Source organism: Novosphingobium sp. Fuku2-ISO-50 (genome assembly GCF_001519055.1).
Taxonomy (GTDB): domain Bacteria; phylum Pseudomonadota; class Alphaproteobacteria; order Sphingomonadales; family Sphingomonadaceae; genus Novosphingobium.
This window is the reverse complement of record NZ_KQ954296.1, coordinates 1-115,343: the sequence shown is the minus strand read 5'-3', so window position 1 is coordinate 115,343 and position 115,343 is coordinate 1. Positions and strand designations below refer to the sequence as shown.

The following is a 115,343-nucleotide window of genomic DNA, read 5'->3' as shown; positions in this document are numbered from 1 at the left end:
TGATGCGCGCCAGAACCTCGCGATAGAGCCCGGCAGACTTGGGCAAGCCATGGATCGAAGAGGCAAATACCCGGTCGATCAGCGCGGCGACCTCCGCCCCGGCGGCGCGCCCGATCAACGCGTGCAGCTGGCGCGGGTTCAGATAAGTGTCCGATACCACGATCACCTGCATGCCGCGCCGCCTGGCTTCGCGCATCAGCGCGATGGTCGGGGCAAAGCCATAGCAGTGGCGCGCTTCGGCATCGAGTTCGGCGGCAATCGCGCGGGCGCGCTCGTCGTCGCGCGCGCGCGGCATGATCGTGCGATAGATCTCGTCGATGGCAATGTCATGCACCCCGCGCCCGGCGCGCGCGCGCAGCCGCGCGCGGTGTTCGCCATGGACTCGCTGGGACGGATTGATGTCCGGCAGGACGGCAAAAAGGTCGGTTGGCGCATGGCAATCGCGCCACAGCAGCGTGTCGAAACAATCGAGGCTGAGCACCCGGATTCCGGAAAACCAGTCGAGCACATCGGGCAATTCGTGCGGAAAGCAATGGTCACGCCGAGGGGCCGGAGCGGGGGGGCGTGTCGGCGCCGGCGCGGCGGTGGTCGTGCCGTTGCGCGGCTTTGGCGCAGTCACGAAAGGGGCGTTCATCGTCGAGGCTTTCCGCTGGCGGGGTGATCCAGGCGTGATCCTATGGCCGCCATGGTAAATGCGTCTTCGCGCCGGCCTGGTGGCAAGGCCTCAGGGAAATTGCTTAGGCTGCCTTGTGGCCCCGTGCCGACGCTTTGGCGCTCGGCTTGATCCGCTCCATCACGGCGGCGAGCGCGGCGGATGCACTTGCCTGACAGGGCGGCGGCAGGCCGGCGATCAGCCCGGGGCCGGTGATCGCATCTGCGCCGTAACATGTCGTCAGGTCGATCCACACGTCGTCGATCGGGCGGCGGCCGGCGGGGTCGTAGAAGGCCGCGATCAGCGGTCGGTCGGGGGCGTCGCGATGCTGGTCGATCACCACGGCAAGCCGGCCCGAGCGCAATTCCACCACGGCCCCGGTCGGCCAGATGCCGATGGTCGTTTCGAACACCGACAGCAAGTCGGCATCGAAGGCGCCCGTGTCGCGCTTCATGTCCCGCAACGCTTCGCCGGGGTCGAGACCGGGCTGGCCTTCGCCGCCGCTGACCAGCAAGTCATAGGCATCGCAGATCGCGGCCATCCGCCCCAACTTGCTCAAGGTGCTGCCCCCGGCGGCATTGGGCCAGCCGGTGCCGTCGATGCGCTCGTGATGTTCAAGGCAGGCGCGTGCGACAGCTTCGGGCAGGCGGCTCTTGAGGATGAAGTCATGCCCGAGACGGACATGGCTTTGCCAGATTTCGGGCGGCAATCGGCGCGGATCGTGGTTCGGCGCCGTGTCGTCCAGCGGCAACCGGCTGACACCGACATCGAGCAGGAGCCCGGCCTGACCTGCGGCATGAATGTCGGCCGGTTGCAGTCGCAGGCTGCGACCAAGCGCGATCATGAGCGCGCTGGTCGCCAGAGCATGGCGATAGACATGCTCGCTGTCGCGACGAAACTGCATCAGGCCATTGAAAGCAAAGGGATTGCTTTGCACCGAGGTGATGATCGAATCGATGACCGGCGTGACTGTTTCCGGGGTGATCGCCTTGCCCAGGCGCATTTCCAGAAAGACATGGGCCATCACTTTCAGGCCGCGCTCGGCAACGGCTTGCGCCTTGCCGAATCCGCGAACGACATCGGCGGGCGGAGCCGACAACACTTTGCCCTGGCCCTTGCCGACTCTGCTTATGCCGACGCTGCTTATAAACGTGCGCGCGATCGGCGAGGAAAGATTGGGCGGCGAGGAAAGATTGGGCGGCGAGGGGGGATCGGGCAGCCGCATGGCAGGCGCCGCCGCGCGGCGTTGAGCGGGGGCAGGGCCGGACGAGGATCGTTCGTCGACTGCGCTGTCCTCGGTGTCGAGGCCGCGCTCGGTATCGATGATGACGCCCGGTACGGCGCTGGCGTGCAATTGTTGCAGCTTGACCGGATCCGTCAGCAAAAAGCGCGCGCTCCAGAACGGATGGCTGAACCAGTTGCCCTCCAGTTTGTGGATGAACATGCCGAGTGTGACGTCGGACGGATCTATCCGCTTGAGCATGGCACCCCTTGCAATGCTGGATTTGGCTGAAACAGTGCGGCTTTGCCGGGAATCATCCCGGTTTTTTGCACCGTGGCAGCGCGGGGTGAATTCCGCTTGATGGCGCGTTAGGGGAAATCCCCTAAGCTGGGTATTTCAGGCATGCCCCTCGCGGCGTCGGCGCGACAGGCCGGTGGTGGCAAAGACGATTCCGCCCAGAATCATCACCGCGCCGATGGCAAAACCGGCGTCGATGCGATCACCCAGCAGAATGATGCCGCCTGCGACGCCAAACACCGGCGTCATGAAACTGAGCACGCCAAGCCGTGCCGCGCTATAACGGCGCAGCAGGGCAAACCACGTCAGATAGCTGGCAAAGGCGACTACCAGCACTTGCCAGGCCAGCGCCAGGCCCAGCCCGAGCGTCGGGTGCACGGCGGTTTCGCCCATGGCAAAGGCCATCGCTCCGGCTTCGACTCCGGCGCCGACCAATTGATAAAACAGCGTGACCGTGGCCGGTGCATTGGCCAGCTTCGAACCGCGCAGCACCATTGCGGTGATGGCCCAGGCCGCCGCGCCGCCCAGCGCGAGCGCATCGCCAAACCGCATCGCCGGATAGGCGCCGGGATCGCCCCGCCCCAGAAAGGTCACCGCAACGCCGGAAAAGGCCACCAGCACGCCGAGCCACTGTTCGGGGCGCAATCGCTCGTCCCGGTGGGCAAACCCCAGCCCGATCGCGATCAGAATCGGCGCGGAATAGAGATAGACGGTGACGTGCGATGCGCTCGTATAGCGCAAGGCTTCCCCGCAAAGCGCGAATTCCAGACCGAAGAACACCCCCACCAGAATCCCCGGCACCAGCGTCGCGCGATCGATCCAGTGCGCTTCGCGCCGGGCGAGCGCCACGCCAAGCGCGCCCATCGCGGCAAGCCCGGAACGCAGGCTCATCTGCAAAGTCGCGCTCATCGCCGGGGCGGCAAGTTTGATCACGACCTGCTGTGTCCCCCAGATCAGGCACAGAACGACCATGATCATCGCGGCGCGGCGATCGATAGGCTTGCGGGGGGGCATGGGCTCGGGTCCGGATCAGAGAGAATGAAAAAGGGTGCCGAATCATGTGGCAAGCGCCTGCTCCTGCCCGCTTTTGCAGGTCATTTCACCTCCCATCGGCATTTTTGTTGATCGTGGCCAAGTCGGGCTTATTGCGGAACGGCGTTGCCATGGTCATCGAACGGGATTTCGTCATGCTGCCTCTGGTTCCTGCCGGTCTGTTCCTTGCCACGATGGTTCTCGCCGACGCGGCCGTGCCGCCTGCAGCCGATCCGCTCGCGCCGGCGAAATCGGGTATGGTGCAGTGCTATGAACCCGACCGGGTGAGCCGCACCTGCCGGTCGATCTCCGCCTATCGCCGCGAAAGCGACGGCGGCTGGATCAACACCGCCACGATCTTGCCGGACCCGACCCAGCCCTTGACCATGGATATCGAAACCCCGGTCACGCTGCGCGACGGCGCGGTGTGCGGTACGGTCCGCCGCGAACAGGCGCTGGCCGCAAAGCTGCGCTATTTCGATCGACCGGTGCCCGCCGATCATGCGCTTCCCCTGCTGATTCAGATCACCGATGCGATGGGATCGGCGATCAATCGCGAGATTTGCACCATCTATGTGCCGGTGGCCGCAGGCTTCGTGGCGCGCGCGCGAATTACCGGCAGTGCTGCCGTCTTTCCCGATCAGCGGGTGATCTGGGTTCGCCCGGACGCGGGCTTTCGCGTCCTGCCGCGCGACCCTGCGAATGGCCAATCGCAATAAGGCCATGCAGTTTTTCTTATACAGGAAACAAGGCTGTCTTCAGATGGGAATTCCGACTTAGGTTCTGCCCTGCAACCGTGAAGCCCATCCCGATCAAGCGGTGGAGTCGATGACCATGAACATCACGATCGAGCAGCTTACCCCGGCCATCGGGGCGGTGGTGTCAGGGGTGGATCTGTCGCGACCGCTCGATGCGCAAACCCGCGATGCGGTCGAAGCGCTGATGCTGGCGCATCAGGTGATCTTCTTTCGCGATCAGGCATTGACCGAAGAGCAGCAGCGCGACCTCGCCGCCGGGTTCGGCCCGTTGCACATCCATCCGATCTATCCGCGTTGCGAACGCGTGCCCGAGATCATGCTGCTCGACACCGCGCTCAACGATTTGCGCGACAATGCGCTGTGGCACAGCGATGTCAGCTTTACCGAAACCCCGTCGCTCGGCGCGGTGCTCCTGGCGCGCAAAGTGCCCGCGCTCGGCGGTGACACGCTCTGGGCCAGCGCGACGGCGGCCTATGACGCGCTGCCCGACACGCTCAAGACTTATCTGGGCACGCTGTCGGCGACGCATGATCTTGCCAAGTCGTTTCCGGCCGAACGTTTCGGCTCCGAACAACTGGCAGCGGCCAAGCGCAGCAATCCCCCGGTGGTGCATCCGGTCATCCGCACGCATCCGGTCACCGGGAAAAAGGCGATCTTTGTCAGCGAGGGCTTCACGACCGGCATTGTCGGTATGGAGCCGCCCATGGCAGAGCCGCTGCTCGCCATGCTCTATGCCCATGTCGCCCGGCCCGAATATACCGTGCGCTGGAAATGGCGCGCGGGCGATGTCGCCATCTGGGACAACCGCGTGACGCAGCACTACGCCACATATGACTATGGCGATGCGCACCGCGTGATGAACCGCGCGACGATCATGGGTGATCGGCCCTTCTGATCTGAATCAGGGGCGGTCGCGAGACCGCCCCTGCCTGCATCAGATCGGGAAATGGCCCGGCTGGGTTTCCATGGTGATCCAGCGCAGTTCGGTAAAGCTGTCGATCCCGGCCTTGCCGCCAAACCGGCCATAGCCCGACGCGCCGACGCCGCCGAAGGGCATTTGCGCCTCGTCGTGAACGGTCGGCCCGTTGATATGGCAGATGCCGCTGCGGATCTGGCGCGCGACCCGGAGCCCGCGCGCGGTGTCGCGGGTGAATACTGCCGCCGACAAACCGTATTCGCTGTCGTTGGCCAGTTCGATCGCATGGTCTTCGTCGCGCGCGCGAATGATCGCGACCACCGGGCCAAAGCTCTCGTCGCGAAACAGCTTCATCGCCTGCGTCACGCCGTCGACGACGTGCGCGGGCATCAGGACATTGGCGAGGGTTTCGCCCCCGGTCAGCAATGTCGCGCCATGCGCCAGCGCGTCGTCGATCAGGCCGCGACAATGCGTCACGGTCCTGGCATCGACCACCGCGCCCAGCGGCGTCGTGCCTTCGCGCGGGTCGCCGACCGCCATCGAAGCGACTTTGGCGCGAAAGGCCTCGGCAAAGGCATCGGCGACGGCCTCTGTCACGATGATCCGCTCGGTCGACATGCAGATCTGCCCCTGGTTCATGAATGCGCCGAACGCGGCGGCCTTGACCGCTTCGTCAAGATCGGCGTCTTCAAGCACCAGCAACGGCGCCTTGCCGCCCAGTTCGAGCAGGCAGGGCTTCAGATTTTGCGCCGCGCGCGTGGCGATGATCCGGCCGACAGCGGTCGATCCGGTGAAATTGATGCGCTTGACCTGCGGCGCGTCGATCAGCGCGCCGACCACATCGCCCGCATCGGCAGGCGCATTGGTGACGACTTGCACCAGCCCCTCGGGAAAGCCTGCCTCGGCAAAGGCTTCGATGATCAGGGCATGGGTGCGCGGGCAGATCTCGCTCGCTTTCAGGATCACCGCATTGCCGCAAGCGAGCGGCACCGCGATCGCGCGCACGCCCAGGATGATCGGCGCATTCCACGGCGCAATGCCCAGAATCACCCCGACCGGCTCGCGCAAGGCCATGGCCAGGCACCCCGGTTTGTCCGAAGGGATCACTTCGCCGCCGATCTGCGTGGTCAGCGCGGCGGCCTCGCGCACCATCGATGCGGCAAGGCCGAGGTTGAACATCGCCCAACCCGCCGTTGCGCCGATTTCGCCCATCATCGCCGCCACGAAATCATCCTTGCGCGCTTCGAGCGCGGCGGCGGCGCGGTTCAGCACGATGCGCCGCGCATTGGGCCCTTGCGCGCCCCAGGCCGGTTGCGCCGCGGCGGCGCGCGCGGCAATCGCCGCCATGTCCTGTGCCTGCATCGCCACAGCCGATGATGCGATGGCCCCCGTGATCGGGTTCAAACGGGTGAATTCCATGATCAAAGCTCTCCCGGAAAATGGCGATGAGATCGCGCTTATTGATATGAACTATAGCATAACAAGGGGCCGCGCAATCGCCTGCTGCCGTTTTTGCGTCGACGGGCGAAAGATGAACGGACGCTGCATTCGCGCGTCCTGCGGCGTTCAGCTTGGCAGGCGTAGAGATAACGACATGGAAACGAATCGCTGCCGGGGTGCAAAACGAACTCCCCGGCAACGCCGACAAGGAGGCGTATCATGACGGGATACTTCAAGAAGGCCATTCTGGGTACTGCATTGACCGCCACGCTGGCGGCCGGTTTGCTGGCGGGGGCCGCTCCTGCCGAAGCACGTCCCTGGGGGTATGAACGCCACGGCGGCGACGGCGCCGGGATTGCGGTTGCTGCGGGCTTGATCGGGCTGATCGCCGGCGCCGCGATTGCGTCGGACCATGGCCCTTATGCCGCTCCGGCTCCGGTCGCCTATGTGCCTGCGCCGGTCGCTTATGCGCCGCAGGTCGGCTGCTACAATGCTTATCCGGGCTATGACGGATACTGCTATCCCGCCTCGTATTACGCCAACCTCGGTTGGGGCTGGCATGACGGCGGCTGGTGGTACGGCGGCGCCCGCTATGCCCGTCCGTTTGTGGTTGGCGGGTATCGCGGCGGTTATGCCGGTGGGTATCGTGGCGGCTACGCGGTTCAGGCCTACCATGGCGGGTATCAGGGCGGCGGCTATCGCGGCGGTGGCTACCAGGGCGGCGGCCATGCGGGCGGTGGCCACGGCGAATACGGCGGCGATCACGGTCGTCGCTGACGGATCGACAGGACCGGTTGCCGCGCGCCGGATTTGCCTTCCCTTGCGGCAGGCGAATCCGGTGCCCCGGCTTCGTTGGCATGTGGACCCGATTGCGCTTTTCATTCGGGCGTTTGCTGATAGCTGTGGTGCCATTCATCGAATGGGGCGGACACGGCAGGGCAATGAAGGAAACGGGGCAGGGATCAGGCAGGCGACGCGGCCATCGCCGGGGATTGCGTGGTGTCGGACGGACCGGTTTGCTGCTGATCGCGCTGGCATCGATTTCGGAACCTGCGCACGCGGGGGACAAGCCGCTCTATCAGCCGCTGCCCGACTGGGTCACGCCGATTCCGATCGACAGCGCGGCCTCTTCTGACGCGACCCAGCCGCAACAGCGGGTGATCGATACCCAGACACGCATCGATCACGGCACGGTCTGGGGCTATTTCGACAATGCGGTTCGTATCGACACGCCCGAGGCGCTGACTCGCGTCGGCACGGTGACGGCGACCTGGGCGCCAGATCACGGCGATCTGATCATTCACGCGATCACGATCTTGCGCGGAGCGCAGCGGATCGACGTGCTGGCCGGGGGAAGCCGGTTTCAGGTCCTGCGCCGCGAGGCAGAGCTTGAATCGCTGCAGCTCAATGGCTTGCTGACCGCGACCATGCTGGTCGAAGGCTTGCGGGTGGGCGATGTGCTCGATGTGCGCATGTCGGTGACTCAGCATGATCCGGTGCTGGCAGGGCATGGCAATGCCGCCGCGCTGCTGGTGGCGCAGCCCGTCTCGCTGGGCTTTGGCCGGGCGCGCGTGCTGTGGCGCGATGGCGATGCGATCCGCTGGAAATCCTGTCTCACCGGGGTCAGTCCCGATCAGGCGACGCATTCGAGCGCAGGCTGGCACGAACTGTCCGTCACGCTCCCCGTTGCCAAACAACCCGATTCCGCGCCGAGGGCACCGGGCCGCTATGCACGACCCTCGCTGATCGAACTGTCCGACTTTGCCGACTGGGCCGAAGTCAGCCGCACGATGGCCCCGCTCTATCGCACCGACAGCGCTGCCGCCGCGATCAAACAGGGCGGCGATCTCGATCAGGAAGTCGCCCGCATCGCCGCTGCGAGCGCCGACCCGCGCCGCCGCACGGCGATGGCGCTGCAACTGGTGCAGGACAAGATCCGCTATTTCGCGGTCAGCATGGAAGGCGGCAATCTCGTCCCGCAAACGCCGGAGCAGACCTGGTCGCTGCGGTATGGCGATTGCAAGGCCAAGACGCTGCTGCTGCTGGCGATTTTGGGCAAGCTGGGAATCGAGGCAGAGGCGGCGCTGGCCAATCTGGGCAATGGCGATCTGCTGAGCGAACGGCTGCCGTCGGTCATGGCGTTCAATCATGTCATGGTGCTGGCGCATCCCGGTGGGGCGACCTTGTGGCTCGACGGCACGGCGCTCGGCACGCGTGAGGCGGATCTCGACGATGTGCCGCCTTATCACTGGGTCTTGCCGCTGCGTGCCGCCGGGGCCAGTCTGGTCAAGGCGCCGGCGCGTGCGCCCGCGCATCCCGTTGTCGAAATTCATAACGACATCGACATGCGCGCCGGGATCGGCATGTTTGCGCCGATCGTGATCGAAGGGCATGCGCACGGCGCGCTGGCGGGGCAGCTCAACAGCCTTGTCGCCGGGCTCGATGCCGAAACGCGCGCCAATATCTTGCGCAAGCTGCTTTCGGGCGGCGGGTTCGGCGCAGTCCTGTTGCGGCCGACTTTTGCCTATGATCCCGCCACGGGCGCGGCGACGATCCGGGGCGAAGGCTTTGCCATGCCGACGTGGAAACGCGCCGACAGCCGCTATACGTTCAATCCCGGCATGCTCGGCACGACGAGCTACCCCGACCGCACCCGCGCGATCTGGCAGGATGTTCCGGTCGCGCTGGGCGATCCGGAAAACAAGCTGATCACCTCCAGCATTCTCCTGCCGCGCCATGGCGAAGGCATCGCGATGGAGGGTATCGCGGATGAAACGCTCAATCAGCCCGGCGCCGGGGGCAACACGCTTCATGCCCAATTGCGCGACGGCACATTTGCCTATGCGATCACGTTCACGATCGACGGGGGCGAGGTTCCCGCCTCGGCGATCCCGGCGATGCGGCGCGAAGATGTCGAATTTGCCAATCGCGCGCCAAAGCTGCGCACGGTGGCGGGCTATCCCGCGCCCTGGCAAGGCGTCGAACAGGCCCGGCGCGATCATCTGTTCGATCGGTCGGCCGCGCTGATCGACCGGTGGATCGGCGAAAAGTCGGACGACGCGGCGCGATACCGGATGCGCGCGATGTTCCATGCGCTTGAGCTTGATCCCCGCGCGGGGATTGCCGATCTCGGCAAGGCGCTGGCGCTGACCAAGGACAAGGCGACCTTGCGCGAGCGTTCGGAGCTCTATCAGGCGATCGGTGATCGCAAGAGCGCGCTTGCCGACATGCGCGCCGCGCTCGATCTCGATCCTTCGGACATCGGTGCGCTGTCGATTGCCACGCGGCTGATGGCGCTGACCGGCGACAAGGACAAGGCGCTGGCGCTGATCGACGCGGGGCTGGCCAACGGCGATGATCGCGAACCGTTCTATCGCGCGATCAAGGCCGAAACGCTGGCCGATGCGGGCGACAAGGCGGGCGCGCTGACCGAAATCGACGCGGCGGTCGAAAAGCGTTCGGGCAATGCGGTTCTGCTCAATATGCGCTGTCGGCTCAAGGGGTTGCTCGACGCCGATCTCGAAGGCGCCGCGGCCGACTGCACGCGCGCGATCCAGCTCAGCGATCAACTCGCGACGCTTTCGCTCGAAGGCCGCGCGCTGGCCCGTCTGCGTCAGCATGATCTGACTCAGGCGGGCGGCGATCTCGACACCGCGCTCGACATCAATCCGGCCAGCGCAGAAGCCTATTACTTGCGCGCGCTGGTCCGGCGCCAGGCGGGCAAGGCCGATGGCGCGGCGCGCGATCTGGCCGCCGCGCGCCTGCTGTTTCCGGCGATCGATACGACATTCGCGCCGTTCGGGCTCAGTTGGTAACAGGCTCGGGCATGATCGCCATGGCGGCATAGAGCGCAAAGGGATCGATCACCGCGCGGCCCAGCGCGCGTTCGAACGCGGCCTGCGATGACGCTGTGGCATAATCGCGGCGCGCTTCGCCCGACAGGTTCGACTGAAAGATCCCCGCCGCGCTGACGGGCAGGAAATCTTCATAAGTGATCGGCTCCAGCCCGTCGGCGCCGCGCCGCACGTAAATCAGGCCTTCGCGGATCAGCGTGGGCAGATCGTCGGGAAAGGCGGCAAACACGGCCCGCGTATCGCCGTGCCGCGCTTGCGCCAACAGCCGGTCATAGAGCGCGCGGCCCTTGGGAGTCAGCGCAGCGCCGCGTTGCTCGATTTCGCCAAAGCGCGCGGTGTGTCGGCCGCCGACATCGGCAAAACGCACCGCTTCGTTCAGCGCCTTGAAACTCGTCTGGCGCAGCAGGATCGGCACTTTGCGCGCCGGGGGCCCCTCGATGGTGTCCTTGGCATCGATCCCGCGCGCGCGCATCGCGGCCTGTGCCGCATCGATGTCGAGCGTGCGCGGGGTCAGGTGATTGATATGCGGCCCCTTGAAGGCGACGATGTCGGCAATAAGCCGATGCTGCGCGGCAAGTCGTTGATAGGTCTTGGCTGTGACTGTCGCCTCGCTGTGCCAGCGAAAGGTTTCGAGCAAGGCCGAAACAAACGCGTCGGCGTCACCTTTGCCCAGGCCGCCATCGCGCTCCGCCTGGGCGATCAGATCCAGCGCGCGCGGCACAAAGATCTGCCGCCGCGCGAGGATCGCGGCGACTTCGTCGCGCAACGCGGCATCGCCGATCAGATCGTGGCGCAACAGCGAACAGAACACGCGAAACGGATTGGCCGCGAGCGTCGCCTCGGTCAGGGGGCGAAACGCTGTCGAATGCACCGGCACCCCGGCGGGGGCGAGATCGTAATAGCCGACCGGCTCCATCCCCATGACAGCAAAGGCGCGTGCCATCGTGGCGAGTTCCTGCGCGGTGCCGACCCGGATCGCGCCATGGCGCTCGATCGCGATCCGCGCTTCGTCGGTTCCGCCCGCTTGCGCGTTCACGTCGCCGACGATGGCAAGCAAGTCGGCATAAAGCGGCACTTCGGCGCGATACATGTCCGACAGCGCGGCGGCGAAACGGGCACGGATCTGATCCGCATCGACAAAAGCAGACATTGCAGGGGCTTTCTTGCTGGCACTTGCACGCCGGATCGCCAAGGCATACCCGGTAGGCATGAACTGGCTGGACCAAACACCAGAGGCAAGCGATGTTTCCGACTGAACCTATTCCAAACGGGAATGACATCCCGCTTGCGCGGCGTCATCTGCCGCCGACCGCGTTGCTGCTCGCCTTCGACGTCGTGGCCCGCCTCGGCAGCGTCACCGCCGCCGCGCGCGAGCTTGCCCTGACGCAAAGCGCGGTCAGCCGCCAGGTCCGCGCGCTCGAAGACCAGATCGGGCGCGCCCTGTTTCACCGCGAACGGCAAAGCCTCGCTCTGACACCCGCCGGGCGCAGCTATCTGGGCGAAGTGCGCCGCGCGCTCGCCATCCTGACCACTGCAACGCTCGCCTGCCGGTTCAATCCGTCGGGCGGTGTCCTGACGCTGGCGGTGCTGCCGACATTCGCGACCCGCTGGCTCGCCCCACGCCTCGCCGGATTTGGCGAAGCGCATCCGGGGATCACGCTGCACCTTGCCACGCGGTTGGCCCCGTTCGACTTCGCGCGCGATCCGCTCGATCTCGCGATCCATTTCGGCGCCCCCGACTGGCCGGGGGCAGAATTCGTGCCGTTGATGCATGAACAAGTCATACCGGTCATGGCGCCGGGGCTGGCCGCGCGGATGGGGCTCGACCGGCCGCTCGCGCGTGACGAAGCGCTGACCCGGTTGGCCCGCGCGCCGTTGATCGGGCTGTCCTCGCGCGCAGCGGCCTGGGCGGGCTGGTTCGCCGGGGCAGGGCTTGCCGCACCGGCGCCTGCGCTGATGATCGACCAGTTCGCCACCGCTGCCGAAGTCGCCATCGCCGGGCTCGGTGTCGCGCTGATGCCGACGTTCCTGATCGATCATGAGCTGGCCTCGGGCGCATTGGTCGTCCCCGGCGGGCTCGCGCCGGTCGACAGCGCCGATCGCTATTGGCTGGCGTTTCCCGCCCATCGTCGTGATTATCCGCCGCTGGTCGCCTTTCGCGACTGGATCTGCGCTGAAGCCGCGTCCTGATCGGTCAGCCAGTCGCGAAACCGCGCCAGCGCGGGCGAGACCGGGCCGCGCGCGTGGACGAGGTAATAGGCCGACTTGCTTTTCAGCCGGTGCGCAAATGGCTCGACCAGCATGCCCGAGGCCAGCTCCGGCTCGATCAGAAAGCGCGGGATGATCGCCAGCCCGGCGCCCGCTGCCGCCGCCTGCGCCGCCATCAGGAAATGATCGAAGCGCGCGCCGGTCAACGGCGGGGCGTCGATCCCCTGGCTTGCCAGCCAGTCGTTCCAGGCGCCCGGCCGCAGGCTCTGGAACAACAGCGGGGCATGGATCACGTCTGCGGGGCGTGCAATTCCGTGTGCTTGCACCCATCCGGGCGCGGCAACCGCGATCTGGTCTTCTTCAAACAGGAAATGGTGCTCGGCATCGGGCCAGTCGGGCGCGCCGAAATGGATCGCGGCATCAAACCCTTCGCGAGCGAGGTCGAACGGATCGATCCGCACGGTCAGATTGACGATCAGGTCGGGATGCCGCGCGCTCAATTGCGGCAGGCGCGGCGCCAGCCAGCGCATGCCGAACCCGGGCAGCGTCGCCACGGTCAATTCGCTGTCCTGCGCCCGCACCGCGCGCATTGCCCCGGCGATCTGATCGAGCGCGGGAAGCAGCGCGGCATGGACGCGCCGCCCGGCGGCATTGAGCACCACCCGCCGTCCGCGCCGTTCAAACAGCGCCGTGCCCGCCATCGCCTCGATCACGGCGATCTGGCGGCTGATCGCGCTCTGACTGAGCCCCAGCCGCGCGCCGGCGGCGGAAAAGTTTTCGGTCGCGGCGGCTTCGACAAAAGCATGGATCGCGCCCATCGGCGGCAGCAGCGTGCGGTCGCTCATAAGGCTCCTTGATGCATTCAACGCATCAATCGATGCGCATTCCTTGTTTTGAATTGATCCTGCCATGCGATATTTGCAACAGATAACTGGCGGAGGCAGCGATGAGCGAAGCATTGATGGGCGTCTACAACCGGGCGCCGCTCGAAGTGGATCGGGGCGAGGGCGTCTGGCTTCATGCGCGCGACGGGCGCAGCTATCTCGATTGCGTCAGCGGGATCGCCACCAATGCGCTTGGCCATTGTCACCCGAAACTGGTCGCCGCGTTGCAGAATCAGGCCGAAAAGCTGTGGCACGTGTCCAATATCTTCCGCATTCCGGGGCAGGAAGAGCTCGCCGAAAAGCTGACCGGCGCGTCGTTTGCCGATGTGGTGTTTTTCGCCAATTCGGGCACCGAAGCGATCGAGGCGGCGATCAAGACCGCGCGCAAGTACCACGCGGCCAAGGGCAGCCCCGAACGCATCGACGTGATCGGGTTTGCAGGCTCGTTCCATGGCCGGACGTATGCGGCGGTCAATGCTTCGGGCAATCCCGCCTATCTTGACGGTTTCGGTCCGCGCCTGCCCGGCTATGTGCAACTCGGCCTTGATGATGACGCCGCGCTTGCCGTCGCGCTCGCCGCGCCGACCACGGCGGCTGTGCTGGTCGAGCCGGTGCAGGGCGAGGGCGGCGCGCGGGCGCTTTCGCCCGAATGGCTGTGCCGGCTGAAAGCCATGGCCCGGGCAGCGGGCGTGCTGGTCATTCATGACGAAGTGCAATGCGGCATGGGCCGCACCGGGCGCCTGTTTGCGCATCAGTGGGCGCCGGGGTCAGAGCCTGACATCATGGCGATTGCCAAGGCGATGGGCGGCGGCTTTCCGATGGGGGCCTGCCTTGCCACGCGCGAGGCGGCGGCGGGCATGACTGTCGGCGCGCACGGCACGACCTTTGGCGGCAATCCGCTGGCGATGGCGGTCGGCAATGCCGCGTTCGACCTGCTCGCCGATCCGGCGCTGCTGGCCCACGCGCAGGCGATGGGCGAACGGTTGACCTCCGGCCTGACCAAGCTGGCCGCCGCGTATGGCGACATCGCGGTCGACGTGCGCGGCAAGGGGCTGCTGATCGGCGTCAAGCTGCACACCAACAACCGCGAGATGATGGCGACGGCGCGCGATCACGGCCTGCTCGTTGCGGGCGGCGGTGACAATTGCATTCGCCTTCTGCCGCCGTTGATCATCACGGCGAGGGAAGTCGATACCGCACTCGACCGGCTGGCCACGGCCTTTGCCGCGACGCGGCGCGCGCTGGCGCAGGCGGCCTGAACGCGGATGCTGGTGGTTCGGCCGGGCGGCCCGGCGGATACCGACGCGCTGCTCGAACTGGCGTACTTGTCGGGCAAGGGCTTTACCAGCCTGCCCGAAAACCGCGACACGCTGGCCTCTCGGCTGGCGCTGAGCGAGGCGAGCTTTGCCGGTGCCGTGCCCGCGAGCGAGGCCTGGTATGTGCTGATGCTCGAAGACGGCGAAACCGGGCGGATCGAAGGCGTTGCGGCGGTCAAGGGCGCGGTCGGGCTGCAACGCCCGCACTTCTCGTTTCGCGTGGTGACGTTTACGCAGTTCAGTTCGGCCACGGCCACGCGCTTTGATCATCAGGCGCTGGTGCTGGTCAACGAATGCAGCGGCCATTCCGAAGTCGGCTCGTTGTTCCTGCGTCCGGGCAAGCGTCAGGCGGGGACGGGGGCGCTGCTCGCGCGGTCGCGCTACATGCTGATTGCCGCTGCGCGCGATCGTTTTGCGCAAACCGTCATGGCCGAATTGCGCGGGTGGTTCGACGAACGCGATGTCAGCCCGTTCTGGGAAGGAATCTCGGCCAAATTCTTTCGCCTGCCGTTCGAACAGGCCGATCAGATGATTACCACCACCGACGGGCAATTCATCGCCGACCTTGCCCCGCGTCACCCGATCTATCTCGAACTCGTGCCGGACGAGGCGCAAGCGGCGATCGGCAAGGTGCACCGCCATGGCGAAGCCGCGCGGCACATGCTCGAAAGCGAAGGTTTTGCGCGATCGGGGCTGATCGACATCTTTGACGGCGGGCCGACGATGTTTGCCCCGCGCGATGCGATTGCCACCGTGCGCGGCGCCCGCTTGCGAACCGTGCGAGTGATCGACGGGGTGCCGATTGACGGTTTACTGGCCGATGCGGCAACCGACTGCTTGCTTGCCGTGCCCGATCTTGCGACATTCCGGGCCTTGCGCGGAGCCGCCGTGGTGGGCGAAGATGACGTGATGCTGCCCCCCGCTGTCGCTGCGGGGCTGGGCGTGATTTCCGGCGACAGGGTTATGGTGTGCTGATGGCTGAACTGCTGCAATCGTTCGATCCGGCAACGGGTGATCTCGTCTGGCAGGGCGCCGTCGCCGATGCGGCGGCTTGTGCCGAGGCCGTGGCGCGTGCGCGCGCCGCCGCGCCGGGCTGGGCGCGCCGCCCGCTTGCCGAGCGCGTGGCGCTGGCCCGCGCCTATGCCGCTGTGCTCGACGTGCGGCGCGAAGATCTCGCCCGGCTGATCGCGCGCGAAACCGGCAAGCTGGTGTGGGAAGCGCGCACCGAAGTCGCCGCGATGATCGGCAAAGTGGATATTTCGATCCGCGCCCAGGCCGAACGCGCCGGAACGAGCGACAGCGCGCAGCCCTTTGGCCGCGCCGTGCTGCGCCACCATCCGCACGGAGTCATGGCGGTGCTCGGGCCCTACAATTTCCCCGGCCACTTGCCCAATGGCCATATCGTCCCCGCGCTGATCGCGGGCAACGCCGTGGTGTTCAAGCCGTCGGAACTGACCCCGGCGGTCGGCGCGGCGCTGGTCGATGCCTGGCATGCGGCGGGGCTTGCCGACGATGTGCTGCAAGTGGTGCAGGGCGGGCGCGACACCGGCGCGGCCCTGCTCGAACAGGATATCGACGGGCTGCTGTTTACCGGCTCGGCCACGGCCGGGCGCCATTTCCGCCGCGCCTTCATCGATCGGCCGGGGGTGATCCTTGCGCTCGAACTGGGCGGCAACAACCCGCTGGTGGTGTGGGATCAAACGACTGATCCGGCGATCCTCGCCAATCTCGTGGTCCATTCCGCGTTCATCACCACCGGCCAGCGCTGTTCCTGTGCGCGCCGCCTGATCGTGCCCGAAGGCGAAGCGGGCGATGCGCTGGTTGCGGCGCTGATCGATCTCGCCGCGCGCCTGCCGATCGGTGCGGGCGACGATGATGCGTTCATGGGCCCGTTGATTGCGCCGCAGGCTGCGCGGGCCGCCCGTGCTGCGCTCGACGGCCTGATTGCTGCGGGATGCCGCGTCCTGCTCGATCGCAACCGCGCAGAGGGGCGAGGCGAGGCGTTCTTTGGCCCGGTTATGCTCGATGCGACAGGTGTCGCCGTGCCCGATGCGGAAATCTTTGCCCCGGTGCTCAAGATCGTGCGCGTGCCCGATTTTTCCGCCGCGATCGCCGCCGCCAATGCCACCGCGTTCGGCCTCAGCGCCGGGCTGCTCGCTGCCGATCCGGCGCTGTGGGGCCGCTTTGTCAGCGAAATCCGCGCGGGCGTGGTCAACTGGAACCGCCCGACCACCGGCGCCGCCTCTTCCGCGCCGTTTGGCGGGCTTGGGGAATCGGGCAATCACCGGCCCAGCGCCTATTATGCTGCGGACTATTGCGCCTATCCGGTTGCCAGCTTCGAAGCGCCGGAATTGACCCCCGTGGCGGTGCCCGGATTGTCCTGAGACCCGGCGCGACGGCGTTACGTACCAATTTCGCGATTAACCACCTTCCGTAACACTTCGCTCGGAGCGCTGTGGCATCCCGTGCCGGTTCGGCATGGGCTGGTTTGCCGTTTGTGGTCAGGCATTTGGACTTTCCATGCCGACCATCGGGGGTAAAGCCGTTTCCGTTCCGGGTCGTTAACACGTGTAAACCAGCGCATCCGGCAATATCCGCCAGACGCGGCGTCGCCGGGATGACGCGCGCGACCGGTGCTGCCGTTGCACACAAGGAGAAGGGTCGTGTCGTATCCCATTCCCGGCAACGAGATCGAGCGATTGGCGACGCTCAATGATTATCGCATTCTCGATACCGCATACGACAGCCGCTTCGACAATCTGGTCGAGATTGCCAGCGCGCATTTCGCCACGCCGATCGCGCTGGTTTCGCTCGTGGATGCCGATCGCCAGTGGTTCAAGGCCAAAGTGGGGCTCGATGTGCGCCAGACCCCGCGCAGCCAGGCGTTTTGCACCCATTCGATCGCCCGCCCCGACACGGTGACCGTGGTCGAGGATGCTGCGCTCGATACCCGGTTTCAGGCCAATCCGCTGGTCACCGGCGCGCCGCATATCCGCTTTTATGCGGGCGCGCCGATCCTGGCCGAAGACGGCGCGGCGCTGGGCACGGTTTGCGTGATCGACCGCGCGCCGCGCCACTTTGACAGTGCCGATCGGCGGATGTTGAAGCGTCTTGCCGAAAACGCCCGTTCGCTGATGGAACTGCATCGCCGCAACAGTTTGCTGCGCGAAGCGGCCGATTGCGATGCCTTGACCGGGGTGCTCAACCGGCGCGGCCTCGAAAAGGCGATCGAGCGCGCGATGGGCAAAGTGCTCGCGGGCGAAGGGTGCGGCTTGCTCTATCTCGATCTCGACCAGTTCAAACAGGTCAACGATACCTTTGGCCACGACATCGGCGACAGCATGCTCAAGGAAACGGCGCGGCGGCTGCAGACTTCGGTGCGTCAGGGCGATCTGGTCGCCCGGATCGGCGGCGACGAATTCGTCATCCTGCTGGCGCATCCGGTCAATCGCACCGTGCTCGAACTTGTCGGCACGCGCATCCTGCGCGCCTGTGCCCTGCCGGTCATGCTGCATGACCAGACGGTCGGCATGGGCCTTTCGATCGGCGGTGCCCAAGCCCCGCGCGACGCGGTCCTGGCGGGCGATCTGATGCGGGCGGCGGATCGCGCGCTTTTGGCCGCCAAGCGGGCCGGGCGTGGGCAAGTCGTGATCGCCGGGTCGCAAGAGGAAACTGCAACGGTCGGCCCCCCCTTGGACACCGATCATGCGCCCGGCGGCGAACTGGCTCTGGCGATCGAACGCGATGAACTGTTTCTTGAATGGCAATCGTATCACGATCTCGAAACCACCACGATCCTTGGCTACGAGGCGCTGGTGCGCTGGCGCCATCCGCGCCTCGGGGTGATCGCGCCAAACAATTTCGTGCCCCTTGCCGAGGCGTGCGGCTTGTCCGGTCGGCTCGATGCGTGGGTCTTGTTCCGCGCCTGCCAGGAGGCTGTGCGGGCCCCCGACACGGTAAGCTTTTCGATCAATCTGTCGGCGCAATGGATCGCCAACGGCAATGTCGTGCCGCTCGTGCGCTCCGCGCTTGAACGCAGCGGGCTCGATCCCGCCCGACTGGTGCTGGAAATCACCGAAAGCACCGCCATCGGCAGTGTCGAGGGCGCGCAGCGCCACATGCAGGAGCTTCGCGCGCTCGGCATCCGCCTGGCGCTCGACGATTTCGGAACCGGATATTCCTCGCTGGCCTATCTGCAACGCTATCCGTTCGATCTGCTCAAGCTCGATCAGGGTTTCGTCGCCGCGCTCGGCACCGACCCGCGCGGAAATCGGCTGTTGCAAGGCGTGATCCACCTTGCCGGTCTGCTCGACATCGCGGTCATCGCCGAAGGGATCGAAACCGCGCATCAGGCCGACATGCTGCGCGAAGCGGGCTGTCGCAAGGGGCAGGGCTATCTTTGGGCACGCCCGCGCCCGACGCCGTGGAGCATGGTCGCCGCGTAAGGATCGCCCGGTCGGCGGATGGCGTGTCGCGGCGCTCTTGTGATTTTCGCTGACGGCTTGCGCGTCTTGGTGTAACCAAACCTCCGCTCGCGACGAATTCGCTGGGGCAATGTGCATGCAGCATGAAGATGATCCCCTGCGGGCCTTGATGCTGGCAGGTCTGGCGGGTGACAGTGTCGCGCATGCGGCGCTGCTGCGCGCACTCTTGCCCGCGTTGCGCCGCTTCTTTCGTCGCCGCCTTGGCGGGCGGGACGATGACGTCGAGGATCTTGTGCAGGAAACGCTGATGGCCGTGCACCAACGCCGCGCCACCTATGATCCCGCCCGCCCGTTCGGTGCGTGGCTCTATGCGATTGCGCGCTACAAGCTGATCGATCGCTATCGACGCAGCGGGCGCACGACGTCGCTCGATGATCTGGACGAACTGGCCGACGACTTTGCCTTTGCCGAAGCGAGCGATGCGCGTGCCGATCTCGATCGCCTGTTCGAAAAAATCCCGCAAAAGCAGGCGGCGGTGCTGCGCGCGACGCGGATCGAGGGGTTGAACACCGCAGAGGCAGCCGAACGGCTGGGCATCGGCGAATCCGATGTGAAAGTGTCGGCGCATCGCGGGCTCCGGGCGCTGGCCGCGCGGGTCAGGGACAGCTTGCGATGAACAGTGAAGATCTGATCGCTGCGCTGTCGCGCGATGTCCCGCCGGTGCCGCGCCATGCGCTTGGCCGACGCGTGGGGCTCGGCATGGTTGTCGGCGCCCTGATGACGCTTGTCCTGGTCGGCGCGATGGGCCTTCGCCCCGATCTCATGCGGGCGATGCATGGCGCCACGTTCTGGATCAAGTGGACCTATACGATCAGCCTGGCCATCTGCGCCACGGCGGCGACGCTGCGGCTGGCGCGCCCCGACGGCGGGGTCGGCGGCTGGCTGCGGCTGATGATCGTGCCGGTGCTCGGGCTTGCGCTGATCGGCGTGGGCGAACTGGCCCATACACCGCGCGCAGACTGGCTGGCGATGTGGCTGGGGGCAAGCTGGAAGGTCTGTTCGCGCAACGTGTTCGCGCTGTCGATGCCGATTTTCGCAGGGCTCTTGTGGTCGTTTCGTCGGCTGGCCCCGACGCGGCTGGCTTTGGCGGGGATGGCCGCGGGCATGGCCGCCGGGGCCTGGGGCGCGACGCTCTATTGCCTGCATTGCCCCGAAACCTCGGCGCTGTTCGTGCTGACCTGGTATACGCTGGGCATGGCGGGCGCTGCGGCGCTCGGCGCCTTGCTCGGCCCGCGTCTGCTGCGCTGGTAAATCAGGCGAAGTCCGCGATCAGCCCTTCGCCGATCCAGCGGCCCAGCACGGTGCCGGCGCGGGTGACGGCGTCGGCTTCATCGCTTTCGTCCGCAAGCTCTTCGCAGATCCGGGCAAAACCGATGCCTGCCAGCGAGGCGCGCAATATGGCGCATTCGACCGGGTCGGCGCGGCGCATCACCGGCTCGAACCCCTGACGCCAGACCATCAGCGTGGCGGTATCCCCGTTCTTCGCTGCGGGCACGGTTTCCTCGCCGGCCAGGGCGAGCCACAGCGCATCGGCGTTGGTTTGGATCGGCACCAGCGCCAGCGCCGGAACCGGACGGATCACCGCCGTCTGCCAGTCGACTTCGGCCAGCGCGGCGGCACTGACAGGTATGGCATCGGCGCCGACAAAGACATCGCCGACAGCGCGGTCGATTGCGGCCAGATCGGCAGCGACCGGATCGTCGGCGCGCAGCGCGGCGGGAAATCCGGCGCCATAGGCATCGATCGTCCAGCTCGACGGCGGTTCGGCATCGATATATCGCGCTGCCGCCGCCTCGAACGCCGCCTCGCCCAGCCATAGCGCGGCGCGCCGGTGGGTTTCGCACAAGGCTTCGACCAGCGAGACGCGATAGGCGTTCTGATAGACCGACAATCCGGCGCCGACGTTCAGCGTTTCGGTCAGCCGCGCCGCGACATCCTCATCGCCCTCGCGCAGCCAGGCGCAGAATCGCCGTTGCAGTTCGGCCAGCGGCACGATCGCGGTCATACGGGCATGATTTCCGCAGTGCGCGCCAGCGCCAGTTCGTCGATCAGCTCGCCAAGCTCCGGGATGTTCCCGTCGCGTTCGATCATCGTGGCGACAGGGCCGGTGCGGCGGATCGTTTCGGCATAGAGCGCCCAGACGGCCGGATCGACGGCGGCATCGTGCGTATCGATCAGGCCGTGCTCGCCCTGGCTGTGTCCGGCCAGATGGATTTGCCCGACCGCGTGCAAGGGCAACCCGTCGAGCCAGGCCAGCGGATCGAGCCCGTGGTTGGTCGCGCTGACAAAGACATTGTTGACATCGAGCAGCAGGCCGCAGCCGGTGCGGCGGACCATTTCGCTCAGGAAATGCCACTCCGGCATCGTTCCGGGAAAGGCGATATAGCTCGACGGGTTTTCGAACAGCATCCGGCGCTTGAGGTGCGTCTGCGCCCGATCGATCGCCCGACACACGACATCGAGCGCTTCATCGGTCAAAGGCACGGGCAAGAGGTCGTGCGAATTGAACGCGCCGATCCCGGTCCAGCACAAATGGTCGGATACCGCCGCCGGTTCGATCCGGTCGACCAGCGCCTTGAGCCGGTCCAGATAATCGTGCCGGTCCAGATAATCGTGCCGGTTCAGATAATCGTGCCGGTCCAGATAATCGCCGCGCGGCCCGTCAGCCGATCCGACCGACAACGACACGCCATGCAGCGCCACCGGGTAATGGGCTCTGGCGCGGCTCAGCGTGTCGATCGGACGTCCGCCGGGGATCATGAAGTTTTCGGAAATGACTTCGACAAAGTCGACCGGGGCCTCGCCCGTGACATAGTGCGCATAATGCGGTCGGCGCATGCCAAGGCCAAATCCGGAAAGCGGATCGCTCATGTCGGCTCCAATCGGCGGGGAGACGGGAGGGCGGGGACGGCCGCGCCGGGCAGCGCGACCGTCATCGGCTTATTTCGGTTCGGTCAGGCTGCCGCCCTGGGCCGCGCACTGGTCCTTGCTTTCGGCCTTGAAGCCCTGACCCTTGCAGCTGTTCTGACCCTTGCAGCTGTTTTTGGCGGTGGCGCAATCGGACGTGCCCTTGCAGCTGTTGACGCCATAGCAATGCACGACCTTGGCGGCCTTGGCCGCGTCGGCCTGGGCCGGGGCAGGCAGCGCAACCAGCGCGGCGGCGAGCAGCGCGGCCTGGCTGGCCAGAGCAAGGGCAGAAGGGGCGAAGTGAGAAACGGGCTTGGTCATCGGACGGTACTCCTCATTGTGCCGGTGCGGCATGACCCCATTCGTCCGGGCATGCGCGCCGGTTACATGCTGCGCAACGAAAGTGTGTCGCAGCGTGATCGATGCGCTGCTTGTAACCGATCCGGCGGTGCGTGCGAAAGGGGCTGGCAAGGAGGGCGACCTGCCCGCTCCTGATCCCTGTCCATGGAGACTGCCGATGAAACTTGCCCCCGCCGCCTTTGCGGCCAGTATCGCGCTCGGCCTCGCCGCCGGAGCTGCCCATGCCGCCGCCGCCCATGCTGCCGACGCCCATGCTGCCGATGCGAGGTCCGCGATGGAAAAATGCTACGGCATTGCCCGCGCCGGGCAGAACGATTGCGCCGCAGGTGCCGGCACGAGCTGCGCGGGCACGCAGAAAACCGATTATCAGGGCAATTCGTGGAAACTGGTCAAGGCGGGCACATGCACCGCGATCAAGACGCCCAAAGGCAACGGATCGCTGACTGCGCGCACCAATTGACCGTGGCTGCGCCGTCATCGCTTGAACAAGGCTTTGCCTCATGATTGCTCTCTACGACAATGCGGCGGCGCTGGCCCGCCGCCTGCTGCCCGATGCCTTGCTGGCGCTGGTGGCGCGGTGCGGCATTGCCGCGATCTTTTTCCTGTCCGGCCGTACCAAAGTGACCGGATTGCTCCACATCACCGACAGCGCCTATTATCTGTTCGAAACCGATTATAGACTGCCGTTCGTCCCGCCGCATGTGGCGGCTCATGTCGCGACCTGTTCCGAACATCTCTTTCCGATCCTGCTGGTGCTCGGCCTCGCTACGCGCCCTGCCGCTTTGGCCTTGCTCGGCATGACGAGCGTGATCGAGCTGTTCGTCTATCCCGAAGCCTGGCCGACGCATTTGTCCTGGGCCGGATTGCTTTTGCCGCTGATCGCGCGGGGCGGCGGAGCCTGGTCGCTTGACCGTTTGCTGATCCGGATGGTCCGCGCGACGTGATGCGCCGCCGCGATGGAGCAGCGCGCTACCCGATGCCGTTCCGGTTCGGCAGGCGCTGCTTGCCGATCCTGATGGATGCGGTATCCTGTCGTTCGCGGTCGCATGGTGCGGATCGGCGGGAGGCCATGACTACGCTTGATGATCAGGTGATTGCCACGCTCTACGGAGCGGTGGATGACAAGACCCGCTGGGTCGAATTGATGGATCTCTTGCGTCAGCGGCTTGGCGTCGAAGGCGTGGCGGCGCAATTGCTGGTCCCCTCGCGTGACGATCTCCGGCCTTTGTGGGAAACGCGCGACAGCGTGTCGGAACGCAATGGCGCACTCCATGATTCCTGGGCCAACACGCCCGCCAACCCCCGCTTTCGCCGACCGCAAGGCCCGCCGCAGGCTCTGGAGATCGACAGCGACCAGCGATCGGGCGATTACAGCACTCGGGATCGCCATGTTTTGCGCGACGGACTGGCACGCTGCGGCCTGGGCCCCGCATTCTGGATCAGCCAGCAACTCGACGAGGATCGCCACTTTACCCTGATCTTTCACCGTGCAGCCGATGACGGGCGCGACATGGGATCGGACGACCGCCACTTGCTGGAGGCGATGGCGCCCCATTTCAGCCAGGCGGTGCGGCTATGGATGCGCCTGGCTGAGGCCGACGCGCGGCGCCTGTTGGTCGAACAGGCGGGCGATGGCATGCTGACCGCGATGGTCGCTTGCGATCGCCGCTTGCGCGTACACTGGATGAATGCCGATGCGCGGCGTCTGTTGGGCGCGGGCGTGGAGCTGCGCTTGCGCGATGGTCATTTGGCCTGCGCCGCGCGCGAGGATCAGGAATCGCTTGCGGCACTGGTCGAAGGCCGGGCCGACCGCGCTGTGCTTGCGATCGGCGGCGATCGTGGCCCGGTGTTGCATTTGCGCGCCCGTCGACCCGCGCCTGCGCCGGGTCAGTTCGCCTTGTCGCGTGACCTTGTCCTGCTGGTGATGACGCGGCCCGATTGTGCGGTGCGCTATGATGCCCACGACATCGCGCGGCTCTTTGGCCTGACTTTGACCGAGGCGGCGCTTGCTGCAAACCTGGCCGGAGGCATGAGTGTCAGCGAATTTGCTGCGGCGCGCGGCGTTGCCGAGGGCACGGCGCGGCAACACCTGAAGCGTGTTCTGGCCAAGACCGGCGCGGGGCGCCAGTCCGAACTGGTGCGCCGCATCTGTCTGTCGGTCGCCGGGGAACCGGCCTGATCGCATTTATTTTGGTATAGCATATACCATTTGGGGGACGCGCGTGCCCCCCGCATGATGCATCCATGGCAAACCACGCCGGGACCGGCGCGGGTGTTCCCCGTGAGCGCCTGCAAAAGACCGCAGCTCGGCCGAGGGGAAAATCGCCGATTCGTCGTGCGTCTGCGCGGCAAACGGCAAAACCATGAGGGAAGCCATGACCAAGCACGCCGTTGCACTGGCCGCGACATCGGGGGCTTTCGCTCTCGCGCTGGGCCTGATCACGCCCGCATTTGCCGAAGATGCGACTGTTGCCAAGGACGCTGCGGCGCCTGGTGAAATCGTCGTGACCGCGACGCGGCGCGCCGAATCGCTCAGCAAAGTGCCGGTCTCGATTACCGCGCTCAGCCAGGCTTCGCTCGACAGTCGCGGGATCAAGGACATCAGCGGCGTGGTCCGCCAGACGCCGGGCATCCAGTTCGACCCGAGCGGATTTGGCAACCAGACCAATATCGCCATTCGCGGGGTCAGTTCGACCGTCGGCGCGGCGACCACCGGGGTCTATATCGACGATACCCCGATTCAGAGCCGCGTCGTCGGCTATTCGACCACCAATGCCTTTCCGGCGGTCTTTGACCTCGCGCGTGTCGAAGTGCTGCGCGGGCCGCAAGGCACGCTGTTCGGCGCGGGGTCCGAAGGCGGCACGGTGCGTTTCATCACCACCCAGCCCAGCCTCGATGCCGTGCACATCTATGCACGCGGCGAGGTTTCGGCGACCGAGGGCGGCGCGGCTTCGGGCGAATTCGGGGTATCGATTACCGGTCCGCTGATTCCGGGCAAGCTCGGCTTTGCGGCCAGCCTGTGGGATCGCCACGACGGCGGCTGGGTCGATCGGCAGAACGCCAATCCCATGCTGGCCAATCAGCCGTTGTTCAAGAATGTCAATTTCAGCGACACCCAGGTCGGGCGCGTCGCGCTGAAATGGGTGCCGGTCGATGGTCTGACGATTACCCCGTCGCTGTTTTACCAACGCAAGGTGATCAACGACAGCGACAACGCCTGGGAGCAATTGTCCTCGCCGTCGAACAACCGGTTCCTCAGCGGACAGCCCAATGCCTCGCCCGATCATGACCGTTTCCTGTTGCCCGCGCTCAACGTCGCCTACGATTTCGGCGCGGCGCAGTTGATCAACAACACTTCGTACTACATCCGCGACCAGAATGCGCAGATCGATTATTCGACGCTGTGGCCCGCTGTGTTCGACGGCACGCCGTGGGTCGCGCCGGACTACAAATCGTTGGCCTATATGACCAATTCGCAGCGCACCTTTACGGAAGAAATGCGTCTGCAATCAAACAATCGTGATGCGCGCCTGTCTTGGGTGCTTGGTGTGTTCTTCTCCAAATCGGTCCAGCACTTTTCGGAAAATGTCTATGATCCGAATTTTGCCGAGATGTTCGGCGGTGCGCCGCCCGAAGTCGTTTTTGGCACCGGGTTGGTCAATGGGGTCTATTCGCTGTCGGGTGCCGGCCGCGGTGCCGATCAACAGATCGCCGGGTTTGGCGATGCGACATTCGCGATCACCCCGACGTTGAAGGCCACCGCCGGGATTCGTGTGGCGCGCACGAAGTTTGAAGGGGATTCGCTGTTCCAGGGTCCGGTTTCGGGCACCGAGTTGCAGACCCCGCAATCGGTCAGCGAAACGCCGGTCACGCCGAAATTCGCGCTCAACTGGCAGGCCGCGCCGTCGCTGTTGCTCTATGCTTCTGCCTCAAAGGGCTATCGCATCGGCGGCACCAATGCCCCCGTGCCGCTGTCGGTGTGTGGTGCGGATCTGAAGGCGGTTGGTTATAGCGATGTGCCCGGCACGTATAAGTCGGACAGCCTGTGGAGCTATGAAGCAGGCGCCAAGGGTCGGGTCGGTCGTGCGGTAACTTTTGCCGCCAGCGCCTTCCGGGTCGATTGGAACAATATCCAGCAAAACGTCTATCTGCAGCATTGCGGCGCGCAGTTTACCGACAATCTGGGCAAGGCGCGCAGTCAGGGATTTGATCTGCAGGGCACGGTGCGGCTGGCCAAGGGGCTCTCGCTCGATGGCTCGGTCAGCTATACCAACGCACACTTTACCCAGAATATCGTGCTTGGCGCGGCCGCGCTTCCACTGGCGATAACCGCCGACCATCTCGAAACCCATCCGTGGACCGCGACTGTCGGCGGCGATTATGAAACCCCGGTGGGATCGGGATCGGCCTATTTGCGCGGCGATTATCAGTACAAGAGCACCGGGCCGACCACGACGGTCACCGATGGCGTATCCGGCTCTGCGGACCCCGGCGCAATCCGCACACAGGCGCTGCATTTCGCCAGCTTGCGCCTGGGCTGGCGCCACGATGTGATGGACCTGTCGCTGTTTGTCGACAACCTGACCAATTCGCACCCGATTCTGTCGCGATATATCAGCGTGGTCGGCGTCGGTTCGTATCAGGACATCATGCTGCGTCCGCGTACCTTCGGCATGACGCTCCTGCTCCGCCAGTGAACTGTGCCCGTTACATCCTTACTCGTACAAGGTTGCCCAGACTTATGACTTTGTTCCGCAAGACAGCTCTGGCCTGTTCGCTCGCACTTGCCTTTCCCGTCGCGGCGCAGACCGCGCCCAGCCATGTTCTGCCCGACGGCAGCGTCCCCCCGGCCTTGCTGGAGGCGCGCAAGCACATGCTGGAAGCGCCGGAAAACATGTTGACCTTCCACAACATGGATCAATTGTTCCAGACCCGCCCGGTGCCGCGTTCGGGACCGGTGGCGCCGCTCGGCCATGCCGACGCCGCGCTGCCCGAGGCGGTGATCGGCGGCAAGCGGATGACCGAGGATCAATGGGAAGACCGCACCTATACTTCGGCCTTTCTGGTCATGCGCGACGGGAAGATTCTGCACGAAAGCTATCGCAACAATACCGACGCGGGCACGCATTACATCTCGTTCTCGATGGCCAAGACGATCACCTCGATGCTCGTCGGCATTGCGGTTGGGCAAGGCGCGATCCATTCGATCGACGATCCCGCCGTGCTTTATGTTCCGGAGCTGAAAGGGTCGGGCTATGACGGGGTGACCATCCGCCAATTGCTGGAAATGCGATCGGGCGTCGATTACGAAGAACGCTATGATTTCGGCGCCAAACCGAGCATCGCGGCGCAGATTTTCCTCAATGCGATCGCGTCCAACAAGGAACGCTTTGCCGATATGGCGCCGCGTCTGGGGCGCAAACGGGCGCCGGGCAGCCATTTCAACTATTCGACGCTCGACACCTCGGTGCTCGGCTGGGTGCTCGAACGCGCGACCAAAAAGCCGCTCGCGGATTTCACCGCGCAATATCTGTGGCAGCCGATGGGCATGGAATCCTATGGCTTCTGGCTGGCCGACGGCGCACCCGGGGCGGGCCGCGAACTGAACGGCATGGGCTATAACGCGACATTGCGCGACTTTGCGCGCCTTGGCGAAATGATGCTCGATCAAGGGCGCTTCAATGGGCATCAGATCGTTCCTGCCGACTGGGTGCGCCAGGCCACGACCATGATCCCCAATGCCGATCCGGGCGCGCCGCCGCCGCCTGCCGCGGTAACCAGCCCGTTTGCGCGGTCAGGCTATGGCTTTCAGATCTGGAAGCTCGACGAGACCGGCGCCTATACCGCGCTCGGGTTGCAGGGGCAGTTCATCTATGTTCATCCGGCAACGCACACGGTGATCGTCAAGCTCAGTTTCTTCCCCGAGGAAGGCTCTGCGCAGGGCGATGCCGCGCTCGAGGAAACGCTGGCCTATTTCAAGACGCTGACGGAATGGAAAGGCCAATAGCGATCAGCGGGGTGTCAAACCGCTCTGATTGAGCGAAGACAAGGACAATTCGTTTCGACTGGTGCCAGATTGGGGTAAGGTCTTGTTATGCTGTGCCTTGGGCATGGCCAAGCAGGGCAAACCGTTCGGCGGATCGCGCGCAAAAAGGCGATCCGCCGGAAATCTGGGGAACAGCGATGACAGATCCTCTCGTTCTGTGGTTCGAAGCGATCGGGATCGGCGATATTGCCAAAGTCGGCGGCAAGAATGCCTCGCTTGGCGAAATGATTCGCGAACTCGACGCAAAGGGCGTGCGCGTGCCGGGCGGGTTTGCCACGACCGCCGCCGCCTATCGCGCCTTCATTGCCGCCAACGGCATCGAACCGGCGATGGACGCGGCGATGCAGCGCTATCATGGTGGCACGGCCAGTCTGGCAGACACCGGTGCGGCGATCCGCGATCTCGTGCGGCAGGGGCACTTGCCCGCCGATCTTGAGGCTGCGATCACCGATGCCTATGCCGCGCTGTCGGCGCGCCTTGGCATTCCCGATCCTGCCGTTGCCGTACGCAGCAGCGCCACGGCCGAAGATCTGCCCGATGCCAGCTTTGCCGGGCAGCAGGAAACCTTTCTCAACGTGCGCGGGCGCCGCGCTGTGCTGGATGCGGCGTTGCGCTGCTATGCCTCGCTGTTTACCGACCGGGCGATCGCCTATCGCGATGCGCATGGCTATGACCATTTCGCGGTTGCGCTGTCGATCGGCATTCAGCAGATGGTGCGCTCCGATCTGGCCGGATCGGGGGTCATGTTCACGCTCGACACCGAAACCGGCTTTCCGCGCTCGATCACGATCAGCGCCGCCTGGGGGCTTGGCGAAACCGTGGTGCAGGGCGAAGTCGAGCCCGACAGCTATCTCGTGTTCAAGCCGCTGATCGATCAGCCCGGCGCGGTGCCGATCATCGAACGGCGGCTGGGTGCCAAGGCGATCAAGCTGGTCTATGCGCGCGGCGGCAGCCGGCGCACGCGCATGGCCGTGACCAGCCGTGCCGAGCGCGATGCCTTTGTGCTGAACGAGGATGAAATTCTGGCGCTTGCCCGCTGGGCGCTGATCATCGAGGCGCATTACGGGCGTCCGATGGACATCGAATGGGCCAAGGACGGTGAGAGCGGTCTGCTCTATATCGTTCAGGCGCGCCCCGAAACCGTGCAGTCACAGCACAGCCAGACCAGCTTTGCCACTTATCGTATCAAGGGCACGCCAACGGCGATCCTGTCCGGCTCGGCGATCGGCGATGCGATTGCCTCGGGCAAGGCCTGCGTGATCCGCGACATTGCCGATATTGACCGTTTCCCCGACGGCGCGATTCTGGTGACGACCAACACCGATCCCGACTGGGTTCCGGCGATGAAGCGCGCCACCGGGGTCATCACCGACCATGGCGGCAGTACCAGCCATGCCGCGATCGTCAGCCGCGAACTCGGCGTGCCCGCTGTGGTCGGCACGGGCGAGGCGACCCGGCTCCTGCATGATGGGCAGGCGGTCACGCTGTCTTGCGCCGGGGGCGAGGACGGGCTCGTTTACGACGGTCTGATCGATTTCGAGCGTGAAGAGGTCGATGTCGGCACGCTGCCCGAAACGCGCACGCAGGTGATGGTCAATATCGCCGAGCCCGCCGCCGCGTTTCGCTGGTGGCGGCTCCCGGCCCGGGGGGTCGGGCTCGCGCGGATGGAATTCATCGTCAACAATCTGATCAAGATCCATCCGATGGCCTTGATCCACCCGGAAAAGGTCAGCGAAGTCGATCGGCGGAAAATCGCCGCGCTGACCCGGGGGCATGCTTCGGGCGAGGACTATTTCGTCGACTTGCTGTCGCGCGGGATCGCCCGGTTGGCGGCGCCGTTCTGGCCCCATCCCGCGATCGTGCGGCTGAGCGATTTCAAGACCAATGAATATGCGCACCTGATCGGCGGCGAGGCGTTCGAACCCACCGAGGAAAACCCGATGCTCGGGTTTCGTGGCGCCTCTCGTTATTACGACGATCGCTATCGCGCGGGTTTTGCGCTCGAATGCCGCGCGTTGAAACGCGTGCGCGAGGAACTCGGCTTTGCCAATGTCATTGTCATGGTGCCGTTCTGCCGGACCCCGGCAGAGGCCGACAGGGTGCTGGCGGCGATGGCCGAAAATGGCCTTCGGCGCGGGCAGGCGGGCTTGCAGATCTACATGATGTGCGAAATTCCGGCCAATGTGATTCTGGCCGACCAGTTTGCGCGGCGGTTTGACGGGTTTTCGATCGGGTCCAACGACCTCACGCAACTGGTGCTCGGCGTGGACCGCGATTCGGACATTCTGGCCAGCTTGTTCGACGAACGCGACGCGGCGGTCGAATGGATGATTGGCGAAGCGATCGCGCGGGCGCACAGTGCCGGGATCAAGATCGGCATCTGCGGTCAGGGGCCAAGCAACCACGCCGATTTCGCCGCTTTTCTGGTGGAACGGGGGATCGATTCGATTTCACTCAATCCCGACAGCTTTGTCCGCACGATCCGTTCGATCGCTGCGGCCGAAGCCGGGCACGCCGGGGGGTAGTCCGTCGCATGGCGACAGCGGGGGGTGTCGGCATCGACATCGTGTCACATCGACATCGTGTCACATCGACATCGTGTTACATTGACATCGTGTTACATCGAAATCGTGTTACAGGGAGTTCTGCAATCATGAACCTGACAAATCGACGTTTTCTCGCCTTGGCGCTTTGCGCCGGGCTTTCAGTGATGGCGCCCGACGCCTGGGCGCAGCACGAACATGGCGGTGGGGGGCCAGGCGGCGGCGCTCCACGGGGGGGCGGTCCGGGCGGCGCTCCACGGGGCGGCGGGGCCCATGCTGCGGGTCCGTCGCGTCAGGCCGAGCCCGAACGCGGCCCTCAGGGCTATCAGCGGATCGAGCGGCCGCAAGGCGCGCAGGCGCGGCCGCAGCAATTCGACCGACAGGCCTATAATCACAACTTCAACGCCGATCGCGGCTATCACGTCGGGCCCTATCACGCCCCGCGCGGCTTTCGCTATCATCGCTGGGGCTATGGGGACATCCTGCCGCGCTATTACTGGGGGCAGCAGTACTGGTTGCTCGATTACTGGCTGTTCGGGCTCGACGTGCCGCCGATCGGGTACGAATGGGTTCGCTATGGCCCCGACGCAGTGTTGATCGACACGCGCAGCGGCGAAGTGATCCAGGTGATCTACGGACGCTTCCTGTAAAGACTTGCGGGGTGGGCGATGGCCCACCCCGTTTTCCTTAGGCCGTAAACTCATAAACCACGCCATCGAGGTTTGAGGCCAAAAGGCCCAGCGCGAGGAGAGAGGGCGCAGGAATATGTCGATATTTCAAGCCCGATCGACGCTGCGATGGGCCTTTTGGGTCAAATCCCGAAGGGACGGCAAAATGGCTTCCATCTCGAACAGAAATGCGCTTGCAAAGGCAACCAGCCTTCGCGGCGCGCATTTCCGCCCGATATGTTCGCCATTTTGCCGCCTCGATGGCGTGGTTCATGAGTTTACGGCCTAGTCGAGCGGATCGAAATCCTCTTTTTCCGACCCGCAATCGGGGCAGTACCAATCGTCGGGAATATCCTCGAAGCGGGTGCCCGGCGCGATGCCCTCGTCGGGCAGGCCGCATTCCTCGTCATAGATCAGCCCGCAATTGCGGCAGCGCCATTTGCGCATGGCGACCCTCCCTTATTGCGCGGCAAAGCGGATCGGGACGTGCTTGGGCCCGCACACGAAGTTGGAAATCGTGCGCTGGCCTTCGCCGTTCATGTCGACCGACTTGATCCGCTTGAACAGTTCTTCCCACAGGACGCGCATTTCCATTCGGGCCAGATGCTGGCCAAGGCAGACGTGAACGCCATAGCCAAACGCGATTTGGGGGTTGGTTTCGCGGTCGATGCGGAATTCGAACGGATCGTCCCACACCGCCTCGTCGCGATTGCCCGATTGATACGACAGCATCAGCCAATCGCCCGCCTTGATGGGCTGCCCGCCGATCGTCGTGTCGGCGACTGCGCTGCGCATGAAATGCTTGACCGGGGTTTCCCAGCGGATCGTCTCTTCGACGAAGGCGTTGATGCGATCGGGGTTGTCCTGCATCGCGCGCAAAAGGTGCGGGCGTTCGGCCAGCGCCCACATTGCCCCGCTGGTGGTGTTGCTGGTGGTATCGTGCCCGGCGGTCGCGGCGATGATGTAATAGCCCATCATCTGCCGATGGTTGAGGTATTCGCCGTCGATTTTCGCATTGGCGATCAGGCTGTTGATATGCTCGGTCGGGTTTTCGCGAAACCGTTTGGTGACGTTTGCGAAATAGGCTTCGAGTTCCATCGTGGTCTCCCACAGCGATTTGAGCATCTCTTCGCGGCTCAATTCCATGCGTGACCGATTGAGCTCGGGATCGGCGTTGTTGAACAGTTCCTGCGTGAGCTTGAGCATGAACGGTTCGTCTTCGCGCGGCACGCCGAGCACGGTCATGATCACGCGCAGCGGATAGAGGAACGCGACATCGGCGGCAAAATCGCATGTCCCGTCAAAGCTCAGCATATGATCGACGAATTCGCGCGCAATCAGCCGGATCTGGTCTTCCATCGGCTTGATGGCGCGCGGGGTGACATGCGGAAAGACGACCCCGCGCAGATCCTTGTGCTCCTTGCCGTCGACCGAGACAAGACTGCGGATGAGGTTGGCTTCGCCGCCGGTCAGCGCCTGTGTCATTTCGGCGCCCGCGCGGTCGGACAGGAAAGTCGACTTGTCGCCGTTGTGAAACACGTCTGGCTGGCGCTCGATGTCCTTGATATCGGCATGGCGGCTGACCACCCAAAAGGGGTCAAAGCCTTCGGGCTGCGCCTTGTCGAGCGGGGCCGTGGCGCGGATCGCGGCAAACGCGGCGTCGGCAATTTCGCGCTTCGCATAGGCTTTGGGGTCGATGATGGTCTCGGACAGATCCTTGGGCAGTGTCATGGGCGATCCTCTCGGGTATGGATTCGGGCATTTGCCTCTACGCGTGACAGGATATGATGCATTTGGTATACGTTCAACAACTAAAATCCGGAGCGGGGGTCGCCGCTCACAGGGGAGTATCCGCAGCATGAACGCGCCCGAACCCGACACGCGGATCTTGCGCCGAACGCAGGCGCAGCGCCGCGCCGAATCCGACGACCGGCTGCTGTCGGCAGCGGCCGAGATCGTCGCGACAGAGGGCTATCTGGCCCTGACTCTGGACCGCGTCGGCGAACGGGCCGGGTTCAGCCGGGGCCTGGCCAGCCGCAAATATGGATCGAAGGACGGCCTGGTCGAAGCCCTGATCCGCCGCGCGGAAGCCTGTGTTCACGAACAGGTCGATGCGGCAGTCGCGGGCGTTCACGATCCGCTCGATCAGGTCATGATGCTGTTCGACCGCTTTTTCGAACTCGTGTTGTCCGATGTCTCGGTGCGCGCCTATTTCGTGCTGTTTGGCGCGGTGATTGCCAACCGGTTGGGGCCGGCAGGGGTGTTCGAGGACGTTCAGCGCCGCTTTGGCGAACGTATCGCCGATCTCATCGGCAAGGCTCAGGCGATCGGGTCGCTGCCGGCAGACCTGCCGACCGAGCATGCCGCGTTTCTGGTCGGCAGTTTGCTGGCCGGAATTTCGATCGAGACCGAGATGGAAGCGTTCGATTCCTCACCCGCCAGCACCGGGCCCTTGCGCGCAAACCTTGCCGCAATGCTCCGACGCGCGCTCGGCGGTTAACCTATTTGGGAAAAATCCTGATATTTTAGGGGTAAAGGATTGAGATCGGCCTTATTGGCCAACCAAATATTAACTAATGACAGGCAGGCTTTTACGTAAGTTTACGAGGGGTCTCGCCATGCGGTCGGATGCGGAAAATCTTCTGAGCCGGTTGGGTCAGAACAAGTTCAGGTATCAGGAATTTCGCGATAATTTCGCTGATATGGAGCTGTGGCCGCTGTTCGAGGCGCTGATCCGTGACCCGCGAATTTCGGGTGATACGGCGGTCGCGGGCCTTGATCGGGATGAGGCGCATTCAGGGGCGGGCAGCGCCGGGGCAGGGCGCCCTTATCCGGCGTCCGCAGTGCCGCAATCCGTTGCAAAGGCCGACGCCCGGACGGACGGTCTGTTCGGTCGCTATGAAACGACGCCTCTTGCCGGTTCCGCCCACGAGGACGTGCGCTCGCTGCTGCGCCAGCTCAACGATCGCGTTGCGGCGGGAGAGCTCTGATGCCCCTGATCGTGTGCCATTCGCCCAAGGGCGGGGAAGGCAACAGCTTCGTCGCCGCCGGGCTGGCGCAGGGGCTGTCGTTGCTCGGGCGCGATGTCGTCGCGCTCGACATGACTGCCGCAGACGGCCTGAAGTCCTATTTCGGCCTGGCCCCCGATCAGTCGCTTCCCGATCTTGAGGAAGAAGTGATCGATCAACTGACGGTCGGCGGGGTGGGGCTGCGTTCGGGATGGCGCGCGGCGCACCAGCCGGATTTCGCCGAGGCGCTGCGCGCGGGCGACCTGCCGTTCGATGGCGAGACGGTCTTTGTTGCCGATGTCGCCTCGACCGATACGGGGTTGGCGCAAGTCCTGCGCCGCCGTGCCCGGCTGCATGTCTGCACGCTGACGCCGACGGCGATGTCCCTGGCGCAATTGCCCCGGATCAACCCGGCGCGGGCCCTCGGCGAACCGGAACGCACGACCTTCGTGCTCAACCAGCTTGACGAAACCCGCCGTTTTGCCCGCCATGCCGCGCTGTTTCTGCGCGAATTGCTGGGGGACAAGCTGATCGCGCAGATCCATCGCGACGAAGCGGTGAACGAAGCGGTGGGCATGTTGCAGACTCTGGCGCGCTATGCCCCGGCCAGCGCGGCCCTGGCTGACATGGAGCGGCTGGTCATCGCCGTCGACGGCCTGTGCGCCGGAGAGGCGGCGGATGAAACCGTGCGTGCCGCACCCCGTGCCGCCAAGAACGAGGCTGCGTGATGACTCCGGCGCGGTCTCGCGCATTGCGCATCGGCGCGCTTTTGCTGGTGTTGCCGTTGGTGGTGCTGACCATCGGTGTGCCGCTCGATTTCAAGGAGCAATGGCAATTCGCCGGGCTGACCGTGATCGGTGCGCTGCTGCTTGGACGACGCAACGGGCGCAAGACGACGATGACACTCGCGCTGCTTTCGGTGGTGGTGTCGACGCGCTATCTGTTCTGGCGCACGACGCAGACGCTCTCGTTCGGCACGCCGCTCGAATTCCTGCTGGGCACGACGCTCTATCTGGCCGAACTCTATGCCTGGGTGATCCTTTTGCTCGGCGTGTTGCAGACCAGTTGGCCGCTTGATCGCCCGGTCGTCGAAATCGCGGGGGATCCGGAAATCTGGCCGATGGTCGATGTCTATATCCCGACCTATAACGAGGGCCTGTCGATCGTGCGCAACACGGTGTTTGCGGCGATGGACATGGACTATCCCGAAGACCGGTTCCGCGTCTTCATTCTCGATGACGGGCGCCGTCCCGAATTTCGCGCCTTCGCGCGCCAGGCCGGTTGCGGCTATATCACGCGTGACAACAATCTTCATGCCAAGGCGGGCAATCTCAATGCCGCGATGAAGAAGACCGACGGCGAACTGATCGCGATTTTCGACTGCGATCACGTGCCGACGCGCGCGTTTCTGCAATTGACGGTCGGCTGGTTTCAAAAAGACCCGCGCCTCGCGGTCCTGCAGACGCCGCACTATTTCTATTCGCCCGATCCGATTCAGCGCAACCTTGGCACGGTCCGGGACATGCCGGGCGAGGGCGAGCTGTTCTACGGCGCGGTGCAGGAAGGCAACGACTTGTGGAACGCGACGTTCTTCTGCGGGTCTTGTGCGATCATCCGGCGCGAGGCCCTGATGGAAACCAACGGGTTCGCCGGTGAAACGGTGACCGAAGACGCGCATACCGCGCTGAAGCTGCAACGCACGGGCTGGAACACCGCCTATATCAATGCGCGGCTGTCGGCGGGGCTCGCCACCGAGCGGCTGGTGCTGCATATCGGCCAACGGGTGCGCTGGGCGCGCGGAATGACGCAGATCCTGCGCATCGACAATCCCCTGCTCGGGCCCGGTCTGAAGTGGCAGCAACGGCTTTGCTATCTCAACGCGATGCTGCATTTTCAGTTTCCGATCCCGCGCATCGTCTTTCTGACCAGTCCGCTGGCCTATCTGCTGTTCGGGCAGAACATCATTCATGCTTCGGCCACGCAGATCTTTGCCTATGCCATGCCGCATCTGTTTTGCGCGGCGCAGGCGAGCAAGCGGATGCACCGGGGCGACCGCCGCCCGTTCTGGGGTGAAGTCTATGAAACGATCCTGGCGTTTCACCTCGTCAAGCCGACGGTGATGACCTGGTTTCAGCCGCGCAAGGGCAAGTTCAACGTCACCGACAAGGGCGACTTGCTCGACCAGACCTTTTTCGACTGGGCGGTCGTGCGGCCGCATCTGGTGTGTATCGCGCTGATTTTCGGCTCCGTGCTGCTGGGCTTTGGCAAGTTGCTGTTCTTTCCGCAGATGTTCAACATTCAGCTGGATTCGCTGGTGCTCAACACTGCTTGGGCGACGTTCAGCCTGATCATCCTGCTGGCCGCCGTTTCGGTCGCGCGGGAATCGCGCCAGGCGCGGGTCGACATCCGCGTGCCCGCCGAATTGCCGGTCATGGTCTATCTCGCTTCGGGCCATGTCGTGGCCGGGACGACGATCAACATTTCGATGGGCGGCGCGGCGGTGGCCTTGCCCCGCGAAGTGCCGATGCGCGATCTTCAGGTCACGCATATCACGCTGGCGATGGGCGACGAAACGCTGGCCGTGCCGGTCGAAACGGTGCGGTCGATCGCAGGCAGCACCTATCTGCGGTTTCAGCCGATGAGCATGGTCGCCTCGCGCCAGTTGGTCCGCGCGGTGATGGGCCGCGCCGATGCCTGGCAGATGCCCGCGCCGCATCCGATCGTGCCGGGGGTGCGTGCGCTGGCAGACATCATCAAGGTCGATCTGGTGACGATGAAGCGCATTTTGCGCCTCAATTTTGCCGAACGCCGCCAGATGAAAGCGCAGCGCACACAAGCGCTGAAAGCCGCCGCCGCCGCACAGGATCCCAAGCCTGCCGAGCCCGCTGCGGCAAAGGCAAAGCCCGGTCTGGCGCGGGCTGCCGCAGTCATCCTGCTGATCGCGGGGCTGGGCGCTCTGACGCAGCCTCAGGCGGCACGGGCGCAGGCACCGCTTGCGACAACCGCTTCCGGCGCGCCGCTGGTCGATCCGGCCAAAGCCACGGCCGGCACGGCTGCGCGCCATATCCATCTTTCGCTCAAGGACTTGCGGATCAAGATCCCGATCCGTCTGGCCGGGACGCGCGGGGAAATCGGCATTCCCTTCGGCATGCGCCAGAGCGATGTCGTGACCGATGCCGTGCTGACGCTGCACCTTGCCTGGTCGCCGGCCCTGCTTGGCGATCTCAGTCAACTGGTGGTGCTGGTCAATGGCGAAGTGGTCCAGACCGTGCCGCTGCGCCCCGGCGATTCCGGCGGGCAGGAACTGAAGATCCCGGTCAATCCGGCGCTGTTTCTGCCCGGCGACAATCAGATCAACTTGCGCCTGCTCGGACATTACGCGCGCGATTGCGAAGATCCGTTTCATTCCTCGCTCTGGGCGAATGTCAGCAACACGCAAAGCTGGCTCGACCTGACGGTGCAGCCGACCGCGCAGACGCTTGATCTGGCACGCCTGCCAGGCCCGTTTTTTGACCGTTTCGACAATGGCGCGCTCGTTCTGCCGTTCGTCTTTGCCGGCAAGCCCGATCATGGCGACTTGTCGGCGGCGGCCGCGATCGCCTCGTGGTATGGCAGCCTGGCCTCGTATCGCGGCTTTACCTTCAAGCCGATGGTGGGCCAGTTGCCGCAGGGCAATGCGGTGGTATTCCTGCGCGGCGGTGCGTCGCTCCCCGGTATTGCGGTGCCGGTGACCGGCCCGGCGGCAACTGTCGTGCGCAATCCGGTCGATCCTGCGGGTACGCTGCTGGTGATCGCCGGGCGCAACGATGACGAAATCCGCCTTGCCGCTGCAGCGCTTGCCAGTGCGCGCGGCACCGTGGGCGGGGCGCACATGGCGTTCGACGGCGCGCGCATTCCGTCTTATCCGCGCTATGGCGCGCCGCGCTGGATCACGACCGATCGCCCGGTGAAGCTGGGCGAGCTGATGGCGCCTTATGCACTGCAGGGCATGGGCCTGCCGCCGGGGCCGCTGTCGGCGCGGTTTCGCGTCGCGCCCGACGTGTTCTTCTGGCCGCGCGACGGCGGGCAGGTCGATCTGTCCTATCGCTATCCGACCGCGAGCTGGCTCGATCGCAAGGGTTCGCGGCTCGACATTTCGCTCAATGGCCAGTTTTTGCGCACTTTGCCGCTCAGCGGAAACTGGTGGCAATGGCTGCTGAACGGCGGGCTGTGGGGCTCGATGGCCGCGCACAGTTCGGATTCGCGCGCAAGCGTGGTGCTGCCGCGCTATGCCCTGTTTGGCCAGAACGAGCTGGTGTTCGATTACAATCTGATCCTTGCCGACAAGAAAAAATGCACCGGCACGCTGCCGGAAAACGTGCGCGTATCGCTCGATCCCGACAGCACGATCGACCTGACCCAGGCGTGGCACGCGCTGCCGATGCCCAATCTCGCAACGTTTGCCGGTGCCGGCTATCCGTTCACCGTCCGCCCCGATCTTGCCGAAACGACTGTGGTGATGGACGCCAATCCTTCGTTCGAGGCGATCGAGGCCTTTCTTCAGGTCATGGGCCGGATGGGCGATGCGACCGGGGTGGCGGCGACCGGGGTCACGGTGGTCAGCCAGATCGATCCCGACCAGTTGCACGAGCAGGACATTCTGGTGATCGGCAGCTCTGCGCTGGCCAATTCCGAGGCGCTGTTCGGCGGATCGCCGGTGCGCTTTGAAAACGGCGCGCTGCGCGTCAACGAGCGCACCCCGCTGCAATATGTCGAGGCGCTGTTCGGCGGCTCCGACTGGCAGGGCAGCAGCCAGGATGCGCAAAGCGTGGTCTATGCCGCCAAGGGCTTTTCAGGGATAGTCTCGTTTCAATCGCCGTTCACTTCGGGCCGGACGGTCGTCGCGCTGCTTGGCGATCAACCCGACACGCTGCCTTCGCTGGTCGGCGGGCTGAATGACGAAAAGACCAATGCCCAGGTTCAGGGCGATCTGTCGGTGGTGACCGGCGACGGCATGACCAGCTTTGCCATTCTGCCGACCTATTGGGTGGGCAGCCTGCCGATCTGGATGAAGCTGGCATACTGGTTCAGCCGTCATCCGCTGCTCATGGCGTTGAGCGGGCTGATCGTGGCCCTGGTGCTGAGCGGGCCGGTCTACCTCTATTTCAGCCGACAGGCGCGCCGCCGCCTCGAAGCGCTGGGAGACGACACGTGAAGCGCACCGTTCAGGCCCTTGCCCTGTTGCTTGCCGGGGCAAGCTTGTGGCCGACATGCGCCATGGCCGAAAATCCGGCAGTGCGCGCGCTGTTGCAACAGGCGCAATATTGGCAATCGAAAGGGCGCGGCGATCTCGCCTATCAGGCGCTGCACCGCGCGCAGGCGATCGAACCCAACAATGCCGACGTGAAGCGCGCGCTGGCCGGGCCCGCCCCCACGCCCGCGCCAAAGGCACCTCCCGCGCAAAAGTCGGGCTCTACGCCGGTCGCCACCCATCAACGCCCGGCCCATGAACGCCCGTCGACGGTACGGCCCGCGCCGGTGGCGTCGACCGATCTGGCGGGCCGGGCGCGTGTCGCCGGGTTTGCCGCGCTCGGCGCCAACGATCTGGCCACGGCCAGCCACGAATTCGAAAGCGCGCTCGCGCGCAATCGTCGCGATGGCGATGCGTTGGGCGGGCTCGGTCTGGTCGCGCTGAAACAGGGCAATTTCGCCCGCGCGCGCGATCTGCTCGATCAGGCCTCGCGGCAGGGCGATGCCGCAAAATGGGCGCAGGCGCTGGCCTCGGCGCGCCATTTTGCCGGGGTCGGCGAAGCGCAGGATCTCCTCGCGCACGGCCAATTGGGCGAAGCGCAGAAAATCGCCGAAGATCTGGTGCGCTCGGGCGGCGGCAAAGATGCCGTCGCGCTCGAACTGCTGGCCGACATCTACGATCGGCAGGGGCGTTATGCGGATTCGGCCGATCTCTATCGCCAGGCGAGCGAGATCGGCACCGGGAAAGCCGACGCAGCCGACGACAAGCGCCTTGCCAGCCGCGCGGCACGCGGTCGGGCGCTGGCGGCCGCCGCGCGCGGCGATGACACCGCCGCCGAACAGGAATTTCAGCAGGGCTTGCTGCTCGATCCCGAAGATCCGTGGATCCGCTATGAATTTGCGCGCTTCATGATCGGGCGCGGGCGTCTTCCCGAAGCGGAATCGCTGGTTCGGTCGTTGACCGCCTCGACCAATCCCGACTCGCTCTATGCCGGGGCGATGCTCGAAAGCGATCTGGGCCACCCGGCCATTGCCGAGACGCTGATCCAGCGCATTCCCGAAACCTATCGCACGCAGCCGGTGCGCGCCTTTGCCATGGGGCTCAAGACCGATACGGCGATCGCGCGGGCCAAGGCGCTCGCGGCGAGCGGGCAGAAGGCGCAGGCGATCGCCGCGCTGCGCCAGATCGGCCAGACCAAAGGGCTGCCGGCGGCGCGTCAGGCGGCGATTGCCGATGCGCTATACGACATGGGTGATATGGCCGATGCCGGCGCGCTGGCGCAGCAGGCCATGGCGGGGTCGATCACCGATCTCGGCGGTTATGAAGCGGTGATCCGCGTCGCCACCCGGACGGGGGGCGACGATCTGGCGCAAAACGCGCTGCAAAAGGCCAGCCAGTTGGCGGGATCGTCTGCCGACGGACAGCGCGCGCTCGCCCGGATCAGCGCCGGGATGGCCGCCGCGCAAGCCGACCGGCTGCGCCTGCACGGCCAATATGCCGAAGCGTTCGACGTGCTGCAACGCGGCTGGGGCGCCGCGCCCGACAATGCCGAAATCCTTGCCGCGCTTGCCCGGCTGTACCAGTCGGGCCAGATGCCGGCCCGCGCGGCGCAAACTTACCAGATGATCCTGGTCCATGCCCCGCGTGATCGCGATGCGCTGAGCGGCTTGATGGAAACCGCGCAAGCGGCGGGTGATCGCGCTTTGTCGCAACAGGCCGAGGCGCGCCTGTTGCAAGCCTATCCGCAAAGCTACGAGGTCTATCTGGCGGCGGCGCGCACCGAGCAGGCGCGCGGCAATGTCGGCGCCGCCACGAAATTCCTCAAGGACGCGCGCGTAATCTACAGCCGTCAGATGGCGGGGGCGGGCGGGGGCCTTGGCGGGAATCCGTTTGCAACCGGCAGCGAGGCGCTCGGCGCCAATCCGTTCCGCGCCGCCGCCGCCGCGCCAGCGCCGCAACCGATCAATCCGTTCAGCCTGGGGGGCGGTACGCGCCTGTCGGGCCTTGCGCTCGACGCCGCGGCGTCCGCTCCGGCGCCTGCACAACCCGCATGGAACGCCCCGGCGGATACGGTCGGCCAATCGAGCGAATGGGGTGGCCGCGCGGCAGAGACTGTCGCACCGGGTGCAGGTCCGGTTGCCGCTTCGATGCCGTCGGACCCCGTGCTGGCGCAAATCCAGACCGAGATTTCCGCCATGTCGCAGGACAATGGGCCGCGCGTCGAAGTGCAGACTGCCTATCGCTCGCGCGCGGGCGAAACCGGGCTGTCGCAATTGCGCGACATGAAGGGATCGGCTGAAATATCGACCGGGCTCGGCGGCGGGCGGGTCTATGCGCGCGCCGATGCGGTGGTGATCGATTCAGGTCGTCCGACCGGATCGTCGCTGCAACGCTTTGGCCGCAATGCCACGATCGAGGCGCAATCGATCGTCGATGCGGTCACCGCGCAGCTGGTTCAGGCCGTGACCCAGCGCCAGTCCGGCGTGGCGCCTGCAGTGGGCTATGCCGACAAACTGGTTCAGGCCGAAGTCGGGGCGACCCCGCTGGGCTTTGACAAGTCCAGGGCAACCTGGCGCGTGGCCGTAACGCCGCAATTGGGCAGCAATGTCGCTGCGCGCGCCTGGTTCGAGCGCAAGCCGGTGACCGACAGCGTGATCGCCTATGCCGGTACGCGTGACCCGGTGAGCGGCGAATATTGGGGGCGGGTGATGCGCACCGGCGGCGGGGCGGGCCTGTCGGTCGATCACGACGGCAACGGCGTCTATGTCGACCTGTCGTACAATACGTATGCCGGCACCAATGTCCCGACCAACCACAATGTGGAGGCGAACCTTGGCGGCTATCTGCGCGTGCGCCACTCGGCCCATTCGAATCTGACCGCCGGGCTCAATGTCAATTATCAGGCCTATGGCAACGATCAGGATTACTTCACCTATGGCCATGGCGGGTATTTCAGCCCGCAAAGCTTTCTCTCCGTCGGCTTTCCGATCAACTATACCTTCCAGAACCCGCGGCTCGACATCAAGGGCTCGTTCACGCCCGGTTTTCAGTCGTTTCTGCAGGATCAGGTCGATCTCTATCCGACCGATCCGACGGCACAGGCCGCGCTCGATGCGCTCAAGGCCAAGGACAGCGATGTGCGCAATTACTATGACAGCCTGAGCAAGACCGGCTTTGCGCTCGCGGCCTCGGGCTCGGCCTATTATCGCATCACCCCGTCGACGCGCGTGGGCGGCGAAGTCAGCTACAACACATTTGGCAGTTATGACGAAATGCGCGCGATGCTGGGCATCCGCCAGTCGCTGGGCAGTTCCAAATGAAAATGGACCGATTGACCATGGCGCACGAACGCGCCGGAGCGGGCCCGCGCGAACATGGGCTGGCGATGCTGACCGCGCTGACCGCGGCCGAAATCTATGGCGAGGCAAAGCCCGAACAGGCACACGGGCTTTACGTCGCGATCGGTCGGCGCTTTTCAACGCTGGTCGACATGGCCGACGTCCGCGATCTCGATGATCTTGCCGAGCGCATCAACGGTTTGTGGGCGGTCTGCGGCTATGGCCATGCCCGGTTGCAGGCGGTCGAGACCGGCATCAGGGTCGTCCATCGCGGCGCGCCGGTGACGATCGAGGGCGATCATGCGGGGCATTGGGTACGGCTGTTTCCGGCTTTGCTTGAAGGTGCCTATGACGCCTGGTTTCGCCAGCTTGGCAGCAGCGGGCTGCTCAGCACGCGGCTCTTGCGCCACGAAGGGGATGTGATCGAGTTTCATCATGGGGGTTGATCGGCGCTCTGTGCTCGCGTCGCTCGCCCCGGTGCTGGCCACGGTGCTGGTCATCGGCTGTTCGCGCCCCGGAGAGGGTCGCGAAGAGGCCGCCGACAGCTTCTGGACGGTGTTCCGCAATGCCTTTGTCGATGCCTCGGGCCGCGTGGTCGATAGAGGCAATGGCGGGATCAGCCATAGCGAAGGGCAGGGCTATGGCCTGCTGCTGGCGGTCCTGGCGGGCGACAAAGGCGCGTTTCAGACGATTTACGGCTGGACCGAGGCCAATCTCGGACGGCAGGACATCGCACTCTATGCGTGGAAATTCGATCCGCGTCTGGGCGATCCGGTGTCCGATCCCAACAATGCGACCGATGGCGACATGCTGATCGGCTGGGCGCTGGCCGAAGCGGCGCGGCGCTGGAATGATGCGGGCTGGCGGGCGCGCTCGGCGGCGATCCGCGCGGCAATCCGCGCGCAACTGGTGATCGAGCGCCATGGGCGGCATTTGCTGCTGCCCGGTCGCACGGGATTTTCAGGCGCCGGGCTGGTGACGCTCAATCCCTCCTATTTCATCTGGCCCGCGCTCGATGCTTTTGCCGCGCTCGATGGCGATGGCGTGTGGGGGCCGGTGATCGACGATGCCGAAGCGATCGTGCGCGAGGCGCGGTTTGGCGCGTCACATCTGCCATGCGACTGGATCGAGATCGGCGCCGACGGCAAAGCCGTGCCCTCGCGCAGCCATCCGCCGCGCTTTGGCTATGATGCGATCCGCATCCCGCTTTATGCCCTGGCCGGGCGCCGCGCCTCGCTGGTTCAGCCGATTGCCGATTTCTGGCGTGGCCAGGGCGCGCATCCCCCGGCGTGGATCGATGTCATCAGCGGCGAACGCGCGGCCTATCCGCTGTCGGCAGGCGGGATGGCGATCGTGCGCCGCACGCTGGGGCAGAAACCTGCGCCCGAAGCGCTCGACACGGACTATTTCTCCGCCGCGCTTCAGGCGCTCACTCGGGCGCTTTGATCAGCGTGCCGCCTTTCATCACCATGATGACCTGACGCACGGCGGAAACATCGCGCGTCGGATCGCCCGGGACGGCGATCAGGTCGGCCAAAAGCCCGACGCGCACGCTGCCCAGACGATCGGACAAGCCGAAAAACCGCGCATTGCCCGATGTCGCGGCGATCAGCACGTGCGCGGGCGCCATCCCGGCGGCCTGCATCTGCTCCATTTCGCGCGCATTGGTGCCATGGGCAAAGACACCCACATCGCCGCCCATGCAGATCGGCGTGCCCGCGACCATGGCCAGATGAAAGGCATGGATCGATTGCGCGACCATGGCCGGTTGCGGTGCCTTGCCGTCCCAGCCGCGATAATGGGCCATGGCGTCGCCGGCGGCCAGTGTCGGGCAAAAGGCGATGGCTTTGTCATGCATCGCGCGGAACAGTTCCGGCGTGCCTTCATCGCCATGTTCGATCGTATCGACCCCGGCGGCGATCGCGCGGCGCATGCCTTCGGCTGTCACGGCATGGACCGCGACCGGGCGCCCGGCATCGTGCGCAACGGCGACGGCGGCGGCCATTTCGGCCTCGGTCAGCGTCGGGCGGCTCGGTTCGCCGCGCTGGTAATGGTAATCGGCGTAAAGTTTGACCACGTCGGCGCCGGCGGCGATCTGGCTGCGTGCGGCGCGGACCATTTCATCGACGCCCGACACCTCCTCGGCGCCTTGCGGCACGGCGAGCCCCGGCTCGAACCCTTTGGGCCCATAGGCGCCGCGCGCAACGATGGCGCGCGTGGCCACCACCATGCGCGGCCCCGGCACGATCCCTTGCGCAATCGCGTCGCGCAGGCCGACATCGGCATAGCCGGCGCCCTCGGTGCCGAGATCGCGCTCACTGGTAAACCCGGCCATCACCGTCGCGCGCGCCTGTGCCACCGCGCGGGCGGTCCGCAGCGCCAGCGATTCATGCAGAACCTGATCGTCCCACGGTGTTTCGTTATAGGGGTGCAGGAACAAGTGTCCGTGCCCTTCGATCATCCCGGGCATCAGCGTCGCGCCGGGCAGATCGATCGCCTTGCCCCCCGCAGGCAGCGTCAGCGCCGGGCCCACCGCGACGATCCGTTCGCCATCGACCAGCACTTGCCAGCCGGGATGCGGCGCGGGATCGATCCCGTCGAAGACTTGTGCCGGGCGCAGCAGGATCGGCGCCGCGACGGCGGGCAGGGGAAACAGGAGGGCGAGCGCAACGGCAAGACGGGTCAGCATGTCGCCATGCTAGACGCCCGGCGGACTTGCGCCAAATCCTGATTACCGGCTGGCAGCGCGGCGCAGTTTGGCCGCCACGGCATCGATCGCCGCGATCAGCTCGGGCAAGCTCTCAAGCCCCGGGGCCTCCCCCTTGCCGTCGCTACCGACCGCTGCGAGCATGTCCCCCGGCACGCACGTCAGGTCTTGCGCGACGATGCGCCCTTGCGGCGACAGGCGGATGCGCACGACACGTTCGTCGGCGCAATCGCGGCGACGTTCGACCAGTCCGGCCGCTTCCAGCCGCTTGAGCATCGGGGTCAGCGTGTTGGATTCAAGAAACAGCAATTCGCCCAGTTCGCCGACCGAACGATCATCGCCTTCGCGCAGTGCAACCATCACGAGGTATTGCGGATAGGTCAGCCCCCAGCGGTCGAGCACGCTTTTGTAAAGCCGGTTGAACGCGAGACCGGCGGCATAGATCGAAAAGCACAGAAACGGGGCGAACGGCTGTTCGCGGCTGGCGGGGGAGGGGGCGGGAGCAGTCATACCCGCTATATAAATCGCACGCGATATAATCGCAAGGGATTGACTGCGTGTGCGACTCGATGCATATAAGTCGTACACGATCAAATCGATCACGATGTAAATCGCTTCCGCCCCCCGAACCCTGCCCCCCCAAGGAGAATGCCCATGTCGATCACCCCCGTTTACACCACGTCCGCCCGCGCCACCGGCGGCCGCGACGGCTATGCCGCCACGCTCGACGGTTCGTTCAAGGTGACTTTGGCCTTGCCGAAGGAAATGGGCGGCAACGGCGCCGGCAACAATCCGGAGCAACTGTTCGCGGCCGGCTATGCCGCTTGCTTCATCGGCGCGCTCAAAGCCGCTGCGGCGCAGGACAAGGCGCTGCCGCGCGTACCCTCGGATGTCGCGGTCACCGCGACGGTGGGTATCGGCCCGCGTGCGGAAGGCGGTTTTGGTCTGAGCGTTGGCCTGTCGGTCAGCCTGCCGGGCGTCGATCCCGATGGCGCGCAAGCGCTGGTCGCCTCCGCGCATCAGATCTGCCCGTACAGCAACGCGACGCGCGGCAATATCGACGTGGCGCTTTCGGTCGCCTGATCCGGCGACGACGGCAGAAAGGGGGGCGGCGCACCGGCGTCGCCCCCCTTTGCGTGTCCGCTTTGCGCGCCTAAGGTCGGGGCGAACGTGGGGAAAGGATTGCTGGTGCCGTCACGAGGGATACGCCTGTTGGGTCAGTTGCCGATGCAGGTCCTGATCGCGATCGGCGCAGGCGTTCTGATCGGAGCCTTTGCCCCGCACGCGGGCGAAGCGTTGAAGCCGCTGGGCGACTTGTTCGTCAAACTGGTGCGCATGGTGATCGCGCCGGTCATTTTCGTATCGATCGTCACCGGAATCGCGGGGATGCGCGATCTGGGCGCGCTGGGCCGGGTGGCGGCGCGTGCGCTCGGCTATTTTGCCGTGATGTCGGGATTTGCGCTCGTGCTCGGGCTGGTGGTGGCCAATTGGGTCCGCCCCGGCGACGGGTTCATGATCGCACCCGGCGCGCTCGATAGCGGCAAAGTCGCCGATTATGTCGCCAAGGCGCATGATTCGACGCTGGGCGGCTTTTTCATGGGCCTGATCCCCGACACGCTGCTGTCGTCGCAGATCGAGGGCAATATTCTTCAGGTGCTGGTGGTTGCGGTGCTGTTCGGAGTGGCGCTGGCGACGGTGCCGGTGGCAGGGGTCGGCGAACGCCTGCTTGGCCTGTTCGAGGATCTGGGCGCGGTGCTGTTCCGGCTGGTCGCGATCCTGATGCGCGCGGCCCCGGTCGGCGCGTTCGGGGCAATGGCCTTTACCGTGGGCAAGTTCGGCATTGCGGCGCTGGCGCATCTCGCGCTGCTGGTGCTGACATTTTATGCGACCTCGCTGATCTTCGTGCTCGGCGTGCTGGGTGTGGTGTCGTGGCTCGCCGGGTTTTCGGTGTTGCGACTGGTGCGCTATCTGACGCAGGAACTGTTGCTGGTGTTTGGCACATCGTCGTCGGAAAGCGCGCTGCCGGGCCTGATGCAGAAGCTGGAGGCGGCGGGCGTGCCGCGCGGCATCGTCGGCGTGGTCGTGCCCACCGGCTACAGCTTCAATCTCGACGGCACCAATATCTACATGACGCTGGCTGCGCTGTTCATCGCGCAGGCCTGCAAGGTCGAATTGAGCCTGGGTCAGCAGATCCTGCTGCTGGGCGTCGCCATGCTGTCGTCCAAAGGCGCCGCCGGGGTGACCGGGGCGGGGTTCATTACGCTGGCCGCGACACTGGCCATCGTGCCTTCGGTGCCGATCGCGGGGATGACGCTGATCCTCGGCGTTGACCGCTTCATGTCCGAATGCCGCAGCCTGACCAATTTCATGGGCAATGCCGTGGCGACACTGGTCATCGCCCGCTGGGAAGGCACGCTCGATCGCGCGAAATTGGCCGAGGCGCTCGGCGGCTAACGCCTTGCCGCGCGCGGATCGGGAAAGCCCGGCCCGGGGCGCACGGCAACCGAGCGCGCGTCGAGTGCCTCGCCGCAATGCGAACAGGTGGTGACCGGGCGAAAATCATGGTCGCAGGTCTTGTGCCGATAGAGCAGCGGCGCGCCGCGGTCATCGGCCAGATGGCGGTTGCCCCAGTCGGCAAGGCCCAGCATGATCGGATGGAGGTCGATCCCCGCCGGGGTCAGGCGGTATTCAAACCGTTCGGGCCGCGTCTGATAGGCATGGCGTTCGAGCACGCCCGCGTCGGTCAATGCTTTCAGCCGGTCGGCCAGCAGCGCGCGCGAAAGCCCCAGTCTGTGCTGAAAGTCGTCGAACCGCTGCACGCCGAGAAAACAGTCGCGCAAGATCATCAGCGTCCAGCGGTCGCCGACTACCGCCAGCGTGCGCGCCACCGAGCAGGGCTGTGCATCGAGATCATCCCATTTCATCGCGCGATCGAGGCTCCTGTTGACACAGTTCAATTTTGAAACTCAATATGGGTATCGAAACTGTACTCACGAATCGGCAGGAGAGCAACATGGACGGCGCAACGCGCAAGGACGTCTGTCTCGTGATCGGCGCGGGCGAAGGCGTCGGGCAGGCGATCGCCCATCGTTTCGCCGCTGACGGGCATCCGGTGTGCGTCACCCGGCGCGCGCGCAATCTGGCGCAGCTGGACGATCTGGCCGAGGCCATCCGCGCCAAGGGAGGGGAGGCCTATGGCTTTGGCGTCGACGCGCGTTCCGAAGCGGAAACCGTTGCGCTGTTCGACCATATCGAGCGCGAAATCGGACCGCTTGGCGTGGTCGTGTTCAACATCGGCGCCAATGTGCAGTTCGGCATTCGCGACACCACCGCGCGGGTCTTCACCAAAGTCTGGGAAATGGCCTGTCTTGCCGGGTTTCTCGCCGGGCGTGAGGCGGCGCGGGTCATGGTGCCGCGCGGGCGCGGTACGATCCTGTTTACCGGCGCGACTGCCAGCTTGCGCGGGCGCGAGGGCTTTGCCGCCTTTGCCGCCGCCAAGCACGGCCTTCGCGCGCTGGCCCAGTCGATGGCGCGCGAATTGGGGCCGCAAGGCATTCATGTCGCGCATGTGATCTGCGACGGGTCGATCGACGGGGCATTCATCCGCTCGCGCGTGGGCGATACCAGCACCCTTTTGCACGACGATGCGATTCTGAAACCCGAAGACATCGCGCAGAACTATCTCTGGCTGCACAGCCAACCGCGCTCGGCCTGGAGCCACGAGATCGACTTGCGCCCCTGGCGCGAACAATGGTGAAGCCCATGACACGACCTCTCATCGAGTTCCTTTTCGACTTCGGCAGCCCCAATGCCTATCTCGTGTGGAAAGTCCTGCCGGATCTGGCGCGACGCCATGACGCCGATTTGCGGGTCGTCCCGTGCCTGCTTGGCGGCCTGTTCAAGCTGACCGGGAATCAGGGGCCGATGCTGGCCTTTGCCGGGGTCAAGGGCAAGCTTGCCTATGATCGCCTCGAAATGCAGCGCTTTATTGCCAGACACGGGCTGACGCGGTTTGCCATGAACCCGCATTTTCCGGTCAACACGTTGCTGATGATGCGCGGGCTGGTCGTTGCGCGCCACATGGGGGTGGAGGCGGCCTATATCGAGGCGGGCCTTGCCGCGATGTGGGAAGACGGGCGCAAGATGGATGATCCGGCGGTCTTTGTTGCCACGCTCGATGCGGCGGGGCTGAACGGCGCGGCAATTCTGGCTGCAACGCAAGACCCGGACGTGAAGGCCGAGCTTGCCGCGCAGACCGAAACCGCCGCCGCGCGCGGTGCCTTTGGCATCCCGACCCTGTTCGTCGACGGCGAAATCTATTTCGGCAAGGAACGGCTTTCCCAGATCGAGGAACAGCTTGCCGGTTAACCGATGGTCCGGTCGATCGGATGCCCCATCATGACCCGCCGTTTCCGGTGGCCTTGATCACCGCGATATATTGGCGGGCCAGGGTGCTTTCGCTGTCGATCAGGTCGCGGCTGGCGGCGATCTGTGCCCGGCGCGCGTCGATCGCGTCGATCCGGGTGCCGATCCCGCCTGCGACCCGCGCGGCAATGAGGTCGTATCCAGCCTGCGCCGCCGTGCGCCGGGCGCGCAGCGTTGCGGCCTGTTGATCGGTTGCGGCATAGAGGTTGAGCGCGTCGTTGATTTCGGCCCAGGCTTTCAGCACGGTCTGTTCATAGGCCACGGCGGATTCCTTTTGCTCCAGTTCGCGCAAATGGACCACGGCCTTGCGCCGGGCGCCGTCGAACAGCGGCAGATCGATCGTCGGGCCAAACGACAGGTCGTGGCTGGCCCAGTCGAACAAGTGGCTCTGTTGATAGGATTGCAGGTCGAGGCTCGCGCCGAGCCGGATCGAAGGATAAAGATCGGCCTTGGCCACACCGATCTGCGCGGTCGCGGCGTGCAGCCGGTCCAGCGCGGCGCGCACGTCGGGGCGGCCCAGCGCGACCGCCGACGGCAGGCCGAGCGTCAGGTCGGGCAGGGTGAGCGCCCGGTCGGTCGTGCTCCCCTGCAAGACATCGCCCAAAGTACCGGGTCTTTGCCCGAGCAGCAGCGCGATCCGGCTTTCCGCGCCGGCCTGTTGCGCCAGCAGCGCGGGCAATTGCGCCTCTGCCGCGCCAAGATCGGCACGCTGGCGCTCGACCAGGCTGGCATCGCCGAGGCCGCCGTCCTTGCGTGCGGCGATCAGCGCCAGTCGGTCGCGCGCGGCGGCGATGTCCTCGCGCAAGAGGCGGATGCGGCGATCGGCGGCGCGATAGTCGCTATAGCTCAGCGCAACATCGCAGGCGACGCTCAGCCGGGCCGCATCGAGCAGCGCGGCCTGTTCGGCGATCTGCGCGTCGGCCGCTTCGAGCGAGCGGCGCACTTTGCCCCACAAGTCGATTTCCCAGCTTGCGTCAAATCCGCCCTGATAGAGCGTATAGGGCTCGCCCAGAATCTTGGCGAGCGCATCGCGGTTGTTGCCGGCGACCGCGTCGAGCAGGCGGGTCGAAGGGCCGTATTGGCTGACCTGCTGGCGCTCGATTTCGGCGCTGGCATTGACTTGCGGCAATCCTTGCGCGGCGCTCTGCCGCCGCGCGACGCGGCTTTGCGCAAAATGCAGCGCGGCGGTCTGCAGATCGGGGCTGGCTGCCATGGCCCGGCGTTCGAGTTCGTCGAGCACCGGATCGCCAAAGGCATGCCACCATGGCGCGTCTTGTGTGGCCCGGTCTTGCGCGATGGGGCCCGGCGCGGTGTGCAGGCTGGCATCGCCGCTGCGCCACGAGGTCCAGTCGGCAGGCGCGCTCGTCGCAGGCGCATGAAACGGCGGCCCGACGGTGCATCCGGCAAGCAAACTCGCCATGATCGCAATGCCGAAACGGGTGTGGGGCAGGGGCATGAGGTTGATCCCGTTCATGTCAGGAAAGCCGATTGCGGAACAGCCAGGCGGCCAGCGGCAAAGTGATCATCGAGACAACCCCGAGCGGCACGAAATCAAACGCGATGTCGGACAGCCCGGCGCCTTCGAGATAGATCCGCCGCACCATGTCGACGCCAAAGCGCAAGGGATTTGCATACGTAATCACCTGAAGCCAATCGGGCATGTTGCGCACCGGGGTCAGCAGACCCGACAGCAGCATCATCGGCATGATCAGCAGGAACGTATAGAGCATCGCCTGTTGCATGGTCAGCGCAAAGGCCGAAATCGACAGCCCTATGCCGACCGCCGCCGCGGTAAACCCGACCAGCCCCACATAGAGCAGCATGATCGACCCCTGCATCGGGATCTGAAACCACAGCCGGATGATCGCAAGGATGATCGTCGACTGGATGATCCCGATCAGCATCGCGGGCAGCGATTTGCCGATCATGATCTGGATCGGCGTCAGCGGCGTGACCAGCAATTGGTCAAACGTGCCCTGTTCGCGTTCGCGCGCGACCGACAGCGCCGCGACGAGCAATGTCTGCATCAGGCTCAGCCCCGCGATCAGCGCGGGCATCAGCGTCCAGCGCGACTGAAGATTGGGATTGTGCCAGGCGCGCCGAACGATGCTGACGGGGGCACTGGCGCCCTGGGTGAGGTTATAGGCAGCGGTGATCGCGCTGATCTGGCCGAGCGCCGTGCCTGCGGTGGAGGAATTGCGCCCGTCGAGGATGACTTGCACCGGCGCGGTTTCGCCGCGTGCCAGCAGGGAATCGAAATCGGACGGGATCGTGATGACCAGCAGCGCATCGTTCGAATCGATTGCCCCTGCGACTTGCTCGCTCGACCGCAAAGTCATGGCGCGGCGAAAGACCCCGGTGCCGTCGATCCGCGCCACCAGTTCGGTCGCCGCCTTGCCGCCGCTTTGATCGAGCAGCGCATAAGGGACATGGGTCAGGTCGAATGTCGCGCCATAGCCGAACAGCAGAGACTGGATCAGCGCCGGGGCAAACAGGATCAGCCGATTGGCCGGGTCCTTGACCATCGCCAGCAGTTCCTTGACGCACAGCGACCAGACTTGCGCGGCAAGAGCGATGAACGCACCCATCTCAGTCGAGCCTCTTGCGCAAGGTGCGATGGGTCAAAAGCCCAAGCACGAGGATATAGAGCGACAACACCGCGCAGGCCTTGACCACCGCAGACCATACCGTTCCGGCCAGAAACAGCGTCTTGATCACCGCCATGAAATGCGTCGCGGGCAAAAGGTGGCTGATCACCTGCACCACCAACGGCGCGTTGCGCAGATCGAAGATAAAGCCCGACAGCATCGTGGCCGGCATGAAACTGGCGAGCAGCGCTACCTGGCTGGCGGCGAACTGGTTGCGCGTCACGCCGGAAATCCACAGGCCCTGCAACAGCGAAACCGCGAGATAGAGCAGGGATGTCAGCACGATCAGCGCCAGAGACCCGCGGATCGGCACATGAAAGATGAACCGCGCCGAAAGCAGGCACACGGCAATGTCGATCGCCCCGATCAGCAAATAGGGCACGATTTTGGCAATGATGATTTCCGTCGGCCGTACCGGCGTGACGAACAGCGCTTCAAGCGTGCCGCGCTCCCATTCGCGCGCGATCAGCAGCGAAGTCAGAAACGCGCCGATCAGCGTCATGATCAGCACGAGCAGGCCGGGCACGAGATACCAGGTGCTTTCATTGGCATCGTTGAACCACATGCGCGGCACCACGGTTACTGCGCCAACGGAACCGCCAGGTCCCGTGCGATCGGAATCGTGCAGGCTGGTCTCGGCAATCGCGCTGTCGAGATAGCCCTCGATGATCACTGCGGAAGCCGTGTCGGTGCCGTTGATGATCACTTGCACTTGCGCATCGCCCATGGCGCGGCGGCGTGCGAAATCGGAGGGCAGATGCACGATCGCATCGACCCGGTGCGCGCGCATCAGCGCGATGGCGTCGGCCATGTCGGCGACAAAGACCGGCGCGAGATAGGGCGATCCGGAAATCCCGGCCACGGCATCGCGCGCGACCGGGGCGGGATCGTCGATCACCACCGCGACCGGCGCATCGCGCACGTCGAACGACAGGCCATAGCCGAACAGCAGGATCAGCACGACCGGCAGCATCAGCCCGACCAGCAACGTGCTGCGATCACGCAGCATCTGGCGCGTTTCCTTGCGCAGCAGCGCGCGCAGCCGGGTGAAAAAACCGCTCATGCCGCCGCGCTTTCACCGTTGGCGCGCGACTGTTCGACAATCGCGATGAAAGCGCGGTTCATGTCCATCGTGTGATCGCCGCCTGCCGCCTCGCGCACCGCCTGCGGTGTGCCGAGCGCAAGCACGCGCCCGGCATCCTGAATGGCGATGCGGTCGCAATATTCGGCTTCTTCCATGAAATGGGTGGTAACGATGATGGTCACGCCTTCGGCGGCGAGTTCGGTGATCGTGCGCCAGAATGCGCGGCGGGCGAGCGGGTCGATCCCGCTGGTCGGTTCGTCGAGAAACAGGATGTCGGGCTGGTGCAAGAGCCCGGCGGCCATCGCCAGCCGCTGTTTGTAGCCGGTCGGCAAAATGCCGCTGGTCATCGCCGGATCGAGCCCGAACCGCTTGATCACCGCGGCGATCCGCGCGTCGGCCGCTGCTCCGCGCAGGCCATAGGCCCCGGCAAAGAAGCGCAGGTTTTCGCGCACTGTCAGATTGCCGTAGAGCGCGAATTTCTGCGCAACATAGCCGATCCGCGCACGCGCTTTCGATCGCGCATGGCGCAAGTTGACCCCGGCGACCTGCAATGTCCCGCTGGTCGCCGGCAAGAGCCCGCAGAGCATGCGGAACGTGGTCGTCTTGCCCGCGCCGTTGGGGCCGAGCAGGCCAAAGATCTCGCCGCGCCGGACATCGAACGAGGTATTGGCCACGGCAGTAAAATCGCCGAACCGGCGCACCAGATCGCGCACGACGATCACCGGCTCCGCATCGCGTACAAGTGGCGGTGCAGGCGAAGCCGCAGGCGCGACATCCGCCCCCGGCTGCGCATGGAGCAGCAGCATGAAGGCGTCTTCCAGCCCGGCCTCGCGCGGGGTGATCGCGGCATCGGGCACCAGCGCGGCCATCGCGGCCTCGCTGCATTCCGGGCGGCGGATCAGCGAGACCGACCCGCCGCGCGGTACGGCATCGACAATCCGCGAGGGCGCATCGATCAGGCGCGCCTGCACCGCGCGCGCGGGCACGCCGGGCGGGGGCGTCGCCTCATACGTCAGCCCCTGGGCCAGGGCGCGCAGATCATCCGGCGTGCCCTGGGCGAGCAGACGGCCATGGTGCAGCACGTAAAGCGCATCGCAGCGGGCGGCCTCGTCCATATAGGCCGTGCTGACCAGCACGCTCAGCCGGTCGCGTTCGATCAACTGTTCGAGGATCGCCCACAACTCGCGCCGCGACAAGGGATCGACCCCGACGCTCGGTTCATCGAGCAACAGCAAGTCGGGCGATCGCACCAGCGTACAGGCCAGCCCGAGCTTTTGCTTCATCCCCCCCGATAATTTGCCCGCAGGCCTTGCGACAAAGCGCGCCATGTCGGTCATCGCCAGCATGCGCCCGATGCGTTCGCGCCGTTCGTCATCGGGCACGCCGTGCAGATCGGCATAGAGATCGAGGTTTTCCTGCACGCTCAGGTCGTCGTAAAGGCCAAAGCGCTGCGGCATATAGCTGATGCGGTTCTGCACGGCCTGGGGATCGCGGTGGACATCGTGGCCGAGCACGCGGAGCGATCCGCCATCGGGTTGCAAAAGCCCGGCGATCATGCGGATCAGCGTGGTCTTGCCCGCGCCGTCGGGCCCGACCAGCGCGGTCAGCACGCCGGGCCGCACGGTCAGTGAAATATCGTCGATCGCGGCAAACGGCGTGCCGTCGGGCGCGGCAAACACTTTGCGCAAGCCCTCGATTGCAACGACGGGCGGGGCCTCGTTCACTTCTGCGGGGCCGTGTCCAGCCGTACCGTAACCGGTTGACCCAGCCGCAGCCGATCGGCGGGATCGTCGACCAGCACGCGCACTTCATAGACAAGATTGGTGCGAAGCTCTTCGGTTTCGACCGATTTCGGCGTGAATTCGGCGACCGAGGAAATATAGCCGACATGGCCCGCAATGGCTTGCCCCGGTCTGCTGTCGCTGGATACCCTCGCGCCGAGCCCCATGCGCACCCGGCCCAGATCCGGCTCGCCGACATAGACCCGCACCCATTTGGGATGGACCAGCGCGAGCGCGAAGACCGGGCGCTGGGCCGAGGCCATGTCGCCCGGTTCGAGCAGGCGCGAACGCACCACCGCGTCGGCGGGCGCACGCAAAGTGCCAAGCTCGACGGCATGGCGCAATTGCGCGAGCTGCGCCTTGGCGGCGCGCATTTGCGCATCGGCATTGGCAATGTCTTCGGCGCGCGGGCCGATCCGGGCCAGCCGCAGCGCCGCATCGAGTTCCCTGACTTTCGCTGCCGCCGTTGCCGCCTGCCGCGTCGCATGGTCGAGGTCTTCGGCGCTGATCGCCTGGCCCGCCGTATGCGCGGCGATGCCTTTCAGCCGTGCGACATCGTCGGCGGCGCGCGCGGCGTCGGCTTTCGCCTGATCGAGCCGGGCGGCGGCTTGCGTGATGTCCTCTGGCCGCGATCCGTTGCGCAGTTTGAGCAGCGTCTGGCTCTGCGCGGCCAATTGCGCCTCGGCCTGGTCGGCCTGCAACTGAAAGGTGGTCGTGTCGAGCCGCGCGAGCACGGCGCCCGCCTTGACCCGGTCGCCTTCTTCGGCCCAAAGCGTGGCGATTCGTCCCGGTTCCTCGAACGCCAGAGAGACCTGGCGAATGTCGACATTGCCGTGAAGCACGAGTGTATCACCATCGCGCGCGCCGCATCCGGTCAGCGCGAGCGCGACAAAGCCGAGTATGGTCAGGGCAGGCATGGTCAGGGCAGATCTGGTCATCGCGCGGCTCTTGCTCCTGATGCTCTGTCGCCTGTTAGGCGAGAGACGTCGTTCATAGTTTGATTTGGCCCAACCTGCCAAATCTTTAGAGCGGAAAAGGGCGTTGCGCAGGCGAGGATAAGGCCATAGCCATTCGTCATGCAGATCACTTCGCCGCTTCGCCTGTCCCGCAAGGATCGTATGCCGACGGGCGGTCTGCCGTGGTCGTCACCCCCGCCCGAATTGCGCTGAAACCGGGCTGAACCGGGCTGATGTCCCGACCGGCTCGCTCGTGCGCTTCATGCGGGACCATTTCATGAAACATCGCATTTCTTCGGGGACATTCGTCCTGACCGGCCTGTTCGTGCTGTTGTGGAGCAGCGGCGCGATCGTGTCGGAGATCGCGCTGGCGCAAGGATCGCCGTTTGCGCTGTTGCTGGTGCGCTACACGTTTGCGCTCGTCGTGCTGATCGGGATCGCCTTGTCGCGGGGGCGCTTGCTGCCGACGCGTGAAAGCCGGGCGCGCGTGATCGCGACCGGGTTTGCCATCGCCGGGGTCTATACCAGTTGTTACTTGCTGGCGATGGAGCATGGCTTGCGACCGGGCATGCTGGCAACGCTGCTCGGCGTGCAGCCGTTGCTGACGCTGGCGATTACCGAGCGCCGGTTTCGCCCGGCGCGCATCGGCGGGCTGCTGTTTGCGCTGGCAGGCGTCGCGATGATCGTGTGGGACGGGATCGCGGGGCAGAAATTCGGGGCGTCAGGGCTGATTTTTGCGCTGCTCGCGCTCTTGGGCATTACCGCCGGATCGATCCTGCAAAAGCGCGAGACCCAAGGGCCCTCGCAAGTGCTGCCGCTGCAATATGCCACCGGCCTGCTGGTCATTCTGGCGATCACCCCGTTCGAACCGTTTCACATGGCCTGGACCCCGACCTTTATCGTGTCGGGGCTGTGGCTGGGGCTGGGAATTTCGGTCGGGGCGACTTTTGCGCTCTATCGCCTGATTGCGCGGGGCAATCTCGTCAATGTGACCAGCACGATGTATCTGGTGCCCGGCGTGACAGCCTTGCTCGACTGGATCATATTGGGCCATCCGATGGCGCCGCTCGGCCTTGCCGGGCTCGGCGCGATCGTTGCCGGGCTGGTCTTGACGTTCAAATAGGGGGGACAGAGCATGGGGCCGCAGACAGTAGCCTTTTTCGGCGATCCTCAGGTGCCGCGCTCGTGCGAGACGGTGATCATCGGCGGCGGAATCATCGGGGTCAGCACCGCGCTGTTTCTCGCCGCGCGCGGCCATGACGTCGTGCTTGTCGAAAAGGGCGCAGTTGCGGGCGAACAATCGAGCCGCAACTGGGGCTGGTGCCGCCAGACCGGGCGCGATCCGCGCGAATTCGATCTCGCGCGAGAGGCCTTGCGCCTGTGGCGCACGATGAACGAACGCGTCGGCGACGATACCGGCTTTGCGACGTGCGGCTGCCTCTATGCCGCGCGCGACGATGCCACTGCGCAAGGCTATGAGGCCTGGATGCGCGAGGCAGAGCAGGCCGGGATCAAGACCGGGATGGCCTCGGCGCAGACGGTCGCCGCCTTGCTGCCCGGCGATACCGCGCCGCCGCCCGCCGCGCTCTATTGCGCCGACGACGGGCGGGCCGAGCCGCAGCGCGCGGTGCCCATGATGGCGGCGGCGGCGCGGCGGCTGGGCGCGCGGATCGTGACCGATTGCGCCGCGCGCGGGGTCGAGACCGCCGGTGGCCGGGTGATCGGCGTGGTTACCGAGCGCGGGTCGATCGCCTGCACCAATGTCGTGGTCGCAGGCGGCGTGTGGACCCGGCGCATCTTGCGCGATCTGGGCCTGCATATCCCGCAACTGCGCGTGCGGGCGACGGTTTCGCGCACGCAGCCACTGCCCGGCGGGCCGGACTTGTGCCTGTGGGATGGTGCGCTCGGTGTGCGCAAACGCGCCGATGGCGGCTATACGCTGGCCAACGGGCTGTTGAATTCGGTGCCGCTCATTCCGGACTCGTTCCGCTTCATGCGCGCCTATTGGCCGCTGCTGGCGATGGAATGGCGGCACATCCGCCCCTCACTGGGCCGCGATTTTGTCGATCAGGCGTTGCACGCGCGGCCCGTGCCGCTCGACCGGCCATCGCCCTACGAAGCCTGTCGCGTGCTCGATCCCAAGCCCGATACGCGTTTTGTCATGGCGACGCTTGCCGAATTCCGGCAGCGTTTTCCGCAATTGGCCGAGGCGCGGCTGATCCAGGTCTGGGGCGGGATGATCGACGCCATGCCCGATACCGTGCCGATCATTTCGCCGGTCGACGCGATCGCCGGGCTGATCGTGGCGACCGGGTTTTCCGGGCACGGATTTGGCGTCGGGCCTGCGGCCGGGCATCTCGTCGCCGATCTGGTCAGCGGGGCCGCGCCGATCATCGATCCCGCGCCGTTTCGCATCGGGCGCTATTTCGACGGGACCATGCCGCCGCCTTATGCGGGCGTCTGATACCAAGGTGCGGTGATCCTGACCCATGGGTCAGGATCACCGCACCTTGGTATGAGCGGCCTGTTCGGCTTCGATCAACCGTTCGAGCCGGTTGCGGAAACGCAAGGGGCCCGCGTCGGTGGCGATCGAGACGAACGGCCCGGTCGCGGTGTCCATGCCGCGCTGGACTTCGTTCAGCACTTCGAGGTCTTCGGAAAACGCGGCCAGCACCGCCGCCGACATCGCCATCGACAGATCGGCGTCGTCGGGGCGGACATTGCGCATCTGAAACCAGTAATAGCGGCTGCGGCCTTCGTTTTCGGGCGTGATGAAATTGTACGAATCCATCACGAAGGCGCGCGGGCCCCAGGGTTCGCCGGATCCCTCGCCGCCTTCGCCTGCGGGCACGAACACCGCCTTGATCACCGCCAGCGAGGGATAGCGCACTTCGTATTGCTGCAAGCGGTCGGCATGGCCGTCGAACGGCACGAGATCGCGATAGAACGGCGTCACCGGCGCATCGGTGATCCAGCGCGACACGGTAAAGCCGTTCGGCGCCTCGCGGATGCGCATCGGCACGGCCTCGCACGAAGTGCCGCCAAAGCTGGTCTGGTGAACCCAGGCGACATGCGACGGATCGAGCAGATTGTCGGCGATCAGCAGGTAATTGCAGTCATAGACCATCGCCGCGCCGCAGTTATAGCCCCAGTCGGGCGATCCCCAATGATCGACTTCGACGATCGTCGCCGGATCGGCGAGCGCCGCCTCGCCCATCCAGATCCACACCAGCCCCCAGCGTTCCTCGACGCGATAGCCGCGAATGTCGGCGCCTTTGGGCACTGCATTCTGGCAAGGCACATTCACGCAAGCGCCGTCGGCGGAAAATTCGAGGCCGTGATAGCCGCAGGCGATGCGATCGCCCGTGACCCGCCCTTTGGCGAGCGATAGCCGCCTGTGCGAACAGAATGCCGAAACCGCCGCCGGTGCGCCGCTTTCCTGGCGAAAGAGCACGATGTGTTCGCCGATGATCTGGCGCTCCAGCGGCCCTTCGGTCAGCTCGTCGGCCCATGCCGCGACATACCATGCATTGCGTAACCAGCCGGTCTTGCCCATCGCTTCCTCGTTGTCCTGCCCGCCCAGCGTGCGCCATTGGCGATCGTTCGGCAAGACCTGCCGTACCCTCTTGCCAGCCGGGTCCGATCGCGACCATCATGCGCGCAAGCGGCAACCAGCCAGCGCAGAGGTATCATGACGGTTTTTCCCAGGCATCTTTTCGACGAACCCGACCCGGATCCCGACACGCTGGCCAATCTCGGCCCCCTGACGCTGCTGGCGGGGACATGGGAAGGCGAAAAGGGCGACGACATCAAGCCGACTGCCGAAGGCGGCGCATCGCAACGCTATGTCGAGCGCATCGAACTGGTGCCGATCGACCCGCAGATGAACGGTCCGCAACTGCTCTACGGCCTGCGGTATCACACCCACATCGTCAAGCCGGGCGATGTCGAGACGTATCACGATCAGGTCGGCTATTGGCTGTGGGAGCCCGCGACGGGACGCGTGTTGCACAGTCTGACCATTCCGCGCGGGCAAGTCGTTCTGGCCAAGGGCAGGGCCAAAGCCGATGCCACGACGTTTACTGTCAAGGCGCGCCGGGGGCGGACGGAAAACGGCATCTGTTCGGGGATCTTCCTCGAAGACAATTTCCGCACCGACCGATTCAGCATGACCGTCACGATCCACGACGCCGATTGCTGGAGCTATGCGGAGACGACGGTCCTCAAGATCAAGGGCGTGGCCAAGCCATTTGATCACACCGATGCAAACATGCTCCGCCGCGTGGGCCCGCCCCGGCGCAATCCCCTGGCCGGGGGCGACGCCTGATACCAAGGTGCGGTGATCCTGACCCATGAGGTCAGGATCATCGCACCTTGGTATGAGGCCCCGATTCCGACAGCCCGATCAGGCGCCGCGCGTGCGCCGGGCTTGCGCGATGGCGTCGGACAGCTTGGTATAGCGGTATCCGTCGACTTCGTAATGCGGCCGCAGTTCGCGTCTTATGCCGTAACGGTCGAGCGCGTCCTGTTCGGCCTGGTCGATTGCGGGGCCGGTGTTGCGGGCGGGCGAGGCGGGTTCGGTCATTCTGCTTCAAGCCCTTGCCTGAGGATGGCAACCAGCTTGTCGATCCGGACCGTGGCAACGGTCGAGAACGTGTCTGAAATCGCATAAGGCAGGATGATCAGGTCGTTGAACCGGATCGCGCCGCACGAATAGACGACATTGGGCACATAGCCTTCGCGCTCGGATGGTTCGGGCTGAACCAGCGGCACGCGCGACCGACCGATCACTTTGGTGGGATCATCCTTGTCGAGCAGCACCGCGCCGATCGAATAGTGCCGCACCGGCCCGACGCCGTGGGTGAACACGAGCCAGCCTTCGTCAAGCTCGATCGGCGAACCGCAATTGCCGATCTGCACGAATTCCCAGGGGTATTCGGGTTTCAGGATGGCTTTGCCCAGGCTCCATTCGTGCAGGTTTTCCGAATAGACGAGGTGCAGGCTTTCGTTGTCATAGCGCGCGATCATCGCATAGCGGCCGTTGATTTTGCGCGGAAACAGCGCCATGCCCTTGTTGCGTGCCGCCGCCCCTTTGAGCGGGACCAGCCGGAACGAGACGAAATCGCGTGTTTCGAGCAGTTCGGAGCGGATCGCTCGCCCGTCATACGCGGTATAGGTGGCGTAATAGGTCGTCTGATCTTTCTCGGTAAACGCCACGAAGCGGGCGTCCTCGATACCGTTGGACTGCGCCTCGGTGATGGGAAAGATCACCCGTTCGCCAAGCGCGGTATCGGCGGAAAAGGTCACATCGACGCGGTCGCCGACACGCGCGGTAATGGTCTGCAAGGTCGCCAGCCGCGCCGGTGGATCAACGGTGATCGCGCCGTCTGCGGCGATCGTGCCGGTGCGGAATGTCAGCGACGAGACATGCCCTTCGCCGACCGCGCGCAGCGACAGGATGAAGCGCAAGGCGCCGGGGGCAACGCCGGTCTGATCGGGGTGCGGCACGATGCTGGGATTGAACAGCGCAGCCGATTCAAAGCTGTATTCATGGAGAAAATAGGCCCCGACCAACTGGCGCTGGGCCGCTGAGAACAGGCTGTGACCGGCAAAGATGTGTTCCATCTCGGCCGCGCGTTGTTCAAAGATTTCCGGCAGATTGCGGTGGCGATCGTCGAAATTGGCGAGCGTTTCGGCGAGCAATACGGCAACTTCGGCCTCGTTCAGCGACAGCAGCCGGTGCACGAGGTGATTGGCGCGCGTCTTGTCGAGCGGGGTATAGTCGCGCGGCTCCACCGCCGGGCGGAACGGGCGCACCACGACGCGCGAAGGGTCGGGCCGCAAGTGCAGCGCCTGGCGGTTGAAAAACGTTGGGGTGGTCATGGTGATCTCTATTCGGCGGAATGAATGGAAAAGGATGAAAGCCCCGTCTGCGATGGGCTTTGCGTGATTTGGGGGCCCTGCGTAATTTGGGGGCCCTGCGTGATCCGGCGCATGTCGGACAGCGACAGGATGTAGGCGAGCAGCGATTCCGCGCCGCGATTTTCGTTGGCCCGGTCGGGGTGCAGCCCGTCGCGGCAACTGCCGTTATGCGTATCGACCAAGGGAATGCCGAGGTCGTTGGTCCCGGTGAACCAGGCAAAGGCCCGCTGCGCTTCGGTTTGCCAGCCGGGCGCTGGCTCTGTGTCCATGGCCGCAAGACACGCGGCGATGGTGGCGCAGGCCTCGACCGGTTGCTGGTCAAAGGGCATCGGCGGCTGGCGCGTGCCCGACAGGAAGCCTTCGGAACCGACCGGGCGGAAATGGCCGCTCGGCGCGGTCTGCACGGCCAGCAACCAATGCAGCGAGCGCAAGCCCGCCGCAACCCAATGCTGCACGCCTAGCGCCCGGCCGGTCACGATCAGCGCCTCGCACAAGCGGGCATTGTCATAGCTCAGCCGGTTTTCGAACCACACCCAGTCAGGCGTCTCGTAGGTGAGCAAGTGTTGGTATAGCCGCTCGGCGAGATCGCGGCGCAAGCGTCCGGCCTCCGCATCGCGCGGATAGGCCGGGCAATAGCCGTGTAGCCCGAGCAAGGTGAATGCCCAACTGCGCGGCGATCCGAATGCGGCCACCGGGGCCATCGCCTCGCGGAACAAGGGCGCCGCCCACTGCGCCAGCGCCGGATCGTGATGCCAGGCTGTACAGACGCCCAGCGCCCACAGCGTGCGCCCATGGCTGTCGTGCGACCCTTGCGGTTCGAGCCAGCGACGATCGTAGCCCATGAAATTGCGAAACCGGGCATTGTCCGGGTTCCAGCCATGCTGGATAAAGGCGGCAAAGCGCGGTGCCATGGCATGGGCAAAGGCCGCGTGCCCATCGCCGCCGATCCGGCAGCACGCCAAGAGCGCGCGGGCATTGTCGTCGATGCAATAGCCGTGATGGCGATCGGGAATGCCATGGATCGCGTGCTGAAACAGGCCGGTATCATCGCACATCGCCTTGAAATGGCCCAGTTCCATCGCGGGCAGCACAGGCGCTGCGCGGTGGCTTGCCGCGCGAAAGCAGTCGCGATAGCGCAAGCCGACATTGGCCCAGGTCATCGCCCGGCTGGCGACATAGGCCTTGCGCCCCATGGCCAGCCGCGCCCGTTCATCGACCAGCAGGTCGGTTACCGCCTTGCCCAGTCCCTCGGGATCGTTGAACGGGACGAGCACGCCCGATCCGTCCATCAGCAATTCGACCGCGTGCCAATACGGGGTCGATACCACCGGACGGCCAAGGCCATGCGAATAGGCCAGCGTGCCCGAGGTCATTTGCGCTTCGCCCAGATAGGGCGTCACATAGACATCGCACATCGCGATATGATCGAGCAGTTCGGGCCGATCGACAAAGCGGTTGAGAAATTCGACATGGTCATCGAGGCCAAGCGCGTGGACCCGCTCGATCAGCGTATCGCGATAGGCCTCGCCCGCCTTGCGCAGCAGCGCCGGGTGTGTCGCGCCCATCACCACATAGACCGCATCGGGCACTTGCGCGAGGACGCGCGGCATCGCCTCGATCATCGTTTCGATGCCCTTGTTCGGGCTGAGCAGGCCAAACGTCAGGATGACATGGCGATCGCCATACCCGAGCGCGTTCTTGGCGCGTTGCGGGAGGACGAGCGGCATGTCGGGGATGCCGTGCGGAATGACCACGATGGTGTCGGGGTCTGCTCCATAAGTGTCGATCAGGATGGCGCGCCCTTTGCGCGCCATGACCACGACTTGCGCCGATGCGGCAAGAATGGCGTCGATCACCGCGCGTTGCGCGGGCGTGGGTTTGTCGAGCACGGTGTGCAGCGTCGTCACCAGCGGCACGCGCAGCGCGGCGATCAGGCCAAGGACAAGCTCGCCCGCCTCGCCGCCGAAAATGCCGAATTCGTGCTGCAACGACACGACATCGAAGCCCTGGGCATTGATGAACGCCGCCGCCGCGAGGTAGCCTTCGGCATCCTCCTGATCGATCGTCCAGCGCACCTGGGGGCCAAAGGCATAATGGCTTCCCGGGTCGCACATCGCGATGATCGCGGTTTGCGCCACGGTGTCGATATGGCGCACGGCGAGTTCAAGATCGGTGGTGAACGTGGCAATGCCGCAACGCCGGGGAAGCGCATTGCCGACAAAGGCGACCCGCAGCGCAGGCATGGTCACATCGCCTCAGAGCTTGCCTTTCGACAAGGCGGCGGCGGGGGATACGGGCGGCTGTTCGGGAAAAATCTGGTTGAGGCACATATTTGCGCGCTCCTGCATCAAGCGGGGGCGTGTTCCATCCCTCAGTCGCGAACGGCTCGGGTCCGGAAACTCGCGATGTGGCTTGCCTACCACAGTTCCGTGATGGTCCGGCATCAAATCGCCAATCAGCGCGGCCCGAACGCGGCCTGTTCGATCGCATCGGCTGTCGCGCGCAAGCTGGTCTGCAAGGTTTCGACCCGGACATGCGCCGCCGATTTCAGGCGCGAGGCGGAAATTGCGGCAGGAACGCTGCCGTCGGGGCGACGGATCGGCACGGCGAGGCAAAACACGTCCGGGTCGATTTCGCCACGATCCTCGGCAAAGCCCTGCTGCGCCACGCGCGCCAGTTCGCCGGCCAGCGCGGCGGGGTCGGTAATGGTCTGCGCCGTCAGCGCGACGAACGGCCCGCCGGCAAGATAAGCCTCGCGCTCGGATGCGGGCAAATGGGCAAGCAGGACTTTGCCGATGCCCGAACAATAGGCCTCCAACTGCATGTCGACCTGGGTAAACAAGTCGTGCGCGCCTTGTCCGGTCTTGATGCGATAGGTCACCATGTCGTTTTCGAACGTGCCGAGCTGCACCACGGCCCGCGTGCTTGCCGCCAGCCGGTGGAGCAGCGGGGCGGCGACATTGGCGATCATCTGCTTGTCGTCGACGCGCGCGATCAGGCTGCGAAGGCGCGGCCCGGCGATATGGCGGCCATGGCTCACCGTGATCAGAAACCCTTGCGCCACCAGTGTCGCCACCTGCCGATGCGCAGTCGCCACCGGGCATCCGACCGCGCGCGCCAGAGTCGAGACCGAGCTGGCCCCGCCATCGGCGATGACCGCTTCGAGCATGTCCAGCGCACGACTGGTCGCAGACAGAATCGGAGTACCATTTCTCATCGAATGAGAAATTAGCCCGGCGCGCGGCTGGTGCCAAGCGCCGCGTTTGCGTATCACGAACCCCGGTAAACAGTCATCGGCGAGAGGGCCTGGCGTGAGCAACACTTATGAGACGGTCGCGGCCTTGCTGCGCGCGGCCTACACCGACGGCGTCGTGCCGCCGCTTCGCGACTATCTCGATCCGGTCGACATCGTCGGCGCCTATGCGGTGCAGGACATCAACACGCGGCTGTGGCAGGCCGAAGGGCGCCGGATCGTCGGGCGCAAGGCCGGGCTGACCGCCAAGGCCGTGCAAAAGCAGCTGGGCGTCGATCAGCCCGATTTCGGTGCGCTGTTTGATGACATGCGCGTCGCCGATGGCGGCAGGCTCGATCGGGCGCGCTGTATCCAGCCCAAGGCCGAGGCGGAAATCGCCTTTGTGCTCGGCGCGGATCTGCCTTCGCCCGATACCACGCCCGAAGCGGTCGCCGCAGCGGTCGCCAGCGTTCATGCCGCGATCGAGATCGTCGACAGCCGCATTGCCGACTGGAAAATCACGTTTGCCGATACCGTTGCCGATAACGGCAGTTCGGCGTTCTTCGTGCTGGCCGATGAAGGCAAGCCGTTGATCGGCAGCGATCTCTACACCGCCGGCATGGTGATGGAAGTCAATGGCGAGATCGTCTCGACCGGGGTCGGGGCGGCGGCGCTGGGGCATCCGCTCAATGCGGCGGCCTGGCTGGCGCGCACGCTGGCCGAACGCGGCGAACCCTTGCGCGCCGGTGACATTCTTCTTGCCGGGGCACTGGGGCCGATGGTCGTGCTCAATCCCGGCGATCATGTCGTGGCCCGCGTCGGCGGCATCGGCACGTGCAGCTTTACGTATGGAGAGGCCTGACATGTCAAAAACAAACGGCGCAAAGACAAAAGTCGCCATCATCGGCTCGGGCAATATCGGCACCGACCTGATGATCAAGATCATGCGGCTGTCGAAAGTGCTCGAAATGGGCGCATTCGTCGGTATCGACCCGGAAAGTGACGGACTGAAGCGCGCGGCACGGCTGGGCGTTCCGATCACGGCGCAGGGCATCGACGGCCTGATCGCCATGCCCGAATTTGCGGACATCGGCATCGTGTTCGACGCGACCAGTGCGGGCGCGCACAAGCGCAACAACGAGCTGCTCCAGGCCCATGGCAAGCGCGTGATCGACCTCACTCCGGCGGCGATCGGGCCTTATACGATCCCGTCGGTCAACGGCGATGCCAATCTCGATGCGCCCAATGTCAACATGGTGACATGCGGCGGCCAGGCGACGATCCCGATCGTTGCGGCCGTCAATCGCGTTTCCAAAGTCCATTACGGCGAAATCGTCGCCTCGATCGCGTCGAAATCGGCCGGGCCCGGCACGCGCGCCAATATCGACGAATTCACCGAAACCACCAGTGAAGCGATCATGAAAGTCGGCGGCGCGACGCGCGGCAAGGCGATCATCATTCTCAATCCCGCCGAACCGCCGCTGATCATGCGCGATACGGTCTATTGCCTGTGCGACGATGCCGACCGCGACGCGATCCGCGCCTCGGTCGAGGCGATGGTGGCCGAAGTGCAGGGCTATGTTCCCGGCTATCGGCTGAAGCAGGCGGTGCAGTTCGAAAGCATCGGCGGCAACCAGCCGCTGCATATTCCCGAGATGGCCTATACCGGCACGACCACATTCACCGGGCTGAAAGTCTCGGTGTTTCTCGAAGTCGAAGGCGCGGCGCATTACTTGCCCGCTTATGCCGGCAATCTCGACATCATGACCTCGGCTGCGCTGCGCACCGCCGAAAAGATCGCGCTGCGCCACTTTGCGGGAGAACACGCATGAGCTTCGACCCGACCATGCAAAAGCTGTATATCCAGGACGTCACGCTGCGCGACGGGATGCACGCGATCCGCCATCAATACGGCCTCGATCATGTGCAAAAGATCGCCCGCGCGCTCGATGCCGCCAAAGTCGACGCCATCGAGGTCTCGCACGGCGACGGGTTGCAAGGGTCATCGTTCAACTACGGCTTTGGCGCCTATACCGATTGGGACTGGATCGGCGCGGTTGCCGAAGTGCTCGAACACGCGGTCCTGACCACGCTGCTGCTGCCCGGCATCGGCACGGTACACGATCTCAAGCATGCCTATGACCTTGGCGTGCGCAGCGTGCGGATCGCGACGCATTGCACCGAGGCGGACGTTTCGAAACAGCATATCGAGGCCGCGCGCGGGCTTGGCATGGATGTCTCGGGCTTTTTGATGATGAGCCACATGTCGAGCCCCGAGGCGCTCGCACAACAGGCGCTGTTGATGGAAAGCTATGGCGCGCATTGCGTCTATGTCACCGACAGCGGCGGCGCGATGACGATGGACGACTATGCCGCCCGCGTCGCCGCCTATGACCGCGTGTTGAAGCCCGAGACGCAGCGCGGCGTTCATGCCCATCACAACCTGTCGCTGGGCGTCGCCAATTCGATCATCGCGGTGCAAAACGGCGCGGTGCGCGTCGATGCCAGCCTGGCGGGCATGGGCGCAGGCGCAGGCAATGCGCCGCTCGAAGTGTTCATCGCCGCTGCCGAACGCATGGGCTGGAACCATGGGTGCGACTTGTTTGCGCTGATGGATGCGGCCGACGATCTCGTCCGCCCCTTGCAGGATCGTCCGGTGCAGGTTGATCGCGAAACGCTGACATTGGGCTATGCCGGGGTCTATTCGAGCTTTCTGCGCCACGCGGAAAAGGCTGCCAAGGATTACGGCGTCGATACCCGCGCGATCCTGGCCGAAGCCGGGCGGCGCAAGATGGTCGGCGGTCAGGAAGACATGATCATCGACATCGCGCTCGATCTGGCCGCAAAGGTCTGAGGGGCCCGTAAAATTCGTGAACCCGGTGGGGCGGGCCGGTGCGGCCCGCCCCACCATCAGATCGTCGGCACGTTCTGTTTTTCCATGCAATGCGACAGATGCTGGACAAACAGCGTGGCCGGCGCGGAAATGTTGCGGCCCGATGCGGTGACGATCGACAGGGTCGACAGCTCCAGCTTGTCCTCGATCAGCGGCAGAAAGACCAGCGAGCCGTCGGCCAGTTCGGTCAGCGCATCGAACGCGCTCAGCCAGCCGATCCCGACGCCATTGACGACGAGCGCTTTCATCATCCGCGTGCTGTTGACTTCGACAATGCCGCGCAGGCTGGTGCCCATGCGCCGGTTCCACGCCTTTTCGAGAATCCAGCGCAGCGACAGATTTTCCGCCGGGATGATCAGCGGCTGGTCGATGCAGTCGAGCAGCGTGATTTCGCCCTTTGCAGCGAGGGCATGATCGGGCGGGACAATCGCGCCAAGGTCATAGATCATCGTCCGTTCGATGCGGACGGCGGCATTGTCGGGCGGATTGACCGTCACCCCGACTTCGAAATCGCCTTTGAGAACCTGTTCGACGACGTTTTGCGATCCGTCGACGGTCAGGTTGAAATGAATGCCGGGATAGGCATCGCGAAAGGTCCGAATGCCGCGCGCGACGAATTCGCTGGCCCCCTCGATCAGGCCGACATTGACCTCGCCGCGCCTGAGCCCGACCAGATTGTCGATTTCGGCGGTGATGCGCTGCATATCGCGGCGCCAGCGGCGCACGCCATCGAGCAGCAATTCGCCCGCTGCCGTCATCCGCATGCCGGTCGCGGTGCGTTCGAACAGGCGGGTGCCGAATTCCTCTTCAAGCTGCAGGATCTGGCGATCGACCGCAGACGGCGCAATCCGCAGCGCATCCGCCGCCCGGCGCAAGGCCCCACGGCGGGCCACTTCTTCGAAATAGATCGCTGCTCGGGCAAAAATCATCGACGGCGTCTCCGGCTCGGATCATCCATTTAGACCGAATTTTGCGAAGGGGCAGCACCCTTATGGTTTGAAAATGTGCTCGCGCTGCGGGGCGGCAAGCGCGTTGGCGGACGGGTGTCCTCATATTGAGAACGCTTCTTGCGAAATTCGGCGATGGATTTCGAACACAAACCCCGGCAGATCCCAAACGTGCAGCAGCCCGCCTTGTCGCTGGTGGTTTGGCAATTCGGGGAGAAACTCCCGCAAATGGGGGACTGTCAGTCATGAAAACCGCGCATTCGCTGGGCGGCATGGTTACTGCGCCGCATGCTCTGGCCAGCCGCGCCGGGCTGTCGGTGTTGCAGGACGGCGGCACGGCGGTCGAGGCTTGCGTGGCCGTGGCGGCAGCGCTGGCCGTCGTCTATCCGCACATGACCGGGATCGGCGGCGACGGCTTTTGGCTGATCCGCGAGCCGGACGGGCGCATTCACGGCATCCATGGCTGCGGCGGCGCGGCGGCAAAGGCCGATCTTGCGCGCTATGCCGGGCTTGCGGCGGTGCCGTGGCGCGGGCCTCTGGCCGCGAATACGGTGGCGGGCACGATTTCCGGCTGGGAAGCTGCGCTGGCGAGCGACAGCGGGACTTTGCCGCTGTCGCGTCTGCTGCGCGATGCGATCGTCCATGCCGAAGCGGGCGTGGCGGTAACGGCGGGCGGCGCGGCGATTGCCGAGGCCAAAGGGCCGGAATTGCGCCCGCAGCCCGGCGCCTATCGCGCGATTTTCGAGCCCGGGGGCCGCGCCCTTTGCGCGGGCGACACTTTGCGTCAGCCCGTGCTGGCGCGCACCTTGCGCCGTTTGGTCGATGAGGGGTTGGACAGTTTCTATCGCGGGGCGCTTGGCCGTGACATCGCGGCGGATCTGGCCGCGTTGGGCAGCCCGGTCGCCGCCGAAGACCTTGCCGCCCATGCCGCGACCCGGCCCGCGCCGTTGCATGTCGAAACCGGCCTTGGCACGCTCTATAATTCCGCCCCGCCGACGCAAGGGGTGGCCTCGCTGTTGATTCTGGCGCTGTTCGACCGGCTGCGGGCAGACGAGCCGGATCGCTTTGCCCATCTCCACGGGCTGGTCGAAGCGACCAAGCAGGCGTTTGTGTGGCGCGACAGGCATTGCGGGGATCCAGCGCTGATGGAGGCCGATCCGCAAGCCCTGCTCGATGATGGTGCCGCGCTCGATGGCATGGCGGCGGCGATCGATCCGGCGCGCGCCTTGCCCTGGCCGCAGCCGAGCCAATGGGGCGATACCTGCTGGTTCGGCGCGGTCGATGCGCGCGGGCAGGTGGTCTCGTGCATTCAGAGCACTTATTTCGAATTCGGTTCGGGGCTGGTCCTGCCCGAAACGGGGATTACCTGGCAAAACCGGGGCGCGTCGTTCCGTCTTGCCGAAACGGGCTGGAATGCGCTGAAGCCGGGGCGCAAGCCGTTTCACACGCTGAATCCCGCGCTGGCGGTGCTGAACGATGGCCGGATCATGGCGTATGGCACGATGGGCGGGGAGGGGCAGCCGCAGACGCAGGCTGCATTGTTCAGCCGCTACGCCCGCTATGGCGTGGACCTGCAAGACGCGATCAGCGCGCCGCGCTGGCTTTTGGGGCGGACCTGGGGCGAAAATTCGACCACGCTCAAGATCGAGGACGGTTTCGCGCCCGAAGTCTATGCGCAGCTGGCCGCAGCGGGGCACGAGGTCGAACGCGTCGGGCCGCCGACCGCGATGATGGGGCATGCCGGTGCGCTGGTGCGCCATGCCGATGGCCGGATCGACGGCGCGAGCGATCCGCGCAGCGATGGCGAGGCTGCGGGGTGGTGAATGCCCTTTCCGGCGGTGCGCGGGCCGTGGCGCGCTGCGACGAACTGGGCCGTGCGCCGTTTTCGGACACGCCGGGCGCGCTCTGGCGCGGCTATCTGACGCCGGCGCATCGCGCAGCGCTCGATCGCGTGGCGGCGTGGATGCACGAAGCGGGGATGGCAACGCGGATCGATCCCGCGATCAACCTGATCGGGCGCTACGAAGGGACTGCCGAGGGCCCCCCGCTGATCATCGCCAGCCATATCGACAGCGTGCGCGATGCCGGTTTCTACGACGGGCCGCTTGGCGTGATGCTGGGGATCGAATGCGTCGCCGCGCTTTATGCCGAGGGGCGCCGGATGCCCTTTGCGATCGAAGTGATTGCCTTTGGCGACGAGGAAGGCAGCCGCTTTCCCGCCGCCATGCTGACCAGCAAGGCGCTGGCAGGAACGCTGGACGCGGTGCCCGCGATGGCCGACGACGCAGGCACGTCGCTCGCGAGGGCGCTCGCCATGTTCGGCTCGACGCCCGAACGCATGATCGAGGCGCGCCATCCCGGTGCGCTCGCCTATCTCGAAGCGCATATCGAACAAGGCCCGGTGTTGGAGGCCGAAGGGCTGGCGCTCGGCGTGGTGACCGGAATTGCCGCGCAAGTGCGGTTTGCGGCCGTGATCAAGGGCTTGGCGGGGCACGCCGGGACCAGTTCGATGGCGTTGCGCCGCGATGCCCTGGCAGGAGCTGCCGAAATGGTGCTGGCGATCGAGCGGATCGCGCGCGAGGCGGGCGGCGATTGCGTGGCCACGGTGGGGCGGCTCGAGGCCTTGCCCGGCGCGGCGAATGTCATCCCCGGCGAAGTGCGCTTTACCATCGATGTCCGTTCCGGTGCGGAAGCCCGGCGCGATGACGCGGCCGAGGCGATGCTCGATGCGATCCGTTCGATTGCCGACCGGCGGGATCTCGAATTCCATGTCGAGCGGGTTCACACTTTGCCCGCAAGCCCTTGCGATCCGCGCCTGATGGATCTGCTGGAGGCGTCGCTGGTCGAGGCCGGGCACGCTCCGCGCCGACTGGTTTCGGGCGCCGGGCACGATGCGATGGTCATGGCCGCGCTGGCCCCGGCGGCCATGCTGTTTCTGCGCTGTCGCGGCGGGATCAGCCATAATCCGGGCGAACATGTCGACCCTGCCGATGCCGAGGCGGCGCTTGCCGTCATGTTGGGCTTTATCGCGAAATTGGGAGAAACCTGTGCTTGACCCGCTGCTGTTTGGCGAGATCGATCCCCCGCAGCGCCTGTTGATGGGGCCGGGCCCGGTCAATGCCCATCCGCGCGTGTTGCGCGCGATGAGCGCAGACCTGTTGGGCCAGTTCGACCCCGAAATGACCGCTTACATGAATCAGGTCATGGCGCTCTATCGCCCGGTATTCGGCACGCAAAACCGCTGGACCATGCTGATCGACGGCACCGCGCGCGCCGGGATCGAGGCCGCTCTGGTCAGCCTGGTTTTGCCGGGCGAAACCGTGCTGGTGGTCAATTTCGGGCGCTTTGGCCTGTTGCTCCAGGAAATCCTGACGCGGATCGGCGCGCGGTTCGAAACGGTCGATGCGCCCTGGGGCGAAGTCGTGCCGATGGATGCCATCCGCACGGCGGCGCTGCGGATCAGGCCGCGCGTGATCGCCACGGTCCATGGCGATACCTCGACGACGATGGCGCAGCCGCTCGACGGGATCGGCTCGATCGCGCGCGAAGTGGGTGCCTTTGTCTATGTCGATGCCACCGCGACGCTGGGCGGGATGGAGATTGCCGCCGATCGCTGGGGCGCCGACGTGATTACCGGCGGTTTGCAGAAATGCCTCGGCGGGCCTTCGGGCACCGCGCCGATCACCATTTCCGACGCCGCCGCCGAACACATCTTTACCCGCCGCCATGATGAAAAGGGCATCCGTGCGGCAGGCGCGGTCGACGGCCCCGCCGCGCGCATCGCATCGAACTATTTCGATCTGGCGATGATCATGGATTACTGGAGCGAAAAGCGGCTCAACCACCATACCGAAGCGACCACGATGCTCTATGGCGCCCGCGAATGCGCGCGCATCGCCCTGGCGGAAGGGTTGCCCGCGCGCTTTGCCCGGCACAAGGCGGCGGGCGCGGCGATGAGCGCAGGGTTGCGTGCGATGGGGCTGACTCTGTTTGGCGAGGATGCGCACCGCATGACCAATGTGACGGGTGTGTATATCCCCGCCGGGGTCGACGGCGAAAGCGTGCGTGCGATGATGCGCGAAGCGTTCGAGATCGAGATCGGCACGGCGTTCGGGCCGCTGGTCGGCAAAGTCTGGCGACTGGGCGCGATGGGCTATAACGCGATGAAGCACAAAGTCCTGCTGACACTCGCCGCGCTGGAGGCGACGTTGCAGGCGCATGGCCATGCGGTGCCGCTGGGCGAAGCGGTGCCTGCGGCCCTTGCCGCGTGGGATGCGACGGTATGACGCGCGATCTGGTCGGCTATGGCGCAAACCCGCCCGAGGCGCGCTGGCCGGGCGGCGCGCGCGTCGCGGTGCAATTCGTGATCAATTACGAAGAAGGTGCCGAAAACTGCGTGCTCAACGGCGATGCGCTGTCCGAAGGGTTCCTGTCGGAGATGGTCGGCGCTGCGCGTCATCCGGCGCGTGCCATGGCGATGGAAAGCCTTTACGAATATGGCAGCCGTGCCGGTTTCTGGCGCCTGCACCGGCTGTTTGCCGAGCGGCAGGTGCCTGTCACGGTGTTCGGCGTGGCGACGGCGCTGGCCATGAACCCCGCCGCTGTCGACGCGATGCTCAAGGCCGACTGGGAAGTGGCCAGCCACGGCCATCGCTGGATCGATTATCAGGATGTGCCCGCAGAGATCGAGCGCGACCATATCGCGCAGGCGATCGCGCTTCACACCCGCCTGACCGGCAGTCGCCCGCTGGGCTGGTATCAGGGGCGCACCAGTCCGCAGACTGCGGCGCTGGTCGTCGAGGAAGGCGGCTTTGTCTATGATGCCGACAGCTATGCCGACGATGTGCCTTATTGGGATCGCCGCCATGGCACGCCGCAGTTGATCGTGCCCTACAGCCTCGATGCCAATGACATGAAGATCGTCGCGCTCAACGGATTTACCGAGGGCGAGCAGTTCTTTCGCTATTTGCGCGACACGTTTGACCAGTTGCGCGACGAAGGCGGGCGGATGATGAGCGTGGGCCTGCATGGCCGCATTGCCGGTCGCCCCGGCAGAGCGCGCGCGGTCGCCCGGTTTGTCGACCATGTCCTGGCCAGTGGCGACGCCTGGATCACCCGCCGCATCGACATTGCCCGCCACTGGATCGAGGCGCATCCTGCATGACCATCGATGATCCCATCCTGCTGGCCGAAGTGACCGCCGCGTTTCACGAATACGAACGCGCGCTGATGGCCGACGACATTCCGGCAATGGACGCGCTGTTTCATGATGCGCCGACCACCAATCGCTATGGCGTCGGTGAAGTTCTCTATGGAATCGACGAAATCCGCGAATTTCGCAAAGGGCGCGGCGGCTCGCCGCAGCGGCGACTGGGGCGCGTGGCGATCACGGTCTATGGCGACAGCTTTGCCACCGCCGATGCCGAATTCTTTCGCGAAGGGTCAGACCGGCGCGGCCGCCAGACGCAATCGTGGGTGCGCTTTGCCGATGGCTGGAAAGTCGTTTCCGCCCATGTCAGCCTTGAAGGGGTCACGCATTGACCGCGCTGTTCGAACATAGCCCCTGGGTCGAGGCGCGCGCCGATGCCGCGCCTTCGAGCGGTGATCGCCATGTCGACCTTATGGCGGTGGTCCATGCCGCAAGCGCGGATGAACAGCTCGCGCTGATCCGCGCCCACCCCGAATTGGCGGGCAAGGCGGCGATCGACGGGACGTTGACCAACGCGAGCGCCGCCGAACAGGCCAGCGCCGGGCTCGACCGGCTGACCGAAGAGGAATACGCGCGGTTTCATGCGCTTAACGCCGCATATCGCGAAAAGTTCGGCGTTCCGTTCATCATCTGTGTGCGCCTGACCGACAAGGCGGGGATTCTCGCCGCGATGCAGGCCCGCCTCGGCCATGACGGGCCGACCGAAATCGCCACCGCGCTCGCCGAAATCGGCAGAATCGTGAAACTCAGACTGGAGGATATGGCATGACCGCGCCCGCCGAACCCGTGATCCTGCCCGCGCTCGAAGCGCAAGTGGCGCGCGAACTGGAACTGACCCGCTTTTCCGGCCCGACGTGGACCCGCCCGCGCACGCACGAGGGCGAGCATGTCCACGATGTCGCGGTGATCGGCGGAGGGCAGTCGGGGCTTGCCACGGCCTTTGGCCTGCGTCGCGAAGGGGTACACGATGTCGTGGTGGTCGATGAAAACGAAGCGGGGCGCGAAGGCCCGTGGGAGACTTATGCGCGGATGATCACGCTGCGCACGCCCAAGGATCTGACGCCGATCGATTTCGGGCTGCCCAGCCTGACCTTTCGCGCCTGGTACGAGGCGCAGCATGGCGCCGACGGCTGGGCCGCGCTCGACAAGATTCCGCGCGGGGTCTGGATGGCGTACTTGCGCTGGTATCGCCGCGTGCTCGACTTGCCGGTGCGCAACGGGGCGAAAGTCGATGCGATCGAGCCGGTCGGGCCGGGGTTGTTTCGGCTGGCACTGCGGGGCGGCGATGCGGTTCTGGCGCGCAAGGTCGTGCTGGCCACGGGCATTCAGGGCGGCGGCGAATGGCACACGCCCGCGATGATCAAGGACAAGCTGCCGACCCGGCTCTATGCCCATACCAGCGAGGCGATCGATTTCACCGCCATGGCGGGCAAGCGGATCGGCATTCTCGGCGGCGGGGCGAGCGCCTTTGACAATGCCAATTTCGCGCTGGGCGAGGGGGTTGCGGCGGTTGACGTGTTCATGCGCCGCCGTGAATTGCCGCGTGTCAATCCGATCCGGTTTATGGAAAAAGTCGGGCTGGCGGCGCGGTTTCCGGCGTTGGGCGATGCCGACAAGTATCGCGCGATGGCCTGTTTTCTGGGCCATAACCAGCCGCCGACCAACGACACGTTTGCGCGCGCGGCGGCCTGGCCGGGGTTTGATCTGCACCTTGGCAGTCCGTGGCTCGATGTCGAGGCGATCGATGACGGGACGCGGGTCAAAGTCACGACTCCCAGGGGCGAGCATGTCTTTGATTTCGTGGTTCTGTCGACCGGCCTGATCAGCGATCCCGCGCTGCGTCCGGAATTGCGCAAGGTCGCCTTGGCGATCGCGCGCTGGGGCGATGTGGTGCCGGTGCCCGCCGATGTGCGCGCGCCGCAGGGCATTCGCGATCTGATCGCCGCGCATCCCTACCTTGGGCCCGCGTTCGAATTCCTGCCCGTCCGGCCCGAACTTGCCGACAAGGTCTATGGCCTGTTCGCGTTCAACTACTCCGCCCTGCTCAGCCTCGGCTTGTCGGCATCGGCGCTGTCGGGGCTGCAACAGGCCCTGCCAAAGCTCGCCAGCGGGATCGCCGATCAACTGTTTCTCGATGACAAGGCGGAAAACCTGGCCGCGTTCATCGGCTATGACGATCACGAATTCCTGGGGGAATGGCCGCGCGCGGTCGAGGCGGCGGCATGATCTCGCTGTCGACCCATGTGCTTGACACCATGCACGGCTGCCCGGCGGTCGGCGTGGACGTCGTGCTGAGCGACGGGGCGGGGGCCGGGCTTTATCGCGGGGTGACCAATGGCGATGGGCGGTGCCCGGATTTGCCGCGCCTGACGCCGGGCCGCTATCGGCTGGCATTTGGCGTGGCGGCCTATTATCGGGCGCGCGGCGTGGCACTGGCCGATCCGCCGTTTCTCGATGTCGTCACGATAGATTTCGGGGTTTCTGGCGATTTCGGGGTAGCGGGCGAAAGCGGGCATTATCATGTGCCCTTGCTGGTCGCGCCTTACGGCTATTCCACCTATCGGGGCAGTTGAGCCATGACCGAGACGACCACGCCGCGCTTTCCGGAGCACCTGCGGGATCTCGACGATAAAGCGATTGTCCGCTCGCTCGGGCTGGTCCTGCCCGCAGCTTGTGTGCCCGGCGTCGCGATGAATGTGCGTCTGCTCGCAGACCATATCGCGATTCTGCGCGGGGAACGGCGATGAGCATCGCGGTCGACGCCGACGCGGTGCGCACAGGGCGCGCCAAGGCCATGGACCTGGCGCGCGAGGCGATCGGGCGTATCCGGGCCGATCCGGGGCTTCTGGCGGTAACGCGCTGCCTCGAAGCGCGCGCCTTGGCCGAGGCGGCAGAGGTTGATGCGCAAGTGGCGCGAGGAGTGGACCCCGGGCCGCTGGCGGGCGTGCCTTATGCGGTGAAGGACTTGTTCGATGTTGCGGGCCTGCCCACGACGGCGGGCGCGGCGCGGCTCGAACATGCCGAACCGGCGGCCTGTGATGCCGAAGCGATCGTGCGGCTGCGCGCGGCGGGCGCGGTGCTGGTGGCGACATGCAACATGGACGAATTCGCCTATGGCTTCGTCACCGACAACGCGCGCTGGGGGATTACCCGCAATCCGCATGATCGCGCGCGCTTTGCGGGCGGATCGTCGGGCGGGTCGGCGGCGGCAGTGGCGGCGGGGCTGGTCGGCTTTGCGCTGGGCTCGGACACCAATGGCTCGATCCGCATTCCGGCGGGTTTGTGCGGGGTCTATGGCATCAAGCCGACGCATGGCTCGCTGCCGATGGGCGGGGTCTATCCGTTTGCGCACACGCTCGACGACATCGGCGCCTTTGCGCGCAGCGCGGGCGATCTGGCGCTGATCGACAGCGTCTTGCGCGGACACGCGGCGGCGGCACGCCCCCTGTCGGACCTCGATCCGGCCATCCTGGGCGGCTGGTTTGCGCAGAATCTGACGGCGGACATGCGCGAGGGGCTGGCCGGGCTCGGTCCTTTGCCCATGGTCGAGATCGAAGGCGTGGCGCAGGCCCGTTCCGCCGCGTTCCTGATCACCGCATATGAAGGCGGGCACCTGCACGCGGCGGCCTTGCGCGAGGCGCCCTTGTCCTATGATCCGGCAACGCGCGACCGCCTGATCGCGGGCGGCGCCTTGCCCGATGCGATCCATGCCGAAGCGCTGGCCTATCGCGCGGTGTTTGCCGAACGCATGCGGCGCCTGCTCGATCGCCACGGCATACTGATCGCGCCGGTGGTGATGGGCCCGGCGCCGCAGATGGCCGATCCGACCGTGCTGATCGATGGCGTGCCAAAGCCTGCGCGCCCCAATCTCGGGCTGTTTACCCAGCCGATCAGTTTTCTCGGGCTTCCGGTCGTGGCCGCGCCGCTGGCGGTGCGCGGCTTGCCGCTCGGGGTGCAATTGATCGGCGCGCCGGGGGCGGATGGCGATGTCCTGGCCTTTGCCGCCGATCTCGAACGCAAAGGGCTGGTGCGATCGCATCCGGTCGCACCGGAACAGGAATGATCCCGCGCATGCAAAACTTTCTGAACCGGCTCAATATCGACAAATACATCCTCATGCTGGTCGGCACGGTGCTGCTTGCCTCGATTGCACCGGCGCGCGGGATCATGGCCGAGATCGCCGAATGGATCGCGAACGCGGCGATCGTGGCGCTGTTTTTCCTGCACGGGGCGCGACTGTCGCGTCAGGCGGTGATCGAAGGGGCGAGCAACTGGCGGTTGCATCTGGTCGTTTCGGTGATGACGTTCGGCATCTTTCCGCTGATCGGGCTGGCCGTCCATGCCTTGCCGGGGATAGACCCCGGCATTGCCACCGGCCTCCTGTTCCTGACTCTGCTGCCCTCGACCGTGCAATCGTCGATCGCCTTTACCGCGATGGCGCGGGGCAACGTCGCCGCGGCGGTGTGCAGCGCATCGTTTTCCAATCTGGCGGGCATCGTGCTGACCCCGGTGCTGGTGGCGGCGCTGATGACGGCAAAGTCGGGCGGGTTTTCGCTGCATGCGGTCGAAACCATCGTGGTGCAGTTGCTGTTGCCGTTCATGGCGGGGCATCTTTTGCGCCCGTTGATCGCCGACTGGGTCATGCGCAACAAGGCCTTGCTGACATTTGTCGATCGCGGCTCGATCCTGATGGTCGTCTACACCGCGTTTGGCGCGGCAGTGGTCAAGGGGATCTGGCATCAGGTCTCGCTTGGCGATCTGAGCGTGATTGCGCTGTTGTCGTCGGTGATGCTTGCGGCGGTGCTCACGATCAGCTTTCTGGTCGCGCGCTGGATGCGGTTTTCGCCCGAAGATTCGATCGTGCTTCAGTTTTGCGGGTCGAAGAAAAGCCTCGCATCGGGGGTGCCGATGGCGGGCGTTCTGTTTCCCGCGGCGCAAGTCGGCGCGGTGATCCTGCCCTTGATGTTCTTTCATCAGATCCAGTTGATGGTTTGTGCCTACCTTGCCCGCCGCTACGCCACGCGGCAGGAGTAGTGATCTAATTTTGCGAACATCACCTTGCCTCTTTTGCGGCTATGCAGAACATTGGTGATCTGCCAGTTCAGTCAAGGCAGTTTTGCGGCGGGCTTTTCGAGCCTCCGGCGAGATTTCCCCAAAACCATAAAAATATGGCTGAGAGGGCAATTCCCAGGGGAGCATATCATGAGGGTGATCGCGAAATTTTCGTTGCTGGCGGCTGCGTCGGCGCTGGCCGTGCTTGCACCGGCCCTTGCGCACGCGGCAGAGGCGGCGACCGGGGCGCCGGCAGCGCCCGATACCGTTGCGCTTGAAACCATTACCGTTACCGCGCAAAAGACTACGACCAGCCTGCAAAAGACGCCGATCGCGATCACCGCGCTGTCGGGCGATCAATTGGGCAAGAGCGACATCCGTACCGCCATCGATCTCGACAAGCATGTGCCGGGGATGACTATCTCGGATGGCGGCGCTTTCCCGCTCAACATCACCATTCGCGGTGTCGGCTATGACGGATTGCAGAACCTGTCGGCGCAGCCGGGTGTCGCCTTCGTCGAAAACGGCGTCTACATCGCCAGCCCCGTCGCGGTCGTTGCCAGCTATCTCGATGTCGGCCAGCTGGAAGTCCTGCGCGGGCCGCAAGGGACGGTGAACGGCCAGAATGCCGACGGCGGCGCGATCAACGTGACCACCAATCTGCCCAATCTCGACGCCGTCCACATGGGCATGGAAGGCAGCTACGGCAGCTATAACTACAACCGCGAAGTCGCGATGCTGAATGTGCCGCTGACCCCGAATCTGGCGGTGCGCTTTGCTGGCCAGCATGAAGGCCACGGCGGCTGGTACTATGCGCCGAACTATCCGGGCAGCGACCATATCGGCGACGAAGACGCCTGGAGCGTGCGCGGGACGGTGCTGTGGACACCGACCGACCGCCTGACGATCACCGCCTGGGGCGAATTGTTCAGCAACGACATCAACGGGGTCGGGGCCAAGAACATGATCGACCCGATCGCGGGCGCGCGCACTACCAGCGACGATTATGCCACCCCCAATCAGACGCGCAGCCGCATCGCCGCGACCACGATCGCCTATGACCTTGGCGGCGCGACTCTGAAATCGATCAGCAGCTATCAATACGCCTATATCAACAACCGCAATTCGGCCGACGATCTGTCGACCGCGCAATCGCTGGCCTTTTACGGGGTCAAGGACAGCATCCCGGTCCATTCGTGGGAGCTCAACACCGTCAACGAGGAAGTGAACCTTGCCTCGAAGCCGGGCGGCAGGATCGACTGGATCGTCGGTGCCTTTGCCCAGCACACCTCGGGCAATGAATTCGTGTTCGAAGTGCAGCAGGGCGCGGGCCTGCTCGGCACGCCTTATACCATCGGCTATGCGGCGGCGGGCAATCCCGGGGTCTATCTCGCGCAGTCGGCGGCCTATGGCCTGGCCTTCGCGAGCGAATCGTTTGCCCATCGCAGCTCGGTCGCAGGCTATGGCCAGGCGACCTGGCATGTGACCGATAGGCTGCGCCTGACCGGCGGCTTGCGCTATAGCTGGGACAAGTACACCGCGCATACCGCGGCCAATTTCAGCATTGCCGACCTGATCAGCGAATTCCGCAAAGTGACCGGCAAGGCGACGGTCGAATTCGACGTTACGCCGGGCTCGACGCTCTATGCGAGCTTCTCGACCGGGGTGAAGCCGGGCGGGGCCAATCTCAACACCTCGTCGACCGAAATTCCCGAAGCGTTCAATCACGAATTCGTCCGTGCCTATGAAATCGGGATCAAGAACGAACTGTTCGATCGCAAGCTGCGGCTGAACCTGTCGGCCTTCTACAACGATTATCGCAACCTTCAGGCGGACTCGGAAGATCCCGTACCCTTCGAAGGCGGGCTGACCAATATCCCCAAGAGCAAGGTCTATGGCATCGAAGGCGAATTGACCTGGGTCTTGCCGCAGGGCTGGCGGGCCAATCTCAATGCCACCGGCATGGGCAGCAAAGTGCTCAGCCATGTCAACATGCTCGATGCCTGGGTCGCGCAGGGGATCAATCGTGCCGATGGCGGGGTCTTTGTCGGCAAGGATGTTTCCGATCGCTTTGCCGCCTATTTCGCGTCGGACGTCTATGGCAACCAGCTTGGCCGGGTGCCCAATTTCTCGACTGCGGCGACGATCAGCAAGGCGACCGAGATCGCCGACGGCAAGCTCGATGCGGCGGTCTCGGCCAATTACCGCTCGCCGTTCTGGGAACGCGTCTACAACAACCCGGCGACCGACCGCGTCGGCAGCCAGTTCATGATGAACGTGAACCTGCATTATCAGCCCGCCAGCCACCCCTGGTACGTCGAGCTTCAGGTCACCAATCTGACCGGCAGCAACGACATCGCCACGCGCTATGCCGAAAACTTCGGCGTGGGCGGGGTGTTCGACGTCTATGTGCCGCCGCGCCAGGTCATCGGCCGGATCGGCGTGAAATTCTGAAGCTGTAAAATCCGGACCGGTCCCTCAGCCGGTCCGGATACGCGTCTTGGCGCCGTTTTCGCGAGAAAGAGCATGGGCTTGGCTTTGGACATCGATGCATCCGGCATGGCCGGCGACACGCCCGCAGCGGCACGTGATTCAGGGGTCGGCGAAGTCGACCGGATTCCCGATCCCGGCCGGTTGTTCCTGTTTGCCCTGCAACACGTGCTGGTGATGTATGCCGGCGCGGTGACTGTTCCGCTGGTGATGGGGCGGGCGCTCCATCTGACGCCGTCCGGGCTGACTTTGCTGGTCTGCGCGGATCTGATTGCGGCGGGGGTGGCGACGCTGATCCAGACGATCGGGATACCCGGCGTCGGCATTCGCCTGCCGATCATGATGGGGGTGACGTTTGTTTCGGTCAGCCCGATGCTGGCGCTGCTCGGCGCCGCGCCTGACACGATGGCGGCGCGTGTGGCGCTGCTGCCGACGATTTACGGCGCGGTGATTACCGGCGGGGTGTTCGGCATGGTGATCGCGCCCTTTGTCGGGCGGATGCAGCGGCTGTTTCCGCCGACGGTGACCGGGACAGTGATCCTGGTCATCGGTCTGTCGCTGATGCGCATCGCGATCGACTGGTCCGCCGGTGGACAGCCCGACGATGCGGTCTATGGCGATCCGGCCAATCTGGCGATTGCGCTCGCCACGCTGATGATCATCTTTACGCTGATCAAGTTCAGCCGGGGGCCGCTGCGTTATGGCGCGATCCTGTTCGGGGTGGTGATCGGCACGGTGTTGGCGGCCTTGGCGGGGCATGCCGATTTTGCCGAAGTGGGCCGCGCGCCGTGGTTTGCGCTGATCCGGCCGTTTCAGTTCGGCATGCCCCGGTTCGAGGCGCCGATTGCGCTGGCGATGTGTTTTGTCATGCTGGTGTCGATGGTTGAATCGTTCGGCATGTTCCTCACCGCCGGGGTTATCGTCGGACGCCCGGCGACGGCCAACGACCTGACGCGCGGCTTGCGCGGGGATGCGCTGGGCACGCTGATCGGCGGGATTTTCAACACATTTCCCTACACGTCCTATGCGCAAAACCTTGGCCTGATCAGCATGACCGGGGTCCGCTCGCGCTATGTCTGCGCGGCGGGCGGGGTCATTCTGATCGTGCTCGGGCTTTGTCCCAAGCTGGCGGCGGTCGTCGCGGCGGTGCCGCTGTCGGTGCTCGGCGGGGCGGGGCTGATCATGTTCGGGATGATTGCCGCGACCGGCGTGCGCATCCTGTCGGAAGTCGAACTGACGTATGAACGTCTGGCGGTGATCGCCGCTTCGGTGGCGATGGGGCTGATCCCGGTGTTGGCGCAAAAGTTCTTTCAGCACATGCCGGCGGTGCTGGGGCCGATCCTTCATTCGGGGATCGTGCTGGCCTCGGTCACGGCGATTGCGCTCAATCTGTTTCTCGACAGCCGACCTGCGCCCGCACCTGCACCTGCCGAGTGAGGTAAACCATGACCACAGACCTCTCGCTTCCCGTGCTCAGCGGCGCCCGGCTGTTTGCCGGTGATCGCGCCGAAGTGGCCGCCTTGCGCGCGGCGGCAGAGCGGCACGGCTTTTTCTACCTTGCCGACCATGGCGTCGATCCCGCGCTGATCGCGGCGGTCTTTGCGCAAAGCGCGCGCTTTTTCGCTTTGCCCGATGCCGAAAAGCAGGCGGTTCATTTGCGCCGCGTCGCTCATGCGCTCGGCTGGGAGCCGCTGCGGGCGCAAACGCTCGAACAGGGCTCTGCGCCCGATCTCAAGGAAGGGTTCTATGTCGGGCCCGATGTCGCGCCCGATGATCCGGCGGTTCTGGCGGGGCGGTTTGGTGTCGGGCCCAACCAGTGGCCGGCGGACCTGCCTGCATTTCGCGCGACGATGACCGCCTATTTCGCGGCGGCGCGCGCGCTGGGGGGGCAAGTGATGCGGGCGCTGGCCCCCGCGCTCGGCCTTCCGGCGGATTATTTCGCGGCTTTCAATGATGATCCTGCGTGCCGATTGCGCCTGCTGCACTATCCGCCGCAGCCCGCAAATCCCGATCCGGGCGAAAAAGGCTGCGGCGCGCATACCGATTTCGGCTCGATCACGCTGTTGCTGCAGGACGATGCGGGCGGGCTGCAAGTGCAGGATGTCGAAACCGGGGTGTGGATCGATGCGCCGCCGATCGCCGGGACATTCGTGGTCAATCTGGGCGATCTGATTGCGCGCTGGACCAACCATCGCTTCCGGTCGAACCCGCATCGCGTGATCAACCGGTCGGGCCGCGAACGCTATTCGGTGCCGTTCTTCTTTACCGGCAATCGCGATTATGTGGTCGAATGTCTGCCGACCTGCCTTGGTCCGGGGGAAGTGCCGAAATATCCGCCGATCACGACCGAAGCGCATCTCGCCGAGCGCTATGCCGCGACCTATGGCTGACCGCATGCCGCGCACGATCGTCCTGATCCATGGCGCATGGCAGGGCAGTTGGGCGTTCGACGCGTGGCGCCCGCTGCTGGAGGCGCGCGGCTGGCGCACGCTGGCGGTCGATCTGCCCGATCTGCCGCGCGATGCCACTGACGGGCTTGATCGTTACGCCGCGCATGTCGCGCAAGTGCTGGCCGCCGAACCGGGGCCTTGCGTCGTGCTCGGCCACAGCGGCGGCGGGCTGACTGCCAGCCAGGTTGCCGAACTGGTGCCCGATCGCGTTGCCGCGCTGGTCTATCTGGTGGGCATGATGCTGCCCTCGGGAATGAGCTTTGCCGAGCTTGTCGCCGCGCAGCCCACGGGCGATTTCGGGGGAATCGTGCCCCATCTCGAACGGCTGGCAGGCGGCACCATGACCGCCGTGCCGCCTGCTGCTGCGCTCGCCATATTCCTTCACGATTGCCCGCCCGAAGCGGCGCGGATCGCTGCCGGAAGCCTGCGCCCGCAGCCCGAGGCCGGGCGCGCCGTCGCCCCGTGCACGACGCCCGAACGCTATGGCCGCGTGCCGCGCCTCTATGTCGAGGCCACGCAAGACCGCTCGATCGACATCCGTCTGCAACGCGCGATGCAGGCGCTGTCGCCCGGCGCTGCGACGATTACGCTCGATTGCGGCCACGTCCCGCAACTGGCAGTGCCAGAGCTGTTGACCGATTGCTTGTGCGATGCGCTCGATCGGTTGCTTCAGGCAAACACCTGACGCGCCAGCGCATGATGCCGCTCGCGCAAGGCGGCGGTGTCGGTCGTGACCAGCTCGCCGTCGATGACCAGCCAGCGCCCGCCGACCATTACCCTGTCCGCGCGGGACGCGCCGCACAGCACCAGCGTCGCCAACGGATCGTGCCCGCCTGAAAAGCGCAAATCCCGGTCCAGCCGGAACAGCGCGAGATCGGCCTGGGCCCCGACCGCGATCCGGCCGATGTCGTGCCGTCCGAGGCAGGCGGCAGAGCCTTGCGTTGCCCAGCGCAGCGCATCGAGATGCGTGACGCGGTCGGCCCCATAAGTCAGGCGGCCAAGCAGCAGCGCATGGCGCACTTCTTCCATCATGTTGCCGGCATCGTTCGACGCCGATCCATCGACGGCAAGCCCGACCGGGCTGCCCGCCGCTTCCAGATCGAGCGTGCGGCACTGGCCGGAGCCGAGCGTCATGTTCGAGGTTGGGCAATGCGCCACTCCGACGCCCGCCGTGCCCAGCCGCGCGATTTCGGCGGGGTCGAAATGAATGCCGTGCGCCAGCCACGTCTGCGGCCCCATCCAGCCCAGCTCTTCGAGATGATCGAGCGGGCGGCGGCCAAAGCTGGCAAGGCAGAAATCGGTCTCGTCGTGCGTTTCGGCCAGATGCGTGTGCAGGCGACAGTCGTGCGCTGCGGCCAGCGCGGCAGTGTCGCGCATCAGTTCCGGCGTGACTGAAAACGGCGAACACGGGGCCAGCGCGATCTGCACCATGGCGCCGGGCGCGCGGTCGTGATGGCGCGCGATCAGGCGTTCGCTGTCGGCCAGGATCGTGTCGTGATCCTGCACCACTTCGCGCGGCGGCAATCCGCCCTGATCGCGCGACAGGCTCATCGATCCGCGCGTCAGCACCACGCGCAGGCCCAGCTTTCGCGCCGCTTCGACCTGAATGTCGATCGCGTGTTCGAGCCCTGCGGGAAAGACATAGTGATGATCGGCCGCGCAAGTCACGCCCGACAGCAGCAATTCGGCCATGGCCAGTTCGCTCGACAGCGCGACCGCTTCGGGCGTCAGCCTTTGCCAGATCGGATAGAGCGCGCCCAGCCAGTCGAACAGCGCGCGGTTGATCGCGGCGGGATGCGCGCGGGTCAGCGTCTGGTAAAAATGGTGATGCGTGTTGATCAGGCCGGGCAGCACGACATGGTTGCCCGCATCGATCACCTGGTCGACGGGCGCTGCGGGTTTGCGCCCCGCCGCCACGCATTCGGCGATCACGCCGTCCGCGATGACCAGCCCGCCTTCGGCCCCTTCGGCAAGGATCGCCGCCGGATTTTGCAACCAGATCCGCATGACTTCTGCACAGCTCCGCTTTGGCTTGTATGCGCCTTCTCGAAAGCCTTGGCGCGCGCAAGTCAAGCCGTGGCGGAACGCTTGTCACAGCCTTGCTGCGGGAACCACATTCCAGCGCGCGATCACCGGCACATCGCCATGGCCGGGCTTGGGGCCCAGCACGCTGATCGAGGCGGGCTCGAGTGCGAAATGGTCGGCTTGCGCGCCGGTCAGGCCGATCCAGCGCGCGCCCAGCAAACAGCCGAACTGCCCATGCGAAAACAGCGCGATGGTGCCGGCAAGCCCGCGCAGCCGATCAAGCAGGCGATCCGCGCGTGCGCTCGCCTGGGCCGGGGTTTCGCCGCCGGGGCCGCCGTCGCGAAAGACGTTCCAGCCCGGTTGTTGCGCCTGGATCTGGCGGGTGTCGAGCCCGTCATAGCGGCCATAGTCCCACTCGGCGAGATCGGGCTCGATCGCGGCGGAGCGCCCGGCGAGCACCAGTTCGCACGTGCGCCGCGCGCGCCGGCTCGGGCTGGTGAAGACTTGGGAAAAGGCGATCGGCGCCAGTATCGGAGCCAGTTCGCGCGCGCTTTGCTCGCCTGCCGCGGTCAGCGGGATGTCGCTGCGACCGGTATGCTGACCCGACAATGTCCAGGCGGTTTCGCCATGGCGGATCAGCATCACGGTTGGCAGGATCATGGAGCCAATTCCATATCCGGCCGGTATTGCCCCTGCCGCGCCGCGCGGTTGCAGCGGGCGCGATGGACCAGCATCGCCTGCGCTGCGGCGGCATGATCATCCCGGCCGCGCCAGATTTCGAGCGCGGGTTGCTGGATCGCGCGGGCAAAGGAAAACGACAGCGGCCAGGGCAAGGCGTGCTCCGCGCGGGCATCGAGCGCGCGGCGGCTGATGTCGTTCAGCCGGGCCGAAGCCAGTGTCGCGCCTTGTCCGCCGGACAGGAAGACCACTGCCGGGACTGCGGCGGGCACGGCGCGGCGCAGTGTGGTCAGCGTCGCCGTGGTCACCTCTTCCAGCCCGTCCTGCACCGGGCAATCCGTTCCCGGCAAGATCATGGCGGTCTTGAGAACCATGCCTTCCAGAATGACGCCCTGTTCGCACGCTTGCGCAAAGACCGCGCGCAGCACGGTTTGAGTCACTGCCGCGCAACGGCCGATGGTGTGGGGGCCTGCCATCAGCACTTCGGGCTCGATCACCGGCACCAGCCCGGCCTCTTGCGCCAGCGCGGCATAGCGCGCCAGCGTGTGGGCATTGGCCATGATGCATCCCTCGCTCGGGCCCTGGGCGCTTATCGTGAAGACCGCGCGCCATTTGGCAAAGCGGGCGCCCATCGCGGCATAAGTGGCCAGCCGCTGGCGCAGGCGATCGAGGCCCTCGGTGACTTTTTCGCCGGGGCAGCGGGGCAGATCGGTAGTGCCCGCGTCGACCTTGATTCCGGCAACGATGCCCGCCTTGGCCAGCAGGTCGAGAAAGCCGACCCGGTTGCGATCCGATTGACGGATGGTTTCGTCATAGAGGATGACGCCGCCGATCGCATCGCCAAGGCCTGGCGCGGTGATGATCAGCTCGCGCCAGGCGCGCCTCGCATCCTCGGTCTGGGCAATGCCCAGCGCGGCGAAGCGGCGGTTGCAGGTGGGGTTGCTTTCGTCGATCGCCAGCAGGCCCTTGCCGTCGGCCACCAGTTGCCTTGCGATCCGGGCAAGCGTGCCGATCATGCCGCAGGCGTCCATGCCCAATCGAGAATCTCGGGCAGATCGAGGCCATGCCTGGCGATATGGTGGGTATGCGTGGCAAGCTTGTCGCGCATCGTCTGGGCGAGCCAGGCGCCCCGGCTGCCGGTGTGGGGCAACTGATCGACCGCGTCGATGACGAGGTGAAACCGATCGAGCCCGTTTTGCACGCGGATGTCGAAAGGCGTGGTGATCGTGCCCTCTTCGCAATAGCCATGGACATGCAGATTGCGATTGGCGCGCGCGAAAGTCAGGCGCCGGATCAGGCCGGGATAGCCGTGAAAGGCAAAAATGACCGGCTGGACCCGGGTGAACAGCGAATCGAAATCCCTGTCGTTCAGGCCATGGGGGTTTTCCTCGATCGGTTGCAGCTTGACCAGATCGACCACATTGATCACCCGCACGCGGATTTCGGGAAGCTGCGCGCGCAGGATCATGACTGCGGCCAGCACTTCGAGCGTGGGCGTATCGCCGCAACAGGCCATGATCAGATCGGGCTCGGCGCTGTCATCGCTCCAGTCGCTGCTCGCCCATTTCCAGATGCCGATGCCTTGCGCGCAATGGGTCACGGCGGCCTCGATGCTCAGCCACTGGGGCATGACATGCTTGCCCGCGACCACCACGTTCAGATGGTCGCGGCTGCGCAGGCAATGATCGACGACGGCCAGCAGGCAATTGCTGTCGGGCGGCAGAAAGGCGCGCGCGATGCCGGCCTTTTTGCTCAGGACATGATCGAGAAAGCCCGGATCCTGATGGGTATAGCCGTTGTGATCCTGTTGCCAGACATGCGAGGCGAGCAGGAAATTGAGCGAGGCGATCGACCGGCGCCACGGCAATTCGGCGCAGACTTTCAGCCACTTGGCATGTTGGCTGGCCATCGAATCGACGATCCGGACAAAGGCTTCGTAGCTTGCAAAGACCCCGTGGCGCCCGGTCAGCAGATAGCCTTCGAGCCAACCCTCGCATTGATGTTCCGACAGCATGGAATCGAGCACCCGGCCTTTGGGCGCCAGGCATTGGTCGTTGTCGATAATGGCCTCTTCCCATTGTCGATCGGTCACTTCGAAGATCGCGCCAAGCATGTTCGAGGTTGTTTCATCAGGGCCGAACACGCGGAACGTGCCCGGTTGTCCAGCCCCCTGATTGCGCGACACGACATCGCGCAAAAACCCGCCGAGCACGCCCATGTCCGACGCGGTGACGCTGCCGGGCGTCGTCAGGGCGACCGCATGGTCGCGATATTCGGGCATGTGCAGATCGTGCAGCAACAGGCCGCCGTTGGCGTGGGGATTGGCGCCCATGCGGCGATGATCCTTGGGGGCCAGCGCGGCAATTTCGGGCATCAGCCGACCGTCTGCGTCGAACAGTTCTTCGGGGCGGTAGCTTTTCATCCAGGCTTCGAGCAGCGCGACATGGTCGGGGTGCGCGGGATCGACCAGCAAGGGCACCTGATGCGCGCGGCATGTGCCCTCGATGGCCAGTCCGTCGACCACTTTGGGCCCGGTCCAGCCTTTTGGCGAACGCAGCACGATCATCGGCCAGCGCGGACGGCGCCCGCCCTCATCATAATCTTGCCGCGGCGGACGCTTGCCCAGACGGGCGGCATCCTGGATGCGCTGAATCTCGGCGATGGCGGTATCGACCGCGCGGGCCATCGCCTGATGCATCGCGGCGGGATCATCGCCCTCGACAAACAGCGGTGCCCAGCCACACCCGACCAGAAAACATTCCAGCTCGGCATGATCGATCCGGGCGAGAATCGTCGGGTTGTTGATCTTGTAGCCGTTGAGATGAAGAATCGGCAGCACCGCGCCATCGGTCACGGGGTTGAGAAACTTGTTCGAATGCCATGATGTGGCCAGCGGGCCGGTCTCGGCCTCGCCATCGCCGATCACGCAGGCGACGATCAGCGCGGGATTGTCGAATGCCGCGCCGAATGCGTGGCTCAGCGAATAGCCCAGCTCGCCGCCTTCATGAATCGATCCGGGCGTGGTCGGCGCGACATGGCTCGAAATCCCGCCGGGAAAGGAAAACTGGTTGAACAGGCGTTTCATCCCGGCCTCGTCCCGGCTCACATCGGGATAGATTTCGCTGTAGCTGCCTTCGAGCCAGGTGCTGCCGACAAGCGCCGGGCCGCCGTGGCCGGGGCCGGCAATATAGATCATGTCGAGATCGCCCGCGACGATCGCCCGGTTCAAATGCGCATAGATGAACGTCTGGCCCGGTGTGGTGCCCCAGTGACCGACAACGATCGGCTTGACATGATCGAGCGTCAGCGGTTCGCGCAGCAAGGGGTTGTCGTAGAGATAGATCTGTCCCACCGACAGATAATTGGCCGCGCGCCACCAGGCATCGATCAGCCGGGCCTCGACCGGATCGAGCGTGGGCTGGCCCGCGCTGCGTACCATCAACATGCGCCCCTGGGCCGGATCGCGCTCTGCAAGCTGCATGTCCATCGTCGGGTCTTTTCCGTTCATCCGGGCTTCGGCCAAACGCGCGATGTCCAGAGTGACGGGCATAGCGGGAATGCGGCCCGCAGAGGCAGGTTCGGAAACTACCCAATACTGTGCAAGGGGGTGCTCATTCCGGGATCATCGCGGCCAACAGATCGTCGAGTGCCAGTGTGGCAAAGGTGGAAAAACTGTCGGCGACGGCATAAGGCAGGATCAGCGTGCGCCCGTTGACCAGCGCGCCGCAGCTGTAGATGACATTGGGGACATAGCCGTCGCGTTCCAGCGCGCCGGGGCGCAACAGCGGAACGGCGAGGCGGCCCAGCACTTTGGCGGGGTCTTCCTTGTCGAGCAGACAGGCGCCGACGCAGTAATTGCGCACCGGCCCGACTCCATGGATCAGCACCAGCCAGCCCTCGTCGATCTCGATCGGGCTGCCGCAATTGCCCAGTTGCACAAATTCCCACATCCACCGTGGCGAGAGGATCTTTGTACCGTCATCCCAGTCCCGCAAATCGTCCGAGCGCAATAGCCAGATGTTTTCATGATCGAGCCGACCAAGCGTGGCATAGCGGCCACCGATGCGCCGTGGAAACAGCGCCATGCCCTTGTTGACGGCTGCGGTCCCGCGAAATGGAGTCAGCAAAAAGGTCGAAAAATCGTTCGTTTGCAACAGCTCTTCGCGGATATCCTGCCCGCTGCACGCGGTGTAGGTGCCAAGATAGGTGACCGCGCCGTCATCCTCGACAAAGCGCACCAGCCGCAAATCCTCGATGCCGTGGCTTTGCTGCAAGGTGATCGGAAAGATCACGATTTCCGATAAGTCCCGGCATTCCCGGCATGACAGGCGCACGCCGCTGTCGTCGGGTTGCAGGATCTCGATGTGGGGTGAAGTGGCGAGCGGGCTGGCGGGGTCGAGCGTGATCGAACCGTCGGCTCCGATCATGCCGGTGCGAAAGGCGATCGAGGAAATGTGCCCTTCGCCGACGCCGCGCAGCGACAGGATAAAGCGCAAGGCGCCGGGGGCGACATGGCTTTGATCGGGATGGGCGACAATGCTCGGGTTGAACAGCGCGGCGGCCTCAAAGGCATATTCCTCGCTGAAATAGGCGCCGATCAGGTGCTGTTGCGTCAGGCTCATCGGCTGGTCTGCGATCAACGTGCCGGCAATGGCATGGAACCGGCGCAGCAGGACATCGGCGATATTGCGGTGGCGATCGGAGAAATTGGCGATCACGCGGGCAAGCTCGTCATCAAGGTCTTGTGCGGATAATGCCAGGACGCGATTGGCCAGGCCCTGCGCGCGACCGGGCACGGCGCTGCCGGGCGGCGGCGGATCGTCAGCCGGGGTAAATGGCCGCAGCACCACCCGCAAAGGATCGGCGTGGAGCAGGATCGGCGAATGGTTCAGGGCGATCTCGGGGGTCATGGCATGCCGATTGCAGGCAAAAAAAGGGCCGCTTGATAGGCGGCCCTTTTCTTTGGTTTCAAGGATTTGGGCCCTGAGAGCTGAGGCTCAGAAGCCGGCGCCCGGACCATACGTGATTTCCACGCGGCGGTTCTGCAGTTCGCGCACACCGTCGGCGGTGGGCACGCGCTGGTTGGCCTTGCCATAGGCATGGCTGGTGATCGCGCTGGCAGCAATGCCGTGGCTGGTCAGGTATCCCTGGACCGCATCGTCACGACGAGCGGCAAGCCCCAGGTTGTACTTGGCCGTACCCGAAGCGTCGGTATAGCCGCCAAGCTGGATCGGCACCGAGGTGCAATTGCCATAGGACTGGATCGCGCTGTCGAGAATGTTCGCAGCTTCCGACGAGATGTCGGATTTGTCCCAGTCAAAGAACACGATGTAGGGCCCCTTGTTGCAGGAAACGGCAACTGGCGGCGGGGGAGGCGGCGGGGGAGGCGGCGGCGGCGGGGGAGGCGGCGGCGGAGCAGCAGCCGGCTCAGGCGCGGCTTGCGCCGAATGACCGAAGTTATAAGTCAGCGTTGCGAGCAGCGAATGCGACCGGAGCGAAGCGCGCTGATCAAAGCCGACTTCCGAGATGAAATGGCTCGTGTCGGGGCGGAAATAGCGGTATTTCACACCCAGATCGACATTGTGGCTGATCGGCACGGTCAGCCCGGCAAGGCCCTGCCAGGCAAAGCCGTTGGAATGATCGTCGATCTGGTCGGCGTAGGCGGTATATTCGACCAGATGGGTGCGGGCATAGCCGGCGCCGCCGCCGACATAGAACTTGATGCCGCCCCAATGGCCCAGACCAACCAGCGCATTGGCCATGATGGCGCTCGTGCTGGTGTGTCCGCCCAGACCATTGCCGCTGGTGGCGACGATCATGCCGCCATCGACCTGACGGGCCTGTTCCTTCAGCGCCGAACGGTCGTAGAAACCTTCGGCTTCAATGCGGAAGTGGCCGAAATCATAGCCAAACGCGCCGCCCGCTTCCCAGCCGGTCTTGAAGCGATCGGTGTAATCATAGGCCCCGCCGGTGCTGACGATCGCACGTTCCTGTTTGACCGCGCCGCCTTCGACGGTGACATAGGGGCCGGTGTCATCGGCCCAGGCCGTCCCGGCCAGGGCGCTCGACGCAAGCGCCGCCGCGATAAAGAGCTTTTTCATGATATTTCCATTGTTTGGCCAAGGTTGACGAAAACCTCGGCGGGAACTTTGGCCCCTGATTCAGGGCCCCCCGGGTTTGGGCCGGGATTTGGTGTTGTCGATCAGTGCGGGTGAATGGGGGAGATCTTGGTGCCCTGAAGCGTCAGATCGGCCATCAGGCCCTTTTCATTGAAAGGAAAGGCATAGACGTCCTTGGTAATGGTCGTCGTATTGGCCTCTGCGCCCGCGCCCTTGTTGATGACGGCGATGCTGGGGCCGGTGCCGGCGGCAAATCCGCCGCTCTTGCGCAAATAGCGGAGCGCGGAATCGTTCATGAAGAATACCGCATAGCTGAATTTTTCAGCGCCGATCTGCAATCCCCAGGTCCCGCCGGACAAATTGTAGAAACCGGCCGGGCGACCGTTGATCAGCAGGACACCATTCCCGCTTTCGCCGCCGAATACCAGGCCCGCCTTGAAGATCGAGGGGAACACCAGCACCGCCTTGGCATGGCTTGCAAAAAAGCGCGAACGCGGTTCGCGCGCTTCAAGCCGGTGCAGCGCATGCCGGCCTTCGGCGGTGATTTCGGCAGCGGAGCGAGCCTGCGCCGAAGAAACTGCCAGCGGGCCCGACACGGCCGCCATGGCTACTACGGCCATGGCAAGAGATCGACAGGGAAATGTCATGCTGGCGTGCTCCAATATGGAATTTTCATGCCCGATAATTGCCGTTACACAATATGATCAAAACTGACCACAAATAATATGGCTTGATACGGACAATATATATTCGAAATTTATTTATAATGCTCGATCGATCGTTCAGGGCATATATATGCCTGAGCTGAGCGAGTGCCGTAATTGAACGTCATTTCGGTGCTTGAATATCCTCGGAATATACGCAGAAAGGGGCTGCTTTCGGGGCCCCGCTTGCCCGATACAATCCCGATGCAATGACGCGGGTTGGCCGTGGGTAGATTCCGAGCCTGTGCCGCTCGACCGGCGCTTCCTAAGGAACGAATCCTGATTGTTGCTTTCGATGCACGGGATCACACTTCCCCCACCCTCATGTGGTGTGTCCCAGCCGGACCTGATCTCGACCCGGTCAGTGCCGTGCAGCATCACACTGCGTGCCGGCGGCGGTCAAACGCCGCCGGCACGCCTTTCGGGATCGGACCTCGTTCAGCCTCGGCAAAAGCCGGTGCGCACGACATCTGAACGCCGACCGCATCGTTGTGACGGTTCGGGGCAGGCAGTTCAGGGCAGGGGGGCGATGATCGAACGGAATGCGTCCGCACGCGGATTGCGGCCCTCTATTCTTCTGCAACGGCAACCAACGGCGGAGTGCTGACAATGGATCTCAACAAACTCTATTGCATGCAGCAACGGGCGCTGATGCGGGCCGCTGCGGCGGGGGATTTGCACACACGCCAACGCCACCAGATTGCCGCCGACCGCTGCACTGGCCGCATCGAGCGGTTTCAGCGCGATATCGGCGCGGGTATTTCCGCTCTCAGGCAAAGCGCGTCGTGATGGCGGTGACCACACGCCGGATGGCGGAGCAGTCGGGGCACGGCACGGCGGAACACGGCATGGCGGCCCGGGTGCAGGCGCTCGTGCCCGCAGGCGAACTGTTTGGACGCACGCTTGAGCCCTTGCGCTTTGCGCGGGGCCCTTTGCCCTCGGCTGACCCCCGGTCGGGTCGCGAGGCACCGGCCCGACCCTTGCGGATTGCTTTCATCGGCAATTCGCTGCCGCGTCGCTGCGGCATTGCGACATTTACCAGCGATCTTGCTATGGCTGTCGGCGCGCTGGGCGATGGTGTCGAAACGGCGATCATCGCCATGTGCGATCCGGGCGGTCACTATGCCTGGCCGGATTCGGTTGTGCTGAGCATCGATCAGGCCGATCCGGGCGCCTATCGTGCGGCCGGCGAATTCATCAACGCGCATGGCTTCGACTGTGTCTGTCTGCAGCACGAATTCGGCATTTACGGCGGCGAGGCGGGTGCCTATCTGCTGAGCCTGATCGCGGCGCTCAAGGTTCCGCTGGTCACCACGCTGCACACCGTGCTCGATCGGCCCGACGCGGCGCAACGGCGGGTGATGGAGGCGATCCTCGCCGCTTCGGCGCGGGTCGTGGTCATGGCGGCCAAAGGGCGCGACATCCTGATCGAAACCTTTGGCGCAGATCCGCACCGGATCGCGATCATTCCCCACGGCATTCCCGATGCCCGGTTCGAAACTCCCGATCGGGCCAAGCGGCGGCTGGGCCTTGCCGGTCGCAAAGTGATCCTGACTTTTGGGCTGATCGGCCGGAACAAGGGGATCGAGACGATGATCGAGGCCATGCCCGCGATCCTCGCCGGATCGCCCGATGCGCTCTATATCCTGATGGGCGCAACGCATCCCCACCTTTTGCGCGACGAAGGCGAGGCCTATCGCGAAAGCCTGCAGGCGCGGGTGCGCGCGCTGGGGCTTGAAAACCATGTCCTGTTCATCAATCGCTTTGTCGATCGCCCCGAACTGCTCGAACAGATTGCCGCCTGCGACATCTATGTCACGCCCTATCCGATGGCCGCGCAGCTGACATCGGGGGCGCTGGCCTATTCGCACGGGGCGGGCCGACCGGTGGTTTCGACGCCCTATTGGCATGCGGCCGAATTGCTGGCCGATGGCTCCGGGGTGCTCGTCCCGTTTGGCGATCCGGAACGATTGGGCCAGGCTGTGGTCGCGCTGCTGGGCGATGAGGCGGCGCGGCTGGCGATGGGGCGCAAGGCCTATGCCGCCAGCCGTCCGACCGTCTGGGCCGAGACCGCCGCGCGCTATGTCGAATGCTTTCGCGGCGCGCTTCCCCCGCTTGCCCAATCCCAGTTTGCCGAATCCCTGCCTTCGCTGCGTAGTTTCCGAGGCTCCTGCGCACAGGGTGCTGCCGGTACGTTTCAGCCCGACAGCCGGACAGCCCTTCTGCCCTCCTGCTGAGCACGCCCCCCAGTCGAAACGAGGCTATGATGACCGATCACGAACCGCTTCCTGCCGCCGCCGTCGGCACATTTGACAGCCATGCCGCCGCCGAAGCCGCCATTAAGGAACTCAGCCTTGCCGGCTTTGACATCACGCACCTGAGCGTGGTCGGCAAAGGCTATCACACCGATGAACACATCACCGGATTCTACAATCAGGGCGATCGCGTCCGTTTCTGGGGCACGCGCGGCGCATTCTGGGGCGGGCTGTGGGGGCTGTTCTTTGGCGGCGTGTTTCTGGTCGCGCCGGTGGTTGGCCCGGTGGTCGTGCTCGGCCATCTGGGGGCAATCCTCGTCGCCGCGCTGGAAAGCGCGGTTGCGGTCGGCGGGGTCAGCGCGCTTTCTGCCGCGCTCTATGGCATCGGCATCCCCAAGGACAGCGTGCTGCAATACGAGACCGTGATTGCCGCCGACGGCTTTCTGGTCATTGCCCACGATACGCCCGACCGTATCGAAACGGCGCGCAAGGTTCTTGCGGCTGCCGGCGCATCGCAAGTCGATGTGCATGAAGGGCTGGTTCACAAGACTGCCGCAGCGACGGCATGACGGATCGGGGGGTGGCTTCGGTCACCCCCCGGCAATCAGAACCTTGCGCGCAAGTTCGGGAATCGATTTCGCGCCCATGCGGTGCATGATTTCGGCGCGGTGATTTTCGACCGTTCGCTGGCTTATGCCGAGGTCTGCTGCGATATTCTTGCTGGGATGTCCGGCCAGCACCATGGTCATGACTTCCTTTTGCCGCGCGGTCAGCGCCCCTGCGCGCTGTGCGGCGTCGGCATGGGCTTCGTCGACCACGCGAATATCGCGCGATTGCGCGGTCGCGCGGTGGATGCTGGCCAAAAGATCGGCGCTGCCCACCGGCTTTTCGATGAATTCGCTGGCCCCTGCGCGCATCGCTTCGACCGCGAGCCCGACATCGCCGTCGCCGGTGATCATGATGACCGGAACATGATCGCCGCGCGCGCGCAGCTTGCCCAAAAGGCCGATTCCGCTCAGGCCCGGCAAATGGGCATCGACCAGCAAGCAACCGGCAGTGCCCGGGCGATAGGCTGCCAGAAACGCCTCGGCGCTGGCGAAATCCATGACCGCCTGCCCATCGTTCAGCAGCAGATCACGGATCGCCAGGCGAATTTGCGGCTCATCGTCGATGATATACGTCACAGACGCTCGATCCCCCGTCCCAGGCGTTCCCGCCGCAGCGGCGCCGGAAGCCGAGGCGATGGCCGCATCGGGGCAGAGCTGTTCGATCGCGCGTATCAGCGCCTGCGGTTCGACCGGCTTGCTCAGATGGACGCAAGCCTCGTTGGCGATTTGCGCCACGGCCTGGGTCGAAATGTCGCCGGTCAGGATAATGGCAGGCAGATCCTGCCGCAGCATCGCGCGCAAGCTGACCAGCAATTCGATCCCGCTCTTTCCGCCGGGCAGATTGTAATCGGTCAACAGGATATCGGGCCTGATCGCCCCTTTCGCGATCAATTCCATCGCGACGGCGGCATCCGGCGCACAACTGACGCTGTGCCCTTCGGATCGCAGCAATTGCGCCAGCAGGTCGAGCAGATCCGGATCGTCCTCGACCAGGAAGATGGCAGAGCGATGACGTGCGCTCTGAGCCGGGACTGTGTCGATTTGAGCAAGGGCATTTTCCGCGTCCGGCCCAGTCTGCGGCTCTGCCTCGCCAGGGGGCGACGCTTCGTCGGTGCGGCAGGGCACCGTAACGGCAAAGACCGAGCCCTTGCCGGGGATCGAGCGGACATCGATGACATGGCCGAGCAAGTCGCCGAGCCGCTGCACGATTGCCAGTCCGAGCCCGAGCCCCCGGTTGCGGTCGCGCGCGGGATTGTCGACCTGGTGAAATTCTTCGAAAATCGCCTGAAGCTGGTCTTCCTCGATGCCGATGCCGCTATCGCGCACTTCGAAGCGCAAATTCCCGCCGCGATGGCGACAGGCGATCACGATCCTGCCCTGCCGGGTATATTTGACCGCATTGCCCAGCAGGTTGCGGAGTATCTGTTCGAGCAGCAGGGGGTCGCTTTCGACGCCGGCAGCAGACGGCAGCACGGTCAGCGACAGGCCGCGCGCTTCGGCCAGCGGCATGAATTCGTCGCGCAACCGGTCGAGCATCCCGGTTACGCAAAAGACCTTGCGATGCGGATTGACTGCGCCGACTTCGATCTGGTTGATATTGAGCAGCACGTCGAGCATTCCCGACAGACCGCGCAGCGTCTGATCGAACCGGGCAAACAGATCGCCTGCCCGCCGGGCCGGATCGCCCTCGTTCAGCGCATGGGCCAGCTGATCCTTGAGCAGCGTCAGCACTTGCAACGGCTGACGCAGATCATGGCTGGCGGCGGCCAGAAAACGCGACTTGGCCACATTGGCGCGCTCGGCTTCGTGTCTTGCGGCTTCAAACGCGGCGATGCTCTGTTTGCGCTCGGTAATGTCGGCAAAGGTGATCACGACGCCCTGAACGCGGCTGTCATGCGCCCGATAGGGGAAAATCCGCCGCATGAACCAGACATTGTCGGGCGCTGCGACTTCGCGCTCGATCGTCGCGCCGTCGGTCAGCACCAGTTGCGCATCGATCAGCAGGTCGGGATCGTTGGCGACGGGGCGCAAATCGGCGAGCGGCCGACCGAGATCGCCGGCAATGACATTGAACAGCGGCTTGATCGCGGGGGTAAAGAACCGGATCTTCAGCTTCGTGTCGAGGAACATTGTCCCGACATTGGTACTGTAGAGCACATTTTGCAGATCGTCCGACGCCAGCCGCTGGCGATCGAGCGTTTCCTGAAGCTGGCTGTTGAGCGCGGTCAGCTCTTCGTTGAGCGATTGCAGCTCTTCCTTCGAGGTCAGCAGTTCCTCGTTTGTGGACTGAAACTCTTCGTTTACCGAAAGAGCCTCTTCATTGATCGATTTGTGTTCCTGATTGGTGATTTCGCGTTGCTGGATCGACGCCTGGAGGTCGGCCTGCGTTTCGGCCAGTTCGTGCTCAAGCTCGGCAATGCGGGTGCGATCGGTGGGCGTCTGGTCGGTCGCTGCGTGTGCGCTCGGCGCCGGTTCCTCGACGAAGCAGACCAACATCAGATGGTCGGCGGTTTCGGCCAGGCATTCGACCGAGATGCGGAACCAGATCGTGGCGCCATCGGCAGTCAGGCGGGTGCGACCGCCATCGACGCGCTGCTCGCCCTTGATGGCGCGGTTGATCGCCAGCCTGAGCCGCGTGCGCAAGGCGGGCGAGGCCATCGCCAGCAGATCGAGCGTCGCATAGCCGGGCGCCACGCGCAGGAAACGGTTCGTCGGCCCGATCGAGAACAGGCATTCGTGCTGGCGATTGATCAGCACGGCGGCGGGCGCATAATGGGCCAGCACCGCGCGATTGCAGATGTCGGCAAGGCTGGCCTGTCGCGCGGTCGGCGCGGGCCGGTCGTCACGTGCCAGCACTGGCAGCTTGTCAGTGAAGCTGAACGGAAAACCGGCTTCGCCCTGACGGCTGTGGGCAATGTGGCGATAACAGCCCTCGGCGCCGATAATGGGTGCGAACCGGTCTTCGGCCTTGCCGACCGTTTCGGATGTCCCGAGCACCAGCGTGCCGCCCTCATCGAGGGCGAAATGAAACAGCGTGAGGACTTTGGCCTGGGCCTGGGTGTTCAGATAGATCAGCAAGTTGCGGCAGGTGATCAGATTGATGCGCGAAAATGGCGGATCGGTCAGCACGTTCTGGACCGAAAACACCACTTGCCCGCGCAAGGCAGGGGCCACGCGGTATCCGCCCTCTTCGGCGATGAAATGGCGCGCCAGTCGCTCTGCCGGGACATGGGCCGCAATATCGGGCTGATAAAATCCTTCGCGCGCAATCGCGATGGCGTCGGTATCGACGTCGGACGCGAAAATCTGCAGCTTGATGTCGCGCCGGGTCCCGGCGATCGCATCGTGGCAGATCATGGCCATTGAATAGGCCTCTTCGCCCGTGCTGCATCCCGCCACCCAGATCCGCAGCGCTTGCCCTGCGGCCAGCCGGCGGATCGTTTCGGGCAGAATTACGGTTTCCAGCGTCTCGAACACTTTGGGATCGCGGAAAAAATTGGTGACATTGATCAAGAGGTCGCTGGCCAGCCGGTCGCATTCCGCAGGCTCTTTGCGCAAGCGTTCGAGATAGCCGACGAGATCGCCCGGAGGCAGCGCCAGCAGGCCCATGCGCCGCGCGATCCGTCGCGCCATCGTGCCCGGCTTGTAAGGCAGGAAATCCTGCCCGGTCTGTTGTTGCAGATACGTCAGGATAGCCGCCAGATCCGTCCCGTGATCGCCGCCCGGGTCCTTGGCGCCCGCCGGGATAGCGTCCTCGGACCGGGGCGTCTTGTGCCCGGCCAAATCGATCAGCGCGGCGGGCATCTCGGCGAGCGCCAGCACGCGATCGACCAGACCGGTGTCGATCGCGCTGTGCGGCATGCCCGCGTATTCGGCCTCATCGAGGGTTTGGGCGATGGCCTGGCCGCCCGCCCGCTTGAATGCGGGCAGAGCAGCGCTGCCGTCGGCGCCGGTGCCCGACAGAAATATCGCGATGGTCTGTGCGCCGTGGGATCGGGCCAGCGATTTCAGCAGGTAATCGAAGGGAAGCCGCGCCCCGTGGTGCGCGTCGGGCGGGGACAGGTGCAAGGCTCCGGCCCGTACCGAAAGATAGCTTCCCGGCGGGATGACATAGACCGTATCGGCGACGATCGGGCAACCTTCGCTCGCCGCGATGACCTCCATCGCGGTATGTTCGGCCAGCAATTCGACCATCAGGCTCTTGTGCGTCGGGTCGAGATGCTGGACGACGATGAACGCCATGCCCGACGTTGCCGGCAGCGCGTCGAGCAGCCGCGACGTCGCTTCCAATCCGCCCGCCGATGCTCCGATTGCAACAATGACAACGTTTGCGGCAAACGCTTGCGAGAGGCTTGCCATGGCCTCGATCGGATTCAACGGCTTCGCCCGATCGCCATGGTGGTGGCTTTGCAGCGCACGCGATGACTCATAGTGTTCCCCTTAGCTTTGGAACCATATCACGTCGATCGCGCAACAGCGCATGGATAATGCCGGTCGTGATCCGATTGCCGCGATGACGGGCGGTGACGCATTGAGCGCGTTGATCGAAATCGGGAATGCGGTTAGCGGGGCGCAAGGCCGGTTGCCGCGCGCTTTGCCTGCGGTTTGCGCGCTTCGTGCCTGATCGATAGGAGATACCGCAGTCGCATGACTCAAACTTCGCAGCAGACCGATGCGCGCGCGCGCCGGTGGCGCAGCCTGGCGATGGGCGGCATCTGTCTGGCCACGGCAGGCCTGCCTTTCGGGGCCCGGGCGGCGGAAGCCGACGGCTCCGCGACCGCGATTACGGTGATCGGTCATCCCGATCCCGAAGGGCTTTTGCCCACGCAGACTGAGCCCAAATCGGTCAGCGCGATCGCGACGGCGTTCATCGAAAAGCAGGCGCCGACGCTCAATGCCTTTCAACTGGTCAATCTGCTGCCCGGTGCAAACGTCTCCTCGAGCGATCCCTATGGTCTGTCGGCGACGTCGAGCCTGACTTTGCGCGGGCTGGGTCAGGACGAGATCGGCGTCCTGATGGAAGGCGCGCCGCAAAACGACATCGGGTATTATGTCGCCTATCCCGCGCAGTTTGCCGATGCGGAAAACGTGCAGCAAGTGGTGCTGAGTCAGGGCGCGGTCGACATCGATTCGCCGGTCGTCAACGGTGCGGGGGGGCTGTTGTCGCTGCATCTCGACGATCCGCACCGCACGTTTGGCGTGACGATCGATGGATCGCTCGGCTCGTATAACGAACGGCGCGTGTTTGCGCGCGTGGACAGCGGAGAGATCGGCAATACCGGCCTCAGGGCGTTTGTCTCCTATTCCAACAACCGCGCGGACAACTGGCGCGGGGCGGGCTATGATTTGCGCCAGCATGTCGATGCCAAGATCGAAAAGGAATGGGGCGATGGCAATCGCGCCAGCCTCGCCTTTTCCTATAACGAGGCCAAAACGTCGACCTATCCGAGTCCCGCGCTGGCCGATTGGCAGGCCTATGGCCGCAGCTACAATTACGATTCCGGCTATACCGGCGGCGATACCGCTTACTGGCGGTTCTATCGCAGCCCGTTTCGCAACGAATATGTTTCGGCCCCGGTCCATCTCGTCCTGTCGGACCGGTTGACGCTCGATTCCACGCTCTATCTGCAATTCGGCTATGGCAATTCGCCTTATGGCACGCAGTTGACCACGACCGGCAACACGCTCGGCACCGAAACCCTGACCCAGCCGATCGCCTTGCCCGGCGCGGTCGACGGGACTGCGACGGTGCTCGGCAACTTTACCGGGCAGCAGTTTCGCGGCGGCGATGTGGCCAGGCTGACGTATGCAGCGGGCGCCCATACGCTGAGCGGCGGGTTGTGGTTCGACTATGGCAGCGACCATGATGTCGAAAGCTTCACGGCGGTCGACGGCAACGGCAATCCGCTCGACGAATGGGGCCATACCGCACAGGCCATCCATACCGCCGACGGCAGGCTTCTGGCCGCGCTCGACGAACGCACGACGACGGTGATCAAGGGCTTCTTTCTGGCCGACCGCATTGCGTTGACGCCCCGGCTGACGCTGGAGGCGGGCTTCAAGGGTGTCGATGTCCTGCACAACGGGATCAATTATCTGCCGGGGCCGCAAAGCGGGGTCCATTTCGACAGCTTTGCCGCCTTGCCGCGCGCGGCGCTGCATTATCAGATCGACAAACGCAGCCAGCTGTTTGCCGATGTCACGACCAATTTCCGCGCGCCGGATGAATATACGCTCTACAATACCTATTACCGCGGGGCGCCGAGCGGGCAGGGGACATCCGCGCTCAGGAACGAATATTCGATCTCCGGGGAAATCGGCTATCGCTATGTCGGGCCCAATCTGTCGGGTACGATTGCCGCGTTTCACTATAATTTCCGCAATCGGCAATTGGCGACCATCGCCAATGTCGATGGCGCGCTGATCAACACCACGCTCAATGCCGGGCACCAGACGTCTTATGGGCTCGACGGCGAAATCGACTGGCGTCCGATCGAAGGGCTGAGCTTTTATGCTTCGGGCGAATATCTCCACGCCCGGCTCGGCGATGACTTGCCGGTCGCCGGCGACTTGCTGCCCACTGCGGGCAAGCACGCGGTTTCCAGCCCCGACTGGCAATTCGGCCTGGGCGGCACGTATGACGACAAGCGTCTGTTTGGCAGTTTCGCGCTCAAATATGTCGATCGGCAATATTCGACATTCATGAATGACGAAAGCATCGCCGGTTATGCCACGCTCGATCTGTCGGTCGGCGTGCATCTGGCCGGACTGATCGACAGGAACCGGACCGACGTGCGGCTCAATGTGATCAATCTTACCAACCCGCATGTCCTGTCGGGCGTACAGCAGATCACGACCAATGCGCTCGATACCGTGGGCCGGGGCGGCACGACGATCGCCGGGTCTGCGCCGACGTATTACATCGGCAGCGGGCGCGCCTTTGTCGTCACGCTGGCGCGTCAGTTCTGACGCCGATGAGCGAACGAGACGCCGGGGAACAGGCCGCGCACCTTGTCCATGGCATGGGCATCGATCTGGAAGCGCCAAGCTGGCCGGTGATTACCGGGCACGAGGCGCAAGAGGTCTTGGCGGCGTTTCCGCAAGCCGGTCGGCTGGAGGGGCTGGGCTGGCATTCGCCGCGCCCGTTTTCTGCGGCGACACTGGTTGCGACGAGCAGCGGCGATCTGTTTCTCAAGCGTCATCATCGCAGTGTGCGCGATGTCGAAGGGGTTGCCGCCGAACATGCCTTCATCGCCCATCTCGCGGCGCGCGGCATGCCCGTTGTCGAAGTCCTGCAAACCGGGGCGGGGGCCACTGCGCTGACGCTTGGGGAATGGACCTGGGAAGTCCATCGCAAGGCGGGCGGGCTCGATCTCTATCGCGAGCGACAGTCGTGGACGCCCTGGCTGACCGATAGCCACGCCCGCGCGGGCGGCGCGGCGCTGGCCCGGCTGCATCGCGCGGCTCAGGATTTTGCGGCGCCCGCCCGCTCTGCCCAATCGCTGCTTGCCAGCATGACGATCCTGACGTGTGCGGACCCGCTGGCCGGGGCGGAACGCTATATCCGGGCTCGCCCGGCGCTGGCGGACTATCTGGCCGACAAGGACTGGCGCGCGACTTTGGCGCGGCTGTTTGCCGTGTTCGAAGTGGATCGGCTGGCGCCCGCGCTCGCCGCAGAGACGGCGATCTGGACGCACAACGACTGGCACCCGTCAAACCTGCTGTGGACGCCCGATGGCGGCGTGGCCACGGTGCTCGATTTCGGCCTTTCCGATCGCACGTGCGCGCTGCATGATCTGGCGACTGCGCTGGAGCGCAGCGCGGTGCGCTGGCTGGAACTGGGCGGGGACGACGCCATCGGCGACCCTGCGGCGGCGCGCGCGCTGCTTGCCGGGTATGGCGCGGTGCGCCCGCTGACAGCGCCCGAACGCGACTTGCTGGTGCGCCTTGTACCCGTTGTTCACCTCGAATTCGCGCTGTCGGAGATCGCCTATTTCCACGGCATCGTGGGCCGCCGGGACTATGCCGATCTGGCATGGCACGATTATCTGATCGGCCATGCCGAATGGTTTCTGACAGCGCCCGGTCGCGCCTTGCTGGCAGAAGTAGGCTCGCTATGAACGAGACACGATCCAGCATTCCCGTTCAAGGCTGATCCGCCTCATATGTCGCTGCTTGAAATCATCGCCGTCGCGGTCAGCTTTCTGGCCATCTGGCTGACCGCGCGTCGGCACATGCTGTGCTGGCCGCTGGGGATGCTGTCCTGTGCGTTGTATTTCAAGCTGTTTCTTGATGTGCGGCTCTATGCCGACATGGTGCTGCAAGTGCTGTTCGGGCTGTCGATCGTCTATGGCTGGTATGCCTGGGCGCGCGGACGCCAGGCCGAGGGCAAAGTCGCGGTACGCCCTTTGCCTGCGGGCGAAGCCATCGCCGGGCTTGGCGCGGGGGCGCTGGGCGCGCTGGCGATCGGTTGGTTTACCAGCCATTATACCAATGCCGCGTTGCCGTGGGTCGATTCCACGCTGAGCAGTTTCAGCCTTGTCGCGCAATTGTGGACGGCGCGCCGCCATCGCGCCAACTGGCTGCTGTGGATCGCGGTCGACAGCGCCTATGTCGGCATGTTTGTCTTCAAGGGACTGTGGCTGACCGCGGGGCTCTATGCGGCGATGACCGTGCTGGCCGGGTTTGGCTATCGGCGCTGGTTGCACGCGCAGGCGGCCTGATTCCGGCAAGCTGCGCCTTCGGCCTGCCTGCCCACCCGCCTTGCCTTGCCGCAAGGTTCGATTCCCTAACAAAGCTGCGCCCGAAGCCTTGCAAATCCGCAGGTTTGAGGCATTCTTGACAGGCAAGTGTGCACTGGGTCGGTGACTCCCGCATGACAGTCGGCGCAAGTCGCAAACGACCCGTCGGCGGAGCGGGAGCGGACGTTGCCGGGGGGGGGGCAGCGGCAGGCGCAGATGTGATGAGGGCATGGTCAGGGGCGGAATTGATGGATAGTGCGCAATCGCTTGGCAGTTTTTCGGTCGATGTGGCCGATCGGCCTGTCGCCTCTCGTCCGGGCTATTGGGCGCAGGCTTTGCAGCGCGGCTATTACAACTTCGACGTCAACACCGCCCCCGGCTTTGCCGAAGGCCGCTTCGATGTGTTCAACATCGGTTCGCTGCGTATCGGCAAGCTGGAATCCGATGCCACCAGGGTTCATCGCCGTCCTGCCCATGTCCGCGACGATGGCGACAATTCGTTCGTCGTGCAGATTCCCGGGTCAACGCCGCTATGCCTGACTCAAGGCCGCAATACCCGCGTCGTTGCGCCGGGCGCTTACGGGCTGGTCGCTGCGGCCGACGAATATATCTATGAACAGCACGGCAAAAGCTCGGTCGTCACGCTGAAAATCCCCGCACCGATGCTGGCGGCGCGCTTTCCGATGGTCGGCGACTATATCAATGCGCCGACATCGGCAGAAGATGCGACCTCGCGCCTGTTCGTCGATTTTGTGCATTCCTTTTGCCGCCATGCGCCGCTGATCGACAGCTCATCGGCCGAAACCCTGATTCAGCACTTGCTCGAATTGCTCGCGCTCTCGCTGACGGGAGGGCGGGAACAGGCCTCGGGCAGCGCGGTTCATGCTGCGCTCCGGCGGCAGGCGCTTACCCTGCTCGAGCGTCAGTTTCGTTCGCCCGACTTGCGTATTGCCGACGTTGCCCGGCAGATGCGGGTTTCCGAGCGCTATCTGCAAAAGATCTTTGCCGCAGTCGATCAGTCGCCTGCCGCCGTGCTGCGCGAAAGGCGCCTTGCCGAAGCGCAGCGGCTGCTGGTCCGGCCCGCGCAGGGCGGGCTGTCGATCACCCAGATCGCCTATGACGCGGGCTTTGCCGATTCCTCTTATTTCTGCCGCGCGTTCAAGAAGGATCTGGGCATGTCGCCTTCGGATTTCATCCGTTTGGCCAAAAACTGAAAGACCGGGAACTGAAAAAAACGCCCGGAAACGGCGGTGAGCCATTTCCGGGCGCAGGGTGGAATGAAGATAACTGCGATCAGCGGAACGCGTAGCGCACCTCGGCGCCGATCCAGCGCGGCTTGCCCACGGCGACTTCATTGCAGCCGCAGATCGCCGAAAGGTCGAACCCGCCGGTCTGATACCAGTGGTTGAGCACGTTGCGGGCAAAGACCGAAACCTGCCAGCGCGGATCGGGCGCGGTCCAGTCCACCTTCATGTTCATGATGGCCCAGCCGGGCATCTTGTTGGCGCTGAAGTTGTTGAGATTCTGGAACGAAGACGACTGGTAGCTGCCGTCGACCTGAAACGTCGCCTTGCCGCCTGCGACCGGCTGCGGCACCGAATAGCGCAGCAGACCCGACAGCGTCCAATGGGGTGCAAACGTCACCTGACGATCGAGCAATTGCCCGCCGACCGGCACGTCCCTGACCTTGTTGGTCTGGTAGCCGACGTTCGCCGACATATCGAGATTGGCGACCGGCGTTGCCGCGAGTTCGGCTTCGCCGCCATAGATATAGGCGTCGGCATTGATGATCAGCGTCGAGGCACCGAGCCACTGCGCCGCCTGATAGTTCTTGTAATCATAGTAGAACCCGGCCGCATTCAGACGCAGGCGACGGTCGAACCAGGTCGATTTGATCCCCGCTTCATACGAAATCAGGCGTTCGGGCTTGTAGGGAATCTGGCTGGCGGCAAGCGGGGGGCCGCCCGCGTTGAAGCTGCCGGCCTTTGCGCCCTGCGTCACCCCGGCATAGATCAGCACCTTTTCCGCCGGGTGCCAGTCGATCTGCGCCTTCCACGACCACAGCGTGTTGGCCATGTGCCCCTGATAGAGATCCTGCGAAAAGCCGGGGAAGCTGATCGTGGGTGCATAGTTCCAGTTATAGGGATCGAGGCCGGTCGTGGGGGTCACGAGCAGAACCTGGAAATCGTAGTCCTTCACTTCGCGCGAGATGCGCGCGCCGCCGATCAGCGACAGGTTGCTTTTCAGCGCGTATTCGAGCTGGGCAAAGCCGGAATAGGACTTTGTATTGAGCGTGACCAACCGCGGCTGATCGAACGCCGGGAAGGAATAGGTGCTTTCGGGAAGCGCGCCGAGGCCTGACGCGCTGTGGTTGAGCACGTAAAGGAAATAGCCGCCGGTTACCCAGGTCAGTCCGCCCGACTTGCCGTTGAGGCGCAGTTCCTGCGAAAAGGTCTTTTCGTTGGAGACGTTGTGCCAGACAAACTGGTTTTCCGGCCCCGCTTCGAGATCGAGGCTGAAATTCTTGTCGAAATGCTTGTAGTCGCTGATCGAGGTGAACGTCGCAAAGCCGAGATCCGAGGTCAACTTGGCGCTGATGCCCCAGTTCGTCAGCGTATTGGCATTGCTGAACGCATAGTCGCTCGATGTCAGCGGGCCGTTGCCGTCTGGATCGCGATAGCCATAGAAATCCCCGCCCGCGACCGGGCGCGTCGTTCCGGCATAAGGTGAATAGGCCATGTGAACGCATTGCCCGTTCTGGATACCCTGACACGTCTGGGTGGGCGAAGCGTTGATGGCGTCGATGACATTGCCTGCACCATCGAGCACGGCAACGGTCGCCTTGTTCTGGTACGGGCCGGTCGAAGCGACGGAGGTATTGTACGTCGCCGAAATCGCGAGCTGGGTCTTGGGGCCGAGATCGGCCTCGATCTGACCGCGCAAGGCCCAGTTGCCCTTGACCCCGCCGAGATCGGCCCCGGCGCCGGGCAGAGTGTCCTTGCCCAGACCGGCCTGATAGGCAGCCGGGACATACGTCTGCTCGGGATACATGTTCTTGAGGTAGCCGTCGTAGCGTTCGTAAAAGCCCGCGAGGCGGGCCCTGACGCCTTCGACCAGCGCGCCGCCAAGCGCGCCTTCCAGCCGGACGTTGTTGTAGGCGCCGTAGCTGGCGTCGACATAGCCGTCGAAATGGTCGGTGGGCTTCTTGGTCAGGTAATTGACCACGCCGCCGGTCGCATTGCGACCGAACAGCGTACCTTGCGGCCCTTTGAGCATTTCGACATGATCGATGTCGAACATGCCGAACATCTGGCCCTGCTGCATCGCGATATACGTATCATCGACATAGACCGCGATCACGGATTCGACGTGGTCGTTATAATCGCTCTGAGTCACGCCGCGCATGGTGAATTGCGAGGTCTGTCCGCCGAAACTGGTCGAAATCGCGACGTTCGGCGCCATGCGAGCCAGATCGGTGCTGCTGGTAAAGCCAAGCTGGCGCATCTGCACGCCGTTGAGCGCGGTGATCGCGATGCCGACATCCTGCAGCTTTTGCGAACGGCGCTGCGCGGTGACGACGATGTCCTGCATCGGCCCGGCGGTCTGCGGCGCCGCATCTGCGGCCGGGGCAGGCGGGGCGGCGTTTGCCCCGGTTTCGGCGCGGGCGCCGTTCGCTGCCAGGCAGCTCAGCATTACCCCTGTCATCAGGGCCAATCGGATGGTCATGGTTTGGATACCCCCTTCGTATCTCTTTGTGAAAAAATGCGCGGATCGTGCGCAGGCACCGGTAAGACGCAGGCCTCGCGCGATCAGGTCGCGCGCAAGCGGGCGGTCGCTTCGCCATCGACCGCGAGATCCTCGGCGACGAGCGACCCGGTAAAGGCAACGCCATAGACTTCGCGCGCGCGGGTCTCGTCCTCGTAGCCTTCGAGCACGTCGCGCAGCACCCGCACGGGATCGCGCTCGAACGGATGGCCATATCCGGCACCCGAGGCATGATTGCCCTCGACATAGTCGCCCGGCATCAGCTTGCGCGCGACGATATTGGGCAATTCCTCGCGCTCGCCGCTCGTCGTGACGAGGAAGTGGCGGGCGCAGATGCCGTCCTTGCCGCCGCGCACGCCGCGCGCCGGGAAATGGGTGCCGTCACAAGGCCAATGCACTTCCATCGGATCGTAACGCGGGCCATAGGCGACCTCGATCGCGGGCGCCCCGCGGAACCGTCCGGCCCCTGCCGTACCCGTCTGCATGCGCAGCGAGCGGAACAGGATCGGGTGCTTCAATTCGTCGATCTCGATGGAATCGCGGTACATCAGCGCGGCGATCACCGGCAGCGCATAGGTCGGCCAGCCATCGGCCGAAGGGCTGCCCGGCCCGCCCGCGCTGGTGATGATCATCTGATTGACATAAGGCGCGCCGTCGGTGCGCGCGTCCTTGCCCGACACGACCGCAAACCCGGCGCCCATGCCGACGCCGCCTTCGGCAAGCCCGAAGCCGTCGCCGATCTGGGCAAACGAGGACTGCACGATGTTGATCAGCCGGTCGGCGACATTGGTCGTGGCCACCGAACAACTGTGCGGAAAGCGCGGACGCCCGGCGACCGACCCGTCGCGCAAGATGACCTCGATGCGGCGGAACGAGCCGGAATTGCGCGGCACGGTCGGGTCGATCGAGTTGAACACCCCGGCCACCGAAGCGGATGTCGCGGTCGCCTCGCTTTCGTTGAAGCCGCAATCGACGTTGTCGATATTGTCGGTCAGGTCGAGCGTGACGCGCGCCGCCTCGGGATCGATGCGGGTGGTGACATTGAGCGGAATGCCGTTGGGCAAAAGATCGCCGAACGGATCATGCGCGCCCGAATGCGTGAGAACGGCGGCAGGCAATTTGCGGATCGCCTGCATCATGCGGCGCTCGGAATAGTCGAACCACGCGCCGATGAACGTCTTGATCGTGTCCTTGCCGTATTTTTCGCATAGCTCTTTCAGCCGCCGTTCGCCGATGCGCGCGCTGCCGATCCCGGCGAGAAAGTCGCCGTGCCATTGCGAAGGAACGCGGATGCGGCTCTTGCACATGCGCAGCACGTCTTCATCGGTCTTGAAGTCGCGCTGCACGCGCACCGCCGGGAAAATCAGCGCGCCTTCCTCGTAGATGTCGACGGCATCGGCCATATAAGTCGTCGGCTTGGAATTGCCGATGTCGGCCTGATGCGCCTTGGCAACGGTGGTGAACAGGTGTTCGCCTTCGAAGAACACCGGCACCAGAAACGTGTGATCGGCAGGGTGGGTATTGCCCGTGTAGGGATCGTTGTGAAGGTAGCAGTCGCCTTCGCGAATGTCGCCGGCGTGGTATTCGGTCATCGCCCGCGTCTGAAGATGGCTGCCGAAGATATGGATCGGCAGGCCTTCGGCTGCGGCAAGCAGGTGATTGTCGGCGGTGCAGATCGAACAGCTGAAATCGCGGGCGCTGTTGATGACGGCCGAGCGCGCCGCGCGCAGCAGGGTGTGCGTCATTTCGCGCACGATGCCGTCGATGCGGTTGGCGATGATGGCCGTCATGTAGGGGTCGAAATCGGTCATGGCCGTGGCTCCTCAGCGAACCTTGAGAAGGAAATTGCCCGCGCCGCTCACCATCACGCTGGTGCCGGGATAGACGACGAGTGTGGTGGTCGGCTCTTCGATGATCGCCGGGCCGACGATGGTGCGGCCGGGCGCCAGATCGGCGGGTTTGTAGATCCCGGTGGTCACCGGCTCGGTGCCGCCGAAAAAGCACTGACGGCTGAGCGCGGGCGGCGGAAGCGTGATGTCCGCCGCTTTGGGCGCAACATCGATCGGCTTGGCCAGAGGGACGGTCAGGCGCGCTTTCCAGTTGACGATTTCCACCGCGCTGCCTTCGTCGCGCACGGCAAAGACACGCTCGTGAACCTGATGGAAGGTTTCCGCGAGCAGCCCGACCCCGCCTTCGAGCGGCAGCGGAACCTGGCGGAGCGGCGTATCGAGTTCCCAGACCTGGCCCAGATAGCGTGCCTCGGCGATATATTCGATCTGTGCGTCGGTCATATCGCGTTGCGACAGGCTGGCGGCAAAGCGTTCGAGCTTTTCGCGCAAGGCGCCGAGCACGCGATTGACTTCGCCGATGTCGAGCCGATCGGTCTGCATGACCAGGCTGGCGGTTTCCTCGGCCACGATGTCGGCATGCTGCATGCCCGACGCGGACAGGGCCGACGCCACTTTGGGCAGGATCACCCGTTCGCAGCCGAGCTCGGCGGCGATGGTCATGATATTGACACCCGCCGCGCCGCCGCCTGCCACGATCGTGCTTTCGCGCGGATTGAGCCCTTCGCTGATCGTGACGTCGGCAATCGCGCGCACCATCAGATCGCTGGCCAGGCTCATGATGCGAAACGCGGTTTCCTCGATGCTGAGCCCGACCGCGCCCGCCACCGAGGCGACCGCCGTCCGCGCGGCAACGACATCGAGCTTCATGCGTCCGCCGAGGAAGTATTCGGGATCGAAATAGCCGAGCACGACCGCCGCATCGGATACGGTCGGCAATGTGCCGCCGCGCCCGTAACAGGCAGGGCCCGGCTCCGATCCCGCCGACTGCGGCCCCACGCGCATCAGCCCGCCTTCGTCGATCCATGCGATCGAGCCGCCGCCGGCCCCGATCGAGCGCATGTCGACGGCCGAAATGCCCAGCAGATCGCCGGTATAGGCGGGTCCGAGCCAGGTATCGCGGCTGAACGTGATGCGCCCGTCGCGGACCAGCCCGACGTCGAACGTCGTCCCGCCGGTGTCGCAGATGATCACATTGTCGCCCAGATCCTCCATCCGGGCAAACGCGCGCCCGGCAATCGGCGCCATCGCCGGGCCGGACCCGATGGTATAGATCGGGCGGCTGATCAGTGCATCGATATGGCTGCATCCGCCCGCTGCCGTGCTGACCAGGATTTCGCCGGTCAGCCCTGCCGCGCGCAAATCCTCTTCCAGTTCGCGCAAGTGTTGCTGCATCAGCGGTTTGAGCGAGGCGTCGATCGCCGTCGCCGAAGCGCGGCGATATTCGCGCACGACCGGGATCAACTGGTGCGACAGGGTAAAGGGAATGTCGGGCGCGATCTCGGCAAGGATTTCGCCAAAGCGCAGTTCGTGCGCCGGATTGGCGACCGACCACAGCAGGCAGACGGCCACCGCCTCGAAACCGCGCGCGACGATGTCTGCGGCCAGTGCGCGGGCGGCGGCATCGTCGAATGCCGCGACTTCCTCGCCTTCGGCCGAAATGCGGCCGGGCAGTTCGAAGGTGTGGCGGCGCGCAATGAACGGGGCAGGGTAATCCTGCGTGAAATCATGCGGGTTGAACTTGCCGCCTTCCTTGAGCAGGAGGATGTCGGGAAAGCCTTCGGTGCTGACAAACGCGGTGCGCGCGACGGTCTTGGTCACGATCGCGTTGGTCGAGCGGGTGGTGCCGTAAATGAACAGCGACGTCTGCGCGAGGAGGTCTGCCACCGCAACGCCAAGTTCGGACGCCGCCGCATCGATGGCGCTGTGCACGCCTTCGAAAATGCGGGCGTGCGTGGTAAGCGCCTTGCCGATGGTCATCGCGCCGCTGGCGTCGCTGACGATCACATCGGTAAAGGTTCCGCCCGTGTCGACTGAAATCTTGTATGTCACGCTGCCTGCCCCTCTGGCGCACCCGGCGCCATCGCTTTTCCGTGTGGCCTTCGCCACGCAGAGGGCATTCAACACGGTTGCAGGGCATCACGCTTGGACTGAGCCGCACAAGCGACAGGACAGGCCCGCCCGCATCGAAAAGGACGGCACCGACAACGGCGGCACCGCGCCTGGGATGGCGCATTGACCAGCGCGATGGCCGGATTGTTGTCGTGGATCATTCGATGCGCGTTGGAATTGTGCTGAATTTGCTTTTACGCAGGTATAGCGCACGCAAGCCGCGATGTTGGATTCGGGCTGCATCGGACAGTCTGGCGCGGTGACGGAAACGGAGTTCAAAATGGCTGAAGACGAAGTGCTCAAGGCTCGACTGGATGAAATCGGCGCACGGATCAGCAACGCGGAAGAGCGGTTGAAGCTCAAGGGGCTGCTGCACAAGGATCATGAGTTGACGATCGACGATCTGTCAAAGCGGTATCAGATCCTGTCTGGCGAACTCGATGGTGAAGTGGCGGATCTCCAATCGCATGGCGAACGTGTCGGCAGCTTTGAAAAGACGGTGCTCAACTGGGTGAACGGGCTTAATTTCGATCGTTGATACCAGATCGCCCGCTGCCGACAGGCGCCTCCTTTCGCGCGAAAAGCCATGGCCACAGCAAGCGACCAGCCAATTGTCGGAATCGGTACTGCGGTGCGTGGCCGTGTGGTTGATACGCTCGCACCGGAACAGGGCCGTAATGGAGATGCTGCATGACCACCCAGTCCCCGGATAGTGCCCCCTTGTTGTCGGCGGCGCAGGTGGCGAGCTTTCGGCGCGATGGGGCCCTTGTCGTGCGCGGGGCCTTTGCCGACTGGATCGACACGATCGCGCAAGGCATTGCCGACAATGTGCGCGAACCGGGGCCTTATGCTGCCGAAAATATGCCCGCAGGCGCGCCCGGGCGCTTTTTCGACGATTACTGCAACTGGACCCGCATTCCCGCTATCGAACATGTCGTGCGCCAGTCGCCTGCGGCCCGTCTCGCCGCCGAAGCGATGGGATCGCACGAGGCACAGTTCTTTCACGACCACGTGCTGGTCAAGGATGCGGGGACGGCCATGGCCACGCCCTGGCACCAGGACAGCCCCTATTATTTCGTGGAAGGCGAACAGACGGTCAGCATGTGGATTCCGGTCGATCCCGTGCGCGAAGCCACCTTGCGCATGATCGCCGGATCGCACCGCTGGCCGCGCCCGGTCTTGCCGGTGCGCTGGGCGACCGATGCCGATTTCTATGCCGATGGCGGCGATTTTCTGCCGGTGCCCGATCCCGACAGCGATGCCTCGCTGCACGTGCTCGAATGGGCGCTGGAACCGGGCGATGCGGTGTTGTTCGATTATCGCACGGTGCATGGCGCGCGCGGCAATCCGGCGGGCCTGCCGCGCCGGGTGCTGTCGCTGCGCTGGCTCGGCGATGATGCCCGCTATGTCGAACGTCCGGGGCGGACCTCGCCGCCCTATCCCGGCCACGCCATGGTTGCAGGGCAGCGTTTGCGCACGGACTGGTTCCCGATCATCCCGTTCTGACCGGGCGCAGCGTTCGGCCTGATA

At 64.9% G+C, this 115,343-nt stretch carries 96 protein-coding genes (1 of these 96 running past the window's edge); 59 read left to right on the top strand and 37 right to left on the bottom strand.

All coding sequences use genetic code 11. The annotated features are described in order from the left end of the window. The 3 genes from AQZ50_RS15035 to AQZ50_RS15025 all read right to left on the bottom strand — a co-directional run. A protein-coding gene (locus AQZ50_RS15035) for an HAD family hydrolase (protein ID WP_156427386.1) crosses the window boundary here: on the bottom strand, window positions 1–634 show its 5' portion. Its footprint begins 1,820 nt before the window's first position; the window shows 634 of its 2,454 coding nt (coding positions 1–634); it begins with the start codon at window positions 632–634; the stop codon falls past the left edge of the window. Between the two features lie 103 nt (window positions 635–737). Continuing rightward, window positions 738–2,135 carry a cyclic di-GMP phosphodiesterase gene (locus AQZ50_RS15030; protein WP_067747393.1) on the bottom strand — a complete coding sequence of 466 codons (1,398 nt, stop codon included), beginning with the start codon at window positions 2,133–2,135 and terminating at the stop codon, window positions 738–740. 135 nt (window positions 2,136–2,270) lie between these two features. Beyond that, entirely contained in the window at window positions 2,271–3,185 is a 915-nt protein-coding gene (locus tag AQZ50_RS15025; protein ID WP_067747391.1) for a DMT family transporter, read from the bottom strand. A gap of 149 nt (window positions 3,186–3,334) precedes the next feature. Between AQZ50_RS15025 and AQZ50_RS15020 the strand changes: the two genes are divergently transcribed. Further along, on the top strand, window positions 3,335–3,922 hold the full coding sequence (locus tag AQZ50_RS15020; RefSeq protein WP_067747390.1) for a hypothetical protein: 588 nt from the start codon (window positions 3,335–3,337) through the stop codon (window positions 3,920–3,922). A gap of 109 nt (window positions 3,923–4,031) precedes the next feature. Beyond that, window positions 4,032–4,856 carry a taurine dioxygenase gene (gene tauD / locus AQZ50_RS15015; RefSeq protein WP_197412509.1) on the top strand — a complete coding sequence of 275 codons (825 nt, stop codon included), beginning with the start codon at window positions 4,032–4,034 and terminating at the stop codon, window positions 4,854–4,856. Between the two features lie 39 nt (window positions 4,857–4,895). Here tauD and AQZ50_RS15010 read toward each other — a convergent pair whose 3' ends face one another. Then, window positions 4,896–6,296 carry an aldehyde dehydrogenase gene (locus AQZ50_RS15010; protein WP_067747389.1) on the bottom strand — a complete coding sequence of 467 codons (1,401 nt, stop codon included), beginning with the start codon at window positions 6,294–6,296 and terminating at the stop codon, window positions 4,896–4,898. Window positions 6,297–6,536: 240 nt separating this feature from the next. Between AQZ50_RS15010 and AQZ50_RS20770 the strand changes: the two genes are divergently transcribed. Beyond that, window positions 6,537–7,094 (top strand): hypothetical protein, encoded by a 558-nt coding sequence (locus AQZ50_RS20770; RefSeq protein WP_067747388.1) that lies wholly within the window; start codon window positions 6,537–6,539, stop codon window positions 7,092–7,094. Window positions 7,095–7,258: 164 nt separating this feature from the next. Next, window positions 7,259–10,132, top strand: coding sequence for a DUF3857 domain-containing protein (locus tag AQZ50_RS15000; protein ID WP_197412508.1), 2,874 nt, complete (start codon window positions 7,259–7,261; stop codon window positions 10,130–10,132). Here AQZ50_RS15000 and AQZ50_RS14995 read toward each other — a convergent pair. Beyond that, entirely contained in the window at window positions 10,122–11,321 is a 1,200-nt protein-coding gene (locus AQZ50_RS14995) for a VOC family protein (RefSeq protein ID WP_067747415.1), read from the bottom strand. The two genes, AQZ50_RS15000 and AQZ50_RS14995, sit on opposite strands and share 11 nt — an antisense overlap. Window positions 11,322–11,413: 92 nt before the next feature. Between AQZ50_RS14995 and AQZ50_RS14990 the strand changes: the two genes are divergently transcribed. Continuing rightward, entirely contained in the window at window positions 11,414–12,361 is a 948-nt protein-coding gene (locus tag AQZ50_RS14990) for a LysR substrate-binding domain-containing protein (RefSeq protein ID WP_067747386.1), read from the top strand. On the opposite strand, the gene AQZ50_RS14985 is transcribed toward AQZ50_RS14990, so the two are convergent. Beyond that, window positions 12,307–13,224, bottom strand: coding sequence for a LysR family transcriptional regulator (locus tag AQZ50_RS14985; RefSeq protein WP_067747384.1), 918 nt, complete (start codon window positions 13,222–13,224; stop codon window positions 12,307–12,309). The genes AQZ50_RS14990 and AQZ50_RS14985 overlap by 55 nt on opposite strands. Window positions 13,225–13,325: 101 nt before the next feature. Between AQZ50_RS14985 and AQZ50_RS14980 the strand changes: the two genes are divergently transcribed. From AQZ50_RS14980 to AQZ50_RS14955, 6 genes are all read left to right on the top strand, one after another. Continuing rightward, a complete protein-coding gene (locus AQZ50_RS14980; protein ID WP_067747382.1) occupies window positions 13,326–14,522 on the top strand; it encodes an aspartate aminotransferase family protein in 1,197 nt (398 codons plus the stop codon). 6 nt (window positions 14,523–14,528) lie between these two features. Then, a complete protein-coding gene (locus AQZ50_RS14975; RefSeq protein WP_067747380.1) occupies window positions 14,529–15,554 on the top strand; it encodes an arginine N-succinyltransferase in 1,026 nt (341 codons plus the stop codon). After that, the gene (gene astD, locus AQZ50_RS14970; RefSeq protein WP_067747378.1) at window positions 15,554–16,963 is read left to right on the top strand and encodes a succinylglutamate-semialdehyde dehydrogenase; all 1,410 of its coding nucleotides are present in this window, start codon (window positions 15,554–15,556) and stop codon (window positions 16,961–16,963) included. Before AQZ50_RS14975 ends, astD begins: the two co-directional genes overlap by 1 nt. 279 nt (window positions 16,964–17,242) lie before the next feature. Continuing rightward, window positions 17,243–19,024: a putative bifunctional diguanylate cyclase/phosphodiesterase gene (locus AQZ50_RS14965; RefSeq protein ID WP_067747376.1), complete on the top strand. Its 1,782-nt coding sequence runs from the start codon at window positions 17,243–17,245 to the stop codon at window positions 19,022–19,024. A 115-nt stretch (window positions 19,025–19,139) separates the two neighbouring features. Beyond that, entirely contained in the window at window positions 19,140–19,679 is a 540-nt protein-coding gene (locus AQZ50_RS14960; protein ID WP_067747375.1) for a sigma-70 family RNA polymerase sigma factor, read from the top strand. Next, on the top strand, window positions 19,676–20,314 hold the full coding sequence (locus tag AQZ50_RS14955) for a DUF1109 domain-containing protein (protein WP_067747374.1): 639 nt from the start codon (window positions 19,676–19,678) through the stop codon (window positions 20,312–20,314). The genes AQZ50_RS14960 and AQZ50_RS14955 overlap by 4 nt, the downstream gene beginning before the upstream one ends. 1 nt (window position 20,315) lies before the next feature. On the opposite strand, the gene AQZ50_RS14950 is transcribed toward AQZ50_RS14955, so the two are convergent. The 3 genes from AQZ50_RS14950 to AQZ50_RS14940 form a co-directional block, all read right to left on the bottom strand. Beyond that, window positions 20,316–21,068 (bottom strand): HvfC/BufC N-terminal domain-containing protein, encoded by a 753-nt coding sequence (locus AQZ50_RS14950; protein ID WP_067747373.1) that lies wholly within the window; start codon window positions 21,066–21,068, stop codon window positions 20,316–20,318. Continuing rightward, window positions 21,065–21,934, bottom strand: coding sequence for an MbnB/TglH/ChrH family RiPP precursor modification enzyme (locus AQZ50_RS14945; RefSeq protein ID WP_067747372.1), 870 nt, complete (start codon window positions 21,932–21,934; stop codon window positions 21,065–21,067). Before AQZ50_RS14945 ends, AQZ50_RS14950 begins: the two co-directional genes overlap by 4 nt. Before the next feature lie 69 nt (window positions 21,935–22,003). After that, window positions 22,004–22,291, bottom strand: a complete 288-nt coding sequence (locus tag AQZ50_RS14940; RefSeq protein WP_067747371.1) for a BufA2 family periplasmic bufferin-type metallophore — start codon at window positions 22,289–22,291, stop codon at window positions 22,004–22,006. Window positions 22,292–22,487: 196 nt separating this feature from the next. Between AQZ50_RS14940 and AQZ50_RS14935 the strand changes: the two genes are divergently transcribed. From AQZ50_RS14935 to AQZ50_RS14905, 7 genes are all read left to right on the top strand, one after another. After that, entirely contained in the window at window positions 22,488–22,790 is a 303-nt protein-coding gene (locus AQZ50_RS14935) for a BufA1 family periplasmic bufferin-type metallophore (protein WP_067747414.1), read from the top strand. 40 nt (window positions 22,791–22,830) lie between these two features. Continuing rightward, a complete protein-coding gene (locus AQZ50_RS14930; protein WP_067747370.1) occupies window positions 22,831–23,274 on the top strand; it encodes a DoxX family protein in 444 nt (147 codons plus the stop codon). Window positions 23,275–23,399: 125 nt separating this feature from the next. Next, window positions 23,400–24,509, top strand: coding sequence for a helix-turn-helix transcriptional regulator (locus tag AQZ50_RS14925; protein WP_231730321.1), 1,110 nt, complete (start codon window positions 23,400–23,402; stop codon window positions 24,507–24,509). 196 nt (window positions 24,510–24,705) lie between these two features. Continuing rightward, entirely contained in the window at window positions 24,706–27,027 is a 2,322-nt protein-coding gene (locus tag AQZ50_RS14920; RefSeq protein WP_067747369.1) for a TonB-dependent receptor, read from the top strand. A 44-nt stretch (window positions 27,028–27,071) separates the two neighbouring features. Continuing rightward, window positions 27,072–28,337, top strand: a complete 1,266-nt coding sequence (locus AQZ50_RS14915; protein WP_067747368.1) for a serine hydrolase domain-containing protein — start codon at window positions 27,072–27,074, stop codon at window positions 28,335–28,337. 176 nt (window positions 28,338–28,513) lie between these two features. After that, a complete protein-coding gene (ppsA, locus tag AQZ50_RS14910) occupies window positions 28,514–30,901 on the top strand; it encodes a phosphoenolpyruvate synthase (protein WP_067747367.1) in 2,388 nt (795 codons plus the stop codon). Between the two features lie 128 nt (window positions 30,902–31,029). After that, window positions 31,030–31,569 carry an RcnB family protein gene (locus AQZ50_RS14905; RefSeq protein WP_156427385.1) on the top strand — a complete coding sequence of 180 codons (540 nt, stop codon included), beginning with the start codon at window positions 31,030–31,032 and terminating at the stop codon, window positions 31,567–31,569. A 37-nt stretch (window positions 31,570–31,606) separates the two neighbouring features. Here the strand turns inward: AQZ50_RS14905 and AQZ50_RS20535 are convergent, their stop codons facing one another. From AQZ50_RS20535 to AQZ50_RS14895, 3 genes are read right to left on the bottom strand one after another with little or no spacing between them, the layout of a single operon-like run. Continuing rightward, window positions 31,607–31,861, bottom strand: a complete 255-nt coding sequence (locus AQZ50_RS20535; RefSeq protein WP_156427384.1) for a hypothetical protein — start codon at window positions 31,859–31,861, stop codon at window positions 31,607–31,609. Between the two features lie 11 nt (window positions 31,862–31,872). Then, window positions 31,873–32,034, bottom strand: coding sequence for a rubredoxin (locus tag AQZ50_RS14900; protein WP_067747365.1), 162 nt, complete (start codon window positions 32,032–32,034; stop codon window positions 31,873–31,875). A 12-nt stretch (window positions 32,035–32,046) separates the two neighbouring features. Then, window positions 32,047–33,318, bottom strand: a complete 1,272-nt coding sequence (locus AQZ50_RS14895) for a cytochrome P450 (protein WP_067747364.1) — start codon at window positions 33,316–33,318, stop codon at window positions 32,047–32,049. 127 nt (window positions 33,319–33,445) lie between these two features. Between AQZ50_RS14895 and AQZ50_RS14890 the strand changes: the two genes are divergently transcribed. The 7 genes from AQZ50_RS14890 to AQZ50_RS14860 all read left to right on the top strand — a co-directional run bounded on the left by AQZ50_RS14890 (window position 33,446) and on the right by AQZ50_RS14860 (window position 44,609). Continuing rightward, window positions 33,446–34,087: a TetR/AcrR family transcriptional regulator gene (locus AQZ50_RS14890; protein WP_067747363.1), complete on the top strand. Its 642-nt coding sequence runs from the start codon at window positions 33,446–33,448 to the stop codon at window positions 34,085–34,087. Window positions 34,088–34,205: 118 nt separating this feature from the next. Further along, the gene (locus AQZ50_RS14885; protein ID WP_067747362.1) at window positions 34,206–34,577 is read left to right on the top strand and encodes a hypothetical protein; all 372 of its coding nucleotides are present in this window, start codon (window positions 34,206–34,208) and stop codon (window positions 34,575–34,577) included. Continuing rightward, window positions 34,577–35,323, top strand: a complete 747-nt coding sequence (locus AQZ50_RS14880; RefSeq protein ID WP_067747361.1) for a cellulose synthase operon protein YhjQ/BcsQ — start codon at window positions 34,577–34,579, stop codon at window positions 35,321–35,323. The genes AQZ50_RS14885 and AQZ50_RS14880 overlap by 1 nt, the downstream gene beginning before the upstream one ends. Then, window positions 35,323–39,789, top strand: coding sequence for a UDP-forming cellulose synthase catalytic subunit (gene bcsA, locus AQZ50_RS14875; RefSeq protein WP_067747360.1), 4,467 nt, complete (start codon window positions 35,323–35,325; stop codon window positions 39,787–39,789). Before AQZ50_RS14880 ends, bcsA begins: the two co-directional genes overlap by 1 nt. Next, the gene (locus AQZ50_RS14870; protein WP_067747359.1) at window positions 39,786–43,145 is read left to right on the top strand and encodes a cellulose biosynthesis protein BcsC; all 3,360 of its coding nucleotides are present in this window, start codon (window positions 39,786–39,788) and stop codon (window positions 43,143–43,145) included. The genes bcsA and AQZ50_RS14870 overlap by 4 nt, the downstream gene beginning before the upstream one ends. Window positions 43,146–43,162: 17 nt before the next feature. Next, a complete protein-coding gene (locus AQZ50_RS14865) occupies window positions 43,163–43,609 on the top strand; it encodes a cellulose biosynthesis protein BcsD (protein ID WP_231730320.1) in 447 nt (148 codons plus the stop codon). Then, complete coding sequence (locus AQZ50_RS14860; protein ID WP_067747357.1) at window positions 43,599–44,609, top strand: family 8 glycosyl hydrolase; 1,011 nt, start codon at window positions 43,599–43,601, stop codon at window positions 44,607–44,609. The genes AQZ50_RS14865 and AQZ50_RS14860 overlap by 11 nt, the downstream gene beginning before the upstream one ends. Here the strand turns inward: AQZ50_RS14860 and AQZ50_RS14855 are convergent. Next, complete coding sequence (locus AQZ50_RS14855; RefSeq protein ID WP_067747356.1) at window positions 44,593–45,852, bottom strand: metal-dependent hydrolase family protein; 1,260 nt, start codon at window positions 45,850–45,852, stop codon at window positions 44,593–44,595. The two genes, AQZ50_RS14860 and AQZ50_RS14855, sit on opposite strands and share 17 nt — an antisense overlap. 42 nt (window positions 45,853–45,894) lie before the next feature. Beyond that, window positions 45,895–46,380: a MarR family winged helix-turn-helix transcriptional regulator gene (locus AQZ50_RS14850; protein ID WP_067747355.1), complete on the bottom strand. Its 486-nt coding sequence runs from the start codon at window positions 46,378–46,380 to the stop codon at window positions 45,895–45,897. A 144-nt stretch (window positions 46,381–46,524) separates the two neighbouring features. On the opposite strand from AQZ50_RS14850, the gene AQZ50_RS14845 reads away from it, so the two are divergent. Together AQZ50_RS14845 and dctA are read left to right on the top strand one after the other, a co-directional pair. Next, window positions 46,525–46,953: an organic hydroperoxide resistance protein gene (locus AQZ50_RS14845; RefSeq protein WP_067747354.1), complete on the top strand. Its 429-nt coding sequence runs from the start codon at window positions 46,525–46,527 to the stop codon at window positions 46,951–46,953. A gap of 144 nt (window positions 46,954–47,097) precedes the next feature. Beyond that, a complete protein-coding gene (dctA, locus tag AQZ50_RS14840; RefSeq protein WP_156427388.1) occupies window positions 47,098–48,324 on the top strand; it encodes a C4-dicarboxylate transporter DctA in 1,227 nt (408 codons plus the stop codon). Here the strand turns inward: dctA and AQZ50_RS14835 are convergent. Continuing rightward, a complete protein-coding gene (locus AQZ50_RS14835) occupies window positions 48,321–48,827 on the bottom strand; it encodes a winged helix-turn-helix transcriptional regulator (protein ID WP_231730319.1) in 507 nt (168 codons plus the stop codon). The genes dctA and AQZ50_RS14835 overlap by 4 nt on opposite strands. A 56-nt stretch (window positions 48,828–48,883) precedes the next feature. On the opposite strand from AQZ50_RS14835, the gene AQZ50_RS14830 reads away from it, so the two are divergent. Beyond that, window positions 48,884–49,627 (top strand): SDR family NAD(P)-dependent oxidoreductase, encoded by a 744-nt coding sequence (locus tag AQZ50_RS14830; RefSeq protein ID WP_067747349.1) that lies wholly within the window; start codon window positions 48,884–48,886, stop codon window positions 49,625–49,627. Between the two features lie 5 nt (window positions 49,628–49,632). Continuing rightward, window positions 49,633–50,238 carry a 2-hydroxychromene-2-carboxylate isomerase gene (locus AQZ50_RS14825; RefSeq protein WP_231730318.1) on the top strand — a complete coding sequence of 202 codons (606 nt, stop codon included), beginning with the start codon at window positions 49,633–49,635 and terminating at the stop codon, window positions 50,236–50,238. 28 nt (window positions 50,239–50,266) lie between these two features. Here AQZ50_RS14825 and AQZ50_RS14820 read toward each other — a convergent pair whose 3' ends face one another. The 5 genes from AQZ50_RS14820 to AQZ50_RS14800 are packed head-to-tail and all read right to left on the bottom strand — an operon-like array spanning window position 50,267 to window position 56,746. Beyond that, window positions 50,267–51,751 carry an efflux transporter outer membrane subunit gene (locus AQZ50_RS14820; RefSeq protein ID WP_231730317.1) on the bottom strand — a complete coding sequence of 495 codons (1,485 nt, stop codon included), beginning with the start codon at window positions 51,749–51,751 and terminating at the stop codon, window positions 50,267–50,269. A 19-nt stretch (window positions 51,752–51,770) separates the two neighbouring features. After that, entirely contained in the window at window positions 51,771–52,883 is a 1,113-nt protein-coding gene (locus AQZ50_RS14815) for an ABC transporter permease (protein WP_067747344.1), read from the bottom strand. Window position 52,884: 1 nt separating this feature from the next. Continuing rightward, window positions 52,885–54,006 (bottom strand): ABC transporter permease, encoded by a 1,122-nt coding sequence (locus AQZ50_RS14810; RefSeq protein ID WP_067747342.1) that lies wholly within the window; start codon window positions 54,004–54,006, stop codon window positions 52,885–52,887. Continuing rightward, entirely contained in the window at window positions 54,003–55,751 is a 1,749-nt protein-coding gene (locus tag AQZ50_RS14805) for an ATP-binding cassette domain-containing protein (RefSeq protein ID WP_067747340.1), read from the bottom strand. Before AQZ50_RS14805 ends, AQZ50_RS14810 begins: the two co-directional genes overlap by 4 nt. After that, on the bottom strand, window positions 55,748–56,746 hold the full coding sequence (locus AQZ50_RS14800; RefSeq protein WP_197412507.1) for an HlyD family secretion protein: 999 nt from the start codon (window positions 56,744–56,746) through the stop codon (window positions 55,748–55,750). The genes AQZ50_RS14805 and AQZ50_RS14800 overlap by 4 nt, the downstream gene beginning before the upstream one ends. Window positions 56,747–57,041: 295 nt before the next feature. On the opposite strand from AQZ50_RS14800, the gene AQZ50_RS14795 reads away from it, so the two are divergent. Further along, entirely contained in the window at window positions 57,042–57,887 is an 846-nt protein-coding gene (locus AQZ50_RS14795) for a DMT family transporter (RefSeq protein WP_067747336.1), read from the top strand. A gap of 12 nt (window positions 57,888–57,899) precedes the next feature. After that, on the top strand, window positions 57,900–59,228 hold the full coding sequence (locus tag AQZ50_RS14790) for an NAD(P)/FAD-dependent oxidoreductase (RefSeq protein WP_067747335.1): 1,329 nt from the start codon (window positions 57,900–57,902) through the stop codon (window positions 59,226–59,228). Window positions 59,229–59,264: 36 nt separating this feature from the next. Here the strand turns inward: AQZ50_RS14790 and AQZ50_RS14785 are convergent, their stop codons facing one another. Further along, window positions 59,265–60,374: an aromatic ring-hydroxylating dioxygenase subunit alpha gene (locus AQZ50_RS14785; RefSeq protein ID WP_231730316.1), complete on the bottom strand. Its 1,110-nt coding sequence runs from the start codon at window positions 60,372–60,374 to the stop codon at window positions 59,265–59,267. Window positions 60,375–60,455: 81 nt separating this feature from the next. Here AQZ50_RS14785 and AQZ50_RS14780 point away from each other — a divergent pair, with 81 nt between their 5' ends. Further along, on the top strand, window positions 60,456–61,091 hold the full coding sequence (locus tag AQZ50_RS14780) for a heme-binding beta-barrel domain-containing protein (RefSeq protein WP_067747334.1): 636 nt from the start codon (window positions 60,456–60,458) through the stop codon (window positions 61,089–61,091). A 78-nt stretch (window positions 61,092–61,169) separates the two neighbouring features. On the opposite strand, the gene AQZ50_RS14775 is transcribed toward AQZ50_RS14780, so the two are convergent. The 4 genes from AQZ50_RS14775 to AQZ50_RS14760 all read right to left on the bottom strand — a co-directional run bounded on the left by AQZ50_RS14775 (window position 61,170) and on the right by AQZ50_RS14760 (window position 65,903). Beyond that, window positions 61,170–61,349: a hypothetical protein gene (locus tag AQZ50_RS14775; protein ID WP_067747333.1), complete on the bottom strand. Its 180-nt coding sequence runs from the start codon at window positions 61,347–61,349 to the stop codon at window positions 61,170–61,172. Next, on the bottom strand, window positions 61,346–62,647 hold the full coding sequence (locus AQZ50_RS14770) for a glycoside hydrolase family 130 protein (RefSeq protein ID WP_067747332.1): 1,302 nt from the start codon (window positions 62,645–62,647) through the stop codon (window positions 61,346–61,348). The genes AQZ50_RS14775 and AQZ50_RS14770 overlap by 4 nt, the downstream gene beginning before the upstream one ends. Window positions 62,648–62,655: 8 nt before the next feature. Beyond that, on the bottom strand, window positions 62,656–64,929 hold the full coding sequence (locus AQZ50_RS14765; protein WP_067747330.1) for a glycosyltransferase family 4 protein: 2,274 nt from the start codon (window positions 64,927–64,929) through the stop codon (window positions 62,656–62,658). Between the two features lie 212 nt (window positions 64,930–65,141). Next, window positions 65,142–65,903 (bottom strand): IclR family transcriptional regulator, encoded by a 762-nt coding sequence (locus tag AQZ50_RS14760; RefSeq protein WP_067747328.1) that lies wholly within the window; start codon window positions 65,901–65,903, stop codon window positions 65,142–65,144. 94 nt (window positions 65,904–65,997) lie between these two features. Between AQZ50_RS14760 and AQZ50_RS14755 the strand changes: the two genes are divergently transcribed. The 3 genes from AQZ50_RS14755 to dmpG are packed head-to-tail and all read left to right on the top strand — an operon-like array spanning window position 65,998 to window position 68,772. Further along, the gene (locus AQZ50_RS14755) at window positions 65,998–66,780 is read left to right on the top strand and encodes a 2-keto-4-pentenoate hydratase (RefSeq protein WP_067747327.1); all 783 of its coding nucleotides are present in this window, start codon (window positions 65,998–66,000) and stop codon (window positions 66,778–66,780) included. A 1-nt stretch (window position 66,781) separates the two neighbouring features. Then, window positions 66,782–67,750: an acetaldehyde dehydrogenase (acetylating) gene (locus tag AQZ50_RS14750; RefSeq protein ID WP_067747325.1), complete on the top strand. Its 969-nt coding sequence runs from the start codon at window positions 66,782–66,784 to the stop codon at window positions 67,748–67,750. Next, entirely contained in the window at window positions 67,747–68,772 is a 1,026-nt protein-coding gene (gene dmpG, locus AQZ50_RS14745; RefSeq protein WP_067747323.1) for a 4-hydroxy-2-oxovalerate aldolase, read from the top strand. Before AQZ50_RS14750 ends, dmpG begins: the two co-directional genes overlap by 4 nt. A gap of 56 nt (window positions 68,773–68,828) precedes the next feature. Here dmpG and AQZ50_RS14740 read toward each other — a convergent pair whose 3' ends face one another. Further along, window positions 68,829–69,740, bottom strand: coding sequence for a LysR family transcriptional regulator (locus AQZ50_RS14740; RefSeq protein ID WP_067747321.1), 912 nt, complete (start codon window positions 69,738–69,740; stop codon window positions 68,829–68,831). Window positions 69,741–70,003: 263 nt separating this feature from the next. On the opposite strand from AQZ50_RS14740, the gene AQZ50_RS21015 reads away from it, so the two are divergent. The 15 genes from AQZ50_RS21015 (at window position 70,004) to AQZ50_RS14670 (ending at window position 85,644) form a co-directional block, all read left to right on the top strand. Then, window positions 70,004–71,581 carry a gamma-glutamyltransferase family protein gene (locus AQZ50_RS21015; RefSeq protein ID WP_067747319.1) on the top strand — a complete coding sequence of 526 codons (1,578 nt, stop codon included), beginning with the start codon at window positions 70,004–70,006 and terminating at the stop codon, window positions 71,579–71,581. After that, complete coding sequence (locus AQZ50_RS14730) at window positions 71,575–72,813, top strand: allantoate amidohydrolase (RefSeq protein ID WP_067747317.1); 1,239 nt, start codon at window positions 71,575–71,577, stop codon at window positions 72,811–72,813. Before AQZ50_RS21015 ends, AQZ50_RS14730 begins: the two co-directional genes overlap by 7 nt. A gap of 43 nt (window positions 72,814–72,856) precedes the next feature. Continuing rightward, complete coding sequence (locus AQZ50_RS14725; RefSeq protein WP_197412511.1) at window positions 72,857–74,044, top strand: pyridoxal-phosphate-dependent aminotransferase family protein; 1,188 nt, start codon at window positions 72,857–72,859, stop codon at window positions 74,042–74,044. Then, window positions 74,041–74,922, top strand: coding sequence for an allantoinase PuuE (gene puuE / locus AQZ50_RS14720; protein WP_067747314.1), 882 nt, complete (start codon window positions 74,041–74,043; stop codon window positions 74,920–74,922). The genes AQZ50_RS14725 and puuE overlap by 4 nt, the downstream gene beginning before the upstream one ends. Then, window positions 74,919–75,299 (top strand): oxalurate catabolism protein HpxZ, encoded by a 381-nt coding sequence (gene hpxZ / locus AQZ50_RS14715; protein WP_067747312.1) that lies wholly within the window; start codon window positions 74,919–74,921, stop codon window positions 75,297–75,299. The genes puuE and hpxZ overlap by 4 nt, the downstream gene beginning before the upstream one ends. After that, entirely contained in the window at window positions 75,296–75,736 is a 441-nt protein-coding gene (gene uraD / locus AQZ50_RS14710; RefSeq protein WP_067747310.1) for a 2-oxo-4-hydroxy-4-carboxy-5-ureidoimidazoline decarboxylase, read from the top strand. The genes hpxZ and uraD overlap by 4 nt, the downstream gene beginning before the upstream one ends. Beyond that, complete coding sequence (locus tag AQZ50_RS14705) at window positions 75,733–77,193, top strand: FAD-dependent oxidoreductase (RefSeq protein ID WP_067747308.1); 1,461 nt, start codon at window positions 75,733–75,735, stop codon at window positions 77,191–77,193. The genes uraD and AQZ50_RS14705 overlap by 4 nt, the downstream gene beginning before the upstream one ends. Next, window positions 77,190–77,540 carry a hydroxyisourate hydrolase gene (gene uraH, locus AQZ50_RS14700; protein ID WP_197412505.1) on the top strand — a complete coding sequence of 117 codons (351 nt, stop codon included), beginning with the start codon at window positions 77,190–77,192 and terminating at the stop codon, window positions 77,538–77,540. Before AQZ50_RS14705 ends, uraH begins: the two co-directional genes overlap by 4 nt. Window positions 77,541–77,543: 3 nt before the next feature. Next, the gene (locus AQZ50_RS20530) at window positions 77,544–77,714 is read left to right on the top strand and encodes a hypothetical protein (protein WP_156427383.1); all 171 of its coding nucleotides are present in this window, start codon (window positions 77,544–77,546) and stop codon (window positions 77,712–77,714) included. After that, window positions 77,711–79,030 (top strand): AtzE family amidohydrolase, encoded by a 1,320-nt coding sequence (locus AQZ50_RS14695; RefSeq protein WP_067747305.1) that lies wholly within the window; start codon window positions 77,711–77,713, stop codon window positions 79,028–79,030. The genes AQZ50_RS20530 and AQZ50_RS14695 overlap by 4 nt, the downstream gene beginning before the upstream one ends. An 8-nt stretch (window positions 79,031–79,038) precedes the next feature. Then, on the top strand, window positions 79,039–80,001 hold the full coding sequence (locus AQZ50_RS14690) for a bile acid:sodium symporter family protein (protein WP_197412504.1): 963 nt from the start codon (window positions 79,039–79,041) through the stop codon (window positions 79,999–80,001). 168 nt (window positions 80,002–80,169) lie between these two features. Continuing rightward, the gene (locus AQZ50_RS14685) at window positions 80,170–82,473 is read left to right on the top strand and encodes a TonB-dependent receptor (protein WP_231730315.1); all 2,304 of its coding nucleotides are present in this window, start codon (window positions 80,170–80,172) and stop codon (window positions 82,471–82,473) included. 72 nt (window positions 82,474–82,545) lie between these two features. Further along, complete coding sequence (locus AQZ50_RS14680) at window positions 82,546–83,946, top strand: nucleobase:cation symporter-2 family protein (RefSeq protein WP_082703678.1); 1,401 nt, start codon at window positions 82,546–82,548, stop codon at window positions 83,944–83,946. Between the two features lie 8 nt (window positions 83,947–83,954). Beyond that, entirely contained in the window at window positions 83,955–84,899 is a 945-nt protein-coding gene (locus AQZ50_RS14675; protein WP_067747302.1) for an isopenicillin N synthase family dioxygenase, read from the top strand. Then, window positions 84,892–85,644, top strand: a complete 753-nt coding sequence (locus tag AQZ50_RS14670; RefSeq protein ID WP_067747300.1) for an alpha/beta fold hydrolase — start codon at window positions 84,892–84,894, stop codon at window positions 85,642–85,644. The genes AQZ50_RS14675 and AQZ50_RS14670 overlap by 8 nt, the downstream gene beginning before the upstream one ends. Here the strand turns inward: AQZ50_RS14670 and AQZ50_RS14665 are convergent. From AQZ50_RS14665 to AQZ50_RS14635, 7 genes are all read right to left on the bottom strand, one after another. Continuing rightward, window positions 85,629–86,966, bottom strand: coding sequence for an 8-oxoguanine deaminase (locus AQZ50_RS14665; RefSeq protein WP_067747299.1), 1,338 nt, complete (start codon window positions 86,964–86,966; stop codon window positions 85,629–85,631). The genes AQZ50_RS14670 and AQZ50_RS14665 overlap by 16 nt on opposite strands. An 84-nt stretch (window positions 86,967–87,050) precedes the next feature. Further along, a complete protein-coding gene (locus tag AQZ50_RS14660; RefSeq protein ID WP_067747297.1) occupies window positions 87,051–87,644 on the bottom strand; it encodes a histidine phosphatase family protein in 594 nt (197 codons plus the stop codon). Further along, the gene (locus AQZ50_RS14655; protein WP_156427382.1) at window positions 87,641–88,678 is read right to left on the bottom strand and encodes a class I fructose-bisphosphate aldolase; all 1,038 of its coding nucleotides are present in this window, start codon (window positions 88,676–88,678) and stop codon (window positions 87,641–87,643) included. Before AQZ50_RS14655 ends, AQZ50_RS14660 begins: the two co-directional genes overlap by 4 nt. Beyond that, window positions 88,675–91,212 carry a phosphoketolase family protein gene (locus AQZ50_RS14650; RefSeq protein WP_255354628.1) on the bottom strand — a complete coding sequence of 846 codons (2,538 nt, stop codon included), beginning with the start codon at window positions 91,210–91,212 and terminating at the stop codon, window positions 88,675–88,677. The genes AQZ50_RS14655 and AQZ50_RS14650 overlap by 4 nt, the downstream gene beginning before the upstream one ends. A 61-nt stretch (window positions 91,213–91,273) precedes the next feature. After that, a complete protein-coding gene (locus tag AQZ50_RS14645) occupies window positions 91,274–92,572 on the bottom strand; it encodes a glycoside hydrolase family 130 protein (protein WP_082703677.1) in 1,299 nt (432 codons plus the stop codon). 87 nt (window positions 92,573–92,659) lie between these two features. After that, entirely contained in the window at window positions 92,660–93,763 is a 1,104-nt protein-coding gene (locus AQZ50_RS14640) for an OmpA family protein (RefSeq protein ID WP_067747294.1), read from the bottom strand. Between the two features lie 101 nt (window positions 93,764–93,864). Further along, on the bottom strand, window positions 93,865–94,428 hold the full coding sequence (locus AQZ50_RS14635; RefSeq protein WP_082703676.1) for a lipid-binding SYLF domain-containing protein: 564 nt from the start codon (window positions 94,426–94,428) through the stop codon (window positions 93,865–93,867). A 666-nt stretch (window positions 94,429–95,094) separates the two neighbouring features. Between AQZ50_RS14635 and AQZ50_RS14630 the strand changes: the two genes are divergently transcribed. The 3 genes from AQZ50_RS14630 to AQZ50_RS14620 are packed head-to-tail and all read left to right on the top strand — an operon-like array spanning window position 95,095 to window position 97,309. Beyond that, window positions 95,095–95,274, top strand: coding sequence for a hypothetical protein (locus AQZ50_RS14630; protein ID WP_067747290.1), 180 nt, complete (start codon window positions 95,095–95,097; stop codon window positions 95,272–95,274). Beyond that, on the top strand, window positions 95,274–96,722 hold the full coding sequence (locus tag AQZ50_RS14625) for a glycosyltransferase family 4 protein (RefSeq protein WP_067747288.1): 1,449 nt from the start codon (window positions 95,274–95,276) through the stop codon (window positions 96,720–96,722). The genes AQZ50_RS14630 and AQZ50_RS14625 overlap by 1 nt, the downstream gene beginning before the upstream one ends. Before the next feature lie 29 nt (window positions 96,723–96,751). After that, window positions 96,752–97,309: a general stress protein gene (locus AQZ50_RS14620; protein ID WP_067747405.1), complete on the top strand. Its 558-nt coding sequence runs from the start codon at window positions 96,752–96,754 to the stop codon at window positions 97,307–97,309. A gap of 21 nt (window positions 97,310–97,330) precedes the next feature. Here AQZ50_RS14620 and AQZ50_RS14615 read toward each other — a convergent pair whose 3' ends face one another. Further along, the gene (locus AQZ50_RS14615) at window positions 97,331–101,707 is read right to left on the bottom strand and encodes a CheR family methyltransferase (RefSeq protein WP_082703686.1); all 4,377 of its coding nucleotides are present in this window, start codon (window positions 101,705–101,707) and stop codon (window positions 97,331–97,333) included. 288 nt (window positions 101,708–101,995) lie between these two features. Here AQZ50_RS14615 and AQZ50_RS14610 point away from each other — a divergent pair, with 288 nt between their 5' ends. From AQZ50_RS14610 to AQZ50_RS14595, 4 genes are all read left to right on the top strand, one after another. Then, window positions 101,996–104,317: a TonB-dependent receptor gene (locus AQZ50_RS14610; protein WP_067747287.1), complete on the top strand. Its 2,322-nt coding sequence runs from the start codon at window positions 101,996–101,998 to the stop codon at window positions 104,315–104,317. A gap of 5 nt (window positions 104,318–104,322) precedes the next feature. Then, window positions 104,323–105,468: a phosphotransferase enzyme family protein gene (locus tag AQZ50_RS14605; protein WP_067747285.1), complete on the top strand. Its 1,146-nt coding sequence runs from the start codon at window positions 104,323–104,325 to the stop codon at window positions 105,466–105,468. A gap of 45 nt (window positions 105,469–105,513) precedes the next feature. Next, entirely contained in the window at window positions 105,514–106,071 is a 558-nt protein-coding gene (gene pnuC / locus AQZ50_RS14600; protein ID WP_067747283.1) for a nicotinamide riboside transporter PnuC, read from the top strand. Between the two features lie 266 nt (window positions 106,072–106,337). Beyond that, on the top strand, window positions 106,338–107,303 hold the full coding sequence (locus AQZ50_RS14595) for an AraC family transcriptional regulator (protein ID WP_067747281.1): 966 nt from the start codon (window positions 106,338–106,340) through the stop codon (window positions 107,301–107,303). 79 nt (window positions 107,304–107,382) lie between these two features. On the opposite strand, the gene AQZ50_RS14590 is transcribed toward AQZ50_RS14595, so the two are convergent. The 3 genes from AQZ50_RS14590 to AQZ50_RS14580 all read right to left on the bottom strand — a co-directional run bounded on the left by AQZ50_RS14590 (window position 107,383) and on the right by AQZ50_RS14580 (window position 113,753). Continuing rightward, entirely contained in the window at window positions 107,383–109,815 is a 2,433-nt protein-coding gene (locus AQZ50_RS14590; RefSeq protein ID WP_067747279.1) for a TonB-dependent receptor, read from the bottom strand. Window positions 109,816–109,898: 83 nt separating this feature from the next. Then, on the bottom strand, window positions 109,899–111,665 hold the full coding sequence (locus tag AQZ50_RS14585; protein ID WP_067747277.1) for a hydantoinase B/oxoprolinase family protein: 1,767 nt from the start codon (window positions 111,663–111,665) through the stop codon (window positions 109,899–109,901). 12 nt (window positions 111,666–111,677) lie between these two features. Then, window positions 111,678–113,753 carry a hydantoinase/oxoprolinase family protein gene (locus tag AQZ50_RS14580; RefSeq protein ID WP_067747275.1) on the bottom strand — a complete coding sequence of 692 codons (2,076 nt, stop codon included), beginning with the start codon at window positions 113,751–113,753 and terminating at the stop codon, window positions 111,678–111,680. A gap of 340 nt (window positions 113,754–114,093) precedes the next feature. Between AQZ50_RS14580 and AQZ50_RS14575 the strand changes: the two genes are divergently transcribed. Together AQZ50_RS14575 and AQZ50_RS14570 are read left to right on the top strand one after the other, a co-directional pair. After that, window positions 114,094–114,351 carry a hypothetical protein gene (locus tag AQZ50_RS14575; protein WP_156427381.1) on the top strand — a complete coding sequence of 86 codons (258 nt, stop codon included), beginning with the start codon at window positions 114,094–114,096 and terminating at the stop codon, window positions 114,349–114,351. Window positions 114,352–114,503: 152 nt separating this feature from the next. Beyond that, window positions 114,504–115,319 (top strand): phytanoyl-CoA dioxygenase family protein, encoded by an 816-nt coding sequence (locus tag AQZ50_RS14570; protein WP_067747272.1) that lies wholly within the window; start codon window positions 114,504–114,506, stop codon window positions 115,317–115,319. The last annotated feature ends 24 nt before the right edge of the window (window positions 115,320–115,343 follow it).

Coding starts and splice junctions, on each gene's coding strand:
- tauD (WP_197412509.1), top strand. CDS start 4,032: ATGACCATGAACATCACGATCGAGCAGCTTACCCCGGCCATCGGGGCG.
- AQZ50_RS14575 (WP_156427381.1), top strand. CDS start 114,094: ATGGCTGAAGACGAAGTGCTCAAGGCTCGACTGGATGAAATCGGCGCA.
- bcsA (WP_067747360.1), top strand. CDS start 35,323: ATGACTCCGGCGCGGTCTCGCGCATTGCGCATCGGCGCGCTTTTGCTG.
- AQZ50_RS14790 (WP_067747335.1), top strand. CDS start 57,900: ATGGGGCCGCAGACAGTAGCCTTTTTCGGCGATCCTCAGGTGCCGCGC.
- AQZ50_RS14630 (WP_067747290.1), top strand. CDS start 95,095: ATGGATCTCAACAAACTCTATTGCATGCAGCAACGGGCGCTGATGCGG.
- AQZ50_RS14815 (WP_067747344.1), bottom strand. CDS start 52,883: ATGGGTGCGTTCATCGCTCTTGCCGCGCAAGTCTGGTCGCTGTGCGTC.
- AQZ50_RS20530 (WP_156427383.1), top strand. CDS start 77,544: ATGACCGAGACGACCACGCCGCGCTTTCCGGAGCACCTGCGGGATCTC.
- AQZ50_RS14940 (WP_067747371.1), bottom strand. CDS start 22,291: ATGACCAAGCCCGTTTCTCACTTCGCCCCTTCTGCCCTTGCTCTGGCC.
- AQZ50_RS15030 (WP_067747393.1), bottom strand. CDS start 2,135: ATGCTCAAGCGGATAGATCCGTCCGACGTCACACTCGGCATGTTCATC.
- AQZ50_RS14885 (WP_067747362.1), top strand. CDS start 34,206: ATGCGGTCGGATGCGGAAAATCTTCTGAGCCGGTTGGGTCAGAACAAG.
- AQZ50_RS14855 (WP_067747356.1), bottom strand. CDS start 45,852: ATGCTGACCCGTCTTGCCGTTGCGCTCGCCCTCCTGTTTCCCCTGCCC.
- AQZ50_RS14675 (WP_067747302.1), top strand. CDS start 83,955: ATGACCACAGACCTCTCGCTTCCCGTGCTCAGCGGCGCCCGGCTGTTT.
- AQZ50_RS14955 (WP_067747374.1), top strand. CDS start 19,676: ATGAACAGTGAAGATCTGATCGCTGCGCTGTCGCGCGATGTCCCGCCG.
- AQZ50_RS15010 (WP_067747389.1), bottom strand. CDS start 6,296: ATGGAATTCACCCGTTTGAACCCGATCACGGGGGCCATCGCATCATCG.
- AQZ50_RS15000 (WP_197412508.1), top strand. CDS start 7,259: ATGAAGGAAACGGGGCAGGGATCAGGCAGGCGACGCGGCCATCGCCGG.
- AQZ50_RS14705 (WP_067747308.1), top strand. CDS start 75,733: ATGACCGCGCCCGCCGAACCCGTGATCCTGCCCGCGCTCGAAGCGCAA.
- AQZ50_RS14770 (WP_067747332.1), bottom strand. CDS start 62,647: ATGACCACCCCAACGTTTTTCAACCGCCAGGCGCTGCACTTGCGGCCC.
- AQZ50_RS14925 (WP_231730321.1), top strand. CDS start 23,400: ATGACTACGCTTGATGATCAGGTGATTGCCACGCTCTACGGAGCGGTG.
- AQZ50_RS20770 (WP_067747388.1), top strand. CDS start 6,537: ATGACGGGATACTTCAAGAAGGCCATTCTGGGTACTGCATTGACCGCC.
- AQZ50_RS14695 (WP_067747305.1), top strand. CDS start 77,711: ATGAGCATCGCGGTCGACGCCGACGCGGTGCGCACAGGGCGCGCCAAG.
- AQZ50_RS14625 (WP_067747288.1), top strand. CDS start 95,274: ATGGCGGTGACCACACGCCGGATGGCGGAGCAGTCGGGGCACGGCACG.
- AQZ50_RS14660 (WP_067747297.1), bottom strand. CDS start 87,644: ATGATCCTGCCAACCGTGATGCTGATCCGCCATGGCGAAACCGCCTGG.
- AQZ50_RS14795 (WP_067747336.1), top strand. CDS start 57,042: ATGAAACATCGCATTTCTTCGGGGACATTCGTCCTGACCGGCCTGTTC.
- AQZ50_RS14780 (WP_067747334.1), top strand. CDS start 60,456: ATGACGGTTTTTCCCAGGCATCTTTTCGACGAACCCGACCCGGATCCC.
- AQZ50_RS14930 (WP_067747370.1), top strand. CDS start 22,831: ATGATTGCTCTCTACGACAATGCGGCGGCGCTGGCCCGCCGCCTGCTG.
- AQZ50_RS14665 (WP_067747299.1), bottom strand. CDS start 86,966: ATGCGGATCTGGTTGCAAAATCCGGCGGCGATCCTTGCCGAAGGGGCC.
- AQZ50_RS14975 (WP_067747380.1), top strand. CDS start 14,529: ATGCTGGTGGTTCGGCCGGGCGGCCCGGCGGATACCGACGCGCTGCTC.
- AQZ50_RS14640 (WP_067747294.1), bottom strand. CDS start 93,763: ATGAAAAAGCTCTTTATCGCGGCGGCGCTTGCGTCGAGCGCCCTGGCC.
- AQZ50_RS14960 (WP_067747375.1), top strand. CDS start 19,140: ATGCAGCATGAAGATGATCCCCTGCGGGCCTTGATGCTGGCAGGTCTG.
- AQZ50_RS14810 (WP_067747342.1), bottom strand. CDS start 54,006: ATGAGCGGTTTTTTCACCCGGCTGCGCGCGCTGCTGCGCAAGGAAACG.
- AQZ50_RS14945 (WP_067747372.1), bottom strand. CDS start 21,934: ATGAGCGATCCGCTTTCCGGATTTGGCCTTGGCATGCGCCGACCGCAT.
- AQZ50_RS14825 (WP_231730318.1), top strand. CDS start 49,633: ATGACACGACCTCTCATCGAGTTCCTTTTCGACTTCGGCAGCCCCAAT.
- AQZ50_RS14985 (WP_067747384.1), bottom strand. CDS start 13,224: ATGAGCGACCGCACGCTGCTGCCGCCGATGGGCGCGATCCATGCTTTT.
- AQZ50_RS14740 (WP_067747321.1), bottom strand. CDS start 69,740: ATGATTTTTGCCCGAGCAGCGATCTATTTCGAAGAAGTGGCCCGCCGT.
- AQZ50_RS14750 (WP_067747325.1), top strand. CDS start 66,782: ATGTCAAAAACAAACGGCGCAAAGACAAAAGTCGCCATCATCGGCTCG.
- AQZ50_RS15020 (WP_067747390.1), top strand. CDS start 3,335: ATGGTCATCGAACGGGATTTCGTCATGCTGCCTCTGGTTCCTGCCGGT.
- AQZ50_RS14800 (WP_197412507.1), bottom strand. CDS start 56,746: ATGACCAGATCTGCCCTGACCATGCCTGCCCTGACCATACTCGGCTTT.
- AQZ50_RS14635 (WP_082703676.1), bottom strand. CDS start 94,428: ATGACATTTCCCTGTCGATCTCTTGCCATGGCCGTAGTAGCCATGGCG.
- uraH (WP_197412505.1), top strand. CDS start 77,190: ATGATCTCGCTGTCGACCCATGTGCTTGACACCATGCACGGCTGCCCG.
- AQZ50_RS14585 (WP_067747277.1), bottom strand. CDS start 111,665: ATGACCGATTTCGACCCCTACATGACGGCCATCATCGCCAACCGCATC.
- AQZ50_RS14685 (WP_231730315.1), top strand. CDS start 80,170: ATGAGGGTGATCGCGAAATTTTCGTTGCTGGCGGCTGCGTCGGCGCTG.
- AQZ50_RS14890 (WP_067747363.1), top strand. CDS start 33,446: ATGAACGCGCCCGAACCCGACACGCGGATCTTGCGCCGAACGCAGGCG.
- AQZ50_RS20535 (WP_156427384.1), bottom strand. CDS start 31,861: ATGAACCACGCCATCGAGGCGGCAAAATGGCGAACATATCGGGCGGAA.
- AQZ50_RS14865 (WP_231730320.1), top strand. CDS start 43,163: ATGGCGCACGAACGCGCCGGAGCGGGCCCGCGCGAACATGGGCTGGCG.
- hpxZ (WP_067747312.1), top strand. CDS start 74,919: ATGACCATCGATGATCCCATCCTGCTGGCCGAAGTGACCGCCGCGTTT.
- AQZ50_RS14590 (WP_067747279.1), bottom strand. CDS start 109,815: ATGACCATCCGATTGGCCCTGATGACAGGGGTAATGCTGAGCTGCCTG.
- AQZ50_RS14605 (WP_067747285.1), top strand. CDS start 104,323: ATGAGCGAACGAGACGCCGGGGAACAGGCCGCGCACCTTGTCCATGGC.
- AQZ50_RS14775 (WP_067747333.1), bottom strand. CDS start 61,349: ATGACCGAACCCGCCTCGCCCGCCCGCAACACCGGCCCCGCAATCGAC.
- dctA (WP_156427388.1), top strand. CDS start 47,098: ATGCAGGTCCTGATCGCGATCGGCGCAGGCGTTCTGATCGGAGCCTTT.
- AQZ50_RS14595 (WP_067747281.1), top strand. CDS start 106,338: ATGGATAGTGCGCAATCGCTTGGCAGTTTTTCGGTCGATGTGGCCGAT.
- AQZ50_RS14610 (WP_067747287.1), top strand. CDS start 101,996: ATGACTCAAACTTCGCAGCAGACCGATGCGCGCGCGCGCCGGTGGCGC.
- AQZ50_RS14935 (WP_067747414.1), top strand. CDS start 22,488: ATGAAACTTGCCCCCGCCGCCTTTGCGGCCAGTATCGCGCTCGGCCTC.
- AQZ50_RS14950 (WP_067747373.1), bottom strand. CDS start 21,068: ATGACCGCGATCGTGCCGCTGGCCGAACTGCAACGGCGATTCTGCGCC.
- AQZ50_RS14725 (WP_197412511.1), top strand. CDS start 72,857: ATGGGGCCGGGCCCGGTCAATGCCCATCCGCGCGTGTTGCGCGCGATG.
- AQZ50_RS14645 (WP_082703677.1), bottom strand. CDS start 92,572: ATGACCCCCGAGATCGCCCTGAACCATTCGCCGATCCTGCTCCACGCC.
- AQZ50_RS15025 (WP_067747391.1), bottom strand. CDS start 3,185: ATGCCCCCCCGCAAGCCTATCGATCGCCGCGCCGCGATGATCATGGTC.
- AQZ50_RS14620 (WP_067747405.1), top strand. CDS start 96,752: ATGACCGATCACGAACCGCTTCCTGCCGCCGCCGTCGGCACATTTGAC.
- AQZ50_RS14905 (WP_156427385.1), top strand. CDS start 31,030: ATGAACCTGACAAATCGACGTTTTCTCGCCTTGGCGCTTTGCGCCGGG.
- AQZ50_RS14670 (WP_067747300.1), top strand. CDS start 84,892: ATGGCTGACCGCATGCCGCGCACGATCGTCCTGATCCATGGCGCATGG.
- AQZ50_RS14615 (WP_082703686.1), bottom strand. CDS start 101,707: ATGGCAAGCCTCTCGCAAGCGTTTGCCGCAAACGTTGTCATTGTTGCA.
- AQZ50_RS14990 (WP_067747386.1), top strand. CDS start 11,414: ATGTTTCCGACTGAACCTATTCCAAACGGGAATGACATCCCGCTTGCG.
- AQZ50_RS14880 (WP_067747361.1), top strand. CDS start 34,577: ATGCCCCTGATCGTGTGCCATTCGCCCAAGGGCGGGGAAGGCAACAGC.
- AQZ50_RS14680 (WP_082703678.1), top strand. CDS start 82,546: ATGGGCTTGGCTTTGGACATCGATGCATCCGGCATGGCCGGCGACACG.
- AQZ50_RS14995 (WP_067747415.1), bottom strand. CDS start 11,321: ATGTCTGCTTTTGTCGATGCGGATCAGATCCGTGCCCGTTTCGCCGCC.
- ppsA (WP_067747367.1), top strand. CDS start 28,514: ATGACAGATCCTCTCGTTCTGTGGTTCGAAGCGATCGGGATCGGCGAT.
- AQZ50_RS14820 (WP_231730317.1), bottom strand. CDS start 51,751: ATGCCCCTGCCCCACACCCGTTTCGGCATTGCGATCATGGCGAGTTTG.
- AQZ50_RS14570 (WP_067747272.1), top strand. CDS start 114,504: ATGACCACCCAGTCCCCGGATAGTGCCCCCTTGTTGTCGGCGGCGCAG.
- AQZ50_RS14860 (WP_067747357.1), top strand. CDS start 43,599: ATGGGGGTTGATCGGCGCTCTGTGCTCGCGTCGCTCGCCCCGGTGCTG.
- AQZ50_RS14765 (WP_067747330.1), bottom strand. CDS start 64,929: ATGCCTGCGCTGCGGGTCGCCTTTGTCGGCAATGCGCTTCCCCGGCGT.
- AQZ50_RS14900 (WP_067747365.1), bottom strand. CDS start 32,034: ATGCGCAAATGGCGCTGCCGCAATTGCGGGCTGATCTATGACGAGGAA.
- puuE (WP_067747314.1), top strand. CDS start 74,041: ATGACGCGCGATCTGGTCGGCTATGGCGCAAACCCGCCCGAGGCGCGC.
- AQZ50_RS14895 (WP_067747364.1), bottom strand. CDS start 33,318: ATGACACTGCCCAAGGATCTGTCCGAGACCATCATCGACCCCAAAGCC.
- AQZ50_RS14830 (WP_067747349.1), top strand. CDS start 48,884: ATGGACGGCGCAACGCGCAAGGACGTCTGTCTCGTGATCGGCGCGGGC.
- AQZ50_RS14980 (WP_067747382.1), top strand. CDS start 13,326: ATGAGCGAAGCATTGATGGGCGTCTACAACCGGGCGCCGCTCGAAGTG.
- AQZ50_RS21015 (WP_067747319.1), top strand. CDS start 70,004: ATGAAAACCGCGCATTCGCTGGGCGGCATGGTTACTGCGCCGCATGCT.
- AQZ50_RS14760 (WP_067747328.1), bottom strand. CDS start 65,903: ATGAGAAATGGTACTCCGATTCTGTCTGCGACCAGTCGTGCGCTGGAC.
- AQZ50_RS14850 (WP_067747355.1), bottom strand. CDS start 46,380: ATGACTGCTCCCGCCCCCTCCCCCGCCAGCCGCGAACAGCCGTTCGCC.
- AQZ50_RS14915 (WP_067747368.1), top strand. CDS start 27,072: ATGACTTTGTTCCGCAAGACAGCTCTGGCCTGTTCGCTCGCACTTGCC.
- AQZ50_RS14650 (WP_255354628.1), bottom strand. CDS start 91,212: ATGCCCGTCACTCTGGACATCGCGCGTTTGGCCGAAGCCCGGATGAAC.
- dmpG (WP_067747323.1), top strand. CDS start 67,747: ATGAGCTTCGACCCGACCATGCAAAAGCTGTATATCCAGGACGTCACG.
- AQZ50_RS14920 (WP_067747369.1), top strand. CDS start 24,706: ATGACCAAGCACGCCGTTGCACTGGCCGCGACATCGGGGGCTTTCGCT.
- AQZ50_RS14690 (WP_197412504.1), top strand. CDS start 79,039: ATGCAAAACTTTCTGAACCGGCTCAATATCGACAAATACATCCTCATG.
- AQZ50_RS14655 (WP_156427382.1), bottom strand. CDS start 88,678: ATGATCGGCACGCTTGCCCGGATCGCAAGGCAACTGGTGGCCGACGGC.
- AQZ50_RS14845 (WP_067747354.1), top strand. CDS start 46,525: ATGTCGATCACCCCCGTTTACACCACGTCCGCCCGCGCCACCGGCGGC.
- pnuC (WP_067747283.1), top strand. CDS start 105,514: ATGTCGCTGCTTGAAATCATCGCCGTCGCGGTCAGCTTTCTGGCCATC.
- astD (WP_067747378.1), top strand. CDS start 15,554: ATGGCTGAACTGCTGCAATCGTTCGATCCGGCAACGGGTGATCTCGTC.